100 protein-coding genes and 8 tRNA genes (2 of these 108 only partly in view) are annotated in these 113,291 nt (G+C 66.7%); 35 read left to right on the forward strand and 73 right to left on the reverse strand.

The window, feature by feature from the left end; translation table 11 throughout:
* The 5 genes from guaA to FPJ27_RS29295 form a co-directional block, all read right to left on the reverse strand.
* Window positions 1-258, reverse strand: partial view of a glutamine-hydrolyzing GMP synthase gene (gene guaA / locus FPJ27_RS29275; protein WP_072437108.1) — the beginning only. It extends 1,362 nt beyond the left edge of the window; 258 of the gene's 1,620 nt are visible here — the first part of the coding sequence; the start codon lies at window positions 256-258; its stop codon lies off the left edge, out of view.
* Window positions 259-365: 107 nt separating this feature from the next.
* Window positions 366-962, reverse strand: a complete 597-nt coding sequence (locus tag FPJ27_RS29280; protein ID WP_204423661.1) for a hypothetical protein — start codon at window positions 960-962, stop codon at window positions 366-368.
* A 6-nt stretch (window positions 963-968) separates the two neighbouring features.
* Window positions 969-2,429 carry an IMP dehydrogenase gene (guaB, locus tag FPJ27_RS29285; RefSeq protein ID WP_034181136.1) on the reverse strand — a complete coding sequence of 487 codons (1,461 nt, stop codon included), beginning with the start codon at window positions 2,427-2,429 and terminating at the stop codon, window positions 969-971.
* Between the two features lie 278 nt (window positions 2,430-2,707).
* Entirely contained in the window at window positions 2,708-3,514 is an 807-nt protein-coding gene (locus FPJ27_RS29290; protein ID WP_204423662.1) for a DUF2182 domain-containing protein, read from the reverse strand.
* A 31-nt stretch (window positions 3,515-3,545) separates the two neighbouring features.
* On the reverse strand, window positions 3,546-4,310 hold the full coding sequence (locus FPJ27_RS29295; RefSeq protein WP_072437105.1) for a DUF899 domain-containing protein: 765 nt from the start codon (window positions 4,308-4,310) through the stop codon (window positions 3,546-3,548).
* A 114-nt stretch (window positions 4,311-4,424) separates the two neighbouring features.
* Here FPJ27_RS29295 and FPJ27_RS29300 point away from each other — a divergent pair, with 114 nt between their 5' ends.
* From FPJ27_RS29300 to FPJ27_RS29310, 3 genes are all read left to right on the forward strand, one after another.
* Window positions 4,425-5,645, forward strand: a complete 1,221-nt coding sequence (locus FPJ27_RS29300) for a helix-turn-helix domain-containing protein (RefSeq protein ID WP_204423663.1) — start codon at window positions 4,425-4,427, stop codon at window positions 5,643-5,645.
* Between the two features lie 31 nt (window positions 5,646-5,676).
* Window positions 5,677-6,363 (forward strand): glutaminyl-peptide cyclotransferase, encoded by a 687-nt coding sequence (locus tag FPJ27_RS29305; protein ID WP_072437258.1) that lies wholly within the window; start codon window positions 5,677-5,679, stop codon window positions 6,361-6,363.
* Window positions 6,364-6,533: 170 nt separating this feature from the next.
* Window positions 6,534-7,517 (forward strand): DMT family transporter, encoded by a 984-nt coding sequence (locus tag FPJ27_RS29310; protein ID WP_204423664.1) that lies wholly within the window; start codon window positions 6,534-6,536, stop codon window positions 7,515-7,517.
* A 61-nt stretch (window positions 7,518-7,578) separates the two neighbouring features.
* Here FPJ27_RS29310 and FPJ27_RS29315 read toward each other — a convergent pair whose 3' ends face one another.
* Both FPJ27_RS29315 and FPJ27_RS29320 read right to left on the reverse strand, forming a co-directional pair.
* Window positions 7,579-7,902, reverse strand: coding sequence for an RnfH family protein (locus tag FPJ27_RS29315; RefSeq protein WP_034181131.1), 324 nt, complete (start codon window positions 7,900-7,902; stop codon window positions 7,579-7,581).
* Window positions 7,903-7,906: 4 nt separating this feature from the next.
* The gene (locus FPJ27_RS29320; protein WP_034181130.1) at window positions 7,907-8,344 is read right to left on the reverse strand and encodes a type II toxin-antitoxin system RatA family toxin; all 438 of its coding nucleotides are present in this window, start codon (window positions 8,342-8,344) and stop codon (window positions 7,907-7,909) included.
* A gap of 98 nt (window positions 8,345-8,442) precedes the next feature.
* Between FPJ27_RS29320 and smpB the strand changes: the two genes are divergently transcribed.
* A complete protein-coding gene (smpB, locus tag FPJ27_RS29325) occupies window positions 8,443-8,889 on the forward strand; it encodes an SsrA-binding protein SmpB (protein ID WP_006478511.1) in 447 nt (148 codons plus the stop codon).
* 242 nt (window positions 8,890-9,131) lie between these two features.
* Here the strand turns inward: smpB and FPJ27_RS29330 are convergent, their stop codons facing one another.
* From FPJ27_RS29330 to ppsA, 3 genes are all read right to left on the reverse strand, one after another.
* Window positions 9,132-10,067: an SPFH domain-containing protein gene (locus FPJ27_RS29330; protein WP_069745079.1), complete on the reverse strand. Its 936-nt coding sequence runs from the start codon at window positions 10,065-10,067 to the stop codon at window positions 9,132-9,134.
* A 33-nt stretch (window positions 10,068-10,100) separates the two neighbouring features.
* Complete coding sequence (locus FPJ27_RS29335; RefSeq protein ID WP_072437101.1) at window positions 10,101-10,535, reverse strand: NfeD family protein; 435 nt, start codon at window positions 10,533-10,535, stop codon at window positions 10,101-10,103.
* 252 nt (window positions 10,536-10,787) lie between these two features.
* On the reverse strand, window positions 10,788-13,187 hold the full coding sequence (gene ppsA / locus FPJ27_RS29340; protein ID WP_034181126.1) for a phosphoenolpyruvate synthase: 2,400 nt from the start codon (window positions 13,185-13,187) through the stop codon (window positions 10,788-10,790).
* 376 nt (window positions 13,188-13,563) lie between these two features.
* Here ppsA and FPJ27_RS29345 point away from each other — a divergent pair, with 376 nt between their 5' ends.
* On the forward strand, window positions 13,564-14,379 hold the full coding sequence (locus FPJ27_RS29345; RefSeq protein WP_034181125.1) for a pyruvate, water dikinase regulatory protein: 816 nt from the start codon (window positions 13,564-13,566) through the stop codon (window positions 14,377-14,379).
* Between the two features lie 103 nt (window positions 14,380-14,482).
* On the opposite strand, the gene FPJ27_RS29350 is transcribed toward FPJ27_RS29345, so the two are convergent.
* From FPJ27_RS29350 to rpsB, 16 genes are all read right to left on the reverse strand, one after another.
* Window positions 14,483-15,265: an RNA methyltransferase gene (locus FPJ27_RS29350; protein WP_204423665.1), complete on the reverse strand. Its 783-nt coding sequence runs from the start codon at window positions 15,263-15,265 to the stop codon at window positions 14,483-14,485.
* Window positions 15,262-15,906, reverse strand: coding sequence for a ribonuclease HII (gene rnhB / locus FPJ27_RS29355; RefSeq protein ID WP_034184751.1), 645 nt, complete (start codon window positions 15,904-15,906; stop codon window positions 15,262-15,264). The genes FPJ27_RS29350 and rnhB overlap by 4 nt, the downstream gene beginning before the upstream one ends.
* Entirely contained in the window at window positions 15,903-17,072 is a 1,170-nt protein-coding gene (gene lpxB / locus FPJ27_RS29360) for a lipid-A-disaccharide synthase (protein WP_072437096.1), read from the reverse strand. Before lpxB ends, rnhB begins: the two co-directional genes overlap by 4 nt.
* Before the next feature lie 3 nt (window positions 17,073-17,075).
* Complete coding sequence (lpxA, locus tag FPJ27_RS29365; RefSeq protein ID WP_204423666.1) at window positions 17,076-17,864, reverse strand: acyl-ACP--UDP-N-acetylglucosamine O-acyltransferase; 789 nt, start codon at window positions 17,862-17,864, stop codon at window positions 17,076-17,078.
* Between the two features lie 58 nt (window positions 17,865-17,922).
* Window positions 17,923-18,390, reverse strand: coding sequence for a 3-hydroxyacyl-ACP dehydratase FabZ (gene fabZ / locus FPJ27_RS29370; RefSeq protein WP_006495559.1), 468 nt, complete (start codon window positions 18,388-18,390; stop codon window positions 17,923-17,925).
* 129 nt (window positions 18,391-18,519) lie between these two features.
* Window positions 18,520-19,599, reverse strand: coding sequence for a UDP-3-O-(3-hydroxymyristoyl)glucosamine N-acyltransferase (gene lpxD / locus FPJ27_RS29375; RefSeq protein WP_204423668.1), 1,080 nt, complete (start codon window positions 19,597-19,599; stop codon window positions 18,520-18,522).
* A 16-nt stretch (window positions 19,600-19,615) separates the two neighbouring features.
* Window positions 19,616-20,113 carry an OmpH family outer membrane protein gene (locus FPJ27_RS29380; protein WP_204356074.1) on the reverse strand — a complete coding sequence of 166 codons (498 nt, stop codon included), beginning with the start codon at window positions 20,111-20,113 and terminating at the stop codon, window positions 19,616-19,618.
* 64 nt (window positions 20,114-20,177) lie between these two features.
* Complete coding sequence (bamA, locus tag FPJ27_RS29385; protein ID WP_083533996.1) at window positions 20,178-22,487, reverse strand: outer membrane protein assembly factor BamA; 2,310 nt, start codon at window positions 22,485-22,487, stop codon at window positions 20,178-20,180.
* 62 nt (window positions 22,488-22,549) lie between these two features.
* Window positions 22,550-23,935, reverse strand: coding sequence for an RIP metalloprotease RseP (gene rseP, locus FPJ27_RS29390; protein ID WP_204423670.1), 1,386 nt, complete (start codon window positions 23,933-23,935; stop codon window positions 22,550-22,552).
* An 11-nt stretch (window positions 23,936-23,946) separates the two neighbouring features.
* A complete protein-coding gene (locus FPJ27_RS29395) occupies window positions 23,947-25,143 on the reverse strand; it encodes a 1-deoxy-D-xylulose-5-phosphate reductoisomerase (protein WP_072437091.1) in 1,197 nt (398 codons plus the stop codon).
* A 15-nt stretch (window positions 25,144-25,158) separates the two neighbouring features.
* Window positions 25,159-25,980 carry a phosphatidate cytidylyltransferase gene (locus tag FPJ27_RS29400; protein ID WP_204423673.1) on the reverse strand — a complete coding sequence of 274 codons (822 nt, stop codon included), beginning with the start codon at window positions 25,978-25,980 and terminating at the stop codon, window positions 25,159-25,161.
* Window positions 25,974-26,756 carry a polyprenyl diphosphate synthase gene (gene uppS, locus FPJ27_RS29405; protein ID WP_034207662.1) on the reverse strand — a complete coding sequence of 261 codons (783 nt, stop codon included), beginning with the start codon at window positions 26,754-26,756 and terminating at the stop codon, window positions 25,974-25,976. The genes FPJ27_RS29400 and uppS overlap by 7 nt, the downstream gene beginning before the upstream one ends.
* Before the next feature lie 49 nt (window positions 26,757-26,805).
* Complete coding sequence (gene frr / locus FPJ27_RS29410) at window positions 26,806-27,366, reverse strand: ribosome recycling factor (protein ID WP_021159105.1); 561 nt, start codon at window positions 27,364-27,366, stop codon at window positions 26,806-26,808.
* Window positions 27,367-27,457: 91 nt separating this feature from the next.
* Window positions 27,458-28,171: a UMP kinase gene (gene pyrH / locus FPJ27_RS29415; RefSeq protein ID WP_006402648.1), complete on the reverse strand. Its 714-nt coding sequence runs from the start codon at window positions 28,169-28,171 to the stop codon at window positions 27,458-27,460.
* 156 nt (window positions 28,172-28,327) lie between these two features.
* The gene (gene tsf / locus FPJ27_RS29420; protein ID WP_072437256.1) at window positions 28,328-29,209 is read right to left on the reverse strand and encodes a translation elongation factor Ts; all 882 of its coding nucleotides are present in this window, start codon (window positions 29,207-29,209) and stop codon (window positions 28,328-28,330) included.
* Window positions 29,210-29,371: 162 nt separating this feature from the next.
* Window positions 29,372-30,112: a 30S ribosomal protein S2 gene (gene rpsB, locus FPJ27_RS29425; RefSeq protein ID WP_011352461.1), complete on the reverse strand. Its 741-nt coding sequence runs from the start codon at window positions 30,110-30,112 to the stop codon at window positions 29,372-29,374.
* A 389-nt stretch (window positions 30,113-30,501) separates the two neighbouring features.
* Between rpsB and map the strand changes: the two genes are divergently transcribed.
* The 3 genes from map to FPJ27_RS29440 are packed head-to-tail and all read left to right on the forward strand — an operon-like array spanning window position 30,502 to window position 35,929.
* Window positions 30,502-31,317: a type I methionyl aminopeptidase gene (map, locus tag FPJ27_RS29430; RefSeq protein WP_072437089.1), complete on the forward strand. Its 816-nt coding sequence runs from the start codon at window positions 30,502-30,504 to the stop codon at window positions 31,315-31,317.
* A 45-nt stretch (window positions 31,318-31,362) separates the two neighbouring features.
* The gene (locus FPJ27_RS29435; RefSeq protein WP_204423676.1) at window positions 31,363-33,939 is read left to right on the forward strand and encodes a [protein-PII] uridylyltransferase; all 2,577 of its coding nucleotides are present in this window, start codon (window positions 31,363-31,365) and stop codon (window positions 33,937-33,939) included.
* A 16-nt stretch (window positions 33,940-33,955) separates the two neighbouring features.
* Complete coding sequence (locus tag FPJ27_RS29440) at window positions 33,956-35,929, forward strand: pseudouridine synthase (protein WP_204423678.1); 1,974 nt, start codon at window positions 33,956-33,958, stop codon at window positions 35,927-35,929.
* A gap of 119 nt (window positions 35,930-36,048) precedes the next feature.
* Here the strand turns inward: FPJ27_RS29440 and def are convergent, their stop codons facing one another.
* The 5 genes from def to FPJ27_RS29465 form a co-directional block, all read right to left on the reverse strand.
* Entirely contained in the window at window positions 36,049-36,582 is a 534-nt protein-coding gene (gene def, locus FPJ27_RS29445; RefSeq protein WP_072437087.1) for a peptide deformylase, read from the reverse strand.
* Window positions 36,579-38,654, reverse strand: a complete 2,076-nt coding sequence (ligA, locus tag FPJ27_RS29450) for an NAD-dependent DNA ligase LigA (RefSeq protein WP_072437086.1) — start codon at window positions 38,652-38,654, stop codon at window positions 36,579-36,581. The genes def and ligA overlap by 4 nt, the downstream gene beginning before the upstream one ends.
* A 165-nt stretch (window positions 38,655-38,819) precedes the next feature.
* Entirely contained in the window at window positions 38,820-40,109 is a 1,290-nt protein-coding gene (locus FPJ27_RS29455) for a cell division protein ZipA C-terminal FtsZ-binding domain-containing protein (RefSeq protein ID WP_072437085.1), read from the reverse strand.
* 85 nt (window positions 40,110-40,194) lie between these two features.
* Window positions 40,195-43,707: a chromosome segregation protein SMC gene (smc, locus tag FPJ27_RS29460; RefSeq protein WP_204423681.1), complete on the reverse strand. Its 3,513-nt coding sequence runs from the start codon at window positions 43,705-43,707 to the stop codon at window positions 40,195-40,197.
* A gap of 139 nt (window positions 43,708-43,846) precedes the next feature.
* Window positions 43,847-44,788: a DMT family transporter gene (locus FPJ27_RS29465; protein ID WP_204423682.1), complete on the reverse strand. Its 942-nt coding sequence runs from the start codon at window positions 44,786-44,788 to the stop codon at window positions 43,847-43,849.
* Window positions 44,789-44,947: 159 nt separating this feature from the next.
* Between FPJ27_RS29465 and dapC the strand changes: the two genes are divergently transcribed.
* The 6 genes from dapC to cls all read left to right on the forward strand — a co-directional run bounded on the left by dapC (window position 44,948) and on the right by cls (window position 51,412).
* Entirely contained in the window at window positions 44,948-46,180 is a 1,233-nt protein-coding gene (dapC, locus tag FPJ27_RS29470) for a succinyldiaminopimelate transaminase (protein ID WP_072437082.1), read from the forward strand.
* 44 nt (window positions 46,181-46,224) lie between these two features.
* Window positions 46,225-47,052 carry a 2,3,4,5-tetrahydropyridine-2,6-dicarboxylate N-succinyltransferase gene (dapD, locus tag FPJ27_RS29475; protein ID WP_072437081.1) on the forward strand — a complete coding sequence of 276 codons (828 nt, stop codon included), beginning with the start codon at window positions 46,225-46,227 and terminating at the stop codon, window positions 47,050-47,052.
* Complete coding sequence (locus tag FPJ27_RS29480) at window positions 47,052-47,420, forward strand: ArsC family reductase (protein WP_034184733.1); 369 nt, start codon at window positions 47,052-47,054, stop codon at window positions 47,418-47,420. The genes dapD and FPJ27_RS29480 overlap by 1 nt, the downstream gene beginning before the upstream one ends.
* A gap of 376 nt (window positions 47,421-47,796) precedes the next feature.
* A complete protein-coding gene (dapE, locus tag FPJ27_RS29485) occupies window positions 47,797-48,936 on the forward strand; it encodes a succinyl-diaminopimelate desuccinylase (RefSeq protein ID WP_072437080.1) in 1,140 nt (379 codons plus the stop codon).
* A gap of 11 nt (window positions 48,937-48,947) precedes the next feature.
* On the forward strand, window positions 48,948-49,856 hold the full coding sequence (prmB, locus tag FPJ27_RS29490; RefSeq protein WP_204423683.1) for a 50S ribosomal protein L3 N(5)-glutamine methyltransferase: 909 nt from the start codon (window positions 48,948-48,950) through the stop codon (window positions 49,854-49,856).
* 107 nt (window positions 49,857-49,963) lie between these two features.
* Window positions 49,964-51,412, forward strand: a complete 1,449-nt coding sequence (cls, locus tag FPJ27_RS29495) for a cardiolipin synthase (RefSeq protein WP_072437079.1) — start codon at window positions 49,964-49,966, stop codon at window positions 51,410-51,412.
* A gap of 27 nt (window positions 51,413-51,439) precedes the next feature.
* Here the strand turns inward: cls and FPJ27_RS29500 are convergent, their stop codons facing one another.
* Window positions 51,440-51,919 (reverse strand): glutathione peroxidase, encoded by a 480-nt coding sequence (locus FPJ27_RS29500; RefSeq protein ID WP_011549528.1) that lies wholly within the window; start codon window positions 51,917-51,919, stop codon window positions 51,440-51,442.
* 136 nt (window positions 51,920-52,055) lie between these two features.
* On the opposite strand from FPJ27_RS29500, the gene FPJ27_RS29505 reads away from it, so the two are divergent.
* The gene (locus FPJ27_RS29505; protein WP_204423684.1) at window positions 52,056-53,987 is read left to right on the forward strand and encodes an ATP-binding cassette domain-containing protein; all 1,932 of its coding nucleotides are present in this window, start codon (window positions 52,056-52,058) and stop codon (window positions 53,985-53,987) included.
* A gap of 155 nt (window positions 53,988-54,142) precedes the next feature.
* Here the strand turns inward: FPJ27_RS29505 and FPJ27_RS29510 are convergent, their stop codons facing one another.
* The 3 genes from FPJ27_RS29510 to alr form a co-directional block, all read right to left on the reverse strand.
* On the reverse strand, window positions 54,143-54,409 hold the full coding sequence (locus tag FPJ27_RS29510; protein ID WP_072437077.1) for a DUF2866 domain-containing protein: 267 nt from the start codon (window positions 54,407-54,409) through the stop codon (window positions 54,143-54,145).
* Window positions 54,410-54,555: 146 nt separating this feature from the next.
* Window positions 54,556-55,932: a DNA repair protein RadA gene (gene radA / locus FPJ27_RS29515; protein ID WP_072437254.1), complete on the reverse strand. Its 1,377-nt coding sequence runs from the start codon at window positions 55,930-55,932 to the stop codon at window positions 54,556-54,558.
* An 11-nt stretch (window positions 55,933-55,943) separates the two neighbouring features.
* Entirely contained in the window at window positions 55,944-57,014 is a 1,071-nt protein-coding gene (gene alr, locus FPJ27_RS29520; protein WP_034184727.1) for an alanine racemase, read from the reverse strand.
* A gap of 218 nt (window positions 57,015-57,232) precedes the next feature.
* On the opposite strand from alr, the gene lplT reads away from it, so the two are divergent.
* The gene (lplT, locus tag FPJ27_RS29525; RefSeq protein WP_072437076.1) at window positions 57,233-58,540 is read left to right on the forward strand and encodes a lysophospholipid transporter LplT; all 1,308 of its coding nucleotides are present in this window, start codon (window positions 57,233-57,235) and stop codon (window positions 58,538-58,540) included.
* Window positions 58,541-58,598: 58 nt separating this feature from the next.
* The gene (gene thiD / locus FPJ27_RS29530) at window positions 58,599-59,408 is read left to right on the forward strand and encodes a bifunctional hydroxymethylpyrimidine kinase/phosphomethylpyrimidine kinase (RefSeq protein ID WP_204423685.1); all 810 of its coding nucleotides are present in this window, start codon (window positions 58,599-58,601) and stop codon (window positions 59,406-59,408) included.
* An 18-nt stretch (window positions 59,409-59,426) separates the two neighbouring features.
* Here thiD and FPJ27_RS29535 read toward each other — a convergent pair whose 3' ends face one another.
* Genes FPJ27_RS29535 through tsaB form a run of 4 tightly spaced genes read right to left on the reverse strand, consistent with a single transcriptional unit; the run spans window position 59,427 to window position 62,668 of the window.
* Window positions 59,427-60,392, reverse strand: coding sequence for a DUF1853 family protein (locus FPJ27_RS29535; RefSeq protein ID WP_204423687.1), 966 nt, complete (start codon window positions 60,390-60,392; stop codon window positions 59,427-59,429).
* Window positions 60,389-61,417, reverse strand: a complete 1,029-nt coding sequence (locus tag FPJ27_RS29540; RefSeq protein WP_204423690.1) for a uracil-DNA glycosylase — start codon at window positions 61,415-61,417, stop codon at window positions 60,389-60,391. Before FPJ27_RS29540 ends, FPJ27_RS29535 begins: the two co-directional genes overlap by 4 nt.
* On the reverse strand, window positions 61,404-61,904 hold the full coding sequence (gene rimI / locus FPJ27_RS29545) for a ribosomal protein S18-alanine N-acetyltransferase (protein ID WP_034184722.1): 501 nt from the start codon (window positions 61,902-61,904) through the stop codon (window positions 61,404-61,406). The genes FPJ27_RS29540 and rimI overlap by 14 nt, the downstream gene beginning before the upstream one ends.
* Window positions 61,901-62,668 (reverse strand): tRNA (adenosine(37)-N6)-threonylcarbamoyltransferase complex dimerization subunit type 1 TsaB, encoded by a 768-nt coding sequence (gene tsaB, locus FPJ27_RS29550; RefSeq protein ID WP_204423692.1) that lies wholly within the window; start codon window positions 62,666-62,668, stop codon window positions 61,901-61,903. The genes rimI and tsaB overlap by 4 nt, the downstream gene beginning before the upstream one ends.
* Before the next feature lie 147 nt (window positions 62,669-62,815).
* Here tsaB and FPJ27_RS29555 point away from each other — a divergent pair, with 147 nt between their 5' ends.
* The 3 genes from FPJ27_RS29555 to aceA all read left to right on the forward strand — a co-directional run bounded on the left by FPJ27_RS29555 (window position 62,816) and on the right by aceA (window position 66,674).
* Window positions 62,816-63,085 carry an acyl-CoA-binding protein gene (locus FPJ27_RS29555; protein ID WP_011352486.1) on the forward strand — a complete coding sequence of 90 codons (270 nt, stop codon included), beginning with the start codon at window positions 62,816-62,818 and terminating at the stop codon, window positions 63,083-63,085.
* Between the two features lie 359 nt (window positions 63,086-63,444).
* A complete protein-coding gene (locus FPJ27_RS29560) occupies window positions 63,445-64,986 on the forward strand; it encodes a DEAD/DEAH box helicase (protein WP_072437071.1) in 1,542 nt (513 codons plus the stop codon).
* Between the two features lie 380 nt (window positions 64,987-65,366).
* Window positions 65,367-66,674 (forward strand): isocitrate lyase, encoded by a 1,308-nt coding sequence (gene aceA / locus FPJ27_RS29565; protein WP_204423696.1) that lies wholly within the window; start codon window positions 65,367-65,369, stop codon window positions 66,672-66,674.
* Window positions 66,675-66,869: 195 nt separating this feature from the next.
* Here aceA and FPJ27_RS29570 read toward each other — a convergent pair whose 3' ends face one another.
* Window positions 66,870-67,304: a universal stress protein gene (locus FPJ27_RS29570; protein ID WP_072437253.1), complete on the reverse strand. Its 435-nt coding sequence runs from the start codon at window positions 67,302-67,304 to the stop codon at window positions 66,870-66,872.
* A gap of 159 nt (window positions 67,305-67,463) precedes the next feature.
* Entirely contained in the window at window positions 67,464-68,369 is a 906-nt protein-coding gene (locus FPJ27_RS29575; RefSeq protein ID WP_204423699.1) for a LysR family transcriptional regulator, read from the reverse strand.
* 154 nt (window positions 68,370-68,523) lie between these two features.
* On the opposite strand from FPJ27_RS29575, the gene FPJ27_RS29580 reads away from it, so the two are divergent.
* Together FPJ27_RS29580 and aceB are read left to right on the forward strand one after the other, a co-directional pair.
* On the forward strand, window positions 68,524-69,285 hold the full coding sequence (locus FPJ27_RS29580; protein ID WP_204423703.1) for a haloacid dehalogenase type II: 762 nt from the start codon (window positions 68,524-68,526) through the stop codon (window positions 69,283-69,285).
* Window positions 69,286-69,350: 65 nt separating this feature from the next.
* Window positions 69,351-70,943, forward strand: a complete 1,593-nt coding sequence (aceB, locus tag FPJ27_RS29585; RefSeq protein ID WP_072437252.1) for a malate synthase A — start codon at window positions 69,351-69,353, stop codon at window positions 70,941-70,943.
* Window positions 70,944-71,068: 125 nt separating this feature from the next.
* Here aceB and FPJ27_RS29590 read toward each other — a convergent pair whose 3' ends face one another.
* On the reverse strand, window positions 71,069-71,482 hold the full coding sequence (locus tag FPJ27_RS29590; protein ID WP_204423705.1) for a gamma-glutamylcyclotransferase family protein: 414 nt from the start codon (window positions 71,480-71,482) through the stop codon (window positions 71,069-71,071).
* A gap of 1 nt (window position 71,483) precedes the next feature.
* Here FPJ27_RS29590 and FPJ27_RS29595 point away from each other — a divergent pair, with 1 nt between their 5' ends.
* Both FPJ27_RS29595 and FPJ27_RS29600 read left to right on the forward strand, forming a co-directional pair.
* Window positions 71,484-71,648, forward strand: a complete 165-nt coding sequence (locus tag FPJ27_RS29595) for a hypothetical protein (RefSeq protein WP_177318345.1) — start codon at window positions 71,484-71,486, stop codon at window positions 71,646-71,648.
* Between the two features lie 90 nt (window positions 71,649-71,738).
* Window positions 71,739-72,617: a helix-turn-helix transcriptional regulator gene (locus FPJ27_RS29600; protein WP_204423708.1), complete on the forward strand. Its 879-nt coding sequence runs from the start codon at window positions 71,739-71,741 to the stop codon at window positions 72,615-72,617.
* A 26-nt stretch (window positions 72,618-72,643) separates the two neighbouring features.
* On the opposite strand, the gene FPJ27_RS29605 is transcribed toward FPJ27_RS29600, so the two are convergent.
* The 9 genes from FPJ27_RS29605 to gltX form a co-directional block, all read right to left on the reverse strand.
* Window positions 72,644-73,108, reverse strand: a complete 465-nt coding sequence (locus FPJ27_RS29605; RefSeq protein WP_072437064.1) for a GNAT family N-acetyltransferase — start codon at window positions 73,106-73,108, stop codon at window positions 72,644-72,646.
* A gap of 355 nt (window positions 73,109-73,463) precedes the next feature.
* Window positions 73,464-73,540 (reverse strand) — tRNA-Asp (locus FPJ27_RS29610).
* Between the two features lie 73 nt (window positions 73,541-73,613).
* Window positions 73,614-73,689, reverse strand: a tRNA-Glu gene (locus FPJ27_RS29615).
* A 65-nt stretch (window positions 73,690-73,754) separates the two neighbouring features.
* A tRNA-Asp gene (locus FPJ27_RS29620) sits at window positions 73,755-73,831 on the reverse strand.
* 80 nt (window positions 73,832-73,911) lie between these two features.
* Window positions 73,912-73,987: transfer RNA gene (locus FPJ27_RS29625), tRNA-Glu, on the reverse strand.
* A gap of 63 nt (window positions 73,988-74,050) precedes the next feature.
* Window positions 74,051-74,127: transfer RNA gene (locus FPJ27_RS29630), tRNA-Asp, on the reverse strand.
* A gap of 78 nt (window positions 74,128-74,205) precedes the next feature.
* Window positions 74,206-74,281, reverse strand: a tRNA-Glu gene (locus FPJ27_RS29635).
* Between the two features lie 140 nt (window positions 74,282-74,421).
* Window positions 74,422-74,497: transfer RNA gene (locus FPJ27_RS29640), tRNA-Ala, on the reverse strand.
* Window positions 74,498-74,625: 128 nt separating this feature from the next.
* Window positions 74,626-76,035: a glutamate--tRNA ligase gene (gene gltX, locus FPJ27_RS29645; protein ID WP_204423711.1), complete on the reverse strand. Its 1,410-nt coding sequence runs from the start codon at window positions 76,033-76,035 to the stop codon at window positions 74,626-74,628.
* A 280-nt stretch (window positions 76,036-76,315) separates the two neighbouring features.
* Between gltX and FPJ27_RS29650 the strand changes: the two genes are divergently transcribed.
* On the forward strand, window positions 76,316-77,227 hold the full coding sequence (locus FPJ27_RS29650) for a patatin-like phospholipase family protein (protein ID WP_072437062.1): 912 nt from the start codon (window positions 76,316-76,318) through the stop codon (window positions 77,225-77,227).
* A 146-nt stretch (window positions 77,228-77,373) separates the two neighbouring features.
* Here FPJ27_RS29650 and FPJ27_RS29655 read toward each other — a convergent pair whose 3' ends face one another.
* From FPJ27_RS29655 to FPJ27_RS29705, 11 genes are all read right to left on the reverse strand, one after another.
* Complete coding sequence (locus FPJ27_RS29655; protein WP_204423713.1) at window positions 77,374-78,048, reverse strand: C40 family peptidase; 675 nt, start codon at window positions 78,046-78,048, stop codon at window positions 77,374-77,376.
* Between the two features lie 128 nt (window positions 78,049-78,176).
* Entirely contained in the window at window positions 78,177-79,799 is a 1,623-nt protein-coding gene (locus FPJ27_RS29660; RefSeq protein ID WP_204423715.1) for a dipeptide ABC transporter ATP-binding protein, read from the reverse strand.
* Complete coding sequence (locus tag FPJ27_RS29665; protein WP_072437059.1) at window positions 79,796-80,893, reverse strand: ABC transporter permease; 1,098 nt, start codon at window positions 80,891-80,893, stop codon at window positions 79,796-79,798. The genes FPJ27_RS29660 and FPJ27_RS29665 overlap by 4 nt, the downstream gene beginning before the upstream one ends.
* A 48-nt stretch (window positions 80,894-80,941) precedes the next feature.
* Window positions 80,942-81,985: an ABC transporter permease subunit gene (locus FPJ27_RS29670; RefSeq protein ID WP_072437058.1), complete on the reverse strand. Its 1,044-nt coding sequence runs from the start codon at window positions 81,983-81,985 to the stop codon at window positions 80,942-80,944.
* A 52-nt stretch (window positions 81,986-82,037) separates the two neighbouring features.
* Complete coding sequence (locus FPJ27_RS29675; RefSeq protein ID WP_204423717.1) at window positions 82,038-83,921, reverse strand: extracellular solute-binding protein; 1,884 nt, start codon at window positions 83,919-83,921, stop codon at window positions 82,038-82,040.
* Between the two features lie 141 nt (window positions 83,922-84,062).
* A complete protein-coding gene (locus FPJ27_RS29680; protein WP_072437056.1) occupies window positions 84,063-84,422 on the reverse strand; it encodes a hypothetical protein in 360 nt (119 codons plus the stop codon).
* Between the two features lie 340 nt (window positions 84,423-84,762).
* On the reverse strand, window positions 84,763-85,095 hold the full coding sequence (cyoD, locus tag FPJ27_RS29685) for a cytochrome o ubiquinol oxidase subunit IV (RefSeq protein ID WP_124624908.1): 333 nt from the start codon (window positions 85,093-85,095) through the stop codon (window positions 84,763-84,765).
* Window positions 85,096-85,704, reverse strand: coding sequence for a cytochrome o ubiquinol oxidase subunit III (gene cyoC, locus FPJ27_RS29690; RefSeq protein WP_072437047.1), 609 nt, complete (start codon window positions 85,702-85,704; stop codon window positions 85,096-85,098).
* Window positions 85,704-87,710: a cytochrome o ubiquinol oxidase subunit I gene (gene cyoB / locus FPJ27_RS29695; protein ID WP_034184696.1), complete on the reverse strand. Its 2,007-nt coding sequence runs from the start codon at window positions 87,708-87,710 to the stop codon at window positions 85,704-85,706. Before cyoB ends, cyoC begins: the two co-directional genes overlap by 1 nt.
* A 3-nt stretch (window positions 87,711-87,713) precedes the next feature.
* A complete protein-coding gene (gene cyoA / locus FPJ27_RS29700; RefSeq protein WP_072437046.1) occupies window positions 87,714-88,601 on the reverse strand; it encodes a ubiquinol oxidase subunit II in 888 nt (295 codons plus the stop codon).
* Window positions 88,602-88,873: 272 nt separating this feature from the next.
* A complete protein-coding gene (locus FPJ27_RS29705) occupies window positions 88,874-90,403 on the reverse strand; it encodes an NADH-quinone oxidoreductase subunit M (RefSeq protein WP_204423720.1) in 1,530 nt (509 codons plus the stop codon).
* A gap of 226 nt (window positions 90,404-90,629) precedes the next feature.
* Between FPJ27_RS29705 and FPJ27_RS29710 the strand changes: the two genes are divergently transcribed.
* Entirely contained in the window at window positions 90,630-90,905 is a 276-nt protein-coding gene (locus FPJ27_RS29710; protein WP_204423722.1) for a hypothetical protein, read from the forward strand.
* Here FPJ27_RS29710 and FPJ27_RS36670 read toward each other — a convergent pair.
* The 7 genes from FPJ27_RS36670 to cysS form a co-directional block, all read right to left on the reverse strand.
* Window positions 90,902-91,267 carry a hypothetical protein gene (locus tag FPJ27_RS36670; RefSeq protein WP_239483332.1) on the reverse strand — a complete coding sequence of 122 codons (366 nt, stop codon included), beginning with the start codon at window positions 91,265-91,267 and terminating at the stop codon, window positions 90,902-90,904. The genes FPJ27_RS29710 and FPJ27_RS36670 overlap by 4 nt on opposite strands.
* Before the next feature lie 311 nt (window positions 91,268-91,578).
* Window positions 91,579-91,672, reverse strand: a tRNA-Ser gene (locus FPJ27_RS29720).
* Window positions 91,673-91,785: 113 nt separating this feature from the next.
* Window positions 91,786-93,036, reverse strand: coding sequence for an aspartate kinase (locus tag FPJ27_RS29725; RefSeq protein ID WP_034184693.1), 1,251 nt, complete (start codon window positions 93,034-93,036; stop codon window positions 91,786-91,788).
* Between the two features lie 343 nt (window positions 93,037-93,379).
* Entirely contained in the window at window positions 93,380-94,801 is a 1,422-nt protein-coding gene (gene tilS, locus FPJ27_RS29730; RefSeq protein ID WP_204423725.1) for a tRNA lysidine(34) synthetase TilS, read from the reverse strand.
* A 46-nt stretch (window positions 94,802-94,847) separates the two neighbouring features.
* On the reverse strand, window positions 94,848-95,819 hold the full coding sequence (locus FPJ27_RS29735) for an acetyl-CoA carboxylase carboxyltransferase subunit alpha (RefSeq protein WP_006478433.1): 972 nt from the start codon (window positions 95,817-95,819) through the stop codon (window positions 94,848-94,850).
* 103 nt (window positions 95,820-95,922) lie between these two features.
* A complete protein-coding gene (locus tag FPJ27_RS29740; protein WP_072437028.1) occupies window positions 95,923-96,747 on the reverse strand; it encodes a DNA-3-methyladenine glycosylase in 825 nt (274 codons plus the stop codon).
* 43 nt (window positions 96,748-96,790) lie between these two features.
* Window positions 96,791-98,188, reverse strand: coding sequence for a cysteine--tRNA ligase (cysS, locus tag FPJ27_RS29745; protein WP_072437027.1), 1,398 nt, complete (start codon window positions 98,186-98,188; stop codon window positions 96,791-96,793).
* 234 nt (window positions 98,189-98,422) lie between these two features.
* Here cysS and FPJ27_RS29750 point away from each other — a divergent pair, with 234 nt between their 5' ends.
* The 4 genes from FPJ27_RS29750 to FPJ27_RS29765 all read left to right on the forward strand — a co-directional run bounded on the left by FPJ27_RS29750 (window position 98,423) and on the right by FPJ27_RS29765 (window position 101,167).
* On the forward strand, window positions 98,423-99,148 hold the full coding sequence (locus FPJ27_RS29750; RefSeq protein ID WP_204423728.1) for a tetratricopeptide repeat protein: 726 nt from the start codon (window positions 98,423-98,425) through the stop codon (window positions 99,146-99,148).
* A gap of 39 nt (window positions 99,149-99,187) precedes the next feature.
* Entirely contained in the window at window positions 99,188-99,763 is a 576-nt protein-coding gene (locus tag FPJ27_RS29755; RefSeq protein ID WP_034183593.1) for a peptidylprolyl isomerase, read from the forward strand.
* Between the two features lie 88 nt (window positions 99,764-99,851).
* Window positions 99,852-100,343 carry a peptidylprolyl isomerase gene (locus tag FPJ27_RS29760; protein WP_006478428.1) on the forward strand — a complete coding sequence of 164 codons (492 nt, stop codon included), beginning with the start codon at window positions 99,852-99,854 and terminating at the stop codon, window positions 100,341-100,343.
* 23 nt (window positions 100,344-100,366) lie between these two features.
* The gene (locus FPJ27_RS29765) at window positions 100,367-101,167 is read left to right on the forward strand and encodes a UDP-2,3-diacylglucosamine diphosphatase (protein WP_072437024.1); all 801 of its coding nucleotides are present in this window, start codon (window positions 100,367-100,369) and stop codon (window positions 101,165-101,167) included.
* 48 nt (window positions 101,168-101,215) lie between these two features.
* On the opposite strand, the gene cysE is transcribed toward FPJ27_RS29765, so the two are convergent.
* Together cysE and FPJ27_RS29775 are read right to left on the reverse strand one after the other, a co-directional pair.
* On the reverse strand, window positions 101,216-101,989 hold the full coding sequence (gene cysE, locus FPJ27_RS29770; RefSeq protein ID WP_204423730.1) for a serine O-acetyltransferase: 774 nt from the start codon (window positions 101,987-101,989) through the stop codon (window positions 101,216-101,218).
* Between the two features lie 296 nt (window positions 101,990-102,285).
* A complete protein-coding gene (locus FPJ27_RS29775; RefSeq protein WP_204423732.1) occupies window positions 102,286-103,110 on the reverse strand; it encodes an RNA methyltransferase in 825 nt (274 codons plus the stop codon).
* A 280-nt stretch (window positions 103,111-103,390) separates the two neighbouring features.
* Between FPJ27_RS29775 and FPJ27_RS29780 the strand changes: the two genes are divergently transcribed.
* The 4 genes from FPJ27_RS29780 (at window position 103,391) to FPJ27_RS29795 (ending at window position 110,409) form a co-directional block, all read left to right on the forward strand.
* Window positions 103,391-104,194, forward strand: coding sequence for an inositol monophosphatase family protein (locus FPJ27_RS29780; protein ID WP_072437022.1), 804 nt, complete (start codon window positions 103,391-103,393; stop codon window positions 104,192-104,194).
* Between the two features lie 472 nt (window positions 104,195-104,666).
* The gene (locus FPJ27_RS29785) at window positions 104,667-106,289 is read left to right on the forward strand and encodes an NAD(P)/FAD-dependent oxidoreductase (protein ID WP_204426373.1); all 1,623 of its coding nucleotides are present in this window, start codon (window positions 104,667-104,669) and stop codon (window positions 106,287-106,289) included.
* Between the two features lie 210 nt (window positions 106,290-106,499).
* Entirely contained in the window at window positions 106,500-109,157 is a 2,658-nt protein-coding gene (gene mutS / locus FPJ27_RS29790; RefSeq protein ID WP_204423734.1) for a DNA mismatch repair protein MutS, read from the forward strand.
* On the forward strand, window positions 109,138-110,409 hold the full coding sequence (locus FPJ27_RS29795; protein WP_204423736.1) for a hypothetical protein: 1,272 nt from the start codon (window positions 109,138-109,140) through the stop codon (window positions 110,407-110,409). The genes mutS and FPJ27_RS29795 overlap by 20 nt, the downstream gene beginning before the upstream one ends.
* Here the strand turns inward: FPJ27_RS29795 and FPJ27_RS29800 are convergent.
* Window positions 110,389-110,931 (reverse strand): peptidylprolyl isomerase, encoded by a 543-nt coding sequence (locus FPJ27_RS29800; RefSeq protein WP_072437018.1) that lies wholly within the window; start codon window positions 110,929-110,931, stop codon window positions 110,389-110,391. The genes FPJ27_RS29795 and FPJ27_RS29800 overlap by 21 nt on opposite strands.
* A gap of 32 nt (window positions 110,932-110,963) precedes the next feature.
* On the opposite strand from FPJ27_RS29800, the gene FPJ27_RS29805 reads away from it, so the two are divergent.
* On the forward strand, window positions 110,964-112,184 hold the full coding sequence (locus FPJ27_RS29805; protein WP_072437017.1) for a cupin domain-containing protein: 1,221 nt from the start codon (window positions 110,964-110,966) through the stop codon (window positions 112,182-112,184).
* 608 nt (window positions 112,185-112,792) lie between these two features.
* Here the strand turns inward: FPJ27_RS29805 and FPJ27_RS29810 are convergent.
* A protein-coding gene (locus FPJ27_RS29810; RefSeq protein WP_072437015.1) for an MBL fold metallo-hydrolase crosses the window boundary here: on the reverse strand, window positions 112,793-113,291 show its 3' portion. 278 nt of this gene lie beyond the right edge of the window; the window shows 499 of its 777 coding nt (coding positions 279-777); its start codon lies beyond the right edge, outside the window; the stop codon is at window positions 112,793-112,795.

A 113,291-nucleotide genomic window follows, 5' to 3' on the forward strand; every position in this document is an offset into this window, starting at 1 on the left:
CGTCTGCATGCCGTAGCAGATGCCGAGCACCGGCACGCCGAGATCCCACACGGCCTGCGGCGCGCGCAGCTGGTGGTCTTCGTACGTGCTCGCGTGGCTGCCCGACAGGATCACCGCCTTCGGCGCGAACTCGCGGACGAAGTCGTCGGACACATCGTTCGGATGGATTTCGCAGTAGACGTGCGCTTCACGCACGCGCCGCGCAATCAGTTGGGTGACTTGCGAACCGAAGTCGAGAATCAGGATTTTGTCGTGCATGGCTGCGGACGGGATGAAGAGAAGAAGAAAAGCAGCGCACGAAGCGCTGCGTCAATAGCATGGACAGCGGCGTCGGGCGGCAGGCGGCACGCGCGACGCATGGCCGTTCAATCCTGCATCGGCGGGCGCTCGTCGAGTGCGACGCCGCCTGATTGGCTGGACGCGGCCGACGACGGCGCGGCGGGCGCCGCGGGACGGCTAACGACGGGTTCGACGCGCTGCGGTGCGGGCGACGACGCCGGCGCCATCGCCGGCTCGGCCGGACGCTGCGCCGGTGCGCGCGCCTCGAGCGCCTGCGCTTTCTCGCGCCGGCGCACGGCCGATGCGAGCCGCACGCCGCCGAGGCCCAGCATGATCAGCGCGACCCCGGCCACGGCCGACAGCACCCGGCCGGCGGCCGCGAGCGCGGGACCGCTGCCGGTGCCGATCGACCAGACGATCGTCAGCACGCCGGTCAGCCAGTACACGTGGCCGACCGACCGCGCGACGGGCGCCGTGAGATCGCCGTTGAACGCCGCATGAAACGCGAGCCACGCGAGCCCGAGCAATGCGATGCCGAACGCCTGGCCGAGCATCGCCGGCTGGATGTTCGCAAGCTGCAGCGCGTTGAAGAGCGACTGCCAGGGCGTCAGCACGAACAGCACGCCGAACGCCAGCAGCAGCACGGCATCGATGATCAGCACGGCTCGCAACAGCGGTTTCATCGGCGGTCAGTCCACGTGGTAGTTCGGCGCTTCCTTCGTGATCTGCACGTCGTGCACGTGCGACTCGCGCATGCCCGCAGCGGTGATCTGGACGAATTCGGCCTTGTCGTGCAGCTCGTCGATCGTCCGGCAGCCGCAGTAGCCCATGCTGGCGCGCACGCCGCCGACCAGCTGGAACAGGATCGCGTTGACCGAACCCTTGTACGCGACGCGGCCTTCGATGCCTTCCGGCACGAGCTTGTCGATGTTCGCCGAGTTGTCCTGGAAATAGCGGTCTGCCGCGCCGTCCTTCATCGCACCGACCGAACCCATGCCGCGGTACGCCTTGTACTGGCGGCCCTGGTACAGGAACACGTCGCCCGGCGACTCTTCGGTGCCCGCCAGCATGCTGCCCATCATCACCGCGTTCGCGCCGGCCGCGAGGGCCTTCGACACGTCGCCCGAGAAGCGCACGCCGCCGTCGGCGATGCACGGCACACCGGTGCCCTTCAGCGCTTCCGCGACGTTCGCGATCGCGCTGATCTGCGGCACGCCGACGCCCGCGACGATCCGCGTCGTGCAGATCGAGCCGGGGCCGATACCGACCTTGACCGCGTCCGCGCCGTATTCGACGAGCGCCTTCGCGGCAGCGGCCGTCGCGATGTTGCCGCCGATCACCTCGACGTGCGGGAAATTCTGCTTGACCCAGCGGACGCGCTCGAGCACGCCCTTGCTGTGACCGTGCGCGGTATCGACGACGATCACGTCGACGCCGGCCTGCACCAGCAGCTCGACGCGTTCTTCGTTGTCGGGACCGACGCCGACCGCCGCGCCTGCGCGCAGCTTGCCGTGTTCGTCCTTGCACGCGTCCGGGTGCTCGGTCTGCTTCGTGATGTCCTTGACGGTCATCAGGCCGCGCAGTTCGAACGCGTCGTTGACGACCAGCACGCGCTCGAGGCGGTGGCTGTGCATCAGCGCCTTCGCTTCGGCGAGCGGCGTGCCTTCCTTGACCGTGACGAGGCGCTCGCGCGGCGTCATGATCGACTTGACCGGCTCGTCGAGGCGCGTTTCGAAACGCAGGTCGCGGTTCGTGACGATGCCGACGAGCTGCGGGCCTTCGACGACCGGGAACCCCGAGATGCCATGCTGGCGCGACAGCGCGATTACATCGCGCACCTTCATTTGCGGCGGCACCGTGATCGGGTCACGGACGACACCCGACTCGAAACGCTTGACCTTCGCGACCTCGCGGGCTTGTTCGGCCGGCGTGAGGTTCTTGTGGACGATACCGACGCCACCCTGCTGCGCCATCGCGATCGCGAGACGACCTTCGGTGACCGTGTCCATGGCGGCGGACACGAGCGGCATGTTCAGGGAGATGTTGCGGGTCAGCTTGGTCTTGAGGCTGGTGTCGCGCGGGAGAACGTCGGAAAAGGCGGGTACGAGGAGCACGTCATCGAAAGTGAGTGCTTTTTGGATCAGACGCATGGCAAATCCTATGGGCGCAAAAGCGAATTATACGCGAAGCGCTGCGAATTTTCACAACACGAACAACGGCTTAGCCGTTTTCATGCGTCCGGGGGCCGAATCGTTCGGATCGCCGTTCGGTTCGTTTTCGATCGCTTTTCGTTTCACCGCCGCATCGAGCCATTCGCGCAACGGGCTGCGCCGCGGCAACCGCGCCTGTCGCGGCCGGGCCACACGGCAGCCGCGGCACCGGTCGCCCGCAGCCCGGCAACGCGCCGGATCGGCTCGCCTCCCCGGTCTTATACCAGCCCGGCCGCGCGCGCGATCATCGCGAGACCGCCCCCGATCGCGATACCGCCGACCAGCCGCGCAACGCGCTCGCCGGCCGGCGCCAGCCGCTCGGCGGCAATCGCGACCGTCACGGCGGCCATCACGCGCAGATCCATCATGCCGGCCGCCAGCGCGATCGCCATCAGGTTCCCGCAACAGGCGCCGCAACGCGTCGCGGTTCGCACACCGTGCCGCCAGGCCGCGCCGGCATCCGGGCGCGACCGGCGCGGGCCCGCCGCAGCGTGCCGGCAGCACGCCAGCCGGCGCGCCTTCCACACCGAGAACTGCAACACGCCCGCGCCGAGCACGACCGCGCCGGCCGCGAACGGCATCGCACGGGCGAGCGCCGGCAGCCGTGCCGCGGCGGCGGTCAGCGCGCCGCCGAGCGCAAACGTCACCGCGCCGAGCGCCATCCATACCGCGAAATACCCGGCGCCCGCGACGACGACCAGCCAGGTCGAGCGCGCCGCGCCCAGCTGGCCGACGCGCTGCCGGTATCGCCAGAGCGTCGGCGCCAGCACGGGAAGCATCATCGTCACCGTCATCGTGCCCCACATGCCGGCGAACGCCGCGAACGCGCGGCCGGCACCCCATCCGCACGGCCGCAGCCATGCGGACGAGAGCATCCAGCCGCCGGGCATCGGTTCGCCGCCCATCGCGTCCATCGACGCGTGCTGCGCCAGTGTCGCCATCGCCGCGGCGGCGAACACGGCGACGAGCGCCGCGCCGAATGCGCGCCGATCGCGGCCCGTGTCGCCGGTTGCCGGCCGTGTCATCGCACGCTCCCGCCCCGTCGCCGGCCCGCGCTCAGCCGCGCGCGTATTCGTCGTGCCGGCGCCACCACGGGCCCGCCTCGTTGCGCCCGCGCGGCGCGCGATCGAGCCACTGGTACATCCCCCACAGCCCGTCGAGGCCGCGCGCATAGGTCGAATACGTGTGATAGACGGCGCCGTCCTCGCGCACGAACGCGCTCATCCCCGGCCGGTCGAGCGAATACGTGGCCGCGTCGGTGCCGCACGTCGCCGCGAACTGCACGACGGGCGCCGGCGGCGGATCCATGTCCATCGCATGTCCCGCCCTCGCGTAGTTGTATTCGACGTCGCCCGTGCGCCGCTGCGTTTCGGTGAACGACACATTGAAGTCGAAGTTGAAATCGCTGCCGACCGACGACGCCCACGGGAAAGTCCACCCCATCCGCTGCCGGTACGCGAGCAGCTTCGCGAGCGGCGCGCGCGACACGGCCGCGAGCGTCACGTCGTGGTTCGCCAGGTGCACGGCAAAACCGTCGAAACCGTCCGCGAGCGCCGAGCACGACGGGCAGCCGGCCTTGTAGTCGGGGCCGAACATGAAGTGATAAACGAGCAGTTGCGAACGGCCGCGAAACAGGTCGTCGAGCGTCGCCTGCCCTTCTTCGGTGTCGAACCGGTAGGTCTTGTCGACGCGCACCCAAGGCAGTGCCTGGCGCCGCCGCGCGAGTTCGTCGCTTTGCCGCGTCAGCGCCTTTTCTGCTTCGAGCAGCGCCCTGCGCTCGGCCAGCCATTCGTCGCGCGTTCCGGTGAGATGGGTCGTCATTGCGGGTTCCTCCTTCCGATGGGTATCCGGGCACGGCGTACGGCGCCGTGTGCGTGGTGCTAGATTAGTGCTCGGCATCGGGCCGGAGGGAGTGACAAGTGTGTCGGGATTCGGATGGATTCGCTGATCACCGCGGCCGCGCGCGCGCTCGCGGCCGGTGACGCGCTCGGCGCGCTGAACCGCGTCGCGCTGCGCGACGACGCGCCGGCGCTCGCGCTGCGCGGAATCGCGATGGCTCAGCTCGGCGATTTCGAGCGCGCGCGGGCACTCGTGCGCGGCGCCGCGCGCGCGTGCGGCGCAAAGGAAGCCGTGGCGCGTGCGCGCTGCGTCGTCGCGGAAGCCGAGATCGCGCTCGCGTCGCGCGACCTCCGCTGGCCGACGCGCGCGCTCGATGCCGCGTGCGCGACGCTCGACGCGCACGGCGACCGCGCGAACGCCGCGCATGCGCGTTATCTCGACGTGCGCCGGCTGCTGCTGATCGGTCGCATCGACGATGCCGAACGGATGCTCGCGCATCTCGATCCCGCGCCGCTGCCGGCCGCGTCGCGCGCCGCCCATGAACTGATCGCGGCCGGCATCGCGATGCGCCGCATCCGCACGCATGCGGCCCGCGCTGCGCTCGCCCGTGCACGCGCAGCCGCCCGCGACACCGGCATCGCCGCGCTGACGGCCGAAATCGATACCGCCGCGCGCGTGCTCGATGCGCCGGCCGCGCGACTCATCGCGCGCGGCACGTCGCGGCTCGTTCAGCTCGACGAAGTCGAGACGCTGTTCGCGTCGAATACGCTCGTCGTCGACGCGTGCCGCCACACGGTGCGCGACGCGCGCACGACCGTGTCGCTCGCGCGCCGCCCCGTGCTGTTCGTGCTCGCCCGCGCGCTCGGCGAGGCATGGCCGGCCGACGTGTCGAGAAACGCGCTCGTGGCCGCCGCGTTCCGCGCGAAACATGCGGATGAATCGCATCGCGCGCGCCTGCGCGTCGAGATCGGCCGGCTCCGAGCGGTGCTGCGGCCGCTCGCGAACGTCACCGCGACGCCGCGCGGCTTCGCGCTCGAACCGCTCGGCGTGCGCGAGACCGTCGTACTCGCGCGCCCGGTCGACGATCGCCACGCGGCCGTGCTCGCGCTCCTCGCCGACGGCGAGGCGTGGTCGAGCTCCGCGCTGGCGCTCGCGCTCGGCGCGAGCCAGCGCACCGTGCAGCGCGCGCTCGACGCGCTCGCCGAAGCGGCCAAGGTGCAGGCACTCGGACGCGGCCGCGCGCGCCGCTGGATGACGCCGCCGCTGCCCGGATTCGCGACGACCTTGTTACTCCCTGCCGCGCTGCCGGGAGATTAGGATGGCCTCACCGAACGACGAGGTGACGAACATGAAACGCTCCAATGCAGACATCATTCGCGAATACGGCCCGTTTCCGGGCGTCGACGGCGTGCACGGCGTCACGTTCGACGGGCGGCACGTGTGGTACGCGTCCGGCGACAAGCTGAATGCGCTCGATCCGGAGCGCGGCACGACCGTCCGCTCGCTCGACGTCGCCGCGCATGCGGGCACGGCGTTCGACGGCCGCCACCTGTTCCAGATCGTCGAGGACCGCATCGAGAAGATCGATCCGGAATCGGGCCGCGTGCTCGCTACGATCCCGGCACCCGGCGGCGGCGCCGACTCTGGGCTCGCGTGGGCCGAAGGCACGCTGTGGGTCGGCCAGTACCGCGAACGCAAGATTCATCAGATCGATCCGGAATCGGGCGCCGTGCTGCGCACGATCGAATCGAATCGCTTCGTCACCGGCGTGACGTGGGTCGACGGCGAGCTGTGGCACGGCACCTGGGAAGCCGACCAGAGCGATTTGCGGCACGTCGATCCGCGTACGGGCCAGGTGCTCGAGCAGGTCGACATGCCGCCCGGCGTCGGCGTGTCGGGGCTCGAATCCGACGGCCGCGATCTTTTCTACTGCGGCGGCGGCAACAGCGGCAAGCTGCGCACCGTGCGTCGCCCGGCGCGCGTGCGGGCGTCGGGCGACGGCGCCGGTGCGACGCCCGACCCGGCCGACGGCTGATTCGCACCGTACCGCGGCCGCGAACCCTCGATAACCAGGAACGGATCGCGACCGCTCCGTCGCACGGCACATCGAAACCCCGCCACGCCCCGAGTGCAGGAATGAACAAGACGCCGCCGAACCGGCGTCGCTAAGATGCGCGCTCGTCAGTCATGTGTTCGGAGCGGTCGATGCGGCGCGGTGTGGTCTATGGTGTTCTGGCAGGTGCCCTGTGGGGCATGGTGTTTCTCGTTCCGCGGCTGCTGACCGACTTCTCGCCGCTGCTGCTGAGCGCCGGCCGCTACGCGATGTATGGCGTCGTGTCACTCGCGGCCGCGCTGCCGGCCGCCCGCTCGCTGCTCGCGCGGCTGACCCGCGAAGATCTCGTCGCGCTCGTGAAGCTCGCGGTCGTCGGCAACGTCGCTTACTACATGCTGCTGTCCGGCGCCGTGCATCTGATCGGCATCGCGCCCAGCTCGCTGATCGTCGGCGTATTGCCCGTCACCGTCACGCTCGCGGGCATCGGCGACCACGGCGCCGTGCCGCTGCGGCGGCTTGCCGTCCCGCTCGCACTGGTGATCGCGGGCATCGCTTGCATCAACGTCGACCTGTTCACGTCCGAGGCCGCGCACGCGACGACGCTCGGCCAGAAGCTCGCGGGCATCGCCTGCGCGGCCGGCGCGCTCGCGAGCTGGACCTGGTACGCGGTCGCGAACACGCGCTACCTGCAGCGCCATCATCATTTCGGCGGCAACGAATGGTCGGTGCTGTGGGGTGTCGTGACAGGCCTGATCGGCGCGCTCTGCTGGATCGCGATCCTCGCGCTGCCGGCCGGCACGGTGCAGGCGGCCGTCCCGGCGTCGCGCTGGCAACTGTTCTGGCTGCTGAATCTCGTACTCGCGATCGGCGCGTCATGGCTCGGCAACGGGCTGTGGAATGCGGCGTCGAAGCGGTTGCCGCTCACGCTGTCGGGTCAGTTGATCGTGTTCGAAACCGTGTTCGCGATGCTTTACGCGTTCGCCTTCGACCAGCGGATGCCGCACGCGCTCGAGATCGCCGCGCTCGTGCTGCTGCTCGCAGGCGTGTACGGCTCGGTGCGACAGCACGACGACACGCCCGCCGGCGGAGACACGCCGGGCAGCGCGTCGGTCAACGCGAACGCCGCGGCCCACTGAGCGCCGCGGCGTTTGATCAGACGAATCGGAGCGGAAGGAGCGAAAGAAGCGGAATCGCGCGTCAGCGCGCGTCCTTGTGCATCCACTTGCGGCCCTCGATCGAGCCGGCGCGGCGGGACTTGTCGACGCGCCGCTGGCGCGCCAGCTTCGGATCGACGATCAGCGGGCGGTAGATCTCGACGCGATCGTGGTCGGCGAGCGGCGCATCGAGCGGCGCGAGCTTGCCGTACACGCCCGTCTTCGCTTGCGCGAGGTCGATCTCCGGGTGCAGCGCGAGCACGCCGCTCGCGTCGATCGCGGAGCGAACGGTCGCGCCTTCGGGCAGCGACACCCGAATCAGCGTCTGGCGGTCCGGCAGCGCATAGCAGACTTCGATCGACAGCATCGCGTCACCCCTTCCCGTAGCGCTGGTCCGCACGCTTCACGAACGAATCGACGAACGTGTTCGCGATGTGGCTGAACACCGGCCCGATGATTTTCTCGAGCAGGATGCTCGAAAACTCGTAGTGCAGCGCGAATTCGATCTTGCACGCATCGGCGCGCAGCGCGGTGAAGCGCCACGAGCCCGTGAACTTCTTGAACGGGCCGTCCGTGAACTCCATGTCGATCCGCGTCGGACGCTGCTGCGTGTTGCGCGTCGCGAAATGCTGCTTGATGCCCTTGAAGTTGATATCGATGCGCGCTTCCATCCCGCTGTCGTCCTGACGGCGAATCTCGACGCCGCCGCACCAGGGCAGGAAATTGGGGTAATCGGCCACGTCGGTGACGAGGTCGAACATCTGTTCCGCCGAATGACGGATCAATACGGTTTTCTGGACATCTGCCATAAATCGCGCGGCATCGCTCAAGGTGGGAACGCAAGCCGGGCGATTCACGCCCCGCTTTGCTAAAATCGTGATTTTAAACGAGTTGGCCCGATCCTTTCATGAGCATCATCGACAACAGGAAAGCGCACTTCGATTATCACATCGAGGAACGCTACGAAGCGGGGCTCGTGCTTGAGGGCTGGGAAGTCAAGGCGCTGCGTGCCGGGCGAGGCCAGATCAAGGAAGGCTACGTCGTGGTGAAGAACGCCGAGATCTTCCTGATCGGCACCCATATCAGCCCGCTGCCCGAAGCCTCGACGCACATCAAGCCCGACCCGGTCCGCACGCGCAAGCTGCTGCTGCACCGTGAGGAAATCAAGAAACTGATCGGCAAGGTCGAGCAGCGCGGCTACACGCTCGTGCCGCTGAACTTCCACTACAAGGGCGGCCGCGTGAAGTGCGACATCGCGCTCGCGAAAGGCAAGAAGCTGCACGACAAGCGCGAAACCGAGAAGAAGCGCGACTGGGAACGCGAGAAAGCGCGCATCATGCGCGCCGGCACCTGACGCGCGCGATACGCATCACAAACGATACGGCCCGCTCGAAGCGGGCCGTGTTGCTTTGTAAAGCGTGATTCGCACATATCGGCGACCGGACGCGGGCGGCGGGATTCCGGATGCCGCGCCGGTTCGGTTGACGATACGGGCCAGCCGGCAACCGACGGACCTCATCCGAGCCCGCCCGGCTGCGCGACGATTCGCCGCACGCCTATCGCATACGGCAGCCGTCGGCACATAGTGCGTCCGGCTCAGCCCTTCCCGCCCGCGGCCGGCGACGCGTTCTTGACGATCGACATCGCCGATGCGATCGCACTGCCGAGATCCGACAGGTTCGACGGCACGATCAGCGTATTACCCTGCTTCGCGAGATTCGAGAACGCGCCGACATACTGCTCGGCGACCTTCAGGTTCACCGCGTCCATCCCGCCCTGCGACTGGATCGCGCTCGCGATCTTCTGGATCGCCTGCGCGTTCGCCTCGGCCACCGCGAGAATCGCGGCCGCCTCGCCCTGCGCCTGGTTGATCGCGGCCTGCCGCTCGCCTTCGGACTTCTGGATCGCCGCCTCGCGCGCGCCCGACGCGAGGTTGATCTGCTCCTGCTTGCGGCCTTCGGACGCGGCGATCAGCGCGCGCTTCTCGCGCTCGGCGGTGATCTGCGCCTGCATCGCGTGCAGGATCTCCTTCGGCGGCGTCAGGTCCTTGATCTCGTAGCGCAGCACTTTCACGCCCCAGTTCGCCGCGGCCTCGTCGAGCGCCGACACGATGCTGTGGTTGATGAAGTCGCGCTCCTCGAAGGTCTTGTCGAGCTCCAGCTTGCCGATTACCGAGCGCAGCATCGTTTGCGACAACTGCGTGATCGCGAGCACGAAGTTGCTCGACCCGTACGACGCCTTCATCGGGTCCATCACCTGGAAATACAGCACGCCGTCGACCTGAAGCTGCGTATTGTCGCGCGTGATGCAGATCTGGCTCGGCACGTCGAGCGGAATTTCCTTCAGCACGTGCCGGTACGCGATGCGATCGACGAACGGCAGCACGATGTTCAGCCCCGGCGACAGCGTCGCGTGATAGCGACCGAAGCGCTCGAGCACCCACGCATGCTGCTGCGGCACGATCTTCACCGTCTTCGACACGATCACGATCGCGATGACGAGCAGGACAACCCAGATGATCAGCGAATCCATGAACTATTCCCTCCTTGTTGTACCGGCGGACAATCAGCCCGCGGGTTTCGCCACGACCACGAGACAGTTGCCGCGCACGGCGCTTACCTGATACACGTGCGCATCGTCGCGCTCGCCGTTCGCGAGCTCGACGTCCCAGTCGGCGCCGCGATACTGCACGCGCGCACGACCGTCACGCCACGCGTCGACCGTAACGGTCGCACCGATATCGAGATTGATGTCGGGATTCGTCGACGTGTCGCGCTTCTGCTTGCGGCCGAGCCCCGAACGGCGCAGCACGATCATCGCGACGATCGCCACCACGGCCGCCGCGCCGAACTGCACGTGCGGCGCGAAACCCGCCAGTTGCAGCAACCCGCCCGCGAGAAAGCCGAGCGCGATCATCAGCAGATAGAACGTGCCCGTCAGCAACTCGGCCACGACCAGCACACCCACCGCAACCCACCAGAACAGATGCCCCGACATCATTGTGGTCTCCAGAAAACGCCCCAACGCTCACTTGCGTTGCATGGGACCGGAGTACGCGCTGAAGCGCTACTCCGGATCGACACGTTCACCGCCCCTCGAGGGGGCGGTCGGCACGCTTGGGGCGGCCCGGCGCGTCCCGACAAACAAAAACACCCCGGCGTCTACCGGGGTGTTTATAGCATGAACCTTGCATTTTGCCTTCAACGAAAGCGCGGTGGACCCGCGCTTTCGCCGAAGGTGCGTTACCGGCCGTTACTTCCGGTTGGCGAGCGCCTGCCACGTATCGATGATCGTGTCCGGGTTCAGCGAGATCGACACGATGCCTTCGTCGGCCAGCCATTGCGCGAAGTCCGGGTGATCGGACGGGCCCTGGCCGCAGATGCCGACGTACTTGCCCATCTTGCGGCAGGTATCGATCGCACGCTTCAGCAGGAACTTGACGGCCGGATCGCGTTCGTCGAAGTCGACCGCCAGCAGTTCCATGCCCGAGTCGCGGTCGAGGCCGAGCGTGAGCTGCGTGAGGTCGTTCGAGCCGATCGAGAAACCGTCGAAGTGCTGCAGGAAGTCTTCGGCGAGGATCGCGTTGGTCGGGACTTCGCACATCATCACGAGGCGCAGGCCGTTTTCGCCGCGCTTCAGGCCGAACTTCTCGAGCAGGCCGACGACACGTTCCGCCTGCTTCACGGTACGCACGAACGGCACCATGATCTCGACGTTGGTCAGGCCCATCTCGTCGCGCACGCGCTTCAATGCACGGCACTCCATCTCGAACGCCGGTGCGAAGTCTTCAGCGATGTAGCGCGACGCGCCGCGGAAGCCCAGCATCGGGTTTTCCTCGTCCGGCTCGTAACGCGAACCGCCGATCAGCTTCTTGTACTCGTTCGACTTGAAGTCGGACAGGCGCACGATCACGGGCTTCGGATAGAACGCCGCGGCGATCGTCGCGACACCTTCCGTCAGCTTGTCGACGTAGAACTGACGCGGCGACGCGTGGCCGCGCGCGACGCTCTCGACAGCCTTCTTCAAGTCCTGGTCGATGTTCGGGTACTCGAGAATCGCCTTCGGGTGAACGCCGATGTTGTTGTTGATGATGAACTCGAGACGCGCGAGGCCCACGCCGCCGTTCGGCAGCTGCGAGAAGTCGAACGCGAGCTGCGGGTTGCCGACGTTCATCATGATCTTGACCGGGATTTCCGGCAGTTCGCCGCGCTGCACTTCCGTGACTTCCGTCTCGAGCAGGCCGTCGTAGATCTTGCCTTCGTCGCCTTCCGCGCACGACACGGTGACGAGCGCGCCGTCCTTCAGCACGTCGGTTGCGTCGCCGCAGCCGACGACCGCCGGCACGCCGAGCTCACGCGCGATGATCGCCGCGTGGCAGGTCCGGCCGCCACGGTTCGTGACGATCGCGGCTGCACGCTTCATCACCGGCTCCCAGTTCGGGTCGGTCATGTCGGCAACCAGCACGTCGCCCGGCTGCACGCGTTCCATTTCCGACGGATCCTGGATCACGCGCACGCGGCCCGCGCCGATCTTCTGGCCGATCGCACGGCCCGTCGCGAGAACCTGCGACTGGCCCTTCAGCTTGAAGCGCTGCTCGGCCTTGCCGCTCGCCTGGCTCTTCACCGTTTCCGGACGCGCCTGCAGGATGAAGATCTTGCCGTCGCGGCCGTCCTTGCCCCACTCGATGTCCATCGGACGCTGGTAGTGCTTCTCGATGATGACCGCGTACTTCGCCAGCTCGATCACGTCCTCGTCGGTGATCGAGTAGCGGTTGCGCTGCTCGTGCGACACGTCGACCGTCTTCACGCGGCCCGGCTCGCCCGGCTGCGTGAATTCCATCTTGATCAGCTTCGAGCCGATCGAGCGGCGGATGATCGGGTATTTGTCCTGTGCGAGCGTCGTCTTGAACACATAGAACTCGTCCGGGTTCACCGCGCCCTGCACGACGGTTTCGCCCAGGCCGTAGCTCGACGTGATGAACACGGCGTCCTTGAAGCCCGATTCGGTGTCGATCGTGAACATCACGCCGGCGGCGCCGACGTCCGAGCGGACCATGCGCTGCACGCCGGCCGACAGAGCGACCTCGGCGTGCGTGAAGCCCTTGTGCACGCGGTACGAGATCGCGCGGTCGTTATACAGCGACGCGAACACGTGCTTCATGCGGTCGAGCACGTCTTCGATGCCGACGACGTTCAGGTACGACTCCTGCTGGCCGGCGAACGATGCGTCGGGCAGGTCTTCCGCGGTCGCGGACGAGCGCACGGCGAACGACAGCTCGCCCGGCGAGCCGTTCTTCAGGACTTCGAACTGCGCGCGGATTTCCTGCTCGAGGCGCGCCTGCATCGGCGCGTCGACGATCCACTTGCGGATTTCGGCACCGGCTTCGGCGAGCGCCTTCACGTCGTCGATGTCGAGCGACTCGAGACGCTTGGCGATGCGGTCGGTAAGGTCGTTGTGCGTGAGGAAATCGCGGAAGGCGAGCGCGGTCGTGGCGAAACCGGTGGGCACGCGAACGCCAGCTTCGGAAAGCTGGCTGATCATCTCGCCGAGCGACGCATTCTTGCCGCCGACGATCTCCACATCGGTCATCCGCAACTGCTCGAACGGAATTACATACGCCTGGTCCTTTGCGACGTTTGCTGCGTTAGTCATACAAGCCCCTAAGTGTGAAAAAAATGCTCGATCGCGCAAGTGGGCTTGGACGCGGGCGCTTGCAAAAAGGCGCGGCGCGTCTTGCGCAACCTGTTAGATAAACACTCGCAGGGCGGAAAATCTTCCGACCCGATTTGCAAAAATCCCGGCAGAAGGGCGATATTTGCAGACAAATCGCCAAACTTGCCGGGAATTTTGGAATCGAGCGGCGAAGCCACGGGCGCCGTTCGCGCCCTGCCCCCGCAATTGCTTATCCAACAGGTTGCCGCTATTCTACCGTGCCGGCTGCCGGATGTGGCGCGACCTTGTCACTGTGTCTGGAGGCGAACCTCCAGCCGCCCCGTGCAACCGCCCTTCACGTTCGACGCCCAGATTCATGCTGCCTACCGTTTTCATCGTCTCCGACGGCACCGGGATTACTGCCGAAACCTTCGCGCACTCGATCCTCTCCCAGTTCGACCAGAAATTCCGTCTCGTGCGCGTGCCGTTCGTCGACTCGCTCGACAAGGCCTATGCGACCGTCGAGAAGATCAACGAGGCCGCCGTGCACGACGGCCGCCGCGCGATCGTATTCACGACGCTCGTCGACAGCGAGTCGAACGACATCGTCAAGCGCTCGAACGCGCTCGTGCTCGACATGTTCCAGCGCTTCGTCGAGCCGCTCGAGCAGGAGCTGGAGCTCAAGTCGAGCCACGCGATGGGCCGCGGCCACCAGAACGCGGATACCGAGGAATACAAGACGCGGATCGAGGCGATCAACTTCTCGCTCGCGCACGACGACGGCCAGTCGAACCGCAACCTGTCGGAGGCCGACGTGATCCTCGTCGGCGTGTCGCGCAGCGGCAAGACGCCGACGAGCCTGTATCTCGCGATGCAGTACGGCGTGAAGGCCGCGAACTATCCGCTGATTCCGGAAGACTTCGAACGCGGCAAGCTGCCGTCGGCGCTCTCCGCGCACCGCGAAAAGCTGTTCGGGCTGTCGATCGACCCGCAGCGCCTGTCCGAGATCCGCAACGAGCGACGGCCGGGCAGCAAGTACGCGGCGCCCGAGAACTGCCGCTTCGAGATCAACGAGGCCGAAGCGATGATGCGTCGCGAAGGGATCAAGTGGCTGTCGTCGACGCACAAGTCGATCGAGGAAATCGCGACGACGATCCTGCAGGAAATCCGCCTCGACCGGCAGTCGTACTGAGCGCCGGCGCGCTTGCGGCCGCTCGGCCGCAGCCGGAAACAAAAAGGCCGCCTGCACATGCAGGCGGCCTTTTTCGTGGTGCGGGGAATGCTTGCGTGGGGCGTCACGCAGGCCGCTGCTGTCGCACCTGCTCGAACAGGCAGATCGCCGCTGCTGCCGCGACATTCAGCGACTCCATCCCGCCCGGCTGCGGAATCGTCACGCGATGCGTGGCCGCATCGCGCCAGAACGCCGATACGCCGGCGCCCTCGTTGCCGAACACCCATGCGACGGGCCCCGACAGGTCGCAGTCGTAGAGCGCCTGCGCGCCATGCGAATCGGTCAGCGCGACCGGTACGTCGAGGCGTTCGGCGAGCGCCGCGGCGTCAACGTCTTCGTGGATCGACAGCAGGAAATGCGCGCCCATGCCCGAGCGCAGCACCTTCGACGACCACGCGTAGGCCGTGCCCGGCGCACAGAACACGTGGCGCACACCGGCCGCCGCGGCGCTGCGCAGGATCGAGCCGACGTTGCCGGCGTCCTGCACGCCGTCGAGCACGACCGACGTGTGCGTCACGCGCTCAGGCAGCGGTTGCGCCGGCCGGTCGACGAGCAGCAGGAACCCGACGCCGTTGACGACGTTCGACAACTGCCCGAACAGCGCTTCGGGCAGCGTGACGACACGCTGCGCGTCGATGCGCGCGACGATCGCCTGCGCCTCGGCGTGGCCGAGCGCGCCTTCGGTCGCCACGCACAGCTCGGGCGTCGCACCCGTATCGAGGTACGCGCTCGCGAGATGGAATCCTTCGAGCATCGCCTGGCCGCCGCGGCGCTGATGGTGCGTCGAACCCGCGAGCGCCTTCAGGCGCTTGTACAGCGGGTTGTCACGGGAAGTAATGCTTTTCATCGAATCAGGTCGAGTGCCGCCCGGACCGGCGCGAACGAGCGCCGGTGCGCTTCGCACGGGCCGTGCTCGCGCAGCGCGGCAAGGTGTTTCGCGGTGCCGTAACCCGCATGCACGTTGAAACCGTACACCGGGAAGCGTTCGTGCAGGTCGACGAGCATGCGGTCGCGCGTGACCTTCGCGAGGATCGACGCGGCCGAGATGCTCGGTACGAGCGCATCGCCGCTGACGATCGCCTCGGCACGCACCGTCAGCGTCGGGCAACGGTTGCCGTCGATCTGCGCGAGCGTCGGCAGGACCGACAGGCCCTCGACGGCCCGCTTCATCGCAAGCATCGTCGCGTGCAGGATGTTCAGCGTATCGATTTCGTCGACGCTTGCCGACGCAACGCAATACGCGCGCGAACGCGCGACGATCAGGTCGTACAGCACGTCGCGCTTCTTCGCGGACAGCGCCTTCGAATCGTCGAGCCCGTCGATCGGCTGCGCCGGATCGAGAATCACCGCCGCGGCCACCACCGGCCCCGCGAGCGGGCCGCGGCCGGCTTCGTCGACGCCGCAGACGATCTCGTCGGGCCGGCTGAAGTCGAAGCCGCCCTGCACGTCGCTCGACGCGCGGCGGCGCGGTGCACGTACTGCCGTCATGCGCGCCCCTTGCGTTGTTCGAGCACGCGCACGACCGCTTCGGCCGCCTTCGCGGCCGTGTTCTGCCGCAGCGAAAGATGCATTTCGGTAAACACGTCGGTCAGCGTGCGGCGGTTCGCGTCGTCGCGCAGCTGCGTGAGCGTCGCATCGGCGAGCGCCTCGGGCGTCGCGAAATGCTGCAGCAGCTCGGGCACGACGAAGCGTCCCGCCAGGATGTTCGGCAAGCCGACATACGGCAGGTAGCCCTGCCGGCGCATGATCTGCCCGGTCAGCCAGGGCACCTTGTACGAGATCACCATCGGCTTCTTCAGCAGCGCGGCTTCCAGCGTGACGGTGCCGCTCTTCACGAGGATCGCGTCGGCGGCCGTCATCGCGACCTGCGAGCGGCCATCGGTAATCGTCAGCGCGAGCTGCGGATGCGCGTCGACGAGCGGCTGCAGCAGCTCGCGCAGCGCGGGCGTCGCCGCCGGCATCACGAACCGCACGCCGGGCTCGCGCTGCTGCATCAGTGCCATCGCCGCGAAGAACGTCGGGCCGATCAGCGCAATCTCCGAGCGCCGGCTGCCCGGCAGCACCGCGATCACGGGACCGTCCGCGGGCAGGCCGAGCGCGATGCGCGCGCCATGCGTGTCGGGCTCCAGCGGGATCTCGTCGGCCAGCGGATGGCCGACGTAGGTCGACGCGACGCCTGCCTTGTCGAGAATCGCCGGCTCGAACGGGAACAGGCACAGCATGTGATCGACGGACTTCGCGATCTTCTTGATCCGGCCGCCGCGCCATGCCCAGATCGACGGGCACACGAAGTGGATCGACGGGATGCCCGCGTCGCGCACGGCCTGTTCGACGCTGAAGTTGAAATCCGGCGCGTCGATGCCGATGAACGCGGCCGGCCGCTCCGCGAGCACCTGGCGCTTCAGCTCGCCGCGAATCCGCAGGATCTCGGGAATCTGGCCCAGCGCCTCGACATAACCGCGCACGGTCAGCTTGTCCATCTGCCAGTGCGAATCGAAGCCCTGCGCGATCATCCGCGGCCCGCCGATCCCGTAATACTGGGCCGATTCGGGCAGCCGCTCGCGCAGCCCGCCGAGCAGCGACGCCGCGAGCAGGTCGCCCGATGGCTCGCCTGCCACCATCGCGAGCCGGAGCTGATTGGTCGGAAACGGCATCGCTTAGCGGATGATGCCGCGTTGCGACGCGTCGATGAACTCGACGAGCGCCTTCACCGGCGCATCGCCGTCGCCGCCCGCCTCCGCCAGCTCGCGCAGCTGCACCTTCGCTTCCTCGAGCGACAGGCCGTTCTTGTACAGCAGGCGGTACGCGCTGCGCAGCGCCGAAATCGCGTCGGGCGAGAAACCGCGCCGGCGCAGCCCTTCGATGTTGATCCCGTGCGGCTCGGCCTTGTTGCCTGCCGCGATCACGAACGGCGGAATGTCCTGCACGAGCGCCGACGCGCCGCCCAGCATCGAGTGAGCACCGATGCGCACGAACTGGTGAACGCCCGACATCCCGCCGACGATCGCCCAGTCGCCGATCTCGACGTGGCCGGCCATCTGCGCGTTGCTCGACAGGATCACGTGGCTGCCGACGCTGCAGTCATGGCCGATGTGCACATAGGCCATGATCCAGTTGTCGTCGCCGAGCGTCGTCACGCCGACGTCCTGCACGGTGCCCGTGTGGATCGTCGTGAATTCGCGGATCGTGTTGCGGTTGCCGATCACGAGCTTCGTCGGCTCGTCCTTGTACTTCATGTCCTGCGGACGGCCGCCGACCGATGCGTAATGGCCGATGCGATTGTCCTCGCCGAGCGTCGTGTGGCCTTCGATCACGCTGTGCGAGCCGATCGTCGTGCGCGCGCCGATCGTGACGTTCGGGCCGACGATCGCATACGGGCCGATCTCGACCGATTCGTCGATCTGCGCGCCCGGTTCGACAATCGCGGTGGGATGAATCCTGGTCATGCGCCGTTGCCTCTCGATGTGAAGTGTCGCGTTGCGTTGCCCATGCGTGCCGCGTCGCTCAGGGCGCCGCGTCGGCCGTCTTGACCGTGCACATCAGTTCGGCTTCCGCCGCCACCTTGCCGTCCACTTCCGCCACCGCCTTGAACTTCCAGATGCCGCGGATGTAGCGTTCGAACGTCACGTTCAGAATCAGTTGGTCGCCCGGTTCGACCACACGCTTGAAGCGCGCACCGTCGATCCCGACGAAGTAGTACAGCGTGTTCTCCGGATCCTTCGGCTGCTCTTCCGCGAAGGTCAGCAGCGCCGCGGCCTGCGCGAGCGCCTCGAGGATCAGCACGCCCGGCATCACCGGCCGCTTCGGGAAGTGCCCCTGGAAGAACGGCTCGTTGATCGACACGTTCTTCAGCGCTTTGATCCCTTTGTGCGGCTCGAGTTCGAGCACGCGATCGACGAGCAGAATCGGGTAGCGATGCGGCAGCAGCGTGAGGATCTTGTGGATGTCGAGATTGATTTTTTCAGTGCTCATGATGGTTCGTCTCACGCAGAGGCTGCGCGGTGGTAATGCAAAGGCTGAAGCGGGCCGCCATGCGGCCCAGTCTGACAAACCGGACCGGTTGCGCTGGCCGTGCCCGGTTGGTGGTCTCGCATGGCGCGCTCAGGCTTCCGTGCCGCCCTGGGCGGCGAGCGCGGCTTCGAGCGCCTTGATGCGGTCGCGCAGCTTGTCGAGGTTGCGCACGAGCGCGGCGCTCTTGTTCCATTCGCCGTGGTCGACGGCCGGGAACGCGCTGGTATAGATGCCGGCTTTCGGCAGCGACTTCGATACGCCCGACTTCGCGGTGATGATGACGTAGTCGCCGAGCGTCACATGGCCGGCAATCCCGGCCGCGCCGCCGATCATGCAGTGGCGGCCGATCGTCGTGCTGCCCGCGATGCCGGCGCTGCCGGCGATCACGGTATAGGCGCCGATCCGGCAGTTGTGCCCGATCTGCACCTGGTTGTCGATCTTCACGCATTCCTCGATGACGGTGTCCGCCATCGCGCCGCGATCGATCGTCGTGTTCGCGCCGATCTCGACGTCCGGGCCGATCGATACGCCGCCGACCTGCGGGATCTTGACCCAGCTGCCGGTGCGGGCGTCGCCGTCGCCGACGAAATCCGGCGCGAAGCCGAAGCCGTCGGAGCCGATCACCGCGCCCGCATGGACGATCGCGCGCGGTCCGACCTTGCAGCCGTGATACACCGATGCGTTGGGATAAAGGTGCGAGCCTGCGCCGATCGTCGTGCCGCGGCCGACGAATACGTTCGCGTCGAGCTGCACGCCGTCCTCGATCACCGCGCCGGCCTCGACCGTCACGTGCGGGCCGATCACCGCGCTCGCGGCGACCTTCGCGGCCGGATCGATCGTCGCGCTCGGATGCACACCGGCGGCGCGCGGCGGCGCGGCCAGGTCGATGAACATCTGCGCGACGCGCGCGAAGTACGCGTACGGATTCGGCGTCACGATGAAATTGCGACCGTTAGCGGCCGCGCCCAGCTTTTCCAGATCCTTCGGTGCGATCAGCACCGCGCCTGCGCGGGTCGACTCGACCTGCGACAGGTACTTCGGATTCGCGAGGAACGCGAGTTGCTGAGGGCCTGCCTGGTCGAGCGGCGCGAGCCCGCTCACCTTGCACTGTGCGTCGCCGGCGATCTCGCCGCCGAACCGCTTTACGAGTTCCTCAAGCGTCAATGCCATTCGTCGTCTGCTCCGTTCAGTTCGCCGAGCCGGACGCGAGCGCCTTGAGCACCTTGTCGGTGATGTCGATGCGCGGGCTGACGTACACGGCCTCCTGCACGATCAGGTCGTAGTTCTGCTGCTCGGCGATCTGCTTGATGACCTTGTTCGCCCGCTCCAGCACGGCCGCCAGTTCCTCGTTGCGACGCTGGTTCAGGTCTTCGCGGAACTCGCGCTGCTTGCGCTGGAAGTCGGTATCGAGCTGGGCGAGATCGCGCTGCTTCTGCGCGCGATCGGCCGCCGACATCGACGTGCCGCCCTTGTCCAGCGAATCGGACATCGACTTCAGGCGCGCCGCCAGATCCTGCAGATCCTTGTCGCGCTTCGCGAACTCGGCTTCGAGCTTCGTCTGCGCCGCCTTCGCGGGCGCCGACTCGCGCAGGATCCGATCCGAATTGACCGCCGCGATGCGGGCGACGTCCTGTGCGTGAACCGTCGCCGCGCCCAGGGCCAGCGCAACGGTCAGCGCGCACATCACTCGTTTCGAAAACTTACCGGTTAGCAAAATTACCCTCTCGTTGCTGTTGTCATGCGTTCGGTCAGAACGCCGTCCCGATCTGGAACTGGAATTTCTGGTACTGGTCGCCTTCGTGCTTCTGCAGCGGGAAGCCGAGGCTCAGCTTCAGCGGGCCGATCGGCGAGATCCACGCGAGACCCACACCATAGCCGTAACGCAGGCCGTTGGCGCCCGTACTCGTGCCGCCCGGCGCGTTGCCCCACACGTTACCGCCGTCGAGGAACGTGAACACGCGCAGCGTACGGTCGTAGCCGGTGCCCGGCAGCGGGAACGTCAGCTCGATGTTGCCGACCAGCATCTTCGAACCGCCGATCGGGTCGTTCGTCTTCGTGTCGCGCGGGCCCAGCGAGCTCGGCTCATAGCCACGCACGGAGCCGATACCGCCCGCGTAGTAGTTCTTGAAGATCGGGTACGGGTTGCCGATACCGTTACCGTAGCCGCCCTGCAGGTTCAGGCCCAGGATGAAGCCGCGCGAGAACGAATAGTAGTACTGCGCCTGCAGGTCGGCCTTGTAGTACTGGATCTTGCCGACCGGCACGCCGTACTCCATGTTCGCCTGCGTGAAGTAACCGCGGCTCGGAATCAGCGCGCTGTCGCGCGCGTCGCGCGACCACGCGACGGTCAGCGGCACCGTGTTCGACACGCGGCCGAACTGGTTCACGTAATCCTGGTAGCTCTGCGGCGTGTTCGAATCGACGTCGAGGCGGTTCTGCTCGAAGCCCGCGCCGAAGTAGACGGTGTCGACTTCCGAGAACGGGATGCCGAACTTCAGGTTGCCGCCCGCGCTGATGATCCGGAAGCTCGAGCTCGTCGAATAGTAGAGCGGCTGGTACGTCCGGTAGTAGACGTCCGTGATCCGCTTGATGCCGTCGACCGTGAAGTACGGGTCGACCTGCGTGACGGTCAGCGTGCGGTAGCTCTTCGCGGTGTTGACGTTCACCGACAGGCTGGTACCCGAACCGAACACGTTGTCCTGCGACACGCCGGCCGACAGCACGACCTTGTCCGTCGACGAGAAGCCGGCGCCCAGCGTGATCGCGCCGGTCGGCTTTTCGTCGACCTTCACGTTCACGTCGACCTGGTCGTTCGTGCCTTCGACCGGCACCGTCGTCACGTCGACGTTGGTGAAGTAGCCGAGACGGTTCACGCGGTCCTTCGACAGCGCGAGGCGGTTCGAATCGAACCACGAGCTTTCGAGCTGGCGCATTTCGCGGCGCACCACTTCGTCGCGCGTGCGCGTGTTGCCGACGACGTTGATGCGGCGCACGTACACGCGGCGGCTCGGATCGACGACGAGGTTCAGGTTCACCTTGTGGTTCGCCTGGTCGATGTCCGGCTGCGCGTTGACGGCCGCGAATGCATAGCCGTATTCACCGAGCTTGTCGACGATCGACTTGGTGGTCTGCTGCAGCTTTTCGGCCGAGAAGCGGTCGCCCGGCTTGATCTTGATCAGCTTGTTGAGTTCGGCCTCGCGATCGAGCAGGTTGCCCGACAGCTTGATGCCCGACACCGTGTACGGCTCGCCTTCGTGCAGCGTGACCGTCAGGTACATGTCCTTCTTGTCGGGCGAGATCGACACCTGGGTCGACTCGATGTTGAACTCGAGGTAGCCGCGGTTCAGGTAGTACGAGCGCACGGCCTCGAGGTCGCCCGTCAGCTTTTCCTTCGAGTACAGGTCGTTCTTCGTGTACCAGGAGAACCAGTTCGGCGTCGACAGCTGCATCTCGTCGCGCAGCGTGCTCGTCTTGAACGCCTTGTTGCCGATGAAGTTGATCTGGCGGATCTTCGCGCTCGGGCCTTCGGCAACCGCGAACAGGATCGATACGCGGTTCGCGTCGACCGGCGTGACCGTCGTCTTGACTTCGGCCGCGTAGAAGCCGCGCGTCAGGTACTGGCGCTTGAGCTCCTGCTCCGCCTTGTCGACGAGTGCCTTGTCGTAGTAGCGGCCGTCGGCGAGACCGACGGCGCGCAGCGCCTTCGTCAGGTTGTCCTTGTCGAATTCCTTCGTGCCGGTGAAGTCGATCGACGCGATCGCCGGACGCTCCTGCACCTGCACGATCACGACGTTGCCCTGCGTGGCGATGCGCACGTCGTTGAAGAAGCCCGTCGCGTACAGCGCGCGGATTGCTTCGGATGCCTTGTCGTCCGTGAAGGTATCGCCCTGCTTGATCGGCAGATAGGCGAACACCGAACCCGCTTCGACGCGCTGCAGCCCCTCGATCTTGATGTCTTGCACCACGAACGGTGCCGCTGCATGCGCCGCGAGGCCGTGCGCGGCGAGCGCGGCCGCTGCAACTGTCTTAGGTACAAAGCGATGAGGTTTGAACAACATGCATCCCCAATATTTAAGCTGCATCAAATCGGGCGACTGCCCAGCGGCGGCCGCCTGACGCTTCAGAAATGGATTAGCCGAGCCAGATCGTTGAACAGCGCGATCGCCGACAACGCGACGATGCAGATCAACCCGGCTCTTTGCAGAATCAGTTGCCAGCGCTCCGAGACGGCTTTCCCGGTCGCGGCTTCAACCGCATAATATAACAGATGCCCCCCGTCCAAAACGGGAATCGGCAACAAGTTCAGGACGCCAAGGCTAATGCTGACAAGGGCGAGGAACGACAGGAACGCCGACGGACCGAGCCGTGCACTCTTGCCCGCGTAGTCGGCGATCGTCACGGGGCCGGACAGGTTCTTCAGCGACGCGTTGCCCGTGATCATCCGCCCGAACATCCGCAGCGAATACACGGAGATGTCCCACGTGCGGTGCACGCCGAGCCGCAGGCTCTCGATCGGCCCGTAGCGCACGTCGACGGACGGCGTGTGCATCGACAGCGCCGCGCCGATCCGGCCGACCTGCTGCCCCGATTCGTCGTCGCGCTGCATCTGCGGCACGATCGATACCGTCTGCGCGGCGCCGTCGCGCTCGATCCGCAGGTCGAGCGCCTTGCCCGCATGGTGCTTGACGGAATCGATGAAGCGCGACGCGCCGCCGATCGGCTTGCCGTCGAGCGCGACCAGCTTGTCGCCGGCCTTCAGGCCCGCCTGCTCCGCCGCGCTGCCGGGCTGCACCGATGCGACCGACAGCGTGCCGCCGCCGGCCTCGAAGCCCAGGTGCGTCATGAAATCGTCGTCGAGCTGGCTTTCGGGAACATTGCGGAGGTCGACGCGGAAATCGAACGTCGCGCTGCCGTCGCGCGCGCCGAGCACGATCTCGCGATGATCGAACGCGGCCGCCAGCAGCTTCCAGCGCAGGTCCGACCACGACCGCACCGGCTCCGACTCGCCGCCCTGCGCATCGCCTACGCGCACGTTGCGGATCGACACGATCGTCTCGCTGCCGTCGAAGCCCGCGCGCGCCGCCACCGTGCCGGCGGCCGGCGGCGCGACGATCGCGGCCGGCTCGGTCACGCCGGACGCGAATACGACGGAAAACAGCACGATTGCCAACAGGAAGTTCGCAATCGGCCCGGCCGCAACGATCGCGATGCGCTTGTAGACCGACTGGCGGTTGAATGCCTGGCCGAGCTCCTCCGGCCTGATGCCGGGGCCCGGATCGCGCTCGTCGAGCATCTTCACGTAGCCGCCGAGCGGCAGCGCGGACAGCGTCCACTCGGTGCCCGTCCTGCGGCTGACCCAGCGCGCGACGGGCTGGCCGAAGCCGATCGAGAAACGCAGCACCTTCACGCCGCACCAGCGCGCGACGCGATAATGTCCGTACTCATGCACGACGACCAGCACCCCGATCGCCACCGCAAACGCGATCAGTTCGACCAGCACGTTCATGAGCACTCCATTCAGACAGTACGCTCCACGCGGGGCGCAGGCGCTTTTGCAATGATCGCGGCGGCGAGGCGGCGTGCCTCGGCATCCGCCGCCAGGACGTCGTCGAGCCCGTCGGGTGCACGGTTCGGCAGCGCGTTGAGCACTGCGTCGACCGTCGCCGCGATCGCCATGAAGCCGATCCGGCGCTCGAGAAACGCTTCGACCGCAACTTCGTTCGCCGCGTTCAATGCGGCGCTCGCGATGCCGCCTTCCTCAAGCGCCTTCAGCGCGAGCGCGAGGCACGGGAAGCGCGCGTAATCGGGCTTCTCGAACGACAGCTGCGCGATCTGCGCGAGATCGAGCTGGTCGACGCCCGCATCGACGCGATCGGGAAACGCGAGCGCATGCGCGATCGGCGTGCGCATGTCGGGGTTGCCGAGCTGCGCGAGCACCGAGCCGTCGCGGTACGACACGAGCGAATGGATCACGCTCTGCGGATGGATCAGCACGTCGATCCGGTCGCCCGGCAGCCCGAAGATCCAGTGCGCCTCGATCACCTCGAGACCCTTGTTCATCATCGTCGCGGAATCGACCGAGATCTTGCGGCCCATCACCCAGTTCGGGTGCTTGCACGCCTCGTCCGGCGTAACGTCGACGAGCGTGGCCGGCTCGCGCGTGCGGAACGGGCCGCCCGACGCGGTCAGGATGATCTTCGAGATCCCGCCGTGCTCGCCCGCATCGCGCGGCATGCACTGGAAGATCGCGTTGTGTTCGCTGTCGACCGGCAGCAGGATCGCGCCATGGTCGCGCACGGCGTCCATGAAGATCGCGCCCGACATCACGAGCGCTTCCTTGTTCGCGAGCAGGATCCGCTTGCCGGCACGCGCGGCCGCGAGGCTCGGCGCGAGGCCTGCCGCGCCGACGATCGCCGCGACCACCGTGTCGCAGCCGTCGCTCGTCGACACGTCGACGAGCGCCTGCGGCCCGTGCAGCACGATCGTCTTGCTGCCCGCCGCGCGCAGTTTCGCTTCGACGTGCGCGGCCGTCGCGGCATCGCCGACCACCGCCACTTCAGGCGCGAAGCGCAGGCACTGCTCGACGAGCTTGTCGCCGTTGCGGTGCGCGGTCAGCGCGTAGACCGAGAAACGCTCGGGATGGCGCGCGACCACGTCGAGCGTGCTGTCTCCGATCGAGCCCGTAGAACCGAGCAATGTCAGACGTTTTTGCATAACAGAGATAATGGTTTAACCAAGCAGCAGCATCGCGAGCGGCAGCACCGGCAGCAGCGCGTCGACACGGTCGAGCACGCCGCCATGGCCGGGCAGCAGTCCGCTCGAATCCTTCACACCGGCCTGCCGCTTCAGCAGCGACTCGAACAGGTCGCCGATCACGCTGTACGCAACCAGCAGCGTCAGCGCGGCCCACGCACCGGGCATTCCGTAGCGCACGGCGAATGCGGAAAACAGGGTCGGCTCGAAAGCATGCGCGGCCGTCGCGACACCGGCGACGACCATCACCGCAAGCCAGCCGCCGATCGCGCCTTCCCAGCTCTTGCCGGGACTGATCGTAATGGCCAGTTTACGCTTTCCGAAGGCCTTGCCCGCGAAGTATGCGCCGATATCGGCCAGCCAGACGACCAGAAGCAGCGACAGCACGAACGGCACGCCCTGCGCGCGCGCCGCGACGAGCGCATGCCAGCAGGCCGCGAACACGATCAACCCGGCCGCCAGCAGGAACGGCCGCCAGACGCCGCCCGCAAGTTCGGGCTTGCGCCGCAGCGCGAACGGGCCGACCAGCAGCCAGAACACGCCGGCCGCCATGAAAAGGGGCCGGGACGCAGTCGCATCGATGCCGAGCGGCATGGTGGCCGCCAGCGCGAGCGCCGCGACGACCGCATAGACGACCGGGCCCGCGCCGCCGAGCTTCAGCAGGCGCGCCCATTCCCATGCGGCGAACACGAGCACGACGCCGATCAGCGCGCCGAACGCGGCGAGCGGCGCGAACAGCGTCACCGGCAGCAGCACTGCCAGCATCACGATCGCCGTGATCACACGGGTTTTCAGCATGAAAGGGAGTCGGCGTTCTGCGATTGTGGTTCGAGCTGTGCGCTCGTGCGCCCGAAACGGCGCTCGCGCTCGGTATACGATGCCATCGCGTCGGCCAGTGCCGCGCCGTCGAAATCCGGCCAGTATTTGTCGGTGAAATAGAATTCGGCGTACGCGAGCTGCCACAGCAGGAAGTTGCTGACGCGCTGCTCGCCGCCGGTGCGGATGAAGAGATCGGGCTCCGGCGCATAGGCCATCGCCAGGTGCGGCGCGAATGCGTCCTCGGTCACTTCGACCTCGCGACCCTCGCGCACGGCCTGCTCGACGAGCTTCTTCGTCGCCTGCAGGATGTCCCACCGGCCGCCGTAGTTGGCAGCGATGGTGAGCGTAAGACGGGTGTTGCGCGCCGTCTTGGTCTCGGCGCGGCGAATCAGTTCGCGGATGCGCGGCTCGAAGCGCTCGAGATCGCCGACGACACGCAGGCGGATCCCGTTCGCATGCAGCTTGCCCACCTCGCGCTCGAGCGCGGTGATGAAGAGCCGCATCAGGAACGACACTTCGTCGTTCGGCCGGCGCCAGTTTTCCGAACTGAACGCGAACAGCGTCAGGTATTCGACGCCGGCGCGTGCGCAGCCTTCGACCACCGCCCGCACGGCATCGACGCCGCGGGTATGCCCCGCGACGCGCGGCAAGCGGCGTTCGGTTGCCCAACGGCCGTTGCCGTCCATGATGATCGCGATGTGACGCGGCACGACGCCGACGTCAGGCACGCGAACGGTAGAGCTGGTATAGGTCATGGCCGTTGAGACAGTAATGCGGGAAGAAGGCGGCGCGCGAGGACGGTCGTCAGACCGTCATGATCTCGGCTTCCTTGGTCTGCACGAGCTTGTCGATTTCGGCGACGTGCTTGTCGGTCAGCTTCTGCACGTCGTCGCTCGCACGGCGCTCGTCGTCTTCCGAGATTTCCTTGTCCTTCACGAGCTTCTTGAGCGCTTCGTTCGCGTCGCGGCGCAGGTTGCGGATCGCGACCTTGGCCGTTTCGCCTTCGCTCTTGACGACTTTCGTCAGCTCGCGGCGGCGCTCTTCCGTCAGCGCGGGCATCGGCACGCGGATCAGGTCGCCGGCCGTTGCCGGGTTCAGGCCCAGATCGGCTTCGCGGATGGCCTTCTCGACCTTCGCGACCATGTTCTTTTCCCACGGCTGCACGCCGATCGTGCGCGCGTCGACCAGCGTCAGGTTCGCGACCTGCGAGATCGGCACCATCGACCCGTAGTAGTCGACCTGCACGTGATCGAGCAGACCGGTGTGCGCACGGCCCGTACGGATCTTTGCCAGATCGTTCTTGAACGCTTCGATCGAGCGCTGCATCTTTTGCTCGACGCCCTTCTTGGTATCAGCGACACTCATTTCAACCTCCGAACCTTCAAACCTTCAAAGAACGCGGGCCCCGCACGGCGCATCCTGCGCGCCGCGGCCATTGACCCGCATCCGCGGGAGTTTACACGTGGACGAGCGTACCTTCGTCCTCGCCCAGCACGATGCGCTTGAGCGCGCCCGGCTTGTTGATCGAAAACACGCGAATCGGCAGCTTCTGGTCGCGGCACAGCGCAAACGCCGTCGCGTCCATCACCTGCAGGTTGCGGCTGATCGCCTCGTCGAAGCTGATCGTCGTGTAGCGCGTGGCCGACGGATCCTTCTTCGGATCGGCAGAATATACGCCATCGACCTTGGTCGCCTTCAGTACGACCTCGGCGCCCACTTCCGAACCGCGCAGCGCCGCGGCGGTGTCCGTCGTGAAGAACGGGTTGCCGGTGCCGGCCGCGAAGATCACGACGCGGCCTTCCTCGAGCTGGCGGATCGCGCGCGGCCGGATGTACGGCTCGACGACCTGGTCCATCCGCAGCGCGGATTGCACGCGCGCCTCGATGCCGGCGTGGCGCATCGCGTCCTGCAGCGCCAGCGCGTTCATCATCGTCGCGAGCATCCCCATGTAGTCGGCGGTCGCACGGTCCATGCCGGCCGCGCCGCCCGCGACACCGCGGAAAATATTACCGCCACCGATCACGACCGCCAGCTGCGTACCGAGACGCACGACTTCGGCGATATCGGCCACCATCCGTTCGATCGTCGCGCGATTGATGCCGAAGGCATCGTCGCCCATCAGCGCTTCGCCGGAGAGTTTGAGGAGGACGCGTTTATAGGCATTGGACATAGGGGCTTCCGAGCGACGAGAGGATGACAACCACGAACTGTAGGGGCGAAATACTGATTCGGGCAAGCACCGACGGTCGGACCGGGGTTCCCGGCCGGCCGGCGGCGCCGCCGGCCGCGGCGGAGCGGACGCCCGCCGCGGGTACTGCCTGACTGCTTACTGCTGCTTTGCTGCTGCGACTTGCGCGGCCACTTCGGCGGCGAAGTCGTCCTGGCGCTTCTCGATGCCTTCGCCGACGACGAACAGCGCGAACTTCTGCACGGCGGAATCCGCCGCCTTCAGCATCTGCTCGATCGTCTGCTTGTCGTTCTTCACGAACGTCTGGTTCAGCAGCGACACTTCCTTCAGGTACTTCTGGACGCTACCGTCGACCATCTTCGCGACGATCTCGGCCGGCTTGCCCGATTCTGCAGCCTTCTGCTCGGCCACGCGGCGTTCCGTGTCGATCAGCTCGGCCGGCACGTCGGCCGACGACAGCGCGACCGGCTTCATTGCCGCGATGTGCATCGCGACGTCCTTGCCGACCTGCTCGTCCGCACCCGTGTACTCGACGATCACGCCGATGCGCGCGCCGTGCAGGTACGTTGCGATCTTGTTCGCGGTTTCGAAGCGGACGAAACGGCGGATCGACACGTTCTCGCCGATCTTGCCGATCAGTGCCAGGCGCACTGCGTCGACCGTCGAGCCCTCGAGCGGCAGTGCCGACAGCGCGGCCACGTCGGCCGGGTTCTGCGTCGCGACGAGTTCGGCGACCGTCTTCGAGAATGCGAGGAAGTCGTCGTTCTTCGCGACGAAGTCGGTTTCGCAGTTCAGTTCGACCAGCGCGCCTGCGTTGCCGCCGACGAACGATGCGACGACGCCTTCGGCCGTCACGCGCGATGCCGCCTTGCTCGCCTTGTTGCCGAGCTTGACGCGCAGCAGCTCTTCAGCCTTGGCCAGATCGCCGTCGGCTTCCGTCAGCGCCTTCTTGCACTCCATCATCGGTGCGTCGGTCTTTGCGCGCAGTTCTGCCACCATGCTTGCGGTAATTGCCGCCATCATTCGCTCCTTGAGTCTGTATTCACAACGCCGCCCGCTTGGACGCGAACGGCCGAGATTCGTTTCCGGACCCGCGCCGCTTCGGCGCGATCAGGTCCGGCGCACAAGCTTAAAAAAAGGGGGCCTGTTGAGAGCCCCCTTTTTGCGCCGGCTCGGGGCCAGTTACGCGTTTTCCTCGACGTACTCGTCGTCGCCGCGTGCTGCCTGGACCACTTCGTTGACCGCGTTCGCACGGCCTTCCAGGATCGCGTCGGCCACGCCTTCCGCGTACAGCGCGACTGCCTTGCTCGAGTCGTCGTTGCCCGGGATCACGTAGTCCACACCTTCCGGCGAGTGGTTCGTATCGACCACGGCGATGACCGGCACGCCCAGCTTGTTCGCTTCGGTGACGGCAATCTTGTGGTAGCCGACGTCGACGACGAAGATCGCGTCCGGAATGCCGCCCATGTCCTTCACGCCGCCGATCGACTTCTGCAGCTTGGCGATTTCACGTTCGAACAGCAGCGCTTCCTTCTTGCTCATCTTCTCGGTTTCGCCCGATTCGACGGCCGCTTCCATGTCCTTCAGGCGCTTGATCGACACCTTCAGCGTCTTGAAGTTGGTCATCATGCCGCCGAGCCAGCGTGCGTTGACGTACGGCATGCCCGCGCGCTGCGCTTCCTGGGCGATCGTGTCGCGCGACTGGCGCTTCGTACCGACGAACAGGATCGTGCCGCGGTTCGCTGCCAGCTGGCGCACGTACTTCTGTGCGTCCGTGAACATCGGCAGCGTCTTTTCGAGGTTGATGATGTGAATCTTGTTGCGGTGACCGAAAATGAACGGTGCCATCTTCGGGTTCCAGAAGCGCGTCTGGTGACCGAAGTGGACACCCGCTTCCAGCATTTGGCGCATCGTAACTGCCATGTGAATTCTCCACGAGGGTTGGGTCTTAAGCCGGCCGCCGTACCGCCGCGCGAACCTGCCCCGAATTACTCCGAAAGGCAACGAATTCTGCGCGGCCGGCACCCTGGTTGCGCCGGCTTGCGATTCGGCACGTGCAAAACGCCCGTGCCGTAAGCCTGTCACCGCGATGCCGCCCCAACTTGGGGCAAACTCGGCATTTGGATATCGACTTAGCCAAAGAGTATAGCACGCCGATTTGTCGGCCCTCAAGTCGCCCGCCACTTTCGCTTGCCGCGCGGCAGCCGGCCGGACAATCCTCGAAAACCCGCATCGGCACGGCCGGCAGGGGCTGCGACGCCCGCCATAAGGTGCGATAATCCATCAATTCACCGCATTCCAGGCATACCTCGATGACTATTACGCTCAAAAACGAACACGATATCGCCGAGATGCGCGTCGCCTGCCGTCTCGCGAGCGAAGTGCTCGACTTCATCACGCCGCACGTCGTCGCGGGCGTCACGACCGCCGAACTCGATCGCCTCTGCCACGAGTTCATGCTCAACGAACAGGGCACGATCCCCGCGCCGCTGAACTACCAGCCGCCCGGCTATCCGCCGTACCCGAAGGCCACCTGCATTTCGGTCAACGACGTGATCTGCCACGGCATTCCCGGCGAGAAGGTGATCAAGAACGGCGACGCGCTGAACATCGACATTACCGTGATCAAGAACGGCTACTTCGGCGACACGAGCCGGATGTTCATCGTCGGCGAGGGCTCGATCCTCGCGAAGCGCCTCGTGCAGACCACCTACGAGTGCATGTGGCTCGGCATCGACCAGGTCAAGCCCGGCGCGCACCTCGGCGACATCGGCCACGCGATCCAGAAGCATGCGGAAGCGCAGGGCTACAGCGTCGTGCGCGAATACTGCGGCCACGGCATCGGTACGGTGTTCCACGAGGATCCGCAGGTCGTCCACTATGGCCGTCCGGGCACGGGCATCGAGCTGAAGCCCGGAATGATCTTCACGATCGAGCCGATGATCAACGCCGGCAAGCGCGACATCCGCACGATGCCCGACCAGTGGACGGTCAAGACGCGCGACCGCAGCCTGTCCGCGCAGTGGGAGCACACGGTGCTCGTCACCGAAACCGGCTACGACGTGCTGACCGTGTCGGCCGGCACGCCGGCGCGCCCCGTATTCGCGCAACCGGCCGCCGCAGTCTGAGCGCCGTCGCGCCAGCCCGCCCCGCCCCCAACTGAACGGCCGCACATGAGCGCTCACGCCGCCCCGTCGCCCGACGCGCTGTCGCGGCGCGCCGGATTCAAGGCCGCCAAGGCCGACATGCTCGAGCGCTTTCGCCGCGCGACGAACGTCGCGTCGCTGATGCACGCGCAGTCGAAACTCACCGACGACGCGCTGAAGCGCGTGTGGGACGATTGCGGGCTGCCGGCGACGCTCGCGCTCGTCGCCGTCGGCGGCTACGGGCGCGGCGAGCTCGCCCCCTATTCCGACGTCGACATACTCGTGCTGCTGCCCGATGCGCACGACCCGGCGCTCGACCCGCGCATCGAGCGTTTCATCGGGATGGCATGGGATCTCGGCCTCGAGATCGGCAGCAGCGTGCGCACGGTCGCGCAATGCATCGAGGAGGCATCGCAGGACGTCACGGTGCAAACCTCGCTGCTGGAAGCGCGCCGCATCGTCGGCAGCACCGCGCTGTTCGAGCGCTTCACGGTGCGCTACCACGAGGCGCTCGACGCCCGCGCGTTCTTCACCGCGAAGGTGCTCGAGATGCGCCAGCGCCACGCGAAGTTCCAGGACACGCCGTACAGCCTCGAACCTAACGTGAAGGAAAGCCCCGGCGGGCTGCGCGACCTGCAGACGATCCTGTGGATCGCGCGCGCGGCGGGTTTCGGCAGCAGCTGGCGCGAGCTCGACACGCGCGGCCTCATCACCGATCGCGAAGCGCGCGAGCTGCGCCGCAACGAGGGTTTCCTGAAGACGCTGCGCGCACGGCTGCACGTGATCGCCGGCCGCCGCCAGGACATGCTCGTCTTCGACCTGCAGACGCAGGCCGCCGAGAGCTTCGGCTACCAGCCGACGCAGGCCAAGCGCGCGAGCGAGCAACTGATGCGCCGCTATTACTGGGCCGCGAAAGCCGTCACGCAGCTCGCGACGATCCTGATCCAGAACATCGAGGCGCAGCTCTTCCCCGCAACGAGCGGCATCACGCGCGTGCTGTCGCCCGACCGCTTCGTCGAGAAGCAGGGGATGCTCGAGATCGTCGACGACGGCGTGTTCGAACGCCATCCCGATGCGATCCTCGAAGCGTTCCTGCTGTACGAAACGACCCGCGGCGTGAAGGGCCTGTCCGCGCGCACGCTGCGCGCGCTGTACAACTCGCGCGAAATCATGAACAACGCGTGGCGCCGCGATCCGCAGAACCGCCACACGTTCATGCGGATCCTGCAACAGCCCGAAGGGATCACGCACGCGTTCCGGCTGATGAACCAGACGAGCGTGCTCGGCCGCTATCTGCTGAACTTCCGCCGCATCGTCGGCCAGATGCAGCACGACCTGTACCACGTGTACACGGTCGATCAGCACATCCTGATGGTGTTGCGCAACATCCGCCGCTTCGCGGTCGCCGAGCATGCGCACGAATACCCGTTCTGCAGCCAGTTGATCGGCAACTTCGACCGTCCGTGGGTGCTGTATGTCGCGGCGCTGTTCCACGACATCGCGAAGGGCCGCGGCGGCGACCACTCGACGCTCGGGATGGCCGATGCGCGGCGCTTCTGCCGCGAACACGAGATCGCCGGCGACGACGCGGCGCTGATCGTGTGGCTCGTCCAGCATCACCTGACGATGAGCCAGGTCGCGCAGAAGCAGGACACGAGCGACCCCGAAGTCATCAAGCGCTTCGCCGAACTCGTCGGCAACGAACGGCGCCTCACCGCGCTCTACCTGCTGACCGTCGCCGATATCCGCGGCACGAGCCCGAAGGTGTGGAACACGTGGAAGGGCAAGCTGCTCGAGGATCTGTACCGCATCACGCTCGCGGTGCTCGGCGGCGCGAACCCCGACGCGCATTCGGAGCTGAAGTCGCGGCAGGAACAGGCGCTCGCGCTGCTGCGCCTCGAGACCGTGCCCGACGACGCGCACCGCGCGCTGTGGGATCAGCTCGACGTCGGCTTCTTCCTGCGTCACGATGCGGCCGATATCGCATGGCAGACGCGTGTGCTGTACCGGCACGTGAACGCCGAAACCGCGATCGTCCGCGCGCGACCGTCGCCGATCGGCGACGCGCTGCAGGTGCTCGTGTACGTGAAGGACCGCCCCGACCTGTTCGCGGGCATCTGCGCGTATTTCGACCGCAACGGGCTGTCGGTGCTCGATGCGCGCGTCAGCACGACGCGGCATGGTTATGCACTCGACAACTTCATCGTCACGCAGACCGAACGCGACGTGCGGTACCGCGACATCGCGAATCTCGTCGAACAGCAGCTCGCGACGCGGCTCGCCGAAACCGCACCGCTGCCGGAGCCGTCCAAGGGCCGCCTGTCGAGGCTGTCCCGAACCTTTCCGATCACGCCGCGCGTCGACCTGCGGGCCGACGAGCGCGGTCAGTACTACATCCTGTCCGTGTCCGCCAACGACCGGCCGGGCCTTCTCTATTCGATCGCGCGCGTACTCGCCGAGCATCGGATCGGCGTCCACGCGGCGCGGATCAATACGCTCGGCGAACGCGTCGAGGACATCTTCCTGCTCGCGGGTGCCGGCTTGTCCGACAACCGCCTGCAGATCCAGCTCGAAACCGAATTGCTGCGTGCGATCGCAGTCTGAATGAATCCCAGCGTTTATGCGCACCAAATTGACCGTCAAGAATCCGCGGCCGGCGTCGCCGACCCGCGCACCTGTCCGCTCCGGCAGCCACGTCGCCCGCAAGGCGGTGCGCCCCGCCGCGCCGCCCGCGGCAGACAAGCCGGCCCGCCCGAAAAAGGCGTCGGGCCCGGCAGCCGCCGGCGAACGCACGTTCAAGCCGCGCGGTGCCGCGGGCGCCGAGCGCCCGGGCGCGGATCGCGCAACGGCCAAGCGTGCGCCGCGCGACGGCGGCGCCGATCGCGGCTATCGCAGCGCTGACGGCAAGCCCGACTCGCGCCCGCCGCGACGCAGCGACGCCGATGCGCGGCCGCGCCGCGCGGGTGCCGAAGGCGGCGCGCGCGCGCCCTATCGTGACAACGCAACCGGCGCAGGCGCGAAGCGCAGTTTCGACGACCGTCGCTCGTCGTCCGACCGCCCGCCCCGTCGCAGCGACGATGATGCACGGCCGCGCCGCGCAGGTGCCGAAGGCGGCGCACGCGCACCCTATCGCGACAAGGCAGCCGGCGAAGGCGCGAAGCGCAGTTTCGACGACCGTCGCTCATCGTCAGATCGCCCGGCTCGTCGCAGCGACGACGATGCACGGCCGCGCCGCGCAGGCGCAGAAGGCGGCACGCGCGCGCCCTATCGCGACAAGGCAGCCGGCGAAGGCGCGAAGCGCAGCTTCGGCGACCGCCGTCCGCCTTCGGACCGCCCGCCCCGTCGCGGCGACGACGACGCACGGCCGCGCCGCGCAGGTGCCGAAGGCGGCGCACGCGCACCCTATCGCGACAAGGCAGCCGGCGAAGGTGCGAAACGCAGCTTCGATGACCGCCGTACGTCGTCCGACCGCCCGCCCCGTCGCAGCGACGACGATGCACGGCCGCGCCGCGCAGGCGCCGACGACGCCAAGCGCACGCCCTATCGCGACAAGGCAGCCGGCGAAGGCGCGAAGCGCAGCTTCGACGACCGCCGTACGTCGTCCGATCGCCCGGCCCGTCGCAGTGACGACGATGCACGGCCGCGCCGCGCAAGTGCTGACGACACCAAGCGCACACCCTATCGCGACAAGGCAGCCGGCGAAGGTGCGAAACGCAGCTTCGGCGACCGTCCGGCTCGCCCCGCACGTGACGGCGAGCGCCGCACGTCCGGCGCGGGCCTGAAGACCGCGCAACCCGTCAAGCGCCAGGCTGCCGACACCGATTACGGTGATGAAACGGGCCTGATGCGCCTGTCGAAGCGGATGTCCGAGCTCGGCATGTGCTCGCGCCGCGAAGCCGACGAGTGGATCGAAAAAGGCTGGGTGCTCGTCGACGGCGAACGCATCGACACGCTCGGCACCAAGGTGCGCGCCGACCAGAAAATCGAGATCGACGAACGCGCAAGCGCCGCGCAGGCCGCGCAGGTGACGATCCTGCTGCACAAGCCGGTCGGCTATGTATCGGGTCAGGCGGAAGACGGCTACGAGCCCGCGGCCGTGCTGATCACGCGCGGGAACCACTGGAGCGGCGACCATTCGCCGCTGCGCTTCTCGCCGCAGCACCTGCACGCGCTCGCACCGGCCGGCCGGCTCGACATCGATTCCACCGGCCTGCTCGTGCTGACGCAGAACGGCCGGATCGCGAAGCAGCTGATCGGCGAGCAGTCGGACATCGACAAGGAGTACCTGGTGCGCGTGCGCTTCGGCGAACGGCTCATCGACATCGACCAGCACTTCCCCGCGGAATCGCTCGCGAAGCTGCGCCACGGCCTCGAGCTCGACGGCGTCGCATTGAAGCCCGCAATGGTGAGCTGGCAGAACGGCGAGCAACTGCGTTTCGTGCTGCGCGAAGGCAAGAAGCGCCAGATCCGCCGCATGTGCGAACTGGTCGGTCTCGACGTGGTCGGCCTCAAGCGCGTGCGGATGGGCCGCGTGATGCTCGGCGCGCTGCCGCAGGGGCAATGGCGCTATCTGTCGGCCGACGAGACGTTCTGACAGCGGGCACGCGACGTGCGCCACGCAACAAAAAACCCGCGCAAGCGGGTTTTTTGTTGCCGTCGAACATCGCGAAACGAGTGCCGGCAGCACGCCGGCTGGCCGCCCCGCATGCCCGGTCAGTCGTCTTCCGCCGGATCGAGCCCCGGGAACAGCACCTCGGTGAAGCCGAAGCGCGTGAAGTCGGTGATCCGCATCGGATACAGCTTGCCGATCAGGTGGTCGTATTCATGCTGGACCACGCGCGCGTGAAAACCGTCGGCGACGCGCTCGATCTTCGCGCCGAACTGGTCGAAGCCGCTGTAGCGCACCTTCGCGTAGCGGCTGACGACACCGCGCATGCCCGGCACCGACAGGCAGCCTTCCCAGCCCTCTTCCATGTCCGGCGGCATGTACTCGATCTTCGGGTTGATCAGCACGGTCTCGGGCACCGGCGGCGCATCCGGGTAGCGGTTGTTGTTGCCGAAGCCGAAGATGATGAGCTGCAGCCCGATGCCGATCTGCGGCGCGGCCAGCCCGGCGCCGTTCGCATGGTGCATCGTCTCGAACATGTCCGCGACGATCTCGTGCAGCTCGGGTGTATCGAACCGCTCGACCGGTTTGGCGATTTCGAGCAGGCGCGGATCGCCCATCTTCAGGATCTCGCGAATCATGGCGTATTGCCCTCCAGGAGTTGGTGCAGTCCGTCTTCGTCCAGCACGGGGATGCCGAGTTCCTCGGCCTTCGCGAGCTTGCTGCCGGCTTCGGCGCCCGCGACCACGTAATCCGTCTTCTTCGATACCGAGCCCGCAACTTTCGCGCCCGCCGCTTCGAGCATCTCCTTCGCCGCATCGCGCGTGAGGGTCGGCAGCGTGCCCGTCAGCACGACGGTCTTGCCGGCCAGCACGCCCTGCGGCGCCTTCGGCGCGGGCGGCCCTTCAGGCCAGGTAACCTTGCCCGGCGCGCGCAACTGTTCGATCACGGTCCGGTTGTGCTCTTCCGCGAAGAACTGGTGCAGCGACTCGGCGACGATCGGCCCGACGTCGTTGACTTCGAGCAGTTCGTCGATCGATGCATCCATGATCGGCGTCAGCGAGCCGAAATGCTTCGCGAGATCCTTCGCGGTCGATTCGCCGACATGGCGGATACCGAGCCCGTAGATGAAGCGCGCGAGCGTCGTGTGCTTCGCCTTCTCGAGCGAGTCGAGCAAATTCTGTGCGGACTTCTCGGCGAACCGGTCGAGCTCGGCGAGCGTCGCGAAACCGAGATTGAACAGGTCGGCCGGCGTGCGCACGAGATTCAGCTCGACGAGCTGGTCGATGATCTTCTCGCCGAGCCCGTCGATGTCGAGCGCGCGGCGCTGCGCGAAGTGCCACAGCGCCTGCTTGCGCTGTGCCGGGCAGAACAGGCCGCCCGTGCAGCGCGCGATCGCCTCGTCCGGCAGGCGCTCGATCTTCGAGCCGCACACCGGGCATTCGGTCGGCATCACGAATTCGGCCGCATCGTCCGGGCGCCGGTCGAGCAGCGCGCCGACCACTTCGGGAATCACGTCGCCCGCGCGTCGCACGATCACGGTATCGCCGATCCGGATGTCCTTGCGACGCACCTCGTCCTCGTTGTGCAGCGTCGCGTTGGTCACGGTCGCACCGCCGACGAACACCGGCTCGAGGCGCGCGACCGGCGTGATCGCGCCCGTGCGGCCGACCTGCACGTCGATCGCGACGAGCTTCGTCAGCGCTTCCTGTGCGGGGAACTTGTGCGCGAGCGCGAAGCGCGGCGCGCGCGACACGAAGCCGAGGCGCTCCTGCTCGTCGCGCCGGTTGACCTTGTAGACGACACCGTCGATGTCGTACGGCAGCGACTCGCGCTTCTCGCCGATCTTGCGGAAGAAGCCGAGCAATCCGTCGGCGCCGTGCACGACCGCGCGTTCGCGATTCACGGGCAGGCCGAGCGCTTCGTACCAGTCGAGCAGCGCGCTGTGCGTGTCGGGCATCGGCATCCCGTCGAGCACGCCGATGCCGTACGAGAAGAACGACAGCGGACGCTGCGCGGTGATCTTCGAGTCGAGCTGGCGCAGGCTGCCGGCCGCCGCATTGCGCGGGTTCGCGAATTCGCGCTGCTCGGCCGCGCGCTGGCGTTCGTTCAGGCGTGCGAAATCGCGCTTGAACATCAGCACCTCGCCGCGCACGTCGAGCACCGCCGGCACGTTCGCGCCCTTCAGCTTCAGCGGAATCGAGCGGATCGTGCGCACGTTTTCGGTCACGTCCTCGCCCGTCGTGCCGTCGCCGCGCGTCGACGCCTGCACGAACACGCCGCGCTCGTAGCGCAGCGAGATCGCGAGGCCGTCGAACTTCAGTTCGCACGCATATTCGACGGGCTCCGTCACCGAGCCGGCGAGATCGGTCGTCTTGTCGAGCGCATCGGCGACGCGCTTGTCGAACGCGACGATGTCCTCGTCGGCGAAGCCGTTGTTCAACGACAGCATCGGCGCGTCGTGGACGACCGGCGTGAAGCCGCCGGCCGCTTCGCCGCCGACGCGCTGCGTCGGCGAATCGGGCGTCACGAGTTCGGGATGATCGGTTTCGAGCTGCTGCAGTTCGCGGAACAGCCGGTCGTATTCGGCGTCGGGCAGATCCGGCTGGTCGAGTACGTAATAGGCGTAGTTCGCCCGCTCGAGTTGGTCGCGCAGCCACGCGGCGCGCGCGTCGGGCTGGCTGGCTGGCGGTTCGGCTTGGGTTCGGGCCATGCTGGCGGCAGATTCGTTCTGAGAAAATCGGATGCCCGATTATCTCAGTTTGACGCCGCCGCGGGGCGTGCAATGCGCGCCGGATCAGCGTGCTGCAGCGCACACGAAAAGCCTGCGCTGCCACGACGGACGACGGCGCCGAAGCCCGCCGTCCGCGCCATCGCGTTACTGGCTGAAGAGGCGGCGCGTGACCGGCGAACCGGCCGGAATGCCGGCTTCCTCGAGCTTCGCGTACAGCTTCATCAACTGCTGCTCGATCGCGAGCAGCGTCGACTCCGGCAGCGGCCGGCGCGAATCGTCGACGACCCGCGCGCCGATCCGTTCGGACAGCGACTTCGCGTAATCGCACATCAGCCGGAACGGCAGGATGTCCTCTTCGGCAACCGGCACGTCGAGCACCAGCGTGATCATGTTACCGCCCTTGTACGTGAGGTCGTCGCGCAGGAAGTTCGTGTCGCCGAACTGCAGCATGAACACGGGGTTCTGCTTCGCGTCGAGCTTCACGAAACGCGTGCCGTCGCGCGACAGCAGCAGCCCGTCCTGCGACGCGACCGCCTGCACGTAGTTCGCCGACCACGGCGCGCCGTCCGACATCACGTTGATCGACAGTTGCGCGTCGCACTGCGCGGCAAAGGCGTCGAGTTCGCGCGCCATCGCCACCGTCTCCATCATGTCCGGGAATTCCGGTGCGCCGTCGATCGTGTCGGCGAACTGCTGGACGCCCGTCACGAATTCGGAGAATTCGAGCTCGTTCAGCGCGCCGCTGCGGTTCGCGAGCTGCGCGGCCGCGCGCAGTTCTTCGTAGCGCACGCCGTTCTGCAGCAGTTCCCACTGGCCGCCTTCCGGCTTGCCTTCGATGTGCACGGGCTTGCTGCCCGCGCGGCGCAGCCGCTGCGCGGCCGGCAGGATCTTGTCGCCCGGCAGCGGCCCGGCGAGGCGGATCGGCACGATGCAGTCGATCCGGCGGTCGACGATCGCGGGCGGCGTCGACGAGATCGTCGTCGCGGCCGGCAGCACGGGTTCGGACGATTCGGCCGGTTCGGCGGCCGCTTCCTGAGCGGAGGCTGGCACCGCTTCTTCACGGGCGGCCGGTTCGACCGACTCGGGCGACAGGTCGGCGCCGGTCGCCTCGGCCTGCAGATCGGCCGGCATGTCCGCTGGCGCCGCGCCGTCCAAGGCAGCCCCCCCGAACGTCGGCTCGACGCGCGCGGCTTCGGCCGGCGCGGCAGCCGCGGCGACCGGTGCCGCAGGCTCGCGGCGCACCGGCTGACGCACCGGCTCGATGAACGGCAACTCTTCGTCGCGCTCGGGGCGGTTCATCGCCTCGGCCGCTTCCTCCGGCATCGGGCGCGGCATCCTGCGTCGCACCTTCGCGCCCTGCCATGCGTTGTAGACCACGACGCCGCCCACCACGACGGCGCCCGCGCCGATCAAACCGAGTGTCAACTCGTCCATGCACGCTCCATCAGCAATTCTTTTTCGTCGGGACCGCGAACGGGCGCCCATGCGCCGCGCGAACGCGATCCGGTTTCGTCAAACGTCAATTCTGGGCAAAACCCGCCGCGGTTTCCATGTCCACCGCAACGATCCGCGACACGCCCTGCTCCTGCATCGTCACGCCGATCAGCTGCTGCGCCATCTCCATCGCGATCTTGTTGTGCGAGATGAACAGGAACTGCGTCTTGTCGGACATCGCGCGCACGAGATTCGCGAAACGTTCGGTGTTCGCGTCGTCGAGCGGCGCGTCGACCTCGTCGAGCAGACAGAACGGCGCCGGGTTCAGCTGGAACATCGCGAACACCAGCGCGGTCGCGGTCAGCGCTTTTTCGCCGCCCGACAGCAGGTGAATCGTCGCGTTCTTCTTGCCGGGCGGCTGCGCCATCACCTGCACGCCGGCATCGAGGATCTCGTCGCCCGTCATGATCAGCTTCGCCTGGCCGCCGCCGAACAGGCGCGGGAACAGGTCGCTGAAGTGGCGGTTGACCTCGTCGAAGGTACCCTGCAGCAGCGTGCGGGTTTCCTGGTCGATCTTGTGGATCGCGTCCTCGAGCGTCGTGATCGCGTCGATCAGGTCGGCCGACTGCGCGTCGAGGAACACCTTGCGCTCGCTCGCGGCCTTCAGCTCGTCGAGCGCGGCCATGTTCACCGGGCCGAGCGCGTTGATCGCATTGTTCAGCCGCGTGACTTCGCCCTGCAGGTACGACGGTTTCAGATCCGGCGTCAGCTTCTCGCTCAGCGCGGCCTCGTCGACCTCGGCCGTCGCGAGCTGCTCGGCGAACTGCTCGACGGACAGGCGCGCGGCCTGCTCCTTCAGCTGCAGCTCGGTGATGCGGTCGCGCAGCGGCTGCAGCGAACGCTCGGCGACGAGACGCTGCTCGTCCGACGCGCGCAGCTTCGCGGTCAGGTCATCGAGCTCGATCCGCGCGGCCTGCAGCGCCTCTTCCTTCACCGCGCGAATCTCGAGCGCGTCCTGCAGGCCCGTGTGCGCGGTCTGCTCGTTGATCGTCTCGAGCTCGGCACGCGCGTCTTCCAGCGATGCGGCGACGCGCTCGCTCTGCTCGTGCGCGACCTGGATGCTGCGCTTGAGCTCGTCGATCCGGGTCACCGCGTTGCGTGCGGCGAAGCGCGCGTCGTTCGCGCCGCGCTCCAGGTCGCGCGCTTCCTGACGCGCCTGCGTCAGCGATTCGTCGAGCGATTCGAACGCGAGCTGGTTGTCCTCGAAGCGTGCCTGCAGCTCCGCGAGTTCGCCGTCGAAGCGCTCGAAGTTCGCTTCCGACTCGGCGCGCAGCGCGCGCTGTTCTTCGATTTGCGCGCCGATTTCCTCGAGTTCCTCGCGGATCTGCGTGCTGCGCTGCGTATAGCGCTCGTGCGCCTGCGCGAGCTTCAATACGTCCATCTGCAGCGCATGCACACGCTGCGTCGCACGCTCGGCCTGCGCGCGCACGTCGCCGAGCGCCTGCGTGGCCTGCGTATGCGCGGCTTCCGCGCGCACGGCGGCCGTGCGCGCCTCGTCGGCGAGCAGCGCCTGCGCACGCACCTGGCGCGTCAGGTTTTCGATTTCCTGCTGGCGGGCCAGCATCCCGGCCTGCTCCGAATCGGCCGCGTACAACTGCACGCCGACGCGCGTAACGATATGGCCGGCCTTGACGACGAATGCACCGCCTGCCGGCAGTTGCGTGCGCGTCGCAAGCGCCTGCGCGACGTCGTCGGCGACATAGACGTTGCCGAGCCAGTCGTTCAGCACCGCGCGAATGCCCGCGTCGTCGATGCGCACGAGCGACAGCACCGGACGCAGCCCGGCCACCGCCGCAAGCGGCTCGCCGGCCGCGGGCGGCGCGTAGAACGCGAGCTTCGCGGGCGGCGCATCGGTGGCGAACGCCTTGACCCAGTCGAGATTCGACACTTCGAGCGCGGCGAGGCGCTCGCGCAGCACGGCTTCGAGCGCCGCTTCCCAGCCCGCTTCGACGTGCAGCTTCTTCCACAGGCGCGGCAGCGCGCCGAGCTCGTGCTTGTCGAGCCACGGCTGCACCTTGCCTTCGGTCTGCACGTTTTCCTGAAGCTGCTTCAGCGCGGCGAGGCGTGCCTCGAGCTGGTGGATCTGCGCGCCTTCGGCCTGCACGCGCTCCTGCGCGGCACGGCGTTCGCCGTCGAGGCGCGGCACCGTTTCCTGCGCGTCGGCGAGACGCGCCTGCGCTTCGGCGAGGATTTCTTCCTGCTCGGCGAGCTGCATGCGCAACTCCTCGAGCTGCGCCTCGTCCGGTGCGTCGAGCCCGCCCGCTTCGCTCTTCAGGCGCTCATGGCGCTGCTGAAGCTGCTGGAGCTGCTGGTCGGCGTTGCGCTGGTGCGCGGCTTCGAGCTTCAGCGACTGTTCGGTCTGCGCGATCCGCGCACGCTCATCGTTGAGCTGCGCCTGCGCGTCGCGCCACTTCGCCTCGAGCGCCGGCAGCGCGTCGTGCTTCGCGGCTGCGTTGTCCTCGGCGAGCGCCGCCTTCTCGTCGGCCATCGCGCGCGCCTCTTCGGCGTCCTCGAGCTCGTCCTGCGACTTCTCGGCCTGCGCGCGCCATTGCTCGCGCTGCGCGTTCAGCGCGGCGATCTGCGCCTGCACGCGATTGCGCGATTCGACGATGAACTTGATTTCGGCTTCGAGGCGGCTCACCTCGGCATTCGCTTCGTAAAGCGCGCCCTGCGCGCCCTGCATCGCGTCGCTCGCCGAGTAATGCGCGACGCGCAGCGTCTCGAGCTGCGACTCGACCTCGCGCAGCCTGGCCGTCTGCGCCTCGAGGTCGATCTGCGCCTGTTCGATCGCGCGCTGCTGCTTCTGCTGCTCGCCGGCGGCCTCGTTCTTGCGCAGCAGCCACAACAGGCGCTGCTTCTCCTCGCCGTCGGCGACGAGTTCCTTGTACTTGGTCGCGACGACGGCCTGCGCCTCGAGCTTCTCGAGGTTCGCGCCGAGCTCGCGGACGATGTCCTCGACGCGCGTCAGGTTCTCGCGCGTGTCGTGCAGGCGGTTCTCGGTTTCGCGGCGGCGTTCCTTGTACTTCGACACGCCCGCGGCTTCCTCGAGGAACACGCGCAGCTCTTCCGGCTTCGCCTCGATGATCCGCGCGATCATGCCCTGCCCGATGATCGCGTATGCACGCGGCCCGAGGCCGGTGCCGAGGAAGATGTCCTGGATGTCGCGGCGGCGCGCCGGCAGGTTGTTGATGTAGTAGCTCGACGTGCCGTCGCGCGTCAGCACGCGCTTCACGGCGATTTCGCCGTATTGGCCCCACTGCCCGGCCGCGCGGCCGTCGGAGTTGTCGAAGATCAGCTCGACGCTTGCCCGGCTGCCGGGCTTGCGGGCGGTCGAGCCGTTGAAGATCACGTCCTGCATCGATTCGCCGCGCAGCTCGGACGCGCGCGACTCGCCGAGCACCCAGCGCACGGCGTCGATGATGTTGGACTTGCCGCACCCGTTCGGGCCCACCACGCCGACAAGCTGGCCCGGAACCTGGAAATGCGTGGGATCGACGAAGGATTTGAAGCCAGCGAGTTTGATCGAGCTCAGACGCACGGCGGTATCGGATGTGAAGAAGGTGTGAAACGGACGGGGCCGTGCTGCGCAGGGCCGGACGGCCCATGCGCGCGACGCGCCCCGGAATTCAAAAGCGGGGCCGCGCGCATACAGCGTTGGGCCCCGCAAACGGCTTCCATCATACCATCGCGCGTGCGCCGTCCCGACCGTCGCCGGGTTTGCCCGGTGCCGGCGCGGCACGATGGACCCGGCTCGACAGCAGCGTCGCCAGCACGATGCACACGCCGCCCGCCCACTCGCGCGCGGTCGGCAGCTCGTTCGCGAACACCCACGCCGACAGCGCGGTGATCACGATCTCGAACAGCATGATGATCGACGCGCGGTTCGCCGGCACGCGCGCGAGGCCGTATTGCACGAGCAGGTTGTTCGCCGCCATCGTCACGCCGATCGCGGCGACGATCAGCGCGGCGACGCCGAGCTGGCCGCCCGCCGGCACGGCCGGCAACCCTTCGAACAGCGACGCGATCGCGCCGAATACCGCCGCGCCGCCGAACAGCGTCGCGGTGCGCATCTCCGCGCGCATCCCGGGCAGCTCGCGGCTCGCCTTGATCACGAGCACGTTGCTCATCGCGAAACTCAGCCCGGCCGCGAGACCGGCCCATTCGGCCGGGTTGGCCGGCAGCGGCAAGCCGAGCGTCGGCGACCACAGCATCAGCATCGCACCGCCGATCGACAGCGCCGCCAGCCCCGCGCCGGCCCAGGTCAGCCGCTCGCGCAGCAGGAAGTGCGCGTAGATCGCGGTCCATGCGGGGGTCAGGTAGAACAGCAGCATCACGCGCAGCACCTCGCCGTGGATCGTGCCCCATACGAAACCGAGGTTCGTCACGCCGGCCGTCACCGCGATGCCCGGCAGCACCCAGTGCCAGCGCAGCGTCGCGATCGTGCGGTGCCGCGTGACGATCACGAACAGGAACGCGACGAGGCTCGTCAGCGCGCTCGCCAGCGTGCCCGTCACGCCGAGCGACGCGAGGATCCGCAACGGATACCAGATCAGGCCCCATACCGACGCGCCGATCAGGATGGCCAGCGTCGGCAGGCTGCCGCGTACCGCGTTATTCATTTGGTTCGATACCCTTTATTCGACCGGCCCGGCCGCCGTTCCGGCGGGCCGTGACCGCATTCCGTCACGCTATAATCGTTCGTTGCGACCCGCGCGCCGTCGGCGCCCGTTCGCAGCCGCGCGGCACGCCCGCCGCTTCTTTCGCTCCAACCGGCCGCGATGGCCGCTTCGCCCGTGAACCCTCGACTCGACTCGCTCCAGCCCTATCCCTTCGAAAAGCTGCGCGCCCTGTTCAAGGACGTGACGCCCTCCGGCGACCTCAAACCGATCAGCTTCGGCATCGGCGAGCCCAAGCACCCGACCCCGGCGCTGATCCGCGACGCCGTCGTGGCCGCGCTCGACGGCCTCGCGTCATACCCGGCCACGGCCGGCTCGGACGCGCTGCGCACATCGATCGCGCACTGGCTCGAGCGCCGCTACGGGCTGCCGGCGATCGATCCGGCCACGCAGGTGCTGCCCGTGTCGGGGTCGCGCGAGGCGCTGTTCTCGCTCGCGCAGACCGTGATCGACGCGCGCCCGTCCGGGCACGGCGAGAAGGCGATCGTACTCTGTCCGAATCCCTTCTATCAAATTTACGAAGGCGCGGCGCTCCTGGCCGGTGCCGAACCCTATTTCGCGAACAGCGACCCGGCCCGCAACTTCGCGTGCGACTACGCGGCCGTGCCCGACGACGTCTGGGCGCGCACGCAGCTGCTGTACGTGTGCTCGCCGGGCAACCCGACGGGCGCCGTGCTGACGCTCGACGACTGGCGCGAGCTGTTCGCGCTGTCCGACCGCCACGGTTTCGTGATCGCGTCGGACGAGTGCTATTCGGAAATCTATTTCGACGAAGCGACGCCGCCGCTCGGCGGCCTCGAGGCCGCGCACCGCCTCGGCCGCGGCTTCGAGCGGCTCGTGATGCTGTCGAGCCTGTCGAAGCGCTCGAACGTGCCGGGCATGCGCTCGGGCTTCGTCGCCGGCGACGCGGCACTGCTGAAGAAATTCCTGCTGTACCGCACGTACCACGGCGCGGCGCTGTCGCCGGTCTGGCAGCACGCCAGCATCGCCGCGTGGAACGACGAGGCGCACGTGCGCGAGAACCGCGCGCTGTACCTGCAGAAGTTCAATACGGTCACGCCGATGCTCGCCGACGTGATCGACGTGAAACTGCCCGACGCCGCGTTCTACCTGTGGGCCGACGTGTCGCGCACCGGGCTGTCGGACACCGAGTTCGCCCGCCGCCTGTACGCCGACTATAATGTGACGGTTCTGCCCGGCTCGTACCTGGCGCGCGATGCGCACGGGTCGAACCCGGGCCGCGATTTCATCCGGATCGCGCTCGTCGCGGGCACCCCCGAATGCGTCGAGGGCGCGCAACGCATCGTCGATTTCTGCCGTTCTCTCGCGCGGTAATCGTCCATCCCGATCAATTCCATCCATCTCCTGCGAAAACGAACATGTCGCAACAACTTCAGCAAATCATCGATACCGCCTGGGAAAACCGCGCCGAGCTGTCGCCGAAGGCCGCGCCCGCGGAAGTCCGCGAGGCCGTCGCTCACGCGATCGAGCAGCTCGACAAGGGTGCGCTGCGCGTCGCCGAGAAAATCGACGGCAACTGGACCGTGCATCAGTGGCTGAAGAAGGCCGTGCTGCTGTCGTTCCGCCTGGAAGACAACGCACCGATGGCGGCCGGCGGCTACTCGCAGTTCTACGACAAGGTGCCGTCGAAGTTCGCGAACTACACGGCCGAAGACTTCGCCGCGGGCGGCTTCCGCGTCGTCCCGCCGGCCATCGCGCGCCGCGGCTCGTTCATCGCGAAGAACGTCGTGCTGATGCCGTCGTACACGAACATCGGCGCCTACGTCGACGAAGGCACGATGGTCGACACGTGGGCCACGGTCGGTTCGTGCGCGCAGATCGGCAAGAACGTGCACCTGTCGGGCGGCGTCGGCATCGGCGGCGTGCTCGAGCCGCTGCAGGCGAACCCCGTCATCATCGAGGACAACTGCTTCATCGGCGCGCGCTCGGAAGTCGTCGAAGGCGTGATCGTCGAGGAAAACTCGGTGATCTCGATGGGCGTGTATCTTGGCCAGAGCACGAAGATCTACGACCGCGAAACGGGCGAAGTCAGCTACGGCCGCATCCCGGCCGGCTCGGTCGTGGTCGCCGGCAACCTGCCGTCGAAGGACGGTTCGCACAGCCTGTACTGCGCGGTGATCGTCAAGAAGGTCGACGCGAAGACCCGCGCGAAGGTCGGCCTGAACGAGCTGCTGCGAGGCGACTGATGGCGAAGCCGCACACCGTGGTCGTCTACGGCATTCCGAACTGCGACACCGTGAAGAAGGCCCGCGTGTGGCTCGACGATCACGGCGTCGAATTCGAGTTCCACGATTTCAAGAAGCTCGGCGTCAGCGCGCCGCTGGTTGAAGACTGGCTGAAGGACGTGTCGCTCGACGCGCTCGTGAACAAGCGCGGCACCACGTGGCGCGGCCTGGACGACGCGATGAAGGCGGCCGCCGAAACGAAGACCGGCGCGGTCGCGCTGATGATCCACAAGCCGTCGGTCATCAAGCGCCCCGTGCTCGTCGTCAACGGTCGCGTGAAATCGCTCGGCTTCGCGGCCGATCAATACGCGGCGCTGTTTGCCGCATAGGGCCGCCCGCGCTGCGCCTGTAGAAGGGCCTGTTCACGCTAATAACGGGCTTGCGAACGTGCCTTGCCGGCTGCAGTGCAAGAAGCAAGGAGCGCCGATTGGCCGAGCCAAACAAGCGACGCGCGACGCCGCAATGCGGCCGGCAAGGCACGTTCCCCTGTTTGGAAAAAATCATTCGTGGGGCTGGCCCCCAGAAGGGCCGATCGCCGCGTCATGCTCCTCGCGAATACGTCGAGTATTCGCTTCGTCGCGATCCTTGCGCTCGGCCCTTCTGGGGGCCAGCGCAAGCCCGTTATTAGCGTGAACAGGCCCTAGCCCGACGTCTTGTCGCTGCCGGCCACCGCGCCGGCATTTTTTATCGAAAGTGGTCCGAACCATGTCCGCCACCCTAGCCCTTACCGAACAGTTGATCGCCCGCGCGTCCGTGACGCCCGACGACCAGCATTGCCAGCAGATCATGACCGCGCGCCTCGCCGCGCTCGGCTTCGAATGCGAGACCATCGCGTCGCACGGCGTGACCAACCTGTGGGCCGTCAAGCGCGGCGCCGACGGCCGCGACGGCAAGCTGCTCGCGTTCGCGGGCCACACCGACGTCGTGCCGACCGGCCCGCTCGAGCAGTGGACCTCGCCGCCGTTCATCCCCGCCCATCGCGACGGCAAGCTGTACGGCCGCGGCGCGGCCGACATGAAGACGTCGCTCGCAGCGTTCGTCGTCGCGTCCGAGGAATTCGTCGCGGCCCATCCCGGCCACCGCGGCGCGATCGCATTCCTGATCACGAGCGACGAGGAAGGCCCGGCCACCGACGGCACCGTGAAGGTCGTCGAACTGCTGCAGGCGCGCGGCGAACGCGTCGACTACTGCATCGTCGGCGAGCCGACGTCGACCGCCGAGCTCGGCGACGTCGTCAAGAACGGCCGCCGCGGATCGATGTCGGGCGAGCTGGTCGTCAAGGGCGTGCAGGGCCACATCGCGTATCCGCACCTCGCGAAGAACCCGATCCACCTGCTCGCGCCGGCGCTCGCCGAGCTCGCCGCCGAGCAGTGGGACGAAGGTAACGAATATTTCCCGCCGACCACCTGGCAGGTATCGAACCTGCACGCGGGCACCGGCGCGACCAACGTGATCCCCGGCCACGCCGACCTGCTGTTCAACTTCCGGTTCTCGACCGCGAGCACCGTCGAGGGCCTGCAGGCGCGCGTGCACGCGATCCTCGACAGGCACGGCCTCGAATACACGCTGAAGTGGTCGGTGAGCGGCCTGCCGTTCCTGACGCCGCGCGGCGAGCTGTCGAATGCGCTGGAAAACGCGATTCGTACCGAGACCGGCATCACGACCGAACTGTCGACCACGGGCGGCACGTCAGACGGCCGCTTCATCGCGCGCATCTGCCCGCAGGTGATCGAGTTCGGCCCGCCGAACGGCAGCATCCACAAGATCGACGAGCACATCGAAGTGCGTTTCGTCGACCCGCTGAAGAACGTGTACCGCCGCGTGCTCGAACAACTGATCGCCTGATGGAGCCTCGCATGACGACACCTTTTGCCACTGTCCGCGACCTGCTGCGCTACGCGGTCACGCGCTTCTCGAAGGCGAAGCTCGCCTTCGGCCACGGCTCCGACAATGCGTACGACGAAGCGGCCTACCTCGTGCTGCATACGCTCGACCTGCCGCTCGACACGCTCGAGCCGTTCCTCGACGCGCGGCTGCTGCCCGACGAAATCGCAGCCGTGCTCGCCGTGATCGAACGGCGCGCGACCGACCGCGTGCCGGCCGCATACCTCACGCATGAAGCCTGGATGCATGGCCACCGCTTCTACGTCGACGAACGCGTGATCGTGCCGCGCTCGTTCATCGGCGAGCTGCTCGACGACGGGCTGCAGCCATATGTCGCCGATCCCGAGCAGGTCGGCGCGGTGCTCGAACTGTGCACGGGCTCCGGCTGCCTTGCGATCCTCGCGGCGAGCGCGTTCCCGAACGCCGAGATCGATGCGGTCGACCTGTCCGACAAAGCACTCGAAGTCGCGGAGATCAACGTGCGCGACTACGGCCTCGAAGACCGCATCGCGCTGCACCGCGGCGATCTCTACGCGCCGCTGCCCGCGTTCCGCACCGACCCCGGCGCACGCTACGACGTGATCCTGACGAACCCGCCGTACGTGAACGCGTCGTCGATGGCCGCGCTGCCGCCCGAATACCGGCACGAGCCGGAGATGGCGCTCGCGGGCGGCGACGACGGGATGGACATCGTGCGACGCATCGTCGCCGAAGCGCACCGCTGGCTGCACGACGACGGCGTGCTCGTCGTCGAGATCGGCAACGAGCGCGAGCACGTCGAAGCCGCGTTCGGCGGCCTCGAACTGACGTGGCTGCCCACCAGCGCGGGCGACGACACCGTGTTCCTGATCCAGGCGTCGGACCTGCCGCGCAAGGACTGAGCCGCCCGGCTCCCTGACCGTGCGGCGCACCGCTGCGCCGCACGGTTGGGTAAGATGCGCGTAAGCGGCCGCCGCGCCGCACGACCACAGGAGTCCGTCACGCGCCCATGACCCTCGACTGGCTACATCTCGGCACCCTGATCCTGACCATCCACGTGCTCGGGATCGTCGCGGCATGCCACGCGATCATGAACACGCGCACGTCGCAAGGCGCGATCGCGTGGGCCGTCTCGCTCGCCGCGATGCCGTACCTGACGCTCATTCCGTACCTGTTCCTCGGCCGCAGCAAGTTCTCCGGCTACGTCGACGCACGGCGCCACGAGCTGGAACTGTTGCGCACGCACGCACCGCGCTCGCCGTGGCTCAGCGCCGATGCGACCGACGCAACCGACGGGCCGGCCGCCGCCGCGCTCGGCCAGGCCGCCGTGCTCGCACTCACGCGGCTCGGCGGCATGCCGTTCCTCGGTGGCAATTCGGTGCGCACGCTCGTGAACGGCGACGCGACGTTCTCGGCGATCCTGTCGGCGATCGATGGCGCGCGCGACTATGTGATCGTCCAGTTCTTCATCGTGCGCGACGATGCGCTCGGCCAGATGCTGCTCGACTCGCTGCTGGCGCGTGCGGCGGCCGGCGTGCGCTGCTGCCTGCTGTACGACAGCATCGGCAGCTTCGACCTGCCGCACAGCTACGTCGACACGCTGCGCCGGGGCGGCGTCGAGGTCCATCCGTTCGCGACCAATCGCAAGTTCGTCAACCGCTTCCAGCTCAACTTCCGCAACCATCGCAAGATCGTCGTGGTCGACGGCAATCGCGCGTTCGTCGGCGGCCACAACGTCGGCGTCGAATATCTCGGCGCGAAGCCGCGCCTGTCGCCGTGGCGCGACACGCACATCGAAATCCGCGGCCCCGTGGTCGCGAGCATCCAGTACGTGTTCGCCGAAGACTGGCACTGGGCGACGCAGAAGCTGCCGCCGCTCGCGCTGCCGCCGCCCGCGCAGCCCGGCGACGGCATGCATTGCCTCGTGGTGCCGATGGGGCCGGCCGACAAGCAGGAAACCGGCTCGCTGTTCTTCGTCGAGGCGATCAATGCCGCACGCGAGCGGATCTGGATCACCTCGCCGTACCTCGTCCCCGACGAAGCCGTGCTCTGCGCGCTGAAGCTAGCGGTGATGCGCGGCGTCGACGTGCGCATCCTGATCCCGAGCCGACGCGATCACTACGTGGTGTTCGAGGCGTCGAAGCTGTACGCGCGCGACCTGATCGACGCGGGCGTCAAGGTGTTCCGCTACCGGCCCGGCTTCCTGCACCAGAAGGTCGTGCTGATCGACCGCATCGCGGCGGCGATCGGCAGCGCGAATCTCGACAACCGCTCGTTCCGACTCAACTTCGAGATCATGGTGCTGACCGTCGACCGCGCATTCGCCGACGAGGTCGAGAAGATGCTCGATGCCGACTTCGCGCAGGCGTATGGCGTCGACGCGAACGAATACCGCCAGTCGCCCGCATGGCGGCGGATCGCGATGCACGTCGCGCGGCTGTTCGCGCCGATCCTGTAGCCGCAGGGAGGACGGCAGCGCCCGCCGTCACAGCAGCTTGTCGATATCCGCGGCGATTTCGTCGGGCTTGGTCGACGGCGCGTAGCGCTTGACGATGCGCCCTTCGCGGTCGATCAGGAATTTCGTGAAATTCCACTTGATCGCCTTGAGGCCGAGAATGCCGGGCGCCTCGTCGGTCAGGTAGCGGTACAGCGGATGCGCATGGTCGCCCTTCACGTCGATCTTCGCGAACATCGGGAACGTGACGCCGTAATTGCGCTCGCAGAACGCGCCGATCTGCGCGGCGTCGCCGGGCTCCTGCTTGCCGAACTGGTTGCACGGGAAGCCGAGCACGAAGAAGCCGCGCGCCGCGTACTGGTCGTACAGTTTCTGCAGGCCCGCGTATTGCGGCGTGAAACCGCACTCGCTCGCGGTGTTGACGATCAGCAGCACCTTGCCGCGATACGCGTCGAGCGAAACCGGCGCGCCGGCGAGCGTCTCTGCGCTGAACGAATACAGGGTGGACATCGGGCACTCCTTTTACGAAACCGGATCGACGTGAAGTCTAGGCGAAATCGCGCCGTTGCGGCATCCGCCGAGCGGCCGATGCCCGGCAAGAGCGGCGCGCAGTCTAGAATAGCGGTTTTGGCCAGTCATTTCCGCCGTGATCCGTTTCAATCAGTTCAGCCTTGCGCGAGGCACCAAGCCGCTGTTCGAGTCGACCTCGTTCGTGCTCAATCCCGGCGAGAAAGCCGGCCTGATCGGCGCGAACGGCGCCGGCAAGTCGACGCTGTTCGCGGTCCTGCGCGGCGAGCTGCACTCGGACGCCGGCGATTTCTCGATGCCGCCGTCGTGGCGGATCGCCCACGTGTCGCAGGAAACGCCCGCGGTCGACCGCTCGGCGCTCGACTACACGCTCGATGGCGACGCCGCGCTGCGCGAGATCGAGGCGCGCATCGCGGCCGCGTCCGCCGCGCATGACGGCGCCGCCGAAGCCGACGCGCACGCGGCCTTCGCCGATGCCGACGGCTACACCGCGCCCGCCCGCGCCGAAGCGCTGCTGCTCGGCCTCGGCTTCACGCTCGCCCAGACACGCGAGCCCGTCGCCAGCTTCTCCGGCGGCTGGCGCATGCGCCTGAACCTCGCGCAGGCGCTGATGTGCCGCTCCGACCTGCTGCTGCTCGACGAACCGACCAACCACCTCGACCTCGACGCGATCGTCTGGCTCGAAGACTGGCTGCACCGCTACCCCGGCACGCTCGTCGTGATCTCGCACGACCGCGAATTCCTCGATTCGATCTGCAACGTCACGCTGCACCTGGAAAACCGCCAGGTGAAGCGCTACGGCGGCAACTACTCGCAATTCGAAGTGCTGCGCGCGCAGCAACTGGCGCTGCAGCAAAGCGCATACGAAAGGCAGCAGAAGACGATCGAGCACCTGCAGAGCTTCGTCGACCGCTTCAAGGCCAAGGCCACCAAGGCCAAGCAGGCGCAAAGCCGGATGAAGGCGCTCGAGAAGATGGAGCTGATCGCGCCCGCGCACATCGCATCGCCGTTCACGTTCGAATTCCGCACGCCCGACGCCGCGCCGAACCCGATGATGGTGATGGAAGACGTCCGCTGCGGCTACCATGCCGACAACGGCGCGGACATCCCGATCGTCGAACGCGTGGCGCTGTCGATCCAGAGCGGGCAGCGCATCGGCCTGCTCGGCGCGAACGGCCAGGGCAAGTCGACGCTGATCAAGACGCTGGCCGGCACGCTCGCACCGCTGTCGGGCGACGTCCGCGAGGGCAAGGGGCTGACGATCGGTTATTTCGCACAGCATCAGCTCGAAACGCTGCGCGAGGACGATTCGCCGCTCGCGCATCTCGCGCGGCTCGCGCCCGACACGCGCGAGCAGGAGCTGCGCGACTTCCTCGGCGGCTTCAATTTCTCGGGCGACATGGCCACGAGTGCCGTCGGCCCGTTCTCGGGCGGAGAAAAGGCGCGCCTCGCGCTCGCACTGATCATCTGGCAGAAGCCGAACCTGCTGCTGCTCGACGAACCGACGAACCACCTCGATCTCGAAACGCGCCACGCGCTGACGATGGCGCTCGCGCAGTTCGAAGGCACGCTGATCCTCGTATCGCACGACCGCCACCTGCTGCGCGCGACGACCGACCAGTTCATGCTGGTCGCGAAGCACCGGCTGCAGCCGTTCGACGGCGACCTCGACGATTACCGCGACTGGCTGCTGCAGCATGCGGCCGAGCAGCGCGCGGCCGCGAAGGCCGACAGCGCGGCCTCGTCGGGCGCGGGCGCCGCGACGAACCGCAAGGACCAGAAGCGTCAGGCCGCCGAGGAGCGGCAGCGCCTGTCGGTGTTGAAAAAACCGCTGCAGTCGCGCATCACGAAGCTCGAAAAGGAAATGGAGACGCTGCACGCGGAGAAGGCGCGCCTCGACGCGTTCGTCGCCGATCCGGCGAGCTACGAGGCAGCGCGCAAGACGGAGCTGACCGACGCGATCCGCAAGCTCGGGGACGTCAACACGCGTCTCGAAACGATCGAGGCCGACTGGCTCGCCGCGCACGAAGAGCTCGAACAGATCGGCTGAACGCGGCCGCAGTGCAGCCGGCCGGTGCCGCCGGCCCGGCGCGCTGGCGGCACCGGTTCTTCGACAAGCCATCGGGTCCGCATGCGACAAGGCCGGGCGCACTGGCCCGGCCTTTTTGCTGCCCTTGTCCGTCGGTTCGCAGGCCGCCTGCCGGCTCAGCGCCGCGGCAGCGTGTCGCGCGGCAGTTGCTCGTCGTCACCCATCAGGTACCGGCGCCCTTCGGTCGGCCGCCGGATCGCCGCGGCGACTTCCGCTTCGGTCACGTCCTCGGACACGACCTTGCGCGCCAGGCGCCCTTCCTCGTCGATCCATTCGACGATCCGGCATCCGCCGCCCCAGGGCTGGCGAATCGGCTCCGACACGCGGCAGCCGCGCAGGTTGTAAAGGCGTCCGCCCGGCGCTTCCGCATACGATTTCAACATAGGTTCCCTTCGCATTGCGCGGTTCGACAATTCGCCAAAGGATAGGGAAAAGCAATGTCCGGCGGGTTACAGCAGCCTACATATTCTTTACAGAGAATTACGCGACAGATCGCCGACAGTCACAGCCCGCGCGGCTGTCGGGCCGATCACTCGAGATCGCGCACGCGGTCGATCGCCTGCTCGATCCGCTCGACAGCCATCACGTTCAATCCTTCGATCGGCTGTTTCGGCGCATTCGCCTTCGGGATCAGCGCGGCCGTGAAACCGAGCTTCGCCGCCTCGCGCAGCCGCTCCTGCCCGCGCGGGGACGGCCGGATCTCGCCCGCCAGCCCCACTTCGCCGAACACGATCAGTCCCTTCGGCAGCGCCTTGTTGCGCATCGACGAATGGATCGCGAGCAGCACCGCGAGGTCGGCGGCCGGCTCGGTGATCTTCACGCCGCCCACTGCATTGAGGAACACGTCCTGGTCGAAGCACGCGATGCCCGCGTGCCGGTGCAGCACCGCGAGCAGCATCGCGAGCCGGTTCTGCTCGAGGCCGACCGCGAGCCGGCGCGGGTTCGGCACGTGCGCGGTATCGACCAGCGCCTGGATCTCGACGAGCAGCGGACGCGTGCCTTCCTGCGTGACGAGCACGCACGAGCCGGGCACGATCTGCTCGTGCTGCGACAGGAACAGCGCGGACGGATTCGCGACGCCGCGCAGCCCGCGCTCGGTCATCGCGAACACGCCGAGTTCGTTGACCGCGCCGAAGCGGTTCTTGAACGCGCGCACAAGCCGGAACGACGAATGCGTGTCGCCCTCGAAATACAGCACCGTGTCGACGATGTGCTCGAGCACGCGCGGGCCGGCCAGGTTGCCCTCCTTCGTCACGTGCCCGACCATGATGATCGCGGTGCCCGACTGTTTCGCGATGCGCGTGAGCTGCGCCGCGCATTCGCGCACCTGCGCGACCGAGCCCGGCGCCGACGTGAGCGCTTCCGAATAGACGGTCTGGATCGAGTCGATCACGGCCACGTCGGGCCGCTCCGCGTCGATCGCGGCCTGGATCTTTTCGAGCTGGATCTCGGCGAGCAGCTGCAGCTCGGCCGCCGGCGTACCGCCGTCGAGCAGCGCAAGCCGTTGCGCGCGCAACGCGATCTGCGCGGCCGATTCCTCGCCGCTGATATAGAGCGCGCGCCGTTCGCTCGCGATGTCCGCGAGCGACTGCAGCAGCAGCGTCGACTTGCCGATGCCCGGATCGCCGCCGATCAGCACGACGCCGCCGGGGACCAGCCCGCCGCCGAGCACGCGGTCGAATTCGCCGATGCCGGTCGAGAAGCGCGGCACGTCGGCCGCTTCGATGTCGACGAGGCGCTGGACGGGCGCCCGCTTCGCGAGCGACTGGAAACGATGGGCCGACGGCGACTCGGCGACCGATTCCACCAGCGTATTCCAGGCCTGGCACGACGGACACTGCCCCTGCCACTTCGGGGTCTGCCCGCCGCACTCGCTGCAGACGTAGACGGTTTTCTGTTTGGCCACGCGCGACGCCCTTATTCCGCGCGCACGGGCACGCGGCCGGCGACCGCGCACATCAGCTCGTAGCCGATCGTGCCGCAATGACGGGCAACGTCGTCGATCGGCAGTGTATTGCCCCACAGCTCGACGCGCGCGCCGACGCCGGCCTGCGGGCACGGGGTCAGGTCGACGGTGATCATGTCCATCGACACGCGGCCCACGATCCGCGTGCGGATGCCGTCGACGATCACGGGCGTGCCTTCGGGCGCGACGCGCGGATAGCCGTCCGCGTAGCCGCACGCGACGACGCCGATCCGCATCGGCGCCTGCGCGGAGAACGTCGAGCCATAGCCGATGGCCTGGCCTTTCCCGATCGTTTGCACCGCGATCAGCTCGGACGCGAGCGTCATCGCGGGTTTCAGCCCCGTGTCGGCGATATCGGACGACAGCCCGGACGGCGACGCGCCGTACAGCACGATCCCCGGCCGCACCCAGTCGAAGTGCGTATCCGGATGCCACAGCACGGCGGCCGAATTCGCGAGACTGCGCGCGCCGGCGATGTTTTCCGCGCCGCGCTCGAACGTCGCGAGTTGCTCGGCGACGCCGCGCTCGTTGTCCGCGTCCGAAAAATGGGTCATCAACGTGATCTGGCCGATGCCCGGGCACGCGCGGGCGCGCTCCCAGGCCGCACGGTATTTTTCCGGCAGGTAGCCGAGCCGGTTCATCCCGCTGTTCATCTTGAGCTGCACGTTGACGGGCTTCGACAGCCGCGCCGTTTCCAGCATCCGCATCTGCTCGTCGTTGTGGACGGTCGTCGTCAGGCTGTAGCGGTCGATCACGTCGATGTCGGTCGACCGGAAGAAGCCTTCGAGCAGCAGGATCGGGCCGGCCCAGCCGAGCTCGCGCAGCTTCACGGCCTCGTCGAGGTCGAGCAGGCCGAAGCCGTCGGTGCCGCGCAGGCCGGGAAACGCGCGGGCGAGACCGTGGCCGTACGCGTTGGCCTTGACGACCGCCCAGACCTTGGACGGGCCGGCAAAGCGGCGGACGACGGAAAGATTGTTCGCGAGAGCGGCGGTGTGGATGGTGGCGGAGATCGGGCGCGGCATGGGAAATTTACGTAAAGACGCTTGCGAATCATCAGCTTACCGCGCCTTTTGAGCACCGAAGCCGACAATTTGCGGAACGATCGGGGAATCTTGCTAGTCCGAATTGGCGTATTTTCATGTTATAAAGCCGTGCGCACAACCCATTTCGAACGGAATAAGCCGATCGCATATCAGGCGGCCTACGCGGCCCTGCCGCAGCGACGAAAGCATCGCATCAGATGAAAAAAGGTTTTTACACCATCATGGCCGCGCAGTTTTTCTCGTCGCTGGCCGACAATGCGCTTCTCATCGCCGCCATCGCCCTGCTGAAAGACCTCCACGCCCCCAACTGGATGACACCGCTGCTGAAGCTGTTCTTCGTGTTGTCCTATGTGGTGTTGGCGGCGTATGTCGGTGCTTTCGCGGATTCGCGCCCGAAGGGGCGCGTGATGTTCATCACCAACTCGATCAAGGTGGTCGGCTGCATGATCATGCTGTTCGGCGCCCACCCGCTGATCGCGTACGGGATCGTCGGATTCGGCGCGGCGGCCTACTCGCCCGCCAAATACGGGATTCTCACCGAGCTGCTGCCGGCCGATCGGCTGGTCGCCGCGAACGGCTGGATCGAAGGTACGACCGTCAGCTCGATCATTCTCGGCACCGTGCTCGGCGGCGCGCTGATCAGCCCGCACATCGCGGCGCACGTGATCGCGCACACGCCCGGCTGGATCGGTACGCCCGCCGAAGCGGCGATGGCGATCATCATGGCGATCTACGTGGTCGCCGCGCTGTTCAACCTGCGCATTCCCGATACGGGCGCCCGCTATCCGAAGCAGGAACGCGGCCCGGTCAAGCTCCTCACGGATTTCGCCGACTGCTTCATGGTGCTGTGGCGCGACAAGCTCGGCCAGATCTCGCTGGCGGTCACGACGCTGTTCTGGGGCGCGGGCGCGACGCTGCAGTTCATCGTGCTGAAATGGGCCGAGGTGTCGCTCGGCATGTCGCTGTCGGAAGGCGCGATCCTGCAGGCCGTGGTCGCGGTCGGCGTCGCGGCCGGCGCGATCGCCGCCGCCGCCCGGATACCGTTGAAGAAGTCGCTGACCGTGCTGCCCGTCGGCATCATCATGGGCATCGCGGTGATGCTGATGGCGTTCTACACGCGCGACCTGTTCCCGTCGCACTGGGCCGTGCACTTCGGCCACCTGCGCATGCCCGTTTACCTGATCGTCGCGTACATCTTCCTGATCTGCGTCGGCGCGCTGTCGGGCTACTTCGTCGTGCCGATGAACGCGCTGCTGCAGCATCGCGGCCACGTGCTGCTGTCGGCCGGTCATTCGATCGCGGTACAGAACTTCAACGAGAACCTGTCGGTGCTCGTGATGCTGTGCCTGTATGCGGTGCTCGTGTGGCTCGACGTGCCGGTCGGCGTCGTGATCGTGCTGTTCGGCACGTTCGTCTGCCTGACGATGTGGCTCGTGATGCGCCGCCACCAGGCGAACCAGCGTCAGTTCGACTCGGTCGCGCTGATCGGCGAAGCGCGGCACTGACGCTACACTTCCCGTTTCCGTCCGCCGGCGCCGGTCTTCGAACCGGCGCGTTGCCATCATGACGCACCCGATACCCAACATCCTGACGATCGCCGGCTCCGATTCGGGCGGCGGCGCGGGCATCCAAGCCGACCTGAAGACGTTTTCCGCGCTCGGCACGTACGGCGCCAGCGTGATCACCGCGCTGACCGCGCAGAACACGCGCGGCGTGACGGGCGTGCACGCGCCGGACGCCGCGTTCGTGACCGCGCAACTCGACGCGGTGTTCGACGACATCCGCATCGATGCGGTCAAGATCGGGATGCTCGCGAACGCGGCGATCGTGCACGCGGTGGCCGACGCGCTGCGCCGTTACGCGCCGCGCTTCGTCGTGCTCGACACGGTGATGATCTCGAAGAGTTCGCACGCGCTGCTCGCGCCCGACGCGGTCGACGCGCTGCGCGATGCGCTGCTGCCGCTGGCGACCGTCGTCACGCCGAACCTGCCCGAAGCGGCCGCGCTGCTCGGCGACGCACCCGCGACCACTGAAGACGACATGGTCCGGCAAGGCCGGGCGTTGCTGCAGACGGGCGCGCGCGCCGTGCTGATGAAAGGCGGCCACCTGCCCGACGCGGCCGCGAGCCCCGACTGGCTCGTCGATGCGGCGCACACCGTGCGGCTCGACGGCCCGCGCGTGCCGGTCAGCAACACGCACGGCACGGGCTGCACGCTGTCGTCGGCGATTGCCGCGCTGCTGCCGCAGCAGCCCGACCTCGAAAGCGCGGTGCGCGAAGCGAAGACCTACCTGACCGGCGCGATCGCCGCGAGCGGCCGCCTCGACGTCGGCCACGGCGTCGGCCCGGTTCATCACTTCCATCGCTGGTGGTAAGCGCCGCCTGACGCGGCGTCAGTTGTCCTGCGCCGCGAATGCCTGCGCACGCGCCGGCCAGTCGTCGGGCACGACGAAGCCGCGCGCCGTCTCGCGCCACGTGCCATCGCCGCCCTGTTCATAAATGCCGATCAGGTCGGGAGCCTGACGCGTCGCCAGCACGGGCGGCAGTTCGAGTGCGGCCGCGAGAGGTTCGGGTTCGAAACCGGCGCCGGCTGCAACACGCCGCGGTGCAAGCCAAGCAAGCCGCGGCAACACGCTCCAGGCAACGCCGGCACGCTGCGCGGCCGCCCACGCCGGCCACTGCGCATGCGTCAGCCAGAAACCGCGCGGGTGATCCGGCGAGATTTCGGCGGACACCGGCGGCAACGGCGCGCCGTGCGGATAGAACAGCCAGCCCCTGATGAACATCTGCGCGTCGGACGGCGCGCCATAGCCGAGCAGCGCAAACCCGGCGCGATCGCCGAGCCGCAACTGGTGGTCGAGCAGCCGGCTGCGCTTGCGGTCGAACCGGTCGACGAGATTGGGGCCGACGAAGTCGGCGAGCGACGCGCCGTCGCGCACCGGCGCGCACAGATAGCACTTCACCGCAAGTTCCCAGTGCAGGCGCTGCCCGCCCGGCGCATCGACGAGAAAATCGACTTCGCCGAGCGTCAGGCCGTTGCTGCGTAGCGGAAGATTGGCCGCGACGAGCCGCAGCGACGGCCCGTGCGTGAGGAAATACTCGAGCAGGCATTCGGCGTAGCGGCCGAGCCGCGTGGGCCGCAACCCGGCGAGCGCGAGGTGCAGCGGCTCGGGCGCCGCATCGAGCGCGGCGAGCCATGCCTCGACGGCCGACTGTCCTGCCGCATCCGGCCACGGATGCGCGAGCGGCGCGCCGGGTGCCGCGGTCAGCAGGCTCGGACTCGCGAGCAGCCAGCCCAGATCGCGAACCGCGGCGTCGCGCAGCGTATCGACGAATGCGAACGCCGCGCCGGTCGTCATTGCCCGGCCGGCCCGTTCGCGTCGCCACCCTCTGCGCGCCGGAATGTGTAGCGCGCGAGGCACAGGTCGGCCCACGCCTTCGACTTGTCCTGAAGGCTGCGCAACAGGTACGCCGGGTGGTAGGTGACGATCACCGGCACGCCTTCGTACTCATGCACGCGGCCGCGCAGCGACGCGATGCTGGCGTCCGTCTTCAGCAACGTCTGCGCGGCGAAGCGCCCGAGCGCGACGATCAGCTTCGGTTTCACGAGCGCGACCTGGCGCTGCAGATAAGGCTCGCAGCTTGCGACCTCGTCCGGTTCCGGGTTGCGGTTGCCAGGCGGCCGGCACTTGATCACGTTCGCGATATACACGTTGTCGCCGCGCTTGAGCGCCAGCGACTGCAGCATGTTGTCGAGCAGCTTGCCGGCCTGGCCGACGAACGGCTCGCCCTGCTTGTCCTCGTTCTCGCCCGGCGCTTCGCCGATCAGCATCCAGTCCGCCTCGCGGTCACCGACGCCGAACACGGTGTTGGTCCGCTTTTCGCACAGCCGACAGCGTGTGCAGTCGCGCACGCGCGCGGCCAGCGCATCCCAGTCGAGCATCGCAACCGGCGTTTCGGCGGGACGCGATTCGGCCGGCAGGGGCTCGCCCGGCGGCGCCGCGTCGAACCACGCGAAATCGTCGGGCGCGCCGTCCAGCGACGGTATCGCATCGGCAGAGGCCGCCGGCGCAGGTGCGCGATCGCCATCGACGACACGACGCGCCGGTATGCCCGAAGCCGGTATGCCCGAAGCCGGTACGCCCGACTCGCGAGCCGGCGAGGCCTCGGCGGCTCGCACGGCCGCCGGCGGCGCATCGTCTTGCACCGATGCACGCACCGCGCGCGCCGGCCGATCGGCCGTCACTGCGGAAACGTCGTCCGCCGCACCGGTTTGCGCCACGGCGGGCGCGTCGGCTGCCGCGCCTTCGTCCGCGCGCTGCCCGCGCCGCACCCAGATCTGCGCGAGGCCCATTTCCTCGAGCGCCGCTTCAGCCCACGCCATGCGCGTCCCCCTCGTCCTTGTTCAGCGTCAGACGCATCACGATCGCGTCCTCCCGGCTGCGATGCTTCGCCGGATAGTAGTTCTTGCGCCGGCCAATGGTCACGAAGCCGAAACGCTCGTACAGATGGATCGCGCGCGGATTGGACGGCCGCACCTCGAGCAGCACGCCGTCGAGCCGCTCCGCGCGCGAAATGCGCACGGCCTCGCGCAGCAGCGCGAGGCCCGCGCCCGCGCGCTGCGCGGCCGGCGCGACACACAGGTTGAGCAGGTGCATCTCGTCGATCACGGGCATCAGCACGCAATAACCGATCAGCGAACCCGTCACGTGCCGCAGGCACACGCCCAGATAGCCGTTGCGCAACGAATCCTCGAAGTTGCCGCGGCTCCACGGGAATTCGTACGCGACCTGCTCGATCGCAACGACCTCGTCGAGATCCGCGTCCGTCATCGGCGCCAGATAGCGGTCGCTCAGCAGTACACCCGTCATCCCTTCGCCCCGCCCGTCTGCGCGGCCCGCGCCGCGACCCGCTCGGCAGTCGTCTGCGCGACCTTGTCGCGCACGTATTCGGGCGCCGCCTGATCGGCCGGCACCGTGCGCCCGGCGCGAAACGCGCGCAGCGCGGCATGCGCGACCGCCAGCGCATGCGGCAATGCTTCGCCGTCGATCACGGCCGCGCGCGCCGCGGCCGGCAGCTGAGCGCCGAACGCGGCAGCCGCATTGCCCGCGAGCGTGAACGGCGCGTCGGGCACGCCGACGGCACCCGGCGCATCGAGCGATGCCGGATGCACCGTGCGCCAGTCGCCGGTGCTGTCGTCCCACGCGAAGTCCGCCCAGTAGGCTTCGTCCATCCGCGCGTCCAGCGCGGCAAGCACGCGGGTCGTGCCGGGCGCGCGCAGCCGCGCGTGCTCCGCGCACGCGAGCAGCGTGCCGATCGGCACGACCGGCAGCCCGCGCCCGAACGCGAGGCCCTGCGTAATGCCGGTCGCGGTACGCAGGCCGGTGAACGAGCCGGGGCCCGCGCCGAACGCGATCGCGTCGCAGTCGGCGAGCGTCAACCCGGATTCGGCGAAAAGCTCCTGGATCGCCGGCAGCACGCGCGTGCTCGACACGGCGCCCGTCTGTTCGTGGCGGACCCAGGTTTGCGGGGTGGAAACGGCGTCATCGGCATGGGCCGAGCGCAGCAGCGCGACCGAGCAGTATTCGGTCGACGTATCGATGGCGAGGAGCACTGTTTGCGTCATGGCCGACATTGTAATGCGACGCCCCGCTCCCACGGGCGATCGGGCCCGATCCGTGCACGCGCGCGGCGCCGGCGGCGGTTTGGAAGGATCGCTCGACCCCGTGCGGCGGTCCGCTTGTTAAGATCGCCCGACCTGAAACCCTTACGGAGACACCCGATGAGCGAACTCACCGCCCAATTCGACCAGGCCCAGATCGACGTCAAGCAACTGACGGAACGGCCGGGCAACCTGACCCTGCTGCGCCTGTACGCGCTCTTCAAGCAGGCGACCGACGGCGATGCCCACGGCGACAAGCCGGGCTTCACCGACATCGTCGGCAAATACAAGTACGACGCATGGGATGCACTGAAGGGCACGTCGCAGGATGCCGCGAAGCAGCAGTACATCGAACTCGTCGAATCGCTGAAAAACGGCACGGCTTCCTGACCGAACCACGCCGGTCGCAATAGGCAATCAAATCAGTGGCGCAGCGCAGCAAATCTCTTTATAATGCGGCCTGCGTCACCTCCGCGCTCGGCTCGCATGCCGTTCCGGCCCGACGCCTCGTAGCGTTAAGCTCCAATCCGGTTTAGAACCTGTCCCCTCCTGCTTCGACCCTCGCGGTCGTCACTTATCAGGCTGGCGGCCCCGCTCCTGAAGCGCGCCGCACCCAAAACAGCTTCTAATGCCTCATCCGCCGACTGTTCGGCGGATTGCACCCGTTTCCCGATTTGCTCGCTGAATCCGACGACTTGGGTATGCGCGATTGGCGCCGACGTTTCACCCACTGTGTTTCAAGGATTGTTATGACTTCGAGCATCAACTCCAGCCCGCTCAACGCGATCGCCGACCAGGCGCTCGGTCTCGACGACGCCGCCGCACCGGCCGCGGTCGAACCGGCGTCGGACGAGCCGAGCTTCGCGTCGCTCGGGTTGTCGCCGGAGATCGTCTCCGCGCTGCAGGCCGCCGGCTATGTGAAGCCGACGCCGGTCCAGCAGCGCGCGATTCCGGCCGGCATCGCCGGCCGCGACCTGCTGGTGTCGAGCCCGACCGGTTCGGGCAAGACGGCCGCATTCATGCTGCCCGCGATCGAACGTTTCGCGCAGCTCCAGAAGACGCTGGCGCAGCAACCGCGCGCGCCGCGCGAACCGAACCAGGGCGACCGCCGCGTGCGCCGCCCGCAACCCGTCGCGCGCCCGGGCCTGCTCGTGCTGACGCCGACCCGCGAACTCGCGATGCAGGTCACCACGGCCGCATCGACCTACGGCAAGCACCTGAAGCGCCTGCGCACGGTCAGCATCCTCGGCGGCGTCGCCTACGGCCAGCAGTTGATGCTGCTCGCGAAGAACCCCGAAATCCTGGTCGCCACGCCGGGCCGCCTGCTCGACCACCTCGAGCGCGGCCGTATCGACCTGTCCGAGCTGAAGATGCTCGTGCTCGACGAAGCCGACCGCATGCTCGACATGGGCTTCATCGACGATATCGAAACGATCGTTGCCGCGACGCCCGCGTCGCGCCAGACGATGCTGTTCTCGGCCACGCTCGACGGCAAGATCGGTTCGCTGACGGGCCGCCTGCTGAAGGACCCCGAGCGCATCGAGATCCAGCAGCGCCTCGAGTCGCGCGCGAACATCGCGCAGACCGTGCACTACGTCGACGACCGCGATCACAAGGATCGCCTGCTCGATCACCTGCTGCGCGACGACGCGCTCGACCAGGCGATCATCTTCACGGCAACCAAGATCGACGCCGACCAGCTCGCCGGCCGTCTCGCCGACGCAGGCTTCGAATCGGCCGCGCTGCACGGCGACCTGCCGCAGGGCGCGCGTAATCGCACGATCCGTGCGCTGCGCGAGCGCCGCGTGCGCGTGCTGGTCGCGACCGACGTCGCGGCACGCGGCATCGACATCCCGGGCATCACGCACGTGTTCAACTACGACCTGCCGAAGTTCGCGGAAGACTACGTGCACCGTATCGGCCGTACGGGCCGTGCGGGCCGTTCGGGTACGGCGGTGAGCCTCGTGCACCACGCCGAACAGGGCGCGCTCAAGCGCATCGAGCGCTTCGTGCGCTCGCCGCTGCCGGTCAACGTGATCGAAGGTTTCGAGCCGCGCAAGTCGGCGCCCCCGCGCGGCGGCAACGGCGGCCGCGGCCGTCCGGGCGGCGGTAACGGCGGCGGCCGGCGTTTCGGCGGCAAGCCGGGCGGCGGTCATGGCGGCAACGGCCGCAGCTACGGCGGCGGCAATGGCGGCGGCTGGAGCGGCAAGCCGGGCGGCAGCCGCGACGGCGGCCCGCGTCGCGACGGCCAGCGCAGCAGCGGCCCGCGCCGCGGCAGTTCCGCGTCGTAAGCACGCATGGGCGGCCGCTGGCCGCCCCATCAATCCAGCCGACCGGCGCACCTGCGCCGGTTTTTTTTCGTCCCGCCGCAAATTTCACGATGCGAAAAATTTTTTTGCGTCGTAAAAAATCATGCTGCGTGGCACAACCCAGACGATTGCGGGATGGAAAAAAGCATTTCTTATCCTGAAATTAAGAATCCAAGCATATGATTTAAAACAACTAAAAATTTACGCACTTTCTGAGACAGCCGCTGTTTCGCTCCCGTCGATTTGCCTAGACTCTTATACAAGACTTCACGAAACGGAACGCACCGCTTCCCGCTTCGAGAACAGCATCCCCATCGTCAGATTCGACCCATTAGGCAACACACCGCATCAAGGAGCTCATCATGTCGCGTCAGCAACAGGCACAGGAACTGCAAAAGCAATGGGAAACCGATCCGCGCTGGAAAGGCATCAAGCGCGGCTACTCGGCCGAGGACGTGGTCCGCCTGCGCGGCTCGATCCCGATCGAGCACACGCTGGCCAAGCGCGGTGCGGAAAAGCTGTGGAGCCTCGTCAACAACGAGCCGTTCGTCAACGCACTCGGCGCGCTGACCGGCAACCAGGCGATGCAGCAGGTGAAGGCCGGCCTGAAGGCCATCTACCTGTCCGGCTGGCAAGTGGCCGGCGACGCGAACGTCGCGGGCGAAATGTACCCGGATCAGTCGCTGTACCCGGCGAATTCGGTGCCGCTCGTCGTGAAGCGCATCAACAACACGCTGACGCGCGCCGACCAGATCCAGTGGTCGGAAGGCAAGAGCCCGGGCGACGAAGGCTATGTCGACTTCTTCGCGCCGATCGTGGCCGACGCGGAAGCCGGTTTCGGCGGCGTGCTGAACGCATTCGAACTGATGAAGGCGATGATCGAGGCAGGCGCATCGGGCGTTCACTTCGAGGACCAGCTCGCGTCGGTGAAGAAGTGCGGCCACATGGGCGGCAAGGTGCTCGTGCCGACGCGCGAAGCCGTCGCGAAGCTGTCGGCTGCGCGTCTCGCGGCCGACGTGATGGGTACGCCGACCGTGCTGGTCGCACGTACCGACGCGGAAGCGGCCGACCTGATCACGTCCGACGTCGACGACAACGACAAGCCGTTCCTGACGGGCGAGCGCACGGTGGAAGGTTTCTTCCGCACGAAGCCGGGCCTCGAGCAGGCGATCTCGCGCGGTCTCGCGTACGCACCGCATGCCGACCTGATCTGGTGCGAAACCGGCAAGCCGGATCTCGAGTACGCGAAGAAGTTCGCGGAAGCGATCCACAAGCAGTTCCCGGGCAAGCTGCTGTCGTACAACTGCTCGCCGTCGTTCAACTGGAAGAAGAACCTCGACGACGCGACGATCGCGAAGTTCCAGAAGGAACTCGGCGCGATGGGCTACAAGTTCCAGTTCATCACGCTGGCCGGCTTCCATGCGCTGAACTACTCGATGTTCAACCTCGCGCACGGCTATGCCCGCACGCAGATGAGCGCATTCGTCGAACTGCAGCAGGCCGAGTTCGCGGCCGCCGACAAGGGCTTCACGGCCGTCAAGCACCAGCGTGAAGTCGGCACCGGCTACTTCGACGCGGTGACGCAGACGGTCGAGCGCGAAGCTTCGACGACCGCGCTGCACGGCTCGACCGAAGACGAACAGTTCTTCGACGGCAAGAAGGTCGCGTAACGCGCGCAAGCGGCGCGACACCGGCAACAGAACAAAATCAGGGAGGAGACGGCAGGCGCGCGATGCAGATCGCGCGACCAGCCGCGCGGCCCGCGGGCCGCCAGCAACGACGCGCGCCGGCTTTCGTCCGGCGCGCCCTTTTTTTACGGTGCCGAACCTGCTGCCGCCCGCGCGGCCACAACAGCAGGCACCGCCCTACCGATAGACGATCACCGGAATTTTCGTATGGGTCAGCACACGCTGCGTCTCGCTGCCGATCAGCAGGCTGCCGAGCCCGCGGCGTCCGTGGGACGCCATGAAGATCACGTCGCAGCCGCCGCGTTCGGCCGCCTCGATGATGCCGAGATACGGCGACGGATGCACGCTGGTCCACGTGTCGCAGACGACGCCGGCCTCCTTCGCGGCCGATTCGACCTCGTCGAGGTGCGCGCGCGCCTCGCGCTCGCTGCGCGCCCGGAAATCGGCGGGCGGCTCGATGATCACTTCGGAAAACGGCGAGTATGGATACTGCGGCAGGCACGCGTAGGCCGTCACGCGCGCGCCGACCGCGCGAGCCAGGTCGATCGCGCCGTCGATCGCCTTTTGCGACAGTTCGGAACCGTCGGTTGGAACGAGGATGTGCCGGAACATCGCGCCCTCCTTCGTCAATCGCACTCCGCGCGCCGCGATCCCGTCCGAGCCGGCCGCCACGCGTCGGTCATGTCTCCTACGATTGTAGTGTGCGAAACCGCGCAACCGGCACCGGCAGCGGGTTCGCCCTCATATCGGAAACGCGCGGGCATACGCGGCCTACTCGCCCCAATAACCGGGCCGCTCGTACGTGTGCTTCAGGTAATCGAGAAACAGGCGCACGCGCAGCGGCAGGTGACGGCGCTGCGGAAACACCGCGTGGATGCCGATCGGCGGCGCGGCGAACGCGTCGAGCACGCTGACGAGCCGGCCGGCCGCGATGTCGTCGCCGACCTCCCACCACGAGCGCCATGCCAGGCCGTGGCCGGCGAGACACCATTCGTGCAGCACCGCGCCGTCCGAGCATTCCATCGTGCCGTTCACGCGGATCGACACGACCTTGTCGTCCTCCTGGAACGCCCAGCCGCGCTGCTGGTTCGCGTTCGCCGCAAGCGCGAGGCAGTTGTGCCGCGCGAGTTCCGCGAGCGTGGCCGGCGTGCCGCGCCGCGCGAGATACGCGGGCGACGCGACGCATACGCGGCGATTCTCGCCGAGCTTCAGCGACACCAGCGACGAGTCCGGCAGTTCGCCGAGCCGCACCGCGCAATCGAACCCCTCGTTGACGAGGTCGACCATCCGGTCGGACAGATCGAGCGTGACCGACACGTCCGGATGCCCGACGCTGAATTCGGGCACGAGCGGCGCGACGTGCCGCCGGCCGAAGCCGGCCGGCGCGGAAACGCGCAGGTGGCCGCTCGCCTTGACGCCGCCGGCGGACACGCTCGCCTCCGCGTTCTGCATGTCGTTGATGATCCGCTGGCAATCCTCGAGGAATGCCGACCCCTCGAACGTCAGCGTGAGCTTGCGCGTCGTGCGCACCAGCAGCTTGACGCCGAGCCGCTCCTCGAGCGCGTCGAGGCGGCGGCCGATGATCGCCGGCGCGACGCCTTCCGCGTGCGCGGCCGCCGACAGGCTGCCTTTCGCCGCGACCGCGGCGAACGTTTCGATCTGTTTGAACCGGTCCATGACTCGCAGGGACGGCACCGCCGCCCTTCAAATAGCTTAAGCCGCTCAAGATTATGTATATGAAAGTAAAAGATCAAGTGATGATTAGCGTCTTTTTTAGCATCTGCGATCACGAATAGAATCGACTCGACCTCTGAAACTGGAGCGCAAGGCTATGTCGGCCACAACGACACTCTCCTCTCCCGACGCAATCCTCTTCGACGCATTCGGCACGTTGTTCGACGTGCATGCGGTCGTGGCCGCGGCAGAGCAGATGTTTCCCGGTCGCGGGGAACGGTTGTCGCAGCTGTGGCGACGCAAGCAAATCGAATACTCGCAGCTGCGCACGCTCGCCGATCCGGCCGGCACCCGCTATCGCCCGTTCCGGGACATCACGCTCGACGCGCTGCGGTTCGCCGCGCGCGCGCTCAGCCTCGCGCTGAACAGCGCGGCCGAGAAACGGCTGATGGACGAATACGCGTGCCTGTCCACCTATCCCGATACGGTGCCCGCGCTGCGCAAGCTGCGCGCGCTCGAGCCGCGCCCGCCGCTCGCGATCCTGTCGAACGGCAACCCGCAGATGCTCGACATCGCGATCAAGAGCGCCGGCATGTCCGGGCTGTTCGATCGCGTGCTGTCGGCCGACACCGTGCGCGCCTATAAGCCGAGTCCGGCCGTCTACGCGCTTGGCACCGCCGCGTACGGGCCGAACCCGCGCAGCATCGTGTTCGTGTCGTCGAACGCGTGTGACGTCGCCGGCGCCGCGTGGTTCGGCTACACGACGTTCTGGCTCAACCGCACGGGCGCGCCCGCCGAGGAACTCGGCGCACCGCCCGACGGCACGGGCGCCGGCATGGCCGACCTGCTCGCATTCCTCGCCACCCCGGCTCCGGCCGGCAGACACGCAAACCGCACGCGCCCCGGCCCGGGTGCATGACGCTCGCAGCTGCCGCCTTCCCCTTTCACCGAAACCGCAACTGACCGACCAAGGAGATGAGACTCATGAGCACCCCGATCACGCTGCCGCAAGGCATGACGATCACCGGCGAAATCAAGCCGGGTTACGAAGCGATCCTGACGCCCGACGCGCTCGCAATCGTCGCAGCGCTGCACCGCGCGTTCGAACCGCGCCGCCAGGCGCTGCTGCAGGCGCGCGCCGAGCGCACGAAACGCCTCGACGCGGGCGAGCGCCCGGACTTCCTGGCCGATACCAGGGCGATCCGCGAAGGCGACTGGAAGGTCGCGCCGCTGCCGGCCGACCTGCAATGCCGCCGCGTCGAGATCACGGGCCCCGTCGAGCGCAAGATGATCATCAACGCGCTGAACTCGGGCGCCGATTCGTACATGACGGACTTCGAGGATTCGAACGCGCCGAGCTGGACGAACCAGATCGACGGCCAGATCAACCTGAAGGACGCGATCCGCCGCACGATCTCGCTCGAGCAGAACGGCAAGTCGTACAAGCTCAACGACAAGGTCGCGACGCTGATCGTGCGTCCGCGCGGCTGGCATCTCGACGAGAAGCACGTGACGGTCGACGGCCAGCGCGTGTCCGGCGGCATCTTCGATTTCGCGCTGTTCCTGTTCCACAACGCGAAGGAGCTGATCGCGCGCGGCTCGGGCCCGTACTTCTACCTGCCGAAGATGGAAAGCCATCTCGAGGCGCGCCTGTGGAACGACATCTTCGTCGCCGCGCAGGAACAGGTCGGCATCCCGCGCGGCACGATCCGCGCGACCGTGCTGATCGAGACGATCCTCGCCGCGTTCGAGATGGACGAGATCCTGTACGAACTGCGCGAGCACAGCTCGGGCCTGAACGCCGGCCGCTGGGACTACATCTTCTCGGCGATCAAGAAGTTCAAGAACGACCGCGATTTCTGCCTCGCCGACCGTTCGAAGATCACGATGACCGTGCCGTTCATGCGCGCGTACGCGCTGCTGCTGCTGAAAACCTGCCACAAGCGCAACGCGCCGGCGATCGGCGGGATGAGCGCGCTGATCCCGATCAAGAACGATCCGGAAGCGAACGACAAGGCAATGGGCGGCGTGCGCTCGGACAAGCAGCGCGACGCGACCGACGGCTACGATGGCGGCTGGGTTGCGCACCCGGGTCTCGTGCCGATCGCGATGGAAGAATTCGTCAAGGTGCTCGGCGACCAGCCGAACCAGATCGCGAAGCAGCGCGACGACGTGCAGGTCGAAGGCAAGAACCTGCTCGACTTCCAGCCTGAAGCGCCGATCACCGAAGCCGGCCTGCGCAACAACATCAACGTCGGCATCCACTACCTCGGTGCGTGGCTCGACGGCAACGGCTGCGTGCCGATCCACAACCTGATGGAAGACGCGGCCACCGCCGAGATTTCCCGCTCGCAGGTGTGGCAGTGGATCCGCTCGCCGAAGGGCGTGCTCGACGACGGCCGCAAGGTCACGGCCGACCTCGTGCGCGAATACACGAAGGTCGAGCTCGACAACGTGAAGCGTTCGGTCGGCGGCAACACGCAGCCGTACGAGCGCGCCGCGGCGATCTTCGAGCAGATGTCGACGTCGGAAGGCTTCACCGAATTCCTGACGCTGCCGCTGTACGAGGAAATCTGACGACGCGGTTCGCTGCGATCGGCGGCCGGCCACGTGCCGTCGCCGGTCGCACGCGACGACCGCACGAAAAAAGCGCCCCGTGGGGCGCTTTCCTTTTGCGGCGAAACCGACTGCCGCGCGGACGCTCAGGCGACTTCCCGCTCGCGCCGGTGCTGGACCCAGTCTCCCGACGCGATGCGCGGACGCCCGGCTGCCGCATGCGCGGCGACCGGGTAATACAGGCATGCGTACTGCCGGCCGCCGAGTTCGACGGTCACCTCTTCCGGCTTGAACAGCGTGTCGACGCCCGGATAAACGCGCTCGATCTCGTCGAGCACGGGAACGAGCTGCTCGTCGACCTCGTAGACGTCGCCCCAGACCAGCGACTTGCCGGCCGGCTCGGCGACCATCCCCGGATACGCACCGAAATCGTACAGCTCGCCCGGCAGCGCGACCGCGCCAAGCAGCGTCGGCGCGACGATTCCGTGTCGTGCGGCCGCATGGCCGATGTCGTTGGTCTCTCCGGCTCTCAGGGTGCCGTAGACGAATACGTAGCGCATCGTGATTCTCCTCTTCGATTCGTATGTTGCCGTGTTCGCGCGCGATTCGTGCGAAATTGCGCACGCATCGATAGACCACCGGATCGGCCCGATGGTTCTGACCGGCAAACGCGCGGCCTCGGGCAGCCGCGCCGAATTCGCCCGGTCCCATACAAAGTTCATTTGAAAGCGGCATGATCGCCCGACAAACCGCCGCATGCGCTCGCGCGGCGCCTTCTAAAATAACGGCATCGCCGCCGCGCCGCCGGAACCGTCCATGAATCCTCCCGTTCAAGCCGACGTATCGAACCCATACGACGTCATCGACATCCCGCCCGAATTCGCGCCGACCGCCGTCCATCCAATGCGCGTGCGCGCGCGGCAAGTCGACGCCGGCCACCGCATCCCGCTGCACACGCATGCGTGGGCGCAGCTCGCGTACGCATCGCGCGGCGTGCTGCGCGTCGCGACGACCGGCACGACGTGGATGGTGCCGCCGTCTCGCGCGATCTGGGTGCCCCCGCGTGTGACGCACGAAGTCGTGATCGTCGAGGAAGCGTATTTGCGCACGCTGTATATCGACGAATCGATCGTGCCGGACGGGCTCGACGCGTGCCGCGTCGTCGAAGTGACGGGATTGCTGCGCGAACTGATCGTCGCACTCGATGCGCGCGACCTGAGCACCGCGCGCGAACGCCTGCTGTGCGGGCTCGTGCTTGACGAGCTGAGCCATGCCGAGCCGTTGCCGCTTGCGGTGCCGATGCCCGACGAGAAACGGCTACGCCTGCTGTGCGAATCGGTACTCGCGCAACCGGCGCACGCGGAATCGCTCGAACACTGGGCGAGCGAGGTCGGCGCGAGCACGCGCACGATTTCGCGGCTCTTCAAGCAGGAACTGGGCGTGAGCTTTTCGCAGTGGCGCCAGCAGGCGCTGCTGGCGCGGGCGATCCCGCTGCTGAACCAGGGGCGCCCGCTGTCGCATATCGCGCGCGAACTCGGCTACCAGAGTCAGAGCGCGTTCTCGGCGATGTTCCGCCGTGCATTCGGCGAAAGCCCGCGCGCGTTCATGCTGCGCGGCTACGAGCACCGCGGCGCGGAAGGCCGCATCGCGGACGACGAATCGCCGGACGACGACGCGATCGACGCCGTCCGCTGAGCGCGGCGCTCCGGATCGTCAGACCTTCAGACCGGCCGCACCATGTGGCGGATCGAGCCGAGTTGCGCGAGCCGCGAGCCGGCTACCTGGTAGCCCATGCGCCGGTAGAGACGCGCGGCGGGATTGTCGACGAACACGCGCAACTGCAATTCGTGCAGCCCCCGCGCACGCGCCCAGCGGTGCGACATGTCGAGCATATAGGTGCCGGCGCCCTGCCCGCGATGGCCGGCCGCGATCTGGACGTCGCGGATATGCAGCGAATCGCCTTCCTCGGTCACGCGCAGCACGCCGATACGCTCGCCGTCGGCCTCGAGGATGAAGTTCTCGGATTCGCGCCAGCTCGCATAGAACAGATCGCTGCGCCACACGAGCCCATGGCGCTTGTAGTAGCCGCCCATGTTGCCGTGCGTCAGCGCTTCGGCAAACGGGAAATCGTCGGGCTCCGCGGGCCGGAGCTGATACAGGAGTCGCAGGTCGGTCGGATCGAGCATCGCGCAGGGGTCAAGAACGCATTCCGCCACGATAGCGCAGTCGCGTGCGGATGCAATCGCGAATTTCTCGTAGCGGCGCGGCGCCGGATTCCTGGATCAGGGTGCACGACGGACGCAACCGGAAACGCAAACGAAAAAGCCCGCACAAGGCGGGCTTCTTCATTTTTTTGGCGGAGCGGACGGGACTCGCCTACATCCCGCAGGCCGCGGCTGCGCTTGCAAGCGCAGCCCTTCGAGTCCCGCCGGAAGCCGCGCAGGCGGCTTCCTCCGCTCCGCGGTCACGCGCCCGAGAACGGGCGCAACAACCGGACGCACAAACGAAAATGCCCGCACAAGGCGGGCACTTTCGTTTGTTTGGCGGAGCGGACGGGACTCGAACCCGCGACCCCCGGCGTGACAGGCCGGTATTCTAACCGACTGAACTACCGCTCCAGTCTTGCTGCTTGCCTGGCAGGCGTCGGTTGCTTCCTGCCGGCGCATCGTTTGTTCGAACGACGCCGAAATCTGGCGTCCCCTAGGGGATTCGAACCCCTGTACTCACCGTGAAAGGGTGATGTCCTAGGCCTCTAGACGAAGGGGACAACGTACTGCTTACATCCTTAATACAAAAGCCCATTCAAAAACGTTCTTTGAACGGGCTTCGTTCTGGCGGAGCGGACGGGGCTCGAACCCGCGACCCCCGGCGTGACAGGCCGGTATTCTAACCAACTGAACTACCGCTCCAGCTTTCTTCACCCCACTTGCAGGACATCGTTCACGTTCCTGCAAGCGTTGCGGCACTTCTTGTGAAACGCCGCTGAATCTGGCGTCCCCTAGGGGATTCGAACCCCTGTACTCACCGTGAAAGGGTGATGTCCTAGGCCTCTAGACGAAGGGGACAACGTACTGCTTACATCCTTAATACAAAAGCCCGCTCAAAAACGTCTTGAACGGGCTTCGTTCTGGCGGAGCGGACGGGACTCGAACCCGCGACCCCCGGCGTGACAGGCCGGTATTCTAACCGACTGAACTACCGCTCCAACTTCCTTACCCAACCTGCAGGACGTCGGTTACGTTCCTGCAAGCCTCGCGACACTTCTATGAAACGCCGCTGAATCTGGCGTCCCCTAGGGGATTCGAACCCCTGTACTCACCGTGAAAGGGTGATGTCCTAGGCCTCTAGACGAAGGGGACAAAATCTTTTCAGATCTGTCTGACTTTCGCTATTCACTTCTCATCAACAGCGAAGGCCGGAATTCTAACTGCTTTAGATCATTCTGTGAAGCATTTATTACTACAACTACTGCTTCGCAAACCAATCCAATTTGTTCTGTTGGTGGAGGTAAGCGGGATCGAACCGCTGACCTCTTGCATGCCATGCAAGCGCTCTCCCAGCTGAGCTATACCCCCTTGCAGAACAGAAATGAGATTATATGGACCGATTTTGAACTTGTAAATACCCTTTTTGCGATTCGAGCGAAATTTTTTGCGAAGCCGCCGCGATCTCACGCGCAGACAGCTTCGCTCACGCACGAAGCTCAGGCCAGCGCGGCCTCGATGCGCGACACCACGACGTCGCGACCGAACAGCACAAGCACCGCATCGATCGACGGCGTGTGCGTCGTACCCGCCACCAGCAGGCGCACCGGCATCGCGAGTTGCGGCATCTTCAGCTTGTGCGTGCCGAGCGTCGCCTTCAGCGCGGCAGACACCGCGTCTTTCGTCCAGTCGGCCGCCTTCAGCGCGACGACGAGATCGGCCAGTGCCGGCCGCACCGCATCGGTCACGTGCTGCGCGATCGCATCGGCCTCCGGTGCCGGCACGCGGTAGAACATCGCGGCGCCTTCCGCGATCTCCTTGACCGTCGTCGCGCGATCCTTCATCAGGCCGACCACGGCGTCGAGCGCCGGGCCCGTCGCGAGCGCCGCGTCGTCGATGCCGAGCGCGTCGAGGAACGGCTTCGCGAGCGCGGCGAGGCGCGCGTTGTCGGCTTCCTTGATGTAATGCGCGTTCAGCCAGCTCAGCTTGCTGTGGTCGTACTGCGCGGGCGACTTGCCGAGATGCTCGAGATCGAACCATTCGACGAATTGCTCGCGCGAGAAGATCTCCGCGTCGCCGTGCGACCAGCCGAGGCGCGCGAGATAGTTGACGACCGCCTCGGGCAGGAAGCCTGCGTCGCGATACGCCATCACGCTCATCGCGCCATGCCGCTTGCTCATCTTCTCGCCCTGCTCGTTCAGCACGGTCGGCAGGTGCGCATAGACGGGCGCCTCGCCGCCGAGCGCATTCAGGATGTTGATCTGGCGCGGCGTGTTGTTCACGTGGTCGTCGCCACGGATCACGTGCGTGATGCCCATGTCCATGTCGTCCACCACCACGCAGAAGTTGTAGATCGGCGTGCCGTCCGGGCGCGCGATCACGAGGTCGTCGAGTTCTTCGTTCGAGATCTCGACGCGCCCCTTCACGGCGTCGTCCCACACGACCGTGCCGGTCAGCGGATTGCGGAAGCGCAGCACGGGCTTCACGCCTGCCGGCGGCTCGGGCAGCACCTTGCCGGGCTCCGGGCGCCACGTGCCGTCGTAGCGAGGCTTCAGGCCGGCCTCGCGCTGGCGTTCGCGCAGCGCGTCGAGCTCCTCGGCCGACATGTAGCACGGGTACGCGAGGCCCTTCTCGAGCATCTGCGCGAGCACCTCGCGATAGCGGTCCATCCGCTGCATCTGGTAGATCGGGCCTTCATCGAAATCCAGGCCGAGCCATTGCATCCCCTCGAGGATCGCATCGACCGCTTCCTGCGACGAGCGCTCGACGTCGGTATCCTCGATGCGCAGCACGAACGTGCCCTTCATCTTGCGGGCGAACGCCCACGGATAGAGTGCGGAGCGGATGTTGCCGAGGTGGATGAAGCCGGTGGGACTCGGCGCGAAGCGGGTACGGACAGGACGGGTCATAAACGGTAACTCGAACGCCTGGGGCGCATGAATGATTCGACGCGGGATCGACGGCGGCAGCCCGGACAACAACGGGGCCGGCGACGCCCGGAACGGGAAAGAAGCCGGAATTATACTCGCGCCGGACATCGCGCCAAGCGCACCGCTTGCTTTATGATGTGCGCGCCGCGGCCGCCAGCCGGCGCGGCGCCGGCCGCACGGAACCTGCCGCGCGGCCGCTCGGAACCTATCGCCGCCGCGGGCCGTGTAACCCGCCGCCAAGCCGCCGGAGAACCATTCGATGTCGTCCCCTCGCCTGTCGCGCCGCCATTTCACGATCGCGTGCGCGTCCGCCAGCCTCGCCGCCTGTACGTCGTTCGGCGGCAAGTCCCGTCCCGACAACGCATCCAACGAAAAGCCCGTGAAGATCGGCATCGCGCTCGGCGGCGGCGCCGCGCGCGGCTTCTCGCACATCGGCGTGCTGAAGGCGCTCGAGGCGCGCGGCATCCCGATCGAGATCGTCGCGGGCACGAGCGCGGGCTCGGTGGTCGGCGCACTCTATGCGTCGGGCATGAGCGCGCTGCAGATCAACAAGATCGCGCTCGACATGGACCAGGCGGCGATCAGCGACTGGGCGCTGCCGTTCCGCTCGCGCGGCCTCTTGCAGGGTGTCGCCCTGCAGAACTTCCTGAACAAGACGCTCAACAACCGGCCGATCGAGAAGATGGCGAAGCCGCTCGGCATCGTCGCGACGGATCTGCAGAGCGGCCAGCCGATCCTGTTCCAGCAAGGCAACACGGGGCTCGCGGTGCGTGCGTCGTGCAGCGTGCCGTCGGTGTTCGAACCGGTGAAGATCGGCAGCCGCGAATATGTCGACGGGGGCCTCGTGAGCCCGGTGCCCGCGTCATACGCGCGCAAGATGGGCGCGAGCTTCGTGATCGCGGTCGACATCTCGGCCCGGCCGGACGGCGCGGCGACCAACAACCCGATCGAGATGCTGCTGCAGACCTTCACGATCATGGGCCAGACGATCAAGACCTACGAGCTCGACAAATACGCGGACGTCGTGGTCCGCCCGAACCTCGCGGCCATGGGCGGCAGCGACTTCAACCAGCGCAACGCGGCGATTCTCGCAGGCGAGGAAGCGGTCGCGCGCATCATGCCGGAACTGCAGCGCAAGCTCGCGGCGGCGCGCGGCGTGGCCGCCGCGTAAGAAGCGCGCCGGTCGCGGGACGCGCCGCCGCCCCGCGACCGGCGGAACGACTTCCGCGTCGTCGCCTGCGCCGGCCCCAAAACAAAAAACCCTGCCGCCTTTCGGTGACAGGGTTTTTTCGATCCGGTCCGGCTGACCGGCGAACGTCAGTTGTTGCCGCTCGCCGAATCGTCGCCGATCGTCGCGCGCACGCGCTGGCGCAGATCTTCGGCCTTCATCGGGAACTCCGACTCGAGCCGGCGCGCGCCGGTGAAACGCTTTTCCCAGTAGCCGCTATCGAGATCGTCGACGCGAACGGTGCTGCCCGTCGACGGCGAATGCACGAACTTGTTGTCGCCGATATAGATGCCGACGTGCGAGAACGTGCGGCGCATCGTGTTGAAGAACACGAGATCGCCCGGCTTGAGGTTACTCATGCTCACCTTCTCGCCGACCCGGCTCATCTCTTCCGCGCGACGCGGCAGCGACATGCCGAGCGTGTCCTGGAACACGTAGCGGACGAAGCCGCTGCAGTCGAGGCCCGAATCCGGCGAGTTGCCGCCCCAGCGATAACGCACGCCGATCATGTTCAGCGCGCCGACGACGACGTCGCCTGCCTTGCCCGCCATGCCGGCAAGGAACGACTTCGCGCCGCCGCCCGACGGCTGGGCACTGGTCTGCTGGGGGGAAGAACCCGACCCGATTTGAGTCGAATTCGTGACATTCTGGTTAAAACTGCTGACTTCGTCGGCGAACGCGCCGGAAGCTGCTGAGAACAGGGCGCCGATGAACAGCCCGGCGATGGTGCGCGCGCATGCCTGGGTCAGGGATCGATGCTGCATTGGTCGATGGAATGTGCTTAAAAATCAGCTGATTGGCGGAAAATTTCGGTCGATACTAGCCAGCGCGTAATCGTTTGTCAAAACAAATTAAAAAATACAATCGAGATGATCAGACCATTGGACGCCTATCACGCTTTCCAGACCGCTTTCAACAGCTTTTGTGTGTAAGGATGTGACGGTCTGGTGAAGATGTCGGCGACGTCTCCCGACTCGACGACGGCGCCGTCCTGCATCACCGCGACGCGGTGCGCCATCGCGCCGATCACCTCCAGGTCGTGGCTGATGAATACATAGCCGAGGTTGTATTTCTGTTGCAAATTCGCGAGCAGTTTCAGCACCTGCTGCTGGATCGACACGTCGAGCGCGGAAGTCGGCTCGTCGAGGATCAGGATGCGCGGCTCCAGCACCAGCGCTCGCGCGATCGCGATCCGCTGGCGCTGCCCGCCCGAGAATTCGTGCGGATAGCGGTGCAATACCGTGCGGTCGAGGCCGACTTCGCGCAGCACCGCGAGTGACTTCGCGCGACGCGCATCGGGCGTCATTTCCGGGTGATGCAGTTCGAGTCCCTCGCCGACGATCCGTTCGATCGTGTGACGCGGCGAAAGCGAACTGAACGGATCCTGAAAGACGACCTGCATGTTCGAGCGCAGCGCGGTCTGTTCGCGGCCGCGATAGGTCGACAGCGCGCGCCCCTGGAATTCGATCTCGCCGCCGGCCGTCTTCTGCAGCCCGAGCAGCGCCATCGCGAGCGTCGATTTCCCGGAACCCGATTCGCCGACGATGCCGAGCGTTTCGCCCTGTCGCACCGACACCGACACGTCCGCGACGGCCGTCACGGGCACCGTGCCGAACCAGCCCGCGAAGCCGGGCCGCTTGCGTGCGAACTGCACGCTCACATGGCGCGCGTCGAGCACGACGGGCGCGATCGGCATGACCGGCGCGACCGTGCGTTGCGGCCGGCTGTTCAGCAGCCGCTGCGTATAAGGATGCTCAGGTTCCGCGAAGATCCGCTCGACGGGCCCGCTCTCGACGAGCCTGCCGTGCTCCATCACCGCGACGCGGTCGGCGAAGTGGCGCACCAGATTCAGGTCGTGCGTGATCAGCAGGATCGCCATCCCGCGCTTTTCCGCCTCCTCGCGCTGCAGTTCCAGCAGCAGGTCGACGATCTGCGCACGGATCGTCACATCGAGCGCGGTGGTTGGCTCGTCGGCGAGCAACAGACGCGGCCGGCACGCGAGCGCCATCGCGATCATCGCGCGCTGCCGCTGGCCGCCCGACAACTGGTGCGGGTAGCTGTCGACGCGCTTGTCGGGTTCAGCGATGCCCGTGCGCGCAAGCAGCGCGATCGCGCGCTTGCGCGCCTCGACGGCCGATACGCCGTCGTGCAGCACGATCGTCTCGCCGATCTGCACACCGATCGTATACAGCGGGTTGAGCGCCGTCATCGGCTCCTGGAAGATCATCGCGATGTCCGAGCCGCGCAGCCCGCGCATCTCGCGCTCGCTCTTGGCCGAAAGGTCCTGCCCCGCGAAGCGGATCGCGCCGCTCACGTCGGCGTCGTGCAGCAGCCGCAGGATCGACAGCGCGGTCACGCTCTTGCCCGACCCCGACTCGCCGACGAGCGCGACGCGCTCGCCGCGGCCGATCGCGAGCGTCACGTCGTCCACCGCGACCGTGTCGCCGAAGCGCACATGCAGACGTTCGAGCGACAGCAGCGGCTCGTCGTGCCTCGATACGACCGTTTCGCTCATCGCTGGCCTCCCGCCGCACGTATCGAATCGGCGATCCGCGTGTCGAGCGCATTGCGCAGCGCGTCGCCCATGAAGGTCAGCAGCAGCAGCGTCGCGACCAGCACGCCGAACGTCGACAGCGAGATCCACCATGCGTCGAGGTTGCCCTTGCCCTGCGCGAGCAGTTCGCCGAGGCTCGGCGTCGGCGGCGGCACGCCGAGCCCGAGGAAATCGAGGCTCGTCAGCGCTAGGATCGCCCCGCTCATCCGGAACGGCAGGAACGTGATCACCGGCGTGAGACTGTTCGGCAGCACGTGGCGCCAGATGATCTGCCAGTTCGTGAGCCCCATCGCGCGCGCCGCGCGCACGTAGTCCTGCGTGCGGTTGCGCAGGAATTCCGCGCGCACGTAGTCGGCCAGCCCGATCCAGCCGAACAGCGACAGCAGCACGATCAGCAGCAGGAAGCTCGGCTCGAAGATCGACGCGAAGATGATCAGCAGGTACAGCTCGGGCAGCGAACTCCAGATCTCGATCAGCCGCTGCCCGACGATGTCGATGCGTCCGCCGAAGAAGCCCTGCACGGCGCCGGCGGCGATCCCGAGCAGCGTGCCGATCACGGTCAGGATCAGCCCGAACTCGACCGACACGCGGAACCCGTACACGAGCCGCGCGAGCAGGTCGCGCCCCTGCGCGTCGGTGCCGAGCCAGTTCTGGCGCGACGGCGGCGCCGGGTTCGGCACGTTCGAGAAGTAGTTCAGCGTGTCGTAGTAATAGCGGTTCGGCGGGTAGACGACGAAGTTGCCGGGCGCCTCGAGCCGCTTGCGCACATACGGATCGAGATAGTCGGCCGGCGCCGGGAAATCGCCGCCGAAGGCCGTCTCCGGGTACGCATGGAACAGCGGGAAATAGTATTGGCCGTCGTAGCGCACGACGAGCGGCTTGTCGTTCGACCAAAGCGGCGCCGCAAGGCTCGCGGCGAACGCGACGACGAAGATCACGAAGCTCCAGTAGCCGAGGCGCTGCCGCCGGAAGCGCTGCCACACGCGGCGCGCCGGCGACGGCGACACGTGCGCGCGCGCCACGTCGATGCGGGACGACACGACGGCCCGGTTCATCGCGCGCCTCGCCCGGTGACGCCGGGCATGCAGACGGACGGTTTCATGTCAGCGCTCCAGGTTGTCGAATTGAATGCGTGGATCGACCCACACATAGCAGAGGTCGGAAATCAGCTTGGTCGCGAGCCCGATCAGCGTGAACAGGTACAGCGTGCCTAGCACGACCGGGTAATCGCGGCGCACCACCGACTCGTACGACAGCAGCCCCAGGCCGTCGAGCGAGAACAGCGTCTCGATCAGCAGGCTGCCGGTGAAGAACGCGCCGATGAACGCGGCCGGGAAACCGACGATCAGCGGCAGCATCGCATTGCGGAACACGTGCTTCCACAGCACGCTGCGCTCGGAGAGCCCCTTCGCGCGCGCGGTCAGCACGTATTGCCGGCGGATCTGGTCGAGAAACGCATTCTTCGTGAGCATCGTGACGACCGCGAAGCTGCCGACGACCGACGCCGTGATCGGCAGCGCGATGTGCCACAGGTAGTCGAGCACCTTGCCGACGAGCGACAGCTCGGCGAAATTGTCCGACGTGAGGCCGCGCAGCGGAAAGAGCTGCCAGAACGAGCCGCCGCCGAACAGCACGAGCAGCAGCACGCCGAGCACGAAGCCCGGGATCGCATAGCCGACGAGCACGACGAGGCTCGTCGCGACGTCGAACGGCGAACCGTTGCGCACGGCCTTCGCGATGCCGAGCGGCACCGATATGAGATACGTGAGGAAAAACGTCCACAGCCCGATGCTGATCGACACGGGCAGCTTCTGCACGATCAGCGACCACACGCTCTGGTGGCGGAAGTAGCTGTCGCCGAGATCGAAGCGCGCGAAGCGCTTCAGCATCAGCCAGTAGCGCTCGAGCGGCGGCTTGTCGAAACCGTACAGCGCCTTGAGCTGCGCGAGCTGCTGCGCGTCGACGCCGGTGTGCGCACGCATCCCGAACGGCACCGCGCCCTGCTCCGTCGCGCCCTTGCGCAACTCCTGCACGGCCTGCTCGACCGGGCCGCCCGGCACGAACTGGGTCACCGCGAACGTGAGGGTCAGCACGCCGACGAGCGTCGGGATCATCAGCAGCAGGCGTTTGAGGATGTAGCTCCACATAGGGCGTCGACTCGTGATCGGTAGGCTGGGTTGGACGAAGGGCCGGCGCGGGTCAGTGAGCGGGCTTCGCCCACCAGGTCGACACGACCCAGCCCTCGGCCGAATAGTACAGCGGCAGCGTCTGCGGATAGGCGAGCGTGCGCTTGTACGCGATCCGGTGCGTCGTGCTGTACCACTGCGGGACCGCGTAGTAGCCGTGCATCAGCACGCGGTCGAGCGCGTGCGTCGCGTCGAGCAGCTCGTCGCGCGACTGCGCGGTGCCGAGCGCGTGCAGCAGCGCGTCGACGGCCGGCGACTTCAGCCCGATGATGTTGTCGGAGCCCGGTTCGTCGGCGAACTTGCTGCCGTAACGCGAGAACTGCTCGGCGCCCGGCACCTGCACGCCCGGCAGGCGGACCGTCGTCATGTCGTAGTCGAACGCATCGAGGCGCTTTTGCAGCAGCGCGTAGTCGGCCGTGCGAAAGCGTGCGTCGATGCCGAGCTTCGCCAGATTGCGCTGGTAGGCCGTCACAATACCTTCCATCGCCGCGCCCGCATCGTCGAGAATCTCGAACGTGAACGGCTCGCCGTTCGCGTTGCGCAACGCGCCGTCGCGATAGGTCCAGCCGGCCTGCGCGAGCAGTGCGCGCGCCTTCAGCAGGTTCGCGCGCAGCGAGCCCGGCGGGTTCGTGTCCGGCTGCGTGACCATCGGGCCGAACACGGCCGGGTCGAGCTGCGCACGCAGCGGCTCCAGCAGCTTCAGCTCGCCTGCGCCCGGCGTGCCGGTCGCCTGCAGGTCGGTGTCGGCGAAATAGCTGTCGAGACGCGTGTAGGCACTGTAGAACAGCTGCCGGTTCAGCCATTCGAAGTCGAACGCGAGATCGAGCGCCTGACGCACCCGTACGTCGCGAAACAGCGGCCGGCGCAGGTTCATGAAGAAACCCTGCATGCCCGCGCCGTTGTGCTGGCGGAATTCGCGCTTGACGAGCTCGCCGCTGTCGAAACGCTTGCCGACGTCGCGCCGCGCCCAGTTGCGCGCGATGTACTCGACGAGCACATCGTATTCGCCGGCCTTGAACGCCTCGAGCCTCGCGACGCCGTCGCCGTACAGCTTGTAGACGATCCGCTCGAAGTTGTGGGTGCCGACCCGCACCGGCAGGTCGGCGCCCCAGTACGCGGGGTTGCGCCGGTAGGTGATCGTGCGACCGTTGTCGTAGCGCTCGATCAGGTACGGGCCGCTGCCGATCGGCTGCTCGAACGCGAGCTGGTCGAACGGGATGCGCGAGCCGTCCGCGCGCAATCCCCACTTGCGCGAGAACACGGGCACGCCGCCGGCGATCAGCGGCAGCTCGCGATTCGCGCTGCGGAACTCGAAGCGCACGGTGGCCGGGTCGACGACCACGGCCTTCACGATCTCCGCGAAATACGCGCCGAACTGCGGCGCGGCCAGCTTGCTCTTCAGCGTGTCGAACGAAAACTTGACGTCGTCGGCCGTGACGGCGTCGCCGTTCGAGAAGCGTGCGCGAGGATTCAGGTGGAACGTGACCGAACGGCGATCGGGCGCGATGTCGATATCGTCGGCAAGCAGCCCGTACGCGGATGCCGGTTCGTCCGAGCTGCCCGTCGCCAGGCTCTCGAACAGGTTGTCGATGCCCGGCGCGGGGTTGCCGCGCATCGTGAACGGATTGAACTTGTCGAACGACGTCAGCCGGCTCGGGTTCGCGAGCACGAGCGTGCCACCCTTCGGCGCATCGGGGTTGACGTAGTCGAAATGCTTGAAGCCCGGCGGATATTTCGGCTCGCCGTACTGTGCAATCGCGTAGGCTGCGTGCGCGGCCGTCGCGGCCAGCGCCGCCTGCATCGCAAACACCGCGGCAACGCGGCCGGCGGCCCGTGCGGCATGCAGCGCGCCGAAGCGGACGCGCGCAATGGCGGCCCGGGGCGAACCCTTCGTCATAGAGGCCCTGTCGGTCGAATGAGGGTAGTAACGTGGGACGATTCTACCCATTCAATCCTTCGAGCCAAAAGAAAACCGCCACGCGGGCGGTTCCTTCATGAACGGACGGCGCGCCCGCGTCACGCGGGCGCAGCGTGTCGATCAGCGCCAGCCGTTGTGGCGACCATGATCCCAGTGACCACGATCGCGATCGCCGCCCCAGCCGCGGCCATGGTGGCGATACCACTCGTCGCGGCCCCAGTAGCGGCGGCCGTCCCAGTAGCGATCCCCGTGCCAGCCGATCACGATCGCCGGCGCCGGCGCATAGACGGGCGCAGGTGCATACACGGGCGCCGGCTGATAGATGACCGGCGGCGGCGGCGCATACACGGGCGCCGGCGCGACATAAACCGGTGCCGGCACGCCGACGTTGATCCCGACATTGACTCCCGCCATTGCTGCGCCCGACACGAGCAAGGCCGTCATACCGGTCAAGAGCGAGGCAACACGCAAGGTCTTCATGGATTCCTCTTCTGGTTGTGTCATGTGTGATTCGACTATAACTGCCAGGGCCGTCTCCGCATATTTCAAGTTTGTAAGAACTGATGCGCGGCATCGCAACGGAATGCGTGCGCTAACGTCTTGTAACAATCGGCGCCGTCCGGCCCTGCCCTCGCCGGCTGCCGAAACCCGTCCGGCTCGCGCTTGTGCGCCCTGGCGCGCTGATCGTCATCTCGCCGTTGACCGCCTTGCGCGGCGCGCACTGCAACAAAACAAAAAGGCGGCACTCGTGCCGCCTGCACTCGTGCCACCTCTTCTTCATCTACGCGCGCGGATATCGGACCCGGCGCCGCGACGCCGCTCAGCGCGACATCATGTTCATGCTGACGTTGTGCATCACCCACAGCGTGCCGACGATCAGGATCACCGCGGTCAGCACGGTATAGCTGAATGCCATCACGTTCCAGCGCTGGCCCGACGAACCGTTCATGTGCAGGAAATACACGAGGTGCACGACGATCTGCACGAACGCGAGCACGGCCAACGCGATCAGCGATGCATGCGGCGACAGCACGCCGCCCATCACGAGGCCGAACGACGCGGCCGTGAGCAGCACCGACAGGATGAAGCCGGCGACGTAGCCGCCGACACTGCCGTGCCCTTCTTCGAGTTGAGACGAATGCGAATGGGCCATTTAGATCACGCTCGCGAGATAGACAAAGGAAAACACGCAGATCCACACGATGTCGAGGAAGTGCCAGAAGAGGCTCAGGCACGTCAGGCGCCGCAGGTCGCGATCGGTCAGGTCGCCGCCGCGGAACACGATCTGCCCGGCGAGCACGATCATCCACAGCAGGCCGGCCGTCACGTGCAGCCCGTGCGTGCCGACCAGCGTGAAGAACGCCGACAGGAACGCGCTGCGCTGCGGGCCTGCGCCTTCCGCGATCAGGTGCGAGAACTCGCGCAGTTCCATCGCGAGAAACGCCGCGCCGAGCACGAACGTCACCGCGAGCCACGCGAGCAGCGCGCCGCGCCGCTGCTTGTAGGCGGCGAGCATCGCGAAACCGTACGTGATGCTCGACAGCAGCAGCGCGGCGGTTTCCACCGCGACGCCCGGAATGTCGAACAGGTCTTTCGCGGCCGGCCCGCCCGCATACTGGTGGCCGAGCACCGCGAACGTCGCGAACAGCGCCGCGAAGATCACGCAGTCCGTCATCAGGTACAGCCAGAAACCGAACACCGAATGCGACGGCGGATGGTCGTCGTGCTCGAGCAGGGTTGCGCTCAAGGTTTTCTGCAACATCAGTTGGCCTCCAGTTCCACGTCGTCGACACGCGCAGGCACGCGCTTGGTCGGCTGCTTGTCTTCGATCTTCCGCACCGTCGACGCGGGGATGTAATAGCCGTCGTTATCGCGCGAGCTGTAGATCACCAGCGTCGCGACGATCCCGACGAGCCCGGCGATCGCGAGCCACCAGATGTGCCACACCAGCGCGAAGCCGAGCACCAGGCTGAAAATCGCGACCACGAGGCCCGCGCAGGTATTCGACGGCATATGGATATCGCGGATCGACGCCGGGTTCGGCCGGCCTTCGCCGCGCGCCTTCAGGTCCGCGTACGCGTCGAGCGTGCGCACCTGCGGGATCACCGCGAAGTTGTAGTCGGCCGGCGGCGACGAGGTCGCCCACTCCAGCGTGCGGCCGCCCCATGGGTCGCCCGTCGTGTCGCGGTATTCGGGCAGGTTGCGGTTGCGGATGCTGACCACCAGTTGCAGCAGCTGGCATGCAATGCCGATCGCGATCAGCACGGCGCCGAACGCGGCGACCAGCAGCCACGGATGCCAGGCCGGGTTGTCGTAGTGGTTGAGCCGGCGCGTCATGCCCATGAAGCCCAGCACGTAGAGCGGCACGAAAGCGACGTAGAAGCCGACCTGCCAGAACCAGAACGCGGCCTTGCCGAGCTTCTCGTTCAGCTTGAAGCCGAACGCCTTCGGGAACCAGTAGTTGAAGCCCGCGAGATAGCCGAACAGCACGCCGCCGATGATCACGTTATGGAAGTGCGCGATCAGGAACAGGCTGTTGTGCAGCACGAAGTCCGCGCCGGGAATCGCCATCATCACGCCGGTCATGCCGCCGAGCGTGAACGTGACCATGAAGCCGATCGTCCACAGCACCGGCGTCGTGAATTCGATCCGGCCGCGATACATCGTAAACAGCCAGTTGAACACCTTCACGCCGGTCGGGATCGCGATGATCATGGTCATGATGCCGAAGAACGCGTTCACGTTCGCACCCGAGCCCATCGTGAAGAAGTGATGCAGCCACACGAGGAACGACAGCACCATGATCGCGCAGGTCGCGTACACCATCGTCTTGTAGCCGAACAGCGGCTTCTTCGCGAACGTCGCGATGACCTCCGAGAAGATGCCGAACGCCGGCAGGATCAGGATGTACACCTCCGGATGGCCCCAGGCCCAGATCAGGTTCAGGTACAGCATCGCGTTGCCGCCGGCTTCGTTCGTGAAGAAGTGCATGCCGAGGTAACGGTCGAGGCCGAGCAGCGCGAGCGTCGCGGTCAGGATCGGGAACGACGCCATGATCAGCACGTTGGTGCAGAGCGCGGTCCACGTGAACACCGGCATCTTCAGCAGCGTCATGCCCGGCGCGCGCATCTTGATGATCGTCACGAAGAAGTTCACGCCGGTCAGCAGCGTGCCGACGCCCGAGATCTGCAGCGCCCACAGGTAGTAATCGACGCCTACTCCCGGGCTGAACTGCAGTTCCGACAGCGGCGGGTACGCGAGCCAGCCCGTCTGCGCGAATTCGCCGATCACGAGCGAGATGTTGATCAGGATCGCGCTGACCGCCGTCATCCAGAAGCTCAGCGAGTTGATGAACGGGAATGCGACGTCGCGCGCGCCGATCTGCAGCGGCACGATCAGGTTCATCAGGCCGACCATGAACACCATCGCCATGAAGAAGATCATGATCACGCCGTGTGCCGTGAAGATCTGGTCATAGTGGTGCGGCGGCAGGTAGCCGGGCGCGTTGTATGCGAGCGCGAGCTGCATGCGCATCATGATCGCGTCGGCGAAGCCGCGCAGCAGCATGATCAGCGCGACGATGATGTACATCACGCCGAGTTTCTTGTGGTCGACTGTCGTCAGCCATTCCGTCCACAGCCATTTCCACCGGCCGGTGATCGTCAGCGCGGCGAGAATGCCCAGCACGGCCAGCCCCATGAAGGCGCCGGCCACCATGATGATGGGCTGATCGAACGGGATCGCCGATAGTGTGAGTTTGCCGAACATGCGTTACCCCTTCGTGCCGCAGGCGGCGTCCTTCAGGTCGAGGACGTGGCCATCGTTGTATTTCGCGATGATGTTGTGGAAGAGCCGCGGATCGACCGACGAGAAGTAGCGCACGGGCGCCTTCTCGCTCGGCTGCGCGACGGTGCCGTACACGGTCGCGTCGAGTCGCTCCGGCGATGCCTTCACCTTCTGCACCCATGCGTCGAACTGTTCGCGCGGCTCGGCGAGCGTGCGGAATTTCATGTCGGAGAAGCCGCGGCCGCTGAAGTTGGCGGACGTGCCCGCGTAGTTGCCGGGCTCGTCGGCGATCAGGTGCAGGCGCGTCTGCATGCCGGCCATCGCGTAGACCTGGCCGCCGAGCTGTGGAATGAAGAACGAGTTCATCACCGAGTCCGACGTGATGCGGAAGTTCACCGGCGTGCCCACCGGAATCGCGAGCTGGTTCACCGACGCGATGCCGAGTTCCGGATAGATGAACAGCCACTTCCAGTCGAGCGCGACAACCTCGACGTCGATCGGCTTCACCGACGACTCGAGCGGTTTGTACGGGTCGAGCTCGTGCGTGGTCTTCCACGTGAGCACGCCGAGGAACAGGATGATCAGCGTCGGCACCGCCCAGATCACGACTTCGATCGCGGTCGAGTGCGACCAGTTCGGCGCGTACGTTGCGTTGCGGTTCGATGCGCGGTAACGCCACGCGAACCACAGCGTCAGCAGGATCACCGGCACGACGACGATCAGCATCGCCCAGGTGGACGTCGCGATCAGCGCCTTTTCGGCAGCGCCCACGCTTCCTTTCGGATTTAGTACATCTAAATTACAGCCTGACAGGCTCAGCGCCGCGCCGATTGACATCAGCGCCGACCAGCCTCTTGAAGCTCTTGTTTTCATCACACAGCCCGAGGGTCATTGAATCCGTTTTGCGTATGCCCGATGCGCATTCGATTCACGAAAGTGGCCGAATCATACGTCGCGCGGGTGCGATGAGAAACCGGTGGGTGCGACAAATCATCATTGCAAAATCTGCCGTGAGACACATTGTCGCGGGGCAATTTCACGCAGCCGGAAGCTGGCCCGGCGCCGCATGCACCGGACCGCAATCGATGTATGCGCAACGACCGCATCGCCGCGCGGTGCGCCCCCGCCCTCGCGGCGTATCGCGATCAGCCGTGCGTCGATGCCATGTACGCCGGCTGCGCCCGCACCGGGCCGTCCGCTGCAGGCACCTTCGAACGACTGGCTTCGTCGATCAGCTTGCCGACGGTCGGATCGATCGCGTCGGTGAATGGTTTCGGATCGATGCCGACCGCCAGCACGACCAGCGCGAGCGACGCGAACATCGCGATCTCGCGACGGTTCAGGTCGGCGAGCTTCGCGATCCGCTGGCTCGCGACCTTGCCGAACACGACGCGCTTGAGCATCCACAGCGTGTACGATGCGCTGAGGATCAGCGTCAGCGCCGCGATCGCGCCGATCCAGAAGTTGAAACGGATCGCGCCCATGATGACCATGAACTCGCCGACGAACCCCGACGTGCCCGGCAGGCCGACGTTGGCCATCGCGAACAGCAGCGCGAAGGTCGCGAACCGCGGCATCACGCCCGCCACACCGCCGTACGCGGCGATCTCGCGCTGCTTCGTGCGATCGACGAGCACGTTCACGCACAGCAGCATCGCGCCCGCGACGAAGCCGTACGACACGAGCTGCACGATCGCGCCTTCGACGCCGATCCGGTTGAACAGGAACAGCCCGAGCGTGACGATGCCCATGTGCGCGACCGTCGAGTACGCGAGCAGCTTGCCGAGATCGGTCTGCGCGAGCGCGATCAGGCTCGCATAGACGATCGCGAACAGCGACAGCGCGATCACGGCCGGTGCGAAGAAGTGGCTCGCGTCGGGCGTGATCGGCAGCGCGAAGCGCAGGAACCCGTACCCGCCGAGCTTGAGCATCGCGAGCATCAGCGCGGCACCCGTCGGGCCGTCCGTGTACACGTCGCTCAGCCACGTATGAACCGGCCACATCGGCACCTTGACCGCGAACGCGGCAAAGAAGCCGAGGAATACCAGCAACTGCGGTGCGAAACCGAGCTGCAGCGTGCGCCACACGGCCAGGTCAAACGTATGCGACTGCGCGTACAGGTACAGCATCGCCATCAGCAGCAGCAGCGAGCCGGCGAACGAGATGAAGAAGAACTTCACGGCCGCGTACACGCGGCGCTCACGCCCCCACGTGCCGATCAACAGGTAAAGCGGGATCAGCGTCGCCTCGAAGAAGATGAAGAACAGCAGCCCGTCCTGTGCGGCGAACACGCCGACCATCAACCCCGACAGGATCAGGAACGACGCGTAGTACTGCGCGACGCGCACCGTGACCGACTCCCACGACGCGATCACCACCACGAGCGTCGTGAATGCGGTCAGCACGACGAGCCACAGCGACGCACCGTCGATGCCGACCCGCCAGCCCGAATTGAACGCCGCCAGCCAGTTGCCGCTTTCGACGAACTGCATCGCGGCCGAGTGCGCATCGAAACCGGCGACCAGCGGGACGACGGCGACCAGCCCCGCCAGCGCACCGGCGAGCGCAATCAGTCGTGTCCGGCGCGGATGATGGTCGGAACCGGCGCGCAGCACGCACGCGCCAAACAGGATCGGAACCCAGATGGCCAGGCTCAGGAAGGGAAAATCATGCATGTCAACAAGGCCTTGATGAGGTCGCGCACTGCATCGGGGACAGGCGAAACGAAAGGAACGAAATCAAATCGACAGATAGATTTCGTGAATCGCCAATGTTGGCAAAATGTAAAGCGGTATCACGGGAAAACTTGATGCCGCTCAAGCGCAATCGGGTTAACCAGCATAAGGCGATCGATTATTTTTTGCAGCGCAGCAGCGCATCGATTTTCAGCATCGGCGCAGGATGCTGATTTTTATGAGTAATTTTTTGTATTGCTCGACGATGGATGTCGTGAAAATCGACGCAGCGCCGCAATTTTGGCGTCAACGCATCGTTTCGGAGGGCCAGGGCGCGCTGGGTGACGTCGCGTCGGGCAGTGATCGCACAGCGCTTCCTGCCTTACATGACCACTTTCATTTTTATTTCATTCGGCGTTGCCCGATGCAGGTCGGGCGCGCATGGCCGCTCCACCGTTCGGCGCCGTTCAGGCATCGCATCGTTCATGTTCCCGGCCGCTAGCGTTGATGACTCAGACGGTCCCGTACGCGCATCGTCAGGTTGTGTTGTGCGAGAAAATGGACGAAGCGGCTGTCGCGCGTTGCATAGACTGGCGATGACGCGAGCGTCGTCGCATCGACGATATGGTGCGAATCGATCATGCCGCTTGCGGCGGGCAGCGACGACTTCGACGTCTGCGTTGTGACGATCGCATCGTAACCGCGTGCGACATCCGGCAGCGCGTGCTGGTCGGACACGACGGAGAACGGATCGAGCACAAACAGCAATGCGCCCGGCTCCATCGCGACGAGCTGCGCGATGATCGCGTGGTACTTGTGCAGGACCTGCTGGCGCTCGCCATACACGTGCATGCCGTCGACCATCGCATGCCGGTAGCCGTGCAGCCGCGCGTAACGCTCGTGGTTTTCGACAAGTTCGTCGACAGGTCAATGAGAGAGGACTGTCAGAACGGAATGCGGGCTGGCCAAGAGCGTCACCTTGAGTCGCGCCAATCGATACGCAATATGTAGCGCGTTACCGCCGCTCAAGTCGAGCACTCATTGCCTGACTGGCTGCCTCGGCCAATTCCGCCTGCGGATGAGATCCGGCTGCATCGAATGAGTTGTGCGTGGATGCAGCCGAAAAAGAAAAAGCCCCGCAAGTCCGAGAACTTGCGGGGCTTTGTCACCGCTTTTGGCGGAGACGGAGGGATTCGAACCCTCGATCCAGGTTTTGGCCCAGATGCTCCCTTAGCAGGGGAGTGCCTTCGACCTCTCGGCCACGTCTCCCAAACTTTCGCTCGCACCAGGGAGGCAGTGCGACGAGAACGAAATAATATAGGGTTTCGAACCGCGCGTCAATTTCCGTGATGCATTTTCGTCAACGCATCACGAAAATTTCATCATGCCTGGTCGAGTTCGAATGCCTTGTGCAACGCGCGGACGGCCAACTCCATGTATTTCTCGTCGATCAGCACCGAAATCTTGATTTCGGACGTCGAGATCATCTGGATGTTGATGCCCTCTTCCGACAGCGTGCGGAACATCTTGCTCGCGACGCCCACGTGCGAACGCATGCCGACGCCGACGACCGACACCTTCGACACCTTCGGGTCGCCCTGCACCTGCTCGGCGTTCACATGGCCCTTCACCTGGTTGGTGAGGATGTCCATCGCCTTCTGGTAGTCGCCGCGGCCGACCGTGAACGTGAAGTCTGTTTTGCCTTCGACGCTCTGGTTCTGGATGATCATGTCGACGTCGACGTTCGCATCGGCGACCGGGCCGAGGATCTGATACGCGATGCCCGGCTTGTCAGGCACGCCCATCACAGCAATGCGTGCTTCGTCGCGCTGGAACGCGATGCCGGAAATGACTGCCTTTTCCATGGTCTCGTCTTCTTCAAAAGTAATCAGGGTGCCCGAGCGCATTTCTTCGTCGAGCGCAATCAGCGGATCGGTCAGGCTCGACAGCACGCGCGTCTTCACCTGGTATTTGCCGGCGAATTCGACCGAGCGGATCTGCAGGACCTTCGAGCCGAGGCTGGCCATTTCCAGCATCTCCTCGAACGTCACGCGATCGAGGCGTCGCGCCTCTTCGACGACACGCGGATCGGTCGTGTAGACGCCATCGACGTCCGTGTAGATCAGGCACTCTTCGGCATCCAGCGCAGCCGCGACCGCCACCGCCGACGTGTCCGAGCCGCCACGGCCCAGCGTCGTGATGTGGCCGTCCGGATCGACGCCCTGAAAGCCCGTGATGATCACGACCTTGCCGGCGTTCAGATCGGCCTTCACGCGCTCGTCGTCGATCGAGTGGATGCGCGCTTTCGTGAACGCGCTGTCGGTCTTGATCGGTACTTGCCAGCCGGCGTAGCTCACGGCCTCGACGCCGATTTCCTGCAGCGCGATCGACAGCAGGCCGACGCTGACCTGCTCGCCGGTCGACGCGATCATGTCGAGCTCACGCGGGCTCGGCTGGCTCGAAATCTCTTTCGCAAGACCGAGCAGACGGTTGGTTTCGCCGGACATCGCCGAAGGCACGACCACCATCTGGTGCCCGGCCTGATGCCATTTTGCGACGCGTTTCGCGACGTTCTTGATGCGCTCGACCGAGCCCATCGAAGTGCCGCCGTATTTGTGTACGATGAGTGCCATTGTCGTTCTGAACTGGAGGAGAGACCGCACGGGCGCGCTGGGCAGGCCGCGTTGCCGTTCGGTCACGCGGCTTGTGGCTGTGGACGGACGACGAGGGGGACGGCTGGGACGCAACACGCAAGCGTGACGGATTTTGCCCGGAAGGCCGATCAGGCCGCGCAAACCGGGTACGTCACGCGGGAAACCTGCACAAATCGCTCAAAAATCGAGCCGAGCAAACGTCCGAGCGTACCCGATAGAAGCCCGCTTGACAAGCCGCTCGCCGTGTCCGCAGCCGTTCCGGCGCTGTTTACCAAATGGTGAAAATGGGCGCGCCATCACGCCGCCGGAAGCCCGCCCGCCGTTACGCAATCAGCAGGTCGGGACGCCATTCGATCCGGCGCCACGCGCCGCCGCCAGACGGCCCGTTGTCGGACAATTCGCCATCGCGGTTCACGCCAAGTCGCGGCACGTAGATCAGCCGATCGCCCGCGAACAGCAGCGGCACGTCGCGCTGCCATGCCGGCACGCCGCGCTCCTGGAACAGGTTCTTCAGCGTCCGGCCCGGGCCGCCCGGCGACGTGCGCATCCGCTCGCCGCCCGCCCGGGCGCGCGCGGCGAGCGGCGCGGCGCGCAGCAGCGCCTCCGGCACCGCGCCGGCACTTCCCGCGTCGGCCGGCGCGAACACGTACGTGCCGCGCCATCCCGGCAGGTGCCAGACTTCCTGACCGTCCCACGCGAGCGCCGATTCCGGGTGCGGCGTGCCGGTGCCGTCGTCGGCCGGTTCGGCGCTGTCGCCCGCTTCCCAGTAGACGACGTCGCGATAGAGCCGCAGGCACTGCCCCGCGTGATCGACGCGCAGCGCATGCGCGTCGTGCGCGGCGCGCAACTGCCGCATCATGTTAGCGAGCCGGGCGGCCGATGCGCCCGGCAAACCGAGCCGGCGCATCCAGAAACGCAGCAGGTTCGCGCCGCGCGTGTCGTCGAATGCGACCAGCGACTCGCGCGACAGTGCATGACCGTCGTCGCGCGCGGCGACGGCGAAATCCAGTTCGGCCAGATCGTCGAGCAGCCGCTGCGCGGCGGCCGCATGCTGGGCCGCGCGACCGAGCGCGTCGCGAAAGCCAGGGAAATGCACGGCCAGGGCCGGCAGCACGTCGATGCGCAGCGCATTGCGCGCGTAGCGCGTGTCGCTGTTCGATTCGTCGTCGATCCATTCGAGTTCGTGCTGCGTCGCATAGCGCTCGAGTTGCGCGCGCAACAGTCGCAGCAACGGACGCACGCGCTCGACGCTCGCGCCGTCGGGACGGTAGCGCGGCGCCATGGCGGCGAGCCCCGCGATCCCCGCGCCGCGCAGCAATTGCAGCAGCACGGTCTCGGCCTGGTCGTCCGCATGCTGCGCGAGCCACAGCGCGGCCGCGCCATGGCGCTCGCACATCGCGTCGAGCGCGGCATAACGACGCTCGCGCGCGGTCGCCTCGATACCGAGACCGCTGTCGCGCGGCACGTCGACGCGCATCGATTCGAATTCGACGCCGAGCCGCGCCGCTGCCGCCTCGGCATGCGCGACCCACGCGTCGGCGTTCGCGCTCAGGCCGTGATGCACGTGCAGCGCGACGCAGCGCGACGCGCCCGCGACACGCACGGCCGCGTCGAGCAGCACCGTCGAATCGAGGCCGCCGCTGTAGGCGATCGCGATGCGTGCATCGGACGGCATGCCGGAAAGCGCAACGCCGACCGCGTCGAGTACGACGCGGTCGGCGGAGAATTCGGTCGGTGGGATCACGAGAGGGACGCGCGCTCAGCGGCGCGCGTATCGAGCACGCGGCCGGTCATGCGCCCGGCGTGGTTTCCTTGAACTTGCCGTAGGCCATCAGGCGCTCGAAGCGGCGCTCGCGCAGCGCATCGATGCTCATGCCCTGGAACTGGCGCAGCGAATCGGCGAGCGCGCGGCGCAGCAGCGCAGCCATGCCCTTCGGATCGCGATGCGCGCCGCCGAGCGGCTCGTTGATGATCTTGTCGATCAGGCCGAGCGCCTTCAGGCGGTGCGCGGTCAGGCCCAGCGCTTCCGCGGCTTCCGGCGCCTTCGCGGCGCTCTTCCACAGGATCGACGCGCAGCCTTCCGGCGAGATCACCGAGTAGGTCGAGAACTGCAGCATCATCACCGTGTCGGCCACGGCGATCGCGAGCGCGCCGCCCGAACCGCCCTCGCCGATCACCGTCGTGATGATCGGCGTCTTCAGCTCGGCCATCACGTACAGGTTGCGGCCGATCGCTTCCGACTGGCCGCGCTCTTCCGCGCCGATGCCCGGATACGCGCCCGGCGTGTCGACGAACGTGAAGATCGGCAGCCCGAACTTCTCGGCGAGACGCATCAGGCGTTCGGCCTTGCGATAGCCTTCCGGACGCGGCATCCCGAAGTTGCGCGCGGCGCGCTCCTTCGTGTCGCGACCCTTCTGGTGGCCGATCACCATGCACGGATGGCCGCCGAAGCGCGCGAGACCGCCGACGATCGACAGATCGTCCGCGAATGCGCGGTCGCCGTGCAGCTCGTGAAAATCGGTAAACAGTTCCGCAACGTAATCGAGCGTGTACGGGCGCTGCGGGTGCCGCGCGATCTGCGAAACCTGCCACGGCGACAGGTTCGCGTAGAGGTCCTTCGTCAGTTGCTGGCTTTTCTTCGACAGCCGCTCGATTTCTTCCGAAATATCGACAGCCGAGTCATCCTGCACGAATCGCAGTTCTTCGATCTTGGCCTCGAGTTCGGCGATCGGCTGTTCGAAATCCAGAAACGTGGTCTTCATGTGTTCGAATCCTTGGGTCTTGCGGCAGCGCGTATTCTACCCGCGCGGGCGACGCTCAAAACCGGCTCTCAACTATTGATGTTTAAAACCCGATAGCCAACATTCAGGCGTCGGTGTCGGATGCATCGAGGCTGCGCCACATGTACCAGGTCGCGACGGTGCGCCACGGTTCCCAGTTGGCCGCAACCTCGCGCGCCTCGCTACGCGTGACGGGTTCCCCGCTGAAGTAATTGACGCTGATCGCGCGGATCAGGCCCGGGTCGTCGAGCGGCAGCACATCCGGCCGCGACAGGTTGAAGATCAGGAACATCTCGGCCGTCCAGCGGCTGATGCCGCGGATCTGCGTGAGTTCCGCGATCACGTCCTCGTCGTCCATCGACGTCCATTTGTCGACGTGCAGCGCGCCCGACACGAAATGCTGCGCGAGATCGAGGATGTATTCGGTCTTGCGCTTCGACAACCCGCAAGCGATCAGCTTGTCCGCGCCGAGCCGGATCACCGGCTGCGGGGCGAGTTTCGGACAGGCGTCCTCGATATGCGCCCACAGCGACTGTGCGGACGGCACCGAAATCTGCTGGCCGACGACCGAGCGCGCGAGCGTGACGAACGGGTCGCCGCGCTTCACGAGATGCGCGGGACCGAACTTCGGGATCAGTTTCTTCAGGATCCGGTCGCGCTTGACGAGGTCGGCGCATGCCTTGTCCCAGTATGCAGGACGCACGACAACCTCCTCGCCGTCCGCTTCGGACACACGCGTCTTGCGGGCCGCGTCGGCGGCCGGCAGCGCAGCCGCCGGCTGCGCATGACCGTTGAGCGCGCCGTTCGGCGCGGCGCGCGTCGCGTCCGCCTTCGACGGCACGCGCTTGGCTGCCGGACGCGCGGCGACCGGGGTCGCGCGCCTGACCGGCGCTTTTCTGGCCGTTGGCATCCTGCCTCCTACCTGACGGATCGGTCAGTGGAACGCACCGCGCTCATACGCGACGCCATTCGGTCGATCCGCCCGGTTTGTCTTCAAGTGCGACGCCGGCCTCGAGCAGTTCTGCCCGGATCCGGTCCGCTTCGGCATAGTCCTTCGCCTGCTTCGCCGCGACGCGCGCGGCGATCTTCGCTTCGATCTCGTCGGCGGCGAGCGCGCCCGCCTGCGCGGCGCCGGACGCCTGCTGCAGGAACGCGCGCGGTTCGCGGCCCAGCAGGCCGAGCAGGCCTGCCAGTTGTTTCAGTTGCCGCGCGAGCGCCGCATCGCGCGTGCGATTCACCTCGCCCGCCAGTTCGAACAGCGTTGCCACCGCGACGGGCGTGTTGAAGTCGTCGTTCATCGCGGCCGCGAAACGCTGCGCATGCGGCTCGTTCCAGTCGAGCGCGAGCGTGTCGGCCTCGACATCCTTCAGCGCGGTATAGAGACGCGTGAGCGACGCGCGCGCATCGTCGAGATGCACGTCGCTGTAGTTGAGCGGCGACCGGTAGTGCGTGCGCACGATGAAGAAGCGCACGACTTCGGCGTCGTACCGCTCGAGCACTTCGCGGATCGTGAAGAAGTTGCCGAGCGATTTCGACATCTTCTCGTTGTCGACCTGCACGAAGCCGTTGTGCATCCAGTAGTTGACGAACGTCTGGCCGGTCGCGCCTTCGCTCTGCGCGATCTCGTTCTCGTGGTGCGGGAATTGCAGATCCTGCCCGCCGCCATGGATGTCGAAATGATCGCCGAGCAGCGTGCAGCCCATCGCCGAGCACTCGATGTGCCAGCCCGGACGGCCCATCCCGTACTTCGACGCCCACGACGCGCCTTCCGGATCTTCCGGCTTCGCGCGCTTCCACAGCACGAAATCGAGCGGATCTTCCTTCGCGTCGTTCGCGGCGACGCGCTCGCCTGCGCGAAGATCGTCGAGCGACTTGCCCGACAGCTTCCCGTAGTTCGCGAACTTGCGCACCGAGTAATTGACGTCGCCGTCGGCCGCCTGGTACGCGTAACCGTTCGTCTCGAGCGTCTCGATCATGCCGAGCATCTGCGGAATGAATTGCGTCGCACGCGGCTCGATGTCGGGCCGCTGGATGCCGAGCGCGCCTTCATCCTCGTGCATCGCGCCGATGAACCGGTCGGTCAGCGACTTGATCGTCTCGCCGTTCTCGACCGCGCGGCGGATGATCTTGTCGTCGATGTCTGTAATGTTGCGCACATACGTGACCCGGTAGCCGATCGCACGCAGCCAGCGCTGGACGAGGTCGAACACGACCAGCATGCGCGCGTGGCCCACGTGACAATAGTCGTAGACGGTGATCCCGCATACGTACATCCGCACTTCGCCGGACTGGCGCGGCACGAAAACTTGCTTGTCACGCGCGAGCGTGTTGTAGATGCGCAGTGATTCCATAGAGATGAACCGTGAGCCGAAGGAGACCGCCCTGGCGAAGCTCGCCCAGCATGCGAAGCGGACGGACCATCTGCTGCGGCGCCAGGCCGAGCGTCCTCGCTATCACATGGGGCGGTCAGGCTGCAAGCACAGCGGTGACGGCCACGAGAGGCTAAGAAAGACTGCCTGCGGCTCGCCGGAACGCGCAGACGTTTTGTTAGAATGGCTCGGAGTATAACATTCCGATTTACGCCTATGAAACCTCATCGCGGCCGCGCGCCGAGCGCTGCGACCCTCGTTGCGACCACCGTCATGGGCGTCGCGCTGACGCTGTTCGCGGCCCCCGCGGCGCATGCGCAGAAAGCCCCGGCCACCGCCGACGGCACCCCCGAAATCGACGCGTCGATCGCCGGCAAGCAGTGGAAGCAGGCGCTCGCGCAGCTCGACGCGCGCATCGCGTCGAACCCGCGCGACGTGCAGGCGCAGTTCAAGCGCGGCACCGTGCTGGCCCGCCTGAACCGCGACGACGATGCGATCCAGCAGTTCGTCGCGATCACGCAGGCGTACCCCGAACTGCCCGAGCCGTACAACAACCTCGCGGCGCTCTACGCGAAGCACGGCCGCTACGACGAAGCGCGCACCGCGCTCGTCACGGCGACGCAATCGAACCCGAGCTACTCGCTCGCGTACGAGAACCTCGGCGACCTGTACCTGCGCCTCGCGGCCGAATCGTACAAGCGTGCGCAATCGCTCGGCCGCACGAGCGGCGCGACCGCACAGCGCCTCGCCGACCTGCAGAAGATCGTGTCGCCGCCGAAGGTCGCACCGAATGCCCGCGCGGTCGCGCCGTCCACCCGCGACTACTCCGACCGCGCAGCCGCGAACGTGAGCACCACCACGCTGCCGATGTCGCCGACGTTCCAGTTCAGCGGTCCGTCGGGCGCACTGGCGGCGCCGTATGTCGCGCCGCCGTCGAAATAAGCGGCGCGGCCCCCTTTCCCTCCCAACCTGAGGATCGCAATGAAACGTCTGTTGCTGGCGCTTGGCGGCGCCGCCCTTCTCGCGACCGCGCCCGCTTTCGCGCAAACGGCCACCGCGCACCCGGTCGTGCAGCTCAAGACCTCGCAGGGCGACATCCGTGTCGAGCTCTACCCGGAGAAGGCGCCGAAGTCGGTCGCCAACTTCCTCGATTACGTGAAGGCCGGCCAGTACAACGGCACGATCTTCCATCGCGTGATCAAGGGCTTCATGATCCAGGGCGGCGGCTACAAGACCAGCTTCGAAGAGAAGCCGACCCGCGCGCCGATTCCGCTGGAGAGCCGCAATGGTCTGAAGAACCTGACGGGCACGATCGCGATGGCGCGCACGAGCGATCCGAACTCGGCCACCGCGCAGTTCTTCATCAACACGGTCGACAACAGCGGCCTCGACTACCCGAACCCGGACGGCAACGGCTATGCGGTGTTCGGCAAGGTCGTGTCGGGCCTCGACGTCGTGAAGAAGATCGAAGGCGTGGCGACGACCTCGCGCGGCCCGATGCAGGACGTGCCCGCGCAGCCGGTCGTGATCGAATCGGCCAGCATCGTCTCGAAGTAAGAACCTGCCGGCACGTCCGGCGACTCACGCGGCCGCGTCGCACGACCGGCCGCGTGCCATTTAAACCGCCTCACCGAAGGAATTCATCATGGTTGAACTGCATACGAACCACGGCGTGATCAAGCTCGAGCTCGACGCCGCGAAGGCACCGAAGACGGTCGAGAACTTCCTGAACTACGTGAAGAAGGGCCACTACGACGGCACCGTGTTCCATCGCGTGATCAACGGCTTCATGATCCAGGGCGGCGGCTTCGAGCCGGGCCTGAAGCAGAAGCCGACCGACGCGCCGATCGACAACGAAGCGAACAACGGCCTGAAGAACGACAACTACACGGTCGCGATGGCGCGCACGAACGATCCGCACTCGGCCACCGCCCAGTTCTTCATCAACGTGAACGACAACGACTTCCTGAACCACTCGTCGCCGACGCCGCAGGGCTGGGGCTACGCGGTGTTCGGCAAGGTCGTCGAAGGCCAGGACGTGGTCGACAAGATCAAGGGCGTCAAGACGGGCAACGCCGGTTTCCACCAGGACGTGCCGACCGACGACGTCGTGATCGAGAAGGCCGTCGTGGTCTGACGCACGGTAACGGAGGCACTTCGATGTTGCAGGAGAGTCCGCCGCGAAGCGTCTCCGCGGGCGTGCCGGGCGAGCGCGAATACGCGCAAGCCGCACGCCCGTTCCTGTTGCTCTCCGATCTGCACCTGAGCGAAGCGATTCCGAAGACGGTCGCCGCGTTCGAGCATTTCGTGAAATACACCGCCGACAGCGCCGACTCGGTGTTCATCCTCGGCGATCTTTTCGAATACTGGATCGGCGACGACATCCTCGACGACGATCCGTTCGCGGCACGCATGGCCGCGCTGATGCACACGCTCTCGGAACGAGGAATCGCGCTCTACGTGATGCACGGCAACCGCGATTTCCTGCTCGGCCGGCGCTTCATGAAAGCAGCCGGCGCGATGTTGCTGCCCGATCCTTCGCTGATCATGGCGTTCGGCCAGCGCATCGTGCTCGCGCACGGCGACGCGCAATGCACGGCCGACCGTGGCTACCAGGTGTTCCGCCGCTTCGCACGCAACCGCGTCGCGCAATGGCTGTTTCTCGCATGGCCGTTGCGCTGGCGCCGCGCGCTCGCGCAACGCATGCGCTCGAACAGCGAAGCGGGCCGGATGCGCCCTGCTTCGGCGATCTACGATGTCACGCGTGAAGGCGTGGCCGCGCTGTTCCGGAAAAGCCGCGCAACCGTGATCATTCACGGCCACACGCACCGCCCCGCGAGCCACGCCGAACCGGGCGGCATCCGCTGGGTGCTGCCCGACTGGGATCTCGACCACGGTGCGCCGCGCGGCGGCTACCTGCGCGTCGACGCGGAAGGCATTCACGCAATGCCGCTCGACTGACGCCACCGCTGCCGTCTCGCCGACTGGCAGCCGTCGGCGTGCATCGCATTACAACTGACGCTCGACCGCCTTTCCTTCCAGCACCGCCGACAGCCTGCGCAGGTCGAGGCGCGCCGCATCGGCGCCCTGCAGCGTTTCCAGATGCGTGCCGAGCCGCTCGAGCGCCGCGACGATCTCGTCGACACGGCGGCTTTCCTTCGCCGCGTGATCGATCAGCCCGTGAATCGCGAGCGACATCGGATCGTCGGCGTTCGGCGTGATTCCGTATGCGCAGAACGCCGCGCGTTCCGGCTGCGGCTTCGGCTGCGCCGGCATCACGATGCGCGCCGGATTGCCGACCGCCGTGCCGCCCGCCGGCACCGGCTTCACGACGACCGCGTTCGAACCGATCTTCGCGCCCGCGCCGACCGTGAAACCGCCCAGCACCTTCGCGCCCGCGCCGACGATCACGCCAGCCTCGAGCGTCGGGTGGCGCTTCGCGCCGCGCGTGAGCGACGTGCCGCCCAGCGTCACGCCCTGATAGATCGTGCAGTCGTCGCCGATGATCGCCGTCTCGCCGATCACGACACCCATGCCGTGATCGATGAACACGCGCCGGCCGATCGTCGCACCGGGGTGGATCTCGATCCCCGTCAGGAACCGCCCGGCCTGCGACGCGAAACGTGCAAGCCAGTAGCGCTTTGCGCGCCAGCAGGCATGCGCGAAACGGTGCAGCACAAGCGCATGCAGCCCCGGATAACAGGTCAGCACTTCCCAGGCACTGCGAGCGGCGGGATCCCGCTCGCGAATCGTTGCAACGTCTTCGCGCAGTCTCGTGAACATGATCTGATCGGGGAAAAGGCCGGCGCGCACCGCCGGCAATGACCGGCCGTTATCGCGCCGGGTAATTTGCTTATGACGTCCGGCGATTGTAGGGCCAGTCGCGCACGGCCGCACGAGGTCGCGCGTTCACCCCGCCGCCGGCGCGGGTATTCGGGCGGGAGGCTCGCTGTCGCGGTGTTTGCGGGAGGTGCGGCCGATCGGAAACGCTCGGGGTCGGCGCTCCCGGAGGCCGCGCAACGCCGCCCGGCCGACCGTGACGCCGCGCCTGAACGCCAGGTTACCGGTGCGCCGGCCGCTTACGCGTCGCCGTCGGGCTTGCCCGATTTCAGCAGGATGTGCTTCGCGACGCCGCGCAGGATGTTGACCTCCTCCCGCTCGAGGCCCGTGCGTGCGAACAGGCGCCGCAGCCGCGGCATCAGTTTCTTCGGATTGCGCGGGTCGAGGAAGTCGAGCGCGATCAGCGCGTTCTCGAGGTGCACGTACATCCGCTCGATCTCGTCGCTCTGCGCGAGCGTGCCGGCCTCGGCCGACGGTTGCGGCGAAGGCTCGCTCGCCTGCTCGAGAAACGCGACGCGCAGCTCGTACGCGAGCACCTGCACGGCCTGTGCGAGGTTCAGCGAGCTGTATGCAGGGTTCGCCGGGATGTGCGCAAGCGCGCTGCACTGCTCGACATGCTCGTTCGCGAGGCCCGTGCGCTCGTTGCCGAACACGAGCGCGATGTCGCCCGCGCCGACCTGCGCGCATGCCTGCGCGGCGGCCGCGCGCGGCGCAAGGCGCGGCGGCCCGTATTCGCGTGTGCGCGCGGTCAGCGCGATCGACCAGTGGACGCCGGACAGCGCATCGCCAAGCGTCGGCACGACATGCGCGGACGCGAGGACGTCGTCCGCGCCGCTGGCCATCGCGATCGCCTCGGGGTCGCTCTGCACGTGCGGCACGCGCGGCGCAACCAGCACGAGACGCGAGAAGCCCATCGTCTTCAGCGCGCGGGCGGCCGCCCCGACATTGCCGGGATGGCTCGGCTCGACGAGCACGAAACGGGTGGACGTGAAGCCGCCGGACGGCGGCCGGGACGTGTCCGCGCCCGACTCGGACGGCGCGGCGGTGTTCTGCGGGGTTTCCACTACGATACGACTCGGTTCATCAGAATGGCCGTATGGTAGCGCTATCGCTCCGGCAAACCCACTCGTCCGGACGACCAGCGGGGGTTTCCCCGCATTCCGGTCGCCTGAAACCGCCAAAAATCGGGTAAAATCATGCCTTTACGCGTCGCGCTCCGTGCGACGCGGGTCGTACCCCGCTCTTTGTCAATTCGCGTCTCACCTCGCCCGGCACGCTTGCGCCGTCCCGGGCGGTTGTTCCACTTCGTGGCGGCCCGTGCCGCCGGCTACAGGATCCAGGCTCATGCATCCCATGCTCAACATTGCTGTCAAGGCTGCGCGCCGCGCCGGACAGATCATCAATCGCGCGTCCCTCGATCTCGACCTGATCGAGATCCGCAGGAAGCAGCAGAACGACTTCGTCACCGAAGTGGACAAGGCCGCCGAAGAGGCGATCATCGAGACGCTGAAGACCGCCTACCCCGACCACGCGATCCTCGCGGAGGAATCGGGCGAATCGGAGAACGAATCCGAATTCAAGTGGATCATCGATCCGCTCGACGGCACGACCAACTTCATCCACGGCTTCCCGTACTACTGCGTATCGATCGCGCTCGAGCACAAGGGCGTCGTCACGCAGGCCGTCGTCTACGATCCGAACAAGAACGACCTGTTCACGGCCACGCGTGGCCGCGGCGCGTACCTGAACGATCGCCGCATCCGCGTCGGCCGCCGCGACCGCCTGTCCGACGCACTGGTCGGCACGGGCTTCCCGTTCCGCGAGAAGGACGGCCTCGATGCGTACGCGCGCCTCTTCACCGAAATGACGCAGGCCTGCACGGGCCTGCGCCGCCCGGGCGCGGCGGCACTCGACCTCGCGAACGTCGCGGCCGGCCGCCTCGACGCGTTCTTCGAGCAGGGCATCAACGTGTGGGACATGGCGGCGGGCAGCCTGCTGATCACCGAGGCCGGCGGCCTCGTCGGCAACTACACGGGCGATGCCGATTTCCTGCATCGTCATGAGATCGTCGCCGCGAACCCGAAGATCTACGCGCAGATGATCCCGATCCTGAACCGCTACACCCGCGTGCATCCGGCGGCCGAATAAGTCCCGGCCGCACCCGCCTGCGCGATGCGCTTCAACGGCCCGGGCCCGCTTCACGCGGCACGGGCCGTCGGCAAAGCGATGCCGCGTGCGTCGCTACCGCCCTTTTCGCTCTGGCGGCCGCATTTTTGCGTGGCATTGATATCGATGTGCTATGTTGGCCGGTATGAACGACAAGGGCGCTACGCCCGCCTGGCGTGCTTTCGACAAACTACTCGCCAGCACCGTGATGATGGAGCGACTTTCGCCTTCCGATGGTTCGGGGACGAAAAAATCTTCCCCGCGCTTCACGCTCCCGTCCTGAAATTGCCCGAGTTGTCCGGCCTAGTCAGTATGCAGCCCGTCGTACCGCGTTTTCCAGCGATGAATGATTTGCATCCGGGATGCCCGCGTGGCGAACAACGCCCCAACCCACATGCCTGCCCCGCCTGTTTCAACACCGCCACGACGTCGTGGCGACAGCATCCGAGTACCCATGTTACGGCTAAGCGAAATTAAACTCCCCCTCGACCATCCCGAAAGCGCTCTCGAAGCCGCGATTCGCGCGCGCCTCGAGGAGCTTGGCGTGGCGGCAGACGGGCTCGTCCGATACACCGTGTTCCGCCGTGCGCACGATGCACGCAAGCGCTCCGACATCAAGCTGACGTATATCGTCGATGTCGAAGTCAAGGACGAAGCGGCCGCGCTCGAGCGACTCGCCGGCAAGCCGCATTGCGGCGTCACGCCCGACATGGCGTACCGCTTTGTCGCGAAGGCCCCCGAGCACACCGCTTTCCTGCGCCCGGTCGTCATCGGCATGGGGCCGTGCGGCCTGTTTGCAGGATTGATCCTCGCGCAAATGGGATTCCGCCCCATCATCCTCGAGCGCGGCAAGGCCGTGCGCGAGCGCACCAAGGACACCTTCGGCCTGTGGCGCAAGAGCGTACTCAATCCCGAATCCAACGTGCAGTTCGGCGAAGGCGGCGCCGGAACGTTTTCCGACGGCAAGCTGTACAGCCAGATCAAGGATCCCAACCACTACGGCCGCAAGGTGCTCGACGAATTCGTCAAGGCGGGCGCGCCGGAAGACATCCTGTATCTGAGCCGGCCGCACATCGGTACGTTCCGCCTCGTCAGCATGGTGGAAAAAATGCGCGCTTCCATCCACGAACTGGGCGGTGAAGTGCGCTTCGAAACCCGGGTCGACGACATCGAAATCGATCAGGGCAAGGTGCGCTCGCTCAAGCTCTCGAACGGGGAAACGCTCCGGTGCGACCACGTGGTGCTGGCCGTGGGCCACAGCGCGCGCGACACCTTCCAGATGCTGCACGATCGCGGCGTGTATATCGAAGCCAAGCCGTTTTCGCTGGGTTTTCGCATCGAACATCCGCAGGGGCTGATCGATCGCAGCCGCTTCGGCAAGTTTGCGGGTCACAAGCAGCTCGGCGCGGCCGACTACAAGGTGGTCCACCACTGCAGCAACGGGCGGGCCGTCTACAGCTTCTGCATGTGCCCTGGCGGCACGGTGGTCGCGGCGACCTCCGAGCCGGGCCGCGTGGTCACCAATGGCATGAGCCAGTATTCCCGTGCCGAGCGCAACGCGAATGCGGGCATCGTCGTCGGCATCACGCCGGAAGACTATCCCGGCGGTCCGCTGGCGGGCATCGCGTTCCAGCGCAAATGGGAAGAGCGCGCATTCGAACTCGGCGGCGGCGATTACCACGCGCCGGGCCAACTGGTCGGGGATTTCATCGCAGGCCGGCCGTCGACGTCGCTTGGCTCCGTGGAGCCGTCGTACAAGCCCGGCGTGCGCCCGACCGATCTCAGCACCGCGCTCCCGGACTACGTGATCGAAGCGATCCGTGAAGCATTGCCCCAGATCGACAAGAAGATCGCGGGCTTCGCGATGCACGACGCCGTGCTCACCGGCGTGGAGACGCGCACTTCGTCGCCGATCCGGATTCGACGCAAGGACGATTACCAAAGCATGAACGTCGAAGGCCTGTATCCGGCCGGCGAAGGCGCGGGATATGCGGGCGGCATCTATTCGGCCGCCATCGACGGCATCGAAGTCGCGCAAGCGGTGGCACTCAGCCTGACGTCGACGCACGCGTCCTGAGGTGCCGGACAGGATCGGCGCGCGAAGCGCCGTGAGCCGGATGACGCCAACTTTCGCGGGCCCGCCCGAGTGCGGGGTCGATTCGTCGGACAGCGCCGGCAGCAGCCGGTCGTGGTCTCCTGCACCTGGCCGAACGGCGAACTTCGCACTTGCACGTCGGGGCCGCTGGTAAACTCGGGCGACCAAAGCAACAAACCTGATGCCTGACCTATGACCACGTTGTCGCCCGAAGCCTTTGCAGGCCACACCCCAATGATGCAGCAGTACCTGCGCATCAAGGCCGACCATCCCGACACGCTCGTGTTCTACCGGATGGGCGACTTCTACGAGCTGTTTTTCGAAGATGCCGAAAAGGCCGCACGCCTGCTCGACCTGACCCTCACGCAGCGCGGCGCGTCGGCCGGCACGCCGATCAAGATGGCCGGCGTGCCGCATCACGCGGTCGAGCAGTATCTTGCGAAGCTCGTGAAGATGGGCGAATCGGTCGCGATCTGCGAGCAGATCGGCGATCCGGCCACGTCGAAAGGCCCCGTCGAGCGCAAGGTCGTGCGCGTCGTCACGCCCGGCACGCTGACCGATGCCGCACTGCTGTCCGACAAGAACGACGTCTACCTGCTCGCGATGTGTACAGGCCACAACAAGCGCGGCGTCGCGGTCAACATCGGCCTCGCGTGGCTGAACCTCGCAAGCGGTGCGCTGCGGCTCGCCGAAATCGAACCCGAGCAGCTCGGCGCCGCGCTCGAGCGCATCCGGCCGGCCGAAATCCTGACGGCGGACGGCGCAACCGACGCCGTGCCGGCAGGCACGGGCGCAACCAAGCGCGTGCCGGCGTGGCACTTCGACATCGCGTCGGGCACGCAGCGCCTGTGCGATCAACTCGATGTCGCGAGCCTCGACGGTTTCGGTGCGCACTCGCTGACGAGCGCCTGCGGCGCGGCCGGCGCACTGCTGCTCTATGCGGCGGCCACACAAGGCCAGCAACTGCGGCACGTGCGCAGCCTGAAGGTCGAGAACGAAACCGAATACATCGGGCTCGATCCGGCCACGCGCCGCAACCTCGAATTGACCGAGACGCTGCGCGGCACCGAGTCGCCGACGCTGTATTCGCTGCTCGACACCTGCTGCACGACGATGGGCAGCCGGCTGCTGCGTCACTGGCTGCATCACCCGCCGCGCGCGTCGGTCGCCGCGCAGTCGCGCCAGCAGGCGATCGGCGCGCTGCTCGAGGCACCGGCGAATGCAAGCCTCGATGCGCTGCGCAGCGCGCTGCGCCAGATCGCGGACGTCGAACGGATCACCGGGCGCCTCGCGCTGCTGTCCGCGCGCCCGCGCGACCTGTCGAGCCTGCGTGATACGTTCGCCGCGCTGCCGGCGCTGCGCGAGCGCATCAGCGCGATCGTCGCGAATGCGGACGCGCTCACCCGTGTCGACGCGGCGCTCGCGCCGCCCGCCGAATGCCTCGACCTGCTGACGAGCGCGATTGCGCCCGAGCCGGCCGCCATGGTGCGCGACGGCGGCGTGATCGCGCGCGGCTACGACGCCGAGCTCGACGAGCTGCGCGACATCTCGGAGAACTGCGGGCAGTTCCTGATCGATCTCGAAGCGCGCGAACGCACGCGCACCGGCATCGCGAACCTGCGCGTCGAATACAACAAGGTGCATGGCTTCTACATCGAGGTCACGCGCGGCCAGACCGACAAGGTGCCCGACGACTACCGCCGCCGCCAGACGCTGAAGAACGCCGAGCGCTACATCACGCCCGAACTGAAGACCTTCGAGGACAAGGCACTGTCCGCGCAGGAACGCGCGCTGGCGCGCGAGCGAGCGCTGTACGACGCGGTGCTGCAGGCGCTGCTGCCGTTCATCCCCGAGTGCCAGCGCGTCGCGTCGGCACTCGCCGAGCTCGACCTGCTCGCCGCATTCGCCGAACGCGCACGCGCGCTCGACTGGGTCGCGCCGACCTTCACCGACGAGATCGGCATCGAAATCGAACAAGGCCGCCACCCGGTCGTCGAAGCACAGGTCGAGCAGTTCATCGCGAACGACTGCCGGTTCGGCACCGAACGCAAGCTGCTGCTGATCACCGGTCCGAACATGGGCGGTAAGTCGACGTTCATGCGGCAGACCGCACTGATCGCGCTGATGGCTTACGTCGGCAGCTACGTGCCGGCGAAGTCCGCATGCTTCGGTCCGATCGACCGGATCTTCACGCGCATCGGCGCGGCCGACGATCTCGCGGGCGGCCGTTCGACGTTCATGGTCGAGATGACCGAGGCCGCGGCGATCCTCAACGACGCGACCCCGCAAAGCCTCGTGCTGATGGACGAGATCGGCCGCGGCACGTCGACGTTCGACGGCCTCGCACTCGCGTGGGCCATCGCGCGCCACCTGCTTGCGCACAACGCCTGCTACACGCTGTTCGCGACGCACTACTTCGAGCTGACGCAACTGCCGGCCGAATTCCCGCAAGCCGCCAACGTGCACCTGTCGGCCGTCGAGCACGGCCATGGCATCGTGTTCCTGCACGCGGTCAACGAAGGCCCGGCGAACCAGAGTTACGGCCTGCAGGTCGCGCAGCTCGCGGGCGTCCCGGCGCCCGTGATCCGCGCCGCGCGCAAGCACCTCGCCTATCTCGAACAGCAGTCGGCGGTACAACACACGCCACAACTCGACCTGTTCAGCGCGCAGCCGGTGGTCGCCGACGATTTCGAATGCGCGGACGCGCCGGCGCTGCCCGACACGCCGCATCCGGCGCTCGAGAAGCTGCGCGACATCGACCCTGACGATCTCAAGCCGCGCGAGGCGCTCGACCTGCTGTACGAACTGCGCACGCTGGTCCGGTCACACGATGCCGACGGGCACGCGTAAGCGCATCCCGCGGCGCCTGCCGGCCCGCGCCGCCGCCACGCTCGCCGCGGCGGTGCTGGCGCTCGCGCAGGCAGGCGCGCTGGCAGCGCCACCGAAGCGTGCCACCGCGCCCTACTCGTTCGCGGTCGTGTCGGGCGTCATCAATGTACCGGCTGACGAACCGGCGACCCAGCGGCTGCTCGATTCGATCGCGCGCGAGCGCAACCTCGCTTTCGTCGTCTATGCAGGCGATCTCAAGGGTTCAAAGGAAGCGTGCCGCGATGCGCTGTATTCACAGCGCGGCGCGATCCTGGACGCCGCACGCGTGCCGCTCGTATTCATCCCCGGCCACGACGACTGGGTAACGTGCAACACCGTGGCCGGCGGCAGCTACGATCCGGTCGAACGGCTCGACTTCCTGCGGCAGACGCTGCTCGCCGATTCGGCGCTGCCCGACCCGGGCGCGCTGCAGATCACGCGGGAAAGCGAGATCGCCCGGTTCCGGCCGTATCGCGAAAACGCACGCTGGATGCGCGACGACATCGTCTATGTCGCACTCAACGCGCCGGCGCCGAACAACCACTTCCTGACGGCCGGCGGCCGCAACGGCGAATTCGAGGACCGTGTCATCGCGAACGGATTCTGGATCGATCACGCAGCCGAATACGCGAAGCGGCGCGAAGCGCGTGCGATGGTGGTGATTTTCGAAGGCGATCCGCAATTCGAACGCTATGAACGCTCGGAGCGGTTCGCGTGGCTGCGTTTCAACCGGCCGCGCGTGCGCGATGGCTTCCGCGAGTTGAAACGAACGCTGGTGAAGGCGGCGACGACGTTCCGCGGCCCGATATTGGTGATGCACGCGAGCGGCGAATCGCTCGCGAACGGCTTTCTGATCGATCGACCGCTGCGGACCGACGACGGCGACCTGGTGGGAAACGTGACGCGCGTCGCGATCGGACCGCGCCATCCGGCGAATCAGTGGGTAAAGGTGAGCGTGTCGCCGGCACGGCAGACGATCTTCAGCGTGAGCCTGCAGGAGGTACCGAAGAACCTGCCTGTGCCGCCCGCGCTGCCGCCCGTGCCGCACGACGATGTTCCGCTGCCGCAGATGCCGGAAATCCCCGCGTTGCCGGTGCTGCCCGACTCGTCGGCGGTCGCGCCGCCGCTGCAGGGTGACGGCACCGCACCCGGCGGCGCGTCGTGGCCGGCACCGCCCCCTGCATCGGGGCCGGCGCCCGGCCTGCCTGCGAGCTCAGTGCAGGGTGCGCCCTGACGGCGCTTCGCCGTCTTCGTCTTCGTCCTCGTCAACGATCTCGAGCCCTTCCGCGCCATGCGCGTGCTCATGCTCGATTTCGTCTTCGGTTGCTTCGCGAACGTCCTTCACCGTGAGTGCGAAACGCAGCGCCATGCCTGCCAGCGGGTGATTGCCGTCGAGCACGACCTTGTCTTCGGCGACGTCGGTGACCGTATAGATCAGCGAATCGACGTCCTCGTCGCCGTCTTCCGGCGTGCCTTCGAACTGCATGCCCACTTCGAGCGGCTCGGGAAAACGATCGCGCGGCTCGATCTTCACGAGTTCGGGATCGTAGTCGCCGAACGCGTCCTGCGGCTCGAGCTGAATCTGCGCCTGGTAACCCGGCTCGTGCCCGTCGAGCTGTTCCTCGATCTTGGGGAACGTGCCATCATAGCCGCCGTGCAGATAGACCATCGGCTCGTCGCTTTCCTCGATCAGATTGCCCTGTGCATCCGACAGCTTGTAAGTGACCGACACGACGGTGTTTTTTGCGATTTTCATCCAATTCTCCCAAATACAAGTCTCATTATACGATGCGCAACCGGTCTCAAGCCGAACCGCGGGATGCCGCTGCCGCCCCGCTCGGCGCGCCGCCTTCCGATCTTCCCACACCGCTGCTCGGCGGTCTCACGCCGGCGCAATTCATGCGCGGCTACTGGCAAAAGAAGCCGCTCCTGATCCGCCAGGCGATCCCCGGCGTTGCGTCGCCGGTCACGCGCGATGCGCTGTTCGAGCTCGCATCCGACTATGACGCGGAGTCGCGACTGATCACCCATTTTCGTAACAAGTGGCAACTGGCGCACGGCCCGTTCGAGCCCGGCTCGCTGCCGGCCGTCACGCGCAAGTCCTGGACCCTGCTCGTGCAGGGGCTCGACCTGCATGTCGACGCGGCACGTGCGTTGCTCGACCGCTTCCGCTTCATCCCGGACGCGCGGCTGGATGACCTGATGATCTCGTATGCAACCGACGGCGGCGGCGTCGGCCCGCACTTCGATTCGTATGACGTATTCCTGCTGCAGGTCGAAGGCCGGCGCCGCTGGCGCGTCGGTGCGCAGAAAGACCTGTCGCTGCAGCCGGACGTACCGCTGAAGATCCTCGAAAACTTCGAGCCGAGCGACGAATGGGTACTGGAGCCCGGCGACATGCTGTACCTGCCGCCGCACATCGCGCACGACGGCGTCGCAGAAGGCGAATGCATGACCTGCTCGATCGGCTTCCGGGCCCCGTCCGCGGGCGAACTGGGCGCCCAGTTCCTGTACTATCTCGCTGAGCGCGGCGGCCTGCGCGACGGGAACGGCGACGACCTCTACCGCGATCCGAAGCAGCCGGCCGTCGACATGCCCGCGCAACTGCCTCCGGCGATGGTCGAACGCGTCGCCGAGATCGTCGACGCAATCCGCTGGCGTAAGCGCGACGTCGCCGAATTCCTCGGCTGCTACCTGAGCGAGCCCAAACCGAACGTCGTATTCGACCCGCCCGCACGCCCGCTGACCGAGGCCGCGTTCGTCGCGCAAGCGTCACGCCGCGGCGTGTGTCTCGACAGAAGGGCCGCATTGATGTATAACGCGCGATCGTACTTCATTAATGGCGAGGAAGGACCGCTCGAGCAAGCCGGCGAATGGCTGCCCGAACTGGCCAATCAACGCCAGATGGAGGCGAAACGGTTTGTAACACTATCTCGGGTTCCCTCGATGACAGCCTTGTTGCACGAGTGGTATCGTGCGGGCTGGATACGGGTCGGAAGCCGGAATTAGTGTGAGTCGCCCCGTATGCCCATACAGATCAAATTCTGTATGGGAAAGACAACGTATTGACCCCGCATTTGTCGACGGTCGATAGGAAAGTGCATATAATTTCCGCCCAAGCCGTAGGGAAGATTCACGCTCTAGAAGTGCGTCTCCACCAGCGGCCCAGGTCGGTGTTGGAGCACATTACCGGTATTGTTTCGCGCTGTTGCTTACCTTTAACCATAAAAGGACGTGATCATGAAGAAATCCCTCCTCGTAGCTTCCCTGTTGGCTGCTGTTGCACTGGCTGCTTGCAACAAGAGCGCTGATCAAGCTGCTTCGTCGGCTGCAAGCGACGCAGCTGCTGCTGCTTCGACGGCTGCTTCGGCAGTTGCTGGTGCTGCGAGCGACGCTTCGGCTGCTGCTTCGTCGGCAACGGCTGCTGCGAGCGACGCTGCTGCTGCAGTGGCGTCGGCTGCTTCGGCAGCGACGGCTGCTCCGGCTTCGGGCGCAAGCCAGTAAGCCTCAGCGTCAGCTGAAAAAAAACCGGCCCGAGGGCCGGTTTTTTTACGTCTGCGGATTCCGGGGCGATCGCCCGGCCGCCGCACCGGGCCGCCGCAGCGGCCGTGCCCCACTCATCCGAGCATCAGCCAGTCGAATCCCGCGTCCTGCGTGGCCACGACCACCTCCTCCCCGCTCGTCCCCAGCACGCCGGCAAACGCCTGGCGCGCCAGTTCCGGCAGGTTGTTCTGCTGGCTCAGGTGCGCAGCGACCAGGTGCTTGAGGCGGCTGCGCTCGAGCGACGCGAGGATGTCCGCCGCCGCGTCGTTGCTCAGGTGGCCGTGGTTGCCGCCGATCCGCGCCTTCAGCGACTGCGGATAGCGGCTCGCGGCCAGCATCGCGGGGTCATGGTTGGATTCGAGCACCAGCGCGTCACAGCCGCTCAGGACGGCTGTGATGTGCGGCGTGGCCATCCCGACGTCCGTCAGTACGCCGAGCCGACTGCAGCCGTCCATAAAGACGAACTGGAGCGGTTCGCGCGCATCGTGAGGAACCGTATAGGGCATGACGGCCAGATCGCGTATCGCGGCCGTCTCGTCGCCCCACAGCACGTGGAGATCGACATCGGCTTCG

The organism is Burkholderia sp. MS455 (genome assembly GCF_016899445.1).
In the GTDB taxonomy this organism is placed as follows: domain Bacteria; phylum Pseudomonadota; class Gammaproteobacteria; order Burkholderiales; family Burkholderiaceae; genus Burkholderia; species Burkholderia pyrrocinia_C.

What these genes read in the sequence shown, in the direction of transcription:
- mutS (WP_204423734.1), top strand. Translation starts at nt 106,500, where the DNA reads ATGACCACGTTGTCGCCCGAAGCCTTTGCAGGCCACACCCCAATGATG.
- uppS (WP_034207662.1), bottom strand. Translation starts at nt 26,756, where the DNA reads ATGACCTATACCAGCTCTACCGTTCGCGTGCCTGACGTCGGCGTCGTG.
- FPJ27_RS29310 (WP_204423664.1), top strand. Translation starts at nt 6,534, where the DNA reads ATGCGGCGCGGTGTGGTCTATGGTGTTCTGGCAGGTGCCCTGTGGGGC.
- lpxA (WP_204423666.1), bottom strand. Translation starts at nt 17,864, where the DNA reads ATGACCAGGATTCATCCCACCGCGATTGTCGAACCGGGCGCGCAGATC.
- ligA (WP_072437086.1), bottom strand. Translation starts at nt 38,654, where the DNA reads ATGGCCCGAACCCAAGCCGAACCGCCAGCCAGCCAGCCCGACGCGCGC.
- FPJ27_RS29680 (WP_072437056.1), bottom strand. Translation starts at nt 84,422, where the DNA reads ATGAAGACCTTGCGTGTTGCCTCGCTCTTGACCGGTATGACGGCCTTG.
- FPJ27_RS29795 (WP_204423736.1), top strand. Translation starts at nt 109,138, where the DNA reads ATGCCGACGGGCACGCGTAAGCGCATCCCGCGGCGCCTGCCGGCCCGC.
- def (WP_072437087.1), bottom strand. Translation starts at nt 36,582, where the DNA reads ATGATTCGCGAGATCCTGAAGATGGGCGATCCGCGCCTGCTCGAAATC.
- FPJ27_RS29590 (WP_204423705.1), bottom strand. Translation starts at nt 71,482, where the DNA reads ATGCGCTACGTATTCGTCTACGGCACCCTGAGAGCCGGAGAGACCAAC.
- FPJ27_RS29435 (WP_204423676.1), top strand. Translation starts at nt 31,363, where the DNA reads ATGAGCGCTCACGCCGCCCCGTCGCCCGACGCGCTGTCGCGGCGCGCC.
- FPJ27_RS29500 (WP_011549528.1), bottom strand. Translation starts at nt 51,919, where the DNA reads ATGTCCACCCTGTATTCGTTCAGCGCAGAGACGCTCGCCGGCGCGCCG.
- bamA (WP_083533996.1), bottom strand. Translation starts at nt 22,487, where the DNA reads ATGTTGTTCAAACCTCATCGCTTTGTACCTAAGACAGTTGCAGCGGCC.
- FPJ27_RS29725 (WP_034184693.1), bottom strand. Translation starts at nt 93,036, where the DNA reads ATGGCACTCATCGTACACAAATACGGCGGCACTTCGATGGGCTCGGTC.
- FPJ27_RS29660 (WP_204423715.1), bottom strand. Translation starts at nt 79,799, where the DNA reads ATGAGCGAAACGGTCGTATCGAGGCACGACGAGCCGCTGCTGTCGCTC.
- FPJ27_RS29675 (WP_204423717.1), bottom strand. Translation starts at nt 83,921, where the DNA reads ATGACGAAGGGTTCGCCCCGGGCCGCCATTGCGCGCGTCCGCTTCGGC.
- FPJ27_RS29440 (WP_204423678.1), top strand. Translation starts at nt 33,956, where the DNA reads ATGCGCACCAAATTGACCGTCAAGAATCCGCGGCCGGCGTCGCCGACC.
- rpsB (WP_011352461.1), bottom strand. Translation starts at nt 30,112, where the DNA reads ATGGCAGTTACGATGCGCCAAATGCTGGAAGCGGGTGTCCACTTCGGT.
- FPJ27_RS29580 (WP_204423703.1), top strand. Translation starts at nt 68,524, where the DNA reads ATGTCGGCCACAACGACACTCTCCTCTCCCGACGCAATCCTCTTCGAC.
- FPJ27_RS29705 (WP_204423720.1), bottom strand. Translation starts at nt 90,403, where the DNA reads ATGCATGATTTTCCCTTCCTGAGCCTGGCCATCTGGGTTCCGATCCTG.
- smpB (WP_006478511.1), top strand. Translation starts at nt 8,443, where the DNA reads ATGAGCATCATCGACAACAGGAAAGCGCACTTCGATTATCACATCGAG.
- dapD (WP_072437081.1), top strand. Translation starts at nt 46,225, where the DNA reads ATGTCGCAACAACTTCAGCAAATCATCGATACCGCCTGGGAAAACCGC.
- FPJ27_RS29670 (WP_072437058.1), bottom strand. Translation starts at nt 81,985, where the DNA reads ATGTGGAGCTACATCCTCAAACGCCTGCTGCTGATGATCCCGACGCTC.
- aceB (WP_072437252.1), top strand. Translation starts at nt 69,351, where the DNA reads ATGAGCACCCCGATCACGCTGCCGCAAGGCATGACGATCACCGGCGAA.
- FPJ27_RS29345 (WP_034181125.1), top strand. Translation starts at nt 13,564, where the DNA reads ATGCTGCCTACCGTTTTCATCGTCTCCGACGGCACCGGGATTACTGCC.
- FPJ27_RS29560 (WP_072437071.1), top strand. Translation starts at nt 63,445, where the DNA reads ATGACTTCGAGCATCAACTCCAGCCCGCTCAACGCGATCGCCGACCAG.
- FPJ27_RS29650 (WP_072437062.1), top strand. Translation starts at nt 76,316, where the DNA reads ATGTCGTCCCCTCGCCTGTCGCGCCGCCATTTCACGATCGCGTGCGCG.
- FPJ27_RS29535 (WP_204423687.1), bottom strand. Translation starts at nt 60,392, where the DNA reads ATGACGACCGGCGCGGCGTTCGCATTCGTCGATACGCTGCGCGACGCC.
- tsf (WP_072437256.1), bottom strand. Translation starts at nt 29,209, where the DNA reads ATGGCGGCAATTACCGCAAGCATGGTGGCAGAACTGCGCGCAAAGACC.
- cyoC (WP_072437047.1), bottom strand. Translation starts at nt 85,704, where the DNA reads ATGTTGCAGAAAACCTTGAGCGCAACCCTGCTCGAGCACGACGACCAT.
- ppsA (WP_034181126.1), bottom strand. Translation starts at nt 13,187, where the DNA reads ATGACTAACGCAGCAAACGTCGCAAAGGACCAGGCGTATGTAATTCCG.
- lplT (WP_072437076.1), top strand. Translation starts at nt 57,233, where the DNA reads ATGAAAAAAGGTTTTTACACCATCATGGCCGCGCAGTTTTTCTCGTCG.
- cls (WP_072437079.1), top strand. Translation starts at nt 49,964, where the DNA reads ATGACCCTCGACTGGCTACATCTCGGCACCCTGATCCTGACCATCCAC.
- FPJ27_RS29655 (WP_204423713.1), bottom strand. Translation starts at nt 78,048, where the DNA reads ATGCAGCATCGATCCCTGACCCAGGCATGCGCGCGCACCATCGCCGGG.
- FPJ27_RS29780 (WP_072437022.1), top strand. Translation starts at nt 103,391, where the DNA reads ATGCATCCCATGCTCAACATTGCTGTCAAGGCTGCGCGCCGCGCCGGA.
- FPJ27_RS29290 (WP_204423662.1), bottom strand. Translation starts at nt 3,514, where the DNA reads ATGACACGGCCGGCAACCGGCGACACGGGCCGCGATCGGCGCGCATTC.
- lpxB (WP_072437096.1), bottom strand. Translation starts at nt 17,072, where the DNA reads ATGCCGTTTCCGACCAATCAGCTCCGGCTCGCGATGGTGGCAGGCGAG.
- FPJ27_RS29380 (WP_204356074.1), bottom strand. Translation starts at nt 20,113, where the DNA reads ATGTGCGCGCTGACCGTTGCGCTGGCCCTGGGCGCGGCGACGGTTCAC.
- FPJ27_RS29805 (WP_072437017.1), top strand. Translation starts at nt 110,964, where the DNA reads ATGCGCAACCGGTCTCAAGCCGAACCGCGGGATGCCGCTGCCGCCCCG.
- dapC (WP_072437082.1), top strand. Translation starts at nt 44,948, where the DNA reads ATGGCCGCTTCGCCCGTGAACCCTCGACTCGACTCGCTCCAGCCCTAT.
- prmB (WP_204423683.1), top strand. Translation starts at nt 48,948, where the DNA reads ATGACGACACCTTTTGCCACTGTCCGCGACCTGCTGCGCTACGCGGTC.
- fabZ (WP_006495559.1), bottom strand. Translation starts at nt 18,390, where the DNA reads ATGAGCACTGAAAAAATCAATCTCGACATCCACAAGATCCTCACGCTG.
- FPJ27_RS29765 (WP_072437024.1), top strand. Translation starts at nt 100,367, where the DNA reads ATGTTGCAGGAGAGTCCGCCGCGAAGCGTCTCCGCGGGCGTGCCGGGC.
- FPJ27_RS29300 (WP_204423663.1), top strand. Translation starts at nt 4,425, where the DNA reads ATGGATTCGCTGATCACCGCGGCCGCGCGCGCGCTCGCGGCCGGTGAC.
- FPJ27_RS29605 (WP_072437064.1), bottom strand. Translation starts at nt 73,108, where the DNA reads ATGCTCGATCCGACCGACCTGCGACTCCTGTATCAGCTCCGGCCCGCG.
- gltX (WP_204423711.1), bottom strand. Translation starts at nt 76,035, where the DNA reads ATGACCCGTCCTGTCCGTACCCGCTTCGCGCCGAGTCCCACCGGCTTC.
- dapE (WP_072437080.1), top strand. Translation starts at nt 47,797, where the DNA reads ATGTCCGCCACCCTAGCCCTTACCGAACAGTTGATCGCCCGCGCGTCC.
- guaB (WP_034181136.1), bottom strand. Translation starts at nt 2,429, where the DNA reads ATGCGTCTGATCCAAAAAGCACTCACTTTCGATGACGTGCTCCTCGTA.
- FPJ27_RS29335 (WP_072437101.1), bottom strand. Translation starts at nt 10,535, where the DNA reads ATGATGTCGGGGCATCTGTTCTGGTGGGTTGCGGTGGGTGTGCTGGTC.
- FPJ27_RS29665 (WP_072437059.1), bottom strand. Translation starts at nt 80,893, where the DNA reads ATGAACCGGGCCGTCGTGTCGTCCCGCATCGACGTGGCGCGCGCGCAC.
- FPJ27_RS29320 (WP_034181130.1), bottom strand. Translation starts at nt 8,344, where the DNA reads ATGGCAGATGTCCAGAAAACCGTATTGATCCGTCATTCGGCGGAACAG.
- rimI (WP_034184722.1), bottom strand. Translation starts at nt 61,904, where the DNA reads ATGACGGGTGTACTGCTGAGCGACCGCTATCTGGCGCCGATGACGGAC.
- FPJ27_RS29710 (WP_204423722.1), top strand. Translation starts at nt 90,630, where the DNA reads ATGCTGATTTTTATGAGTAATTTTTTGTATTGCTCGACGATGGATGTC.
- FPJ27_RS36670 (WP_239483332.1), bottom strand. Translation starts at nt 91,267, where the DNA reads ATGGTCGACGGCATGCACGTGTATGGCGAGCGCCAGCAGGTCCTGCAC.
- FPJ27_RS29305 (WP_072437258.1), top strand. Translation starts at nt 5,677, where the DNA reads ATGAAACGCTCCAATGCAGACATCATTCGCGAATACGGCCCGTTTCCG.
- FPJ27_RS29800 (WP_072437018.1), bottom strand. Translation starts at nt 110,931, where the DNA reads ATGAAAATCGCAAAAAACACCGTCGTGTCGGTCACTTACAAGCTGTCG.
- FPJ27_RS29350 (WP_204423665.1), bottom strand. Translation starts at nt 15,265, where the DNA reads ATGAAAAGCATTACTTCCCGTGACAACCCGCTGTACAAGCGCCTGAAG.
- lpxD (WP_204423668.1), bottom strand. Translation starts at nt 19,599, where the DNA reads ATGGCATTGACGCTTGAGGAACTCGTAAAGCGGTTCGGCGGCGAGATC.
- rseP (WP_204423670.1), bottom strand. Translation starts at nt 23,935, where the DNA reads ATGAACGTGCTGGTCGAACTGATCGCGTTTGCGGTGGCGATCGGGGTG.
- FPJ27_RS29480 (WP_034184733.1), top strand. Translation starts at nt 47,052, where the DNA reads ATGGCGAAGCCGCACACCGTGGTCGTCTACGGCATTCCGAACTGCGAC.
- FPJ27_RS29785 (WP_204426373.1), top strand. Translation starts at nt 104,667, where the DNA reads ATGTTACGGCTAAGCGAAATTAAACTCCCCCTCGACCATCCCGAAAGC.
- FPJ27_RS29395 (WP_072437091.1), bottom strand. Translation starts at nt 25,143, where the DNA reads ATGCAAAAACGTCTGACATTGCTCGGTTCTACGGGCTCGATCGGAGAC.
- frr (WP_021159105.1), bottom strand. Translation starts at nt 27,366, where the DNA reads ATGAGTGTCGCTGATACCAAGAAGGGCGTCGAGCAAAAGATGCAGCGC.
- cyoB (WP_034184696.1), bottom strand. Translation starts at nt 87,710, where the DNA reads ATGTTCGGCAAACTCACACTATCGGCGATCCCGTTCGATCAGCCCATC.
- rnhB (WP_034184751.1), bottom strand. Translation starts at nt 15,906, where the DNA reads ATGACGGCAGTACGTGCACCGCGCCGCCGCGCGTCGAGCGACGTGCAG.
- FPJ27_RS29755 (WP_034183593.1), top strand. Translation starts at nt 99,188, where the DNA reads ATGAAACGTCTGTTGCTGGCGCTTGGCGGCGCCGCCCTTCTCGCGACC.
- FPJ27_RS29330 (WP_069745079.1), bottom strand. Translation starts at nt 10,067, where the DNA reads ATGGATTCGCTGATCATCTGGGTTGTCCTGCTCGTCATCGCGATCGTG.
- alr (WP_034184727.1), bottom strand. Translation starts at nt 57,014, where the DNA reads ATGCCGCGCCCGATCTCCGCCACCATCCACACCGCCGCTCTCGCGAAC.
- cyoD (WP_124624908.1), bottom strand. Translation starts at nt 85,095, where the DNA reads ATGGCCCATTCGCATTCGTCTCAACTCGAAGAAGGGCACGGCAGTGTC.
- FPJ27_RS29540 (WP_204423690.1), bottom strand. Translation starts at nt 61,417, where the DNA reads ATGGCGTGGGCTGAAGCGGCGCTCGAGGAAATGGGCCTCGCGCAGATC.
- FPJ27_RS29740 (WP_072437028.1), bottom strand. Translation starts at nt 96,747, where the DNA reads ATGCCAACGGCCAGAAAAGCGCCGGTCAGGCGCGCGACCCCGGTCGCC.
- cyoA (WP_072437046.1), bottom strand. Translation starts at nt 88,601, where the DNA reads ATGAAAACAAGAGCTTCAAGAGGCTGGTCGGCGCTGATGTCAATCGGC.
- FPJ27_RS29455 (WP_072437085.1), bottom strand. Translation starts at nt 40,109, where the DNA reads ATGGACGAGTTGACACTCGGTTTGATCGGCGCGGGCGCCGTCGTGGTG.
- FPJ27_RS29555 (WP_011352486.1), top strand. Translation starts at nt 62,816, where the DNA reads ATGAGCGAACTCACCGCCCAATTCGACCAGGCCCAGATCGACGTCAAG.
- cysS (WP_072437027.1), bottom strand. Translation starts at nt 98,188, where the DNA reads ATGGAATCACTGCGCATCTACAACACGCTCGCGCGTGACAAGCAAGTT.
- FPJ27_RS29400 (WP_204423673.1), bottom strand. Translation starts at nt 25,980, where the DNA reads ATGCTGAAAACCCGTGTGATCACGGCGATCGTGATGCTGGCAGTGCTG.
- FPJ27_RS29600 (WP_204423708.1), top strand. Translation starts at nt 71,739, where the DNA reads ATGAATCCTCCCGTTCAAGCCGACGTATCGAACCCATACGACGTCATC.
- map (WP_072437089.1), top strand. Translation starts at nt 30,502, where the DNA reads ATGACTATTACGCTCAAAAACGAACACGATATCGCCGAGATGCGCGTC.
- FPJ27_RS29295 (WP_072437105.1), bottom strand. Translation starts at nt 4,310, where the DNA reads ATGACGACCCATCTCACCGGAACGCGCGACGAATGGCTGGCCGAGCGC.
- FPJ27_RS29575 (WP_204423699.1), bottom strand. Translation starts at nt 68,369, where the DNA reads ATGGACCGGTTCAAACAGATCGAAACGTTCGCCGCGGTCGCGGCGAAA.
- FPJ27_RS29510 (WP_072437077.1), bottom strand. Translation starts at nt 54,409, where the DNA reads ATGTTGAAATCGTATGCGGAAGCGCCGGGCGGACGCCTTTACAACCTG.
- FPJ27_RS29750 (WP_204423728.1), top strand. Translation starts at nt 98,423, where the DNA reads ATGAAACCTCATCGCGGCCGCGCGCCGAGCGCTGCGACCCTCGTTGCG.
- FPJ27_RS29735 (WP_006478433.1), bottom strand. Translation starts at nt 95,819, where the DNA reads ATGAAGACCACGTTTCTGGATTTCGAACAGCCGATCGCCGAACTCGAG.
- FPJ27_RS29760 (WP_006478428.1), top strand. Translation starts at nt 99,852, where the DNA reads ATGGTTGAACTGCATACGAACCACGGCGTGATCAAGCTCGAGCTCGAC.
- aceA (WP_204423696.1), top strand. Translation starts at nt 65,367, where the DNA reads ATGTCGCGTCAGCAACAGGCACAGGAACTGCAAAAGCAATGGGAAACC.
- FPJ27_RS29280 (WP_204423661.1), bottom strand. Translation starts at nt 962, where the DNA reads ATGAAACCGCTGTTGCGAGCCGTGCTGATCATCGATGCCGTGCTGCTG.
- cysE (WP_204423730.1), bottom strand. Translation starts at nt 101,989, where the DNA reads ATGTTCACGAGACTGCGCGAAGACGTTGCAACGATTCGCGAGCGGGAT.
- FPJ27_RS29315 (WP_034181131.1), bottom strand. Translation starts at nt 7,902, where the DNA reads ATGCTGTCGATCGAAGTCTGCTATGCGCTGCCGGACCGCCAGACGCTG.
- FPJ27_RS29465 (WP_204423682.1), bottom strand. Translation starts at nt 44,788, where the DNA reads ATGAATAACGCGGTACGCGGCAGCCTGCCGACGCTGGCCATCCTGATC.
- thiD (WP_204423685.1), top strand. Translation starts at nt 58,599, where the DNA reads ATGACGCACCCGATACCCAACATCCTGACGATCGCCGGCTCCGATTCG.
- tsaB (WP_204423692.1), bottom strand. Translation starts at nt 62,668, where the DNA reads ATGTCGGCCATGACGCAAACAGTGCTCCTCGCCATCGATACGTCGACC.
- pyrH (WP_006402648.1), bottom strand. Translation starts at nt 28,171, where the DNA reads ATGTCCAATGCCTATAAACGCGTCCTCCTCAAACTCTCCGGCGAAGCG.
- FPJ27_RS29570 (WP_072437253.1), bottom strand. Translation starts at nt 67,304, where the DNA reads ATGTTCCGGCACATCCTCGTTCCAACCGACGGTTCCGAACTGTCGCAA.